This is a genomic window from Salibacterium halotolerans (assembly GCF_900115625.1).
In the GTDB taxonomy this organism is placed as follows: Bacteria; Bacillota; Bacilli; order Bacillales; family Marinococcaceae; genus Salibacterium; species Salibacterium halotolerans.
This window is the reverse complement of record NZ_FOXD01000010.1, coordinates 1-115,343: the sequence shown is the minus strand read 5'-3', so window position 1 is coordinate 115,343 and position 115,343 is coordinate 1. Positions and strand designations below refer to the sequence as shown.

118 protein-coding genes (1 of these 118 running past the window's edge) are annotated in these 115,343 nt (G+C 47.4%); 42 read left to right on the top strand and 76 right to left on the bottom strand.

The genetic code is table 11. The annotated features are described in order from the left end of the window. Together BM124_RS10155 and BM124_RS10150 are read right to left on the bottom strand one after the other, a co-directional pair. Nucleotides 1–94, bottom strand: partial view of a transcriptional regulator GutM gene (locus BM124_RS10155; protein ID WP_093337294.1) — the 5' portion only. Its footprint begins 311 nt before the window's first position; the window shows 94 of its 405 coding nt (coding positions 1–94); it begins with the start codon at nt 92–94; its stop codon lies off the left edge, out of view. 103 nt (nt 95–197) lie between these two features. After that, complete coding sequence (locus BM124_RS10150) at nt 198–1,145, bottom strand: sugar-binding transcriptional regulator (RefSeq protein ID WP_093337292.1); 948 nt, start codon at nt 1,143–1,145, stop codon at nt 198–200. 212 nt (nt 1,146–1,357) lie between these two features. Here BM124_RS10150 and BM124_RS10145 point away from each other — a divergent pair, with 212 nt between their 5' ends. After that, nucleotides 1,358–3,010: a glycerol-3-phosphate dehydrogenase/oxidase gene (locus tag BM124_RS10145; protein ID WP_170841089.1), complete on the top strand. Its 1,653-nt coding sequence runs from the start codon at nt 1,358–1,360 to the stop codon at nt 3,008–3,010. Nucleotides 3,011–3,034: 24 nt separating this feature from the next. Then, nucleotides 3,035–4,078 carry an alcohol dehydrogenase catalytic domain-containing protein gene (locus BM124_RS10140; protein WP_093337289.1) on the top strand — a complete coding sequence of 348 codons (1,044 nt, stop codon included), beginning with the start codon at nt 3,035–3,037 and terminating at the stop codon, nt 4,076–4,078. Between the two features lie 82 nt (nt 4,079–4,160). Here BM124_RS10140 and BM124_RS10135 read toward each other — a convergent pair whose 3' ends face one another. Next, entirely contained in the window at nt 4,161–4,490 is a 330-nt protein-coding gene (locus BM124_RS10135; protein ID WP_093337288.1) for a metal-sulfur cluster assembly factor, read from the bottom strand. Between the two features lie 220 nt (nt 4,491–4,710). On the opposite strand from BM124_RS10135, the gene BM124_RS10130 reads away from it, so the two are divergent. Together BM124_RS10130 and ablB are read left to right on the top strand one after the other, a co-directional pair. Next, nucleotides 4,711–5,100 carry a rhodanese-like domain-containing protein gene (locus BM124_RS10130; RefSeq protein ID WP_093337286.1) on the top strand — a complete coding sequence of 130 codons (390 nt, stop codon included), beginning with the start codon at nt 4,711–4,713 and terminating at the stop codon, nt 5,098–5,100. 169 nt (nt 5,101–5,269) lie between these two features. Further along, nucleotides 5,270–6,121 carry a putative beta-lysine N-acetyltransferase gene (ablB, locus tag BM124_RS10125; RefSeq protein ID WP_093337285.1) on the top strand — a complete coding sequence of 284 codons (852 nt, stop codon included), beginning with the start codon at nt 5,270–5,272 and terminating at the stop codon, nt 6,119–6,121. A 109-nt stretch (nt 6,122–6,230) separates the two neighbouring features. Here the strand turns inward: ablB and BM124_RS10120 are convergent, their stop codons facing one another. The 3 genes from BM124_RS10120 to BM124_RS10110 form a co-directional block, all read right to left on the bottom strand. Continuing rightward, nucleotides 6,231–8,210: a hypothetical protein gene (locus BM124_RS10120; RefSeq protein ID WP_093337283.1), complete on the bottom strand. Its 1,980-nt coding sequence runs from the start codon at nt 8,208–8,210 to the stop codon at nt 6,231–6,233. A gap of 26 nt (nt 8,211–8,236) precedes the next feature. Next, nucleotides 8,237–9,490, bottom strand: a complete 1,254-nt coding sequence (locus BM124_RS10115) for an ATP-grasp domain-containing protein (protein ID WP_093337282.1) — start codon at nt 9,488–9,490, stop codon at nt 8,237–8,239. A gap of 151 nt (nt 9,491–9,641) precedes the next feature. Beyond that, nucleotides 9,642–9,932 carry a hypothetical protein gene (locus BM124_RS10110; RefSeq protein WP_093337280.1) on the bottom strand — a complete coding sequence of 97 codons (291 nt, stop codon included), beginning with the start codon at nt 9,930–9,932 and terminating at the stop codon, nt 9,642–9,644. A 128-nt stretch (nt 9,933–10,060) separates the two neighbouring features. On the opposite strand from BM124_RS10110, the gene BM124_RS10105 reads away from it, so the two are divergent. The 5 genes from BM124_RS10105 (at nt 10,061) to BM124_RS10085 (ending at nt 14,857) form a co-directional block, all read left to right on the top strand. Beyond that, nucleotides 10,061–10,729 (top strand): haloacid dehalogenase type II, encoded by a 669-nt coding sequence (locus BM124_RS10105; RefSeq protein WP_093337279.1) that lies wholly within the window; start codon nt 10,061–10,063, stop codon nt 10,727–10,729. Nucleotides 10,730–10,787: 58 nt separating this feature from the next. Continuing rightward, complete coding sequence (locus BM124_RS10100; protein WP_093337277.1) at nt 10,788–12,017, top strand: DNA polymerase IV; 1,230 nt, start codon at nt 10,788–10,790, stop codon at nt 12,015–12,017. Nucleotides 12,018–12,146: 129 nt separating this feature from the next. Continuing rightward, nucleotides 12,147–12,512 carry a DUF2512 family protein gene (locus BM124_RS10095; RefSeq protein ID WP_093337276.1) on the top strand — a complete coding sequence of 122 codons (366 nt, stop codon included), beginning with the start codon at nt 12,147–12,149 and terminating at the stop codon, nt 12,510–12,512. A gap of 14 nt (nt 12,513–12,526) precedes the next feature. Continuing rightward, complete coding sequence (locus tag BM124_RS10090; RefSeq protein WP_093337275.1) at nt 12,527–13,357, top strand: manganese catalase; 831 nt, start codon at nt 12,527–12,529, stop codon at nt 13,355–13,357. Nucleotides 13,358–13,555: 198 nt separating this feature from the next. Further along, entirely contained in the window at nt 13,556–14,857 is a 1,302-nt protein-coding gene (locus tag BM124_RS10085; protein WP_093337273.1) for a Glu/Leu/Phe/Val family dehydrogenase, read from the top strand. 105 nt (nt 14,858–14,962) lie between these two features. Here BM124_RS10085 and BM124_RS10080 read toward each other — a convergent pair whose 3' ends face one another. Both BM124_RS10080 and BM124_RS10075 read right to left on the bottom strand, forming a co-directional pair. Further along, nucleotides 14,963–16,399: an aldehyde dehydrogenase family protein gene (locus BM124_RS10080; protein WP_093337272.1), complete on the bottom strand. Its 1,437-nt coding sequence runs from the start codon at nt 16,397–16,399 to the stop codon at nt 14,963–14,965. A 13-nt stretch (nt 16,400–16,412) separates the two neighbouring features. Then, nucleotides 16,413–18,053, bottom strand: coding sequence for an acetolactate synthase large subunit (locus BM124_RS10075; RefSeq protein WP_170841087.1), 1,641 nt, complete (start codon nt 18,051–18,053; stop codon nt 16,413–16,415). A 147-nt stretch (nt 18,054–18,200) separates the two neighbouring features. On the opposite strand from BM124_RS10075, the gene BM124_RS10070 reads away from it, so the two are divergent. Further along, nucleotides 18,201–19,790, top strand: coding sequence for an acetate--CoA ligase (locus BM124_RS10070; protein ID WP_093337268.1), 1,590 nt, complete (start codon nt 18,201–18,203; stop codon nt 19,788–19,790). A 428-nt stretch (nt 19,791–20,218) separates the two neighbouring features. Here the strand turns inward: BM124_RS10070 and BM124_RS10065 are convergent, their stop codons facing one another. Then, the gene (locus BM124_RS10065; protein WP_170841086.1) at nt 20,219–20,791 is read right to left on the bottom strand and encodes an NADPH-dependent FMN reductase; all 573 of its coding nucleotides are present in this window, start codon (nt 20,789–20,791) and stop codon (nt 20,219–20,221) included. Between the two features lie 185 nt (nt 20,792–20,976). Between BM124_RS10065 and BM124_RS10060 the strand changes: the two genes are divergently transcribed. Continuing rightward, a complete protein-coding gene (locus BM124_RS10060) occupies nt 20,977–22,329 on the top strand; it encodes an alanine/glycine:cation symporter family protein (protein ID WP_093337265.1) in 1,353 nt (450 codons plus the stop codon). 386 nt (nt 22,330–22,715) lie between these two features. Here the strand turns inward: BM124_RS10060 and BM124_RS10055 are convergent, their stop codons facing one another. Continuing rightward, complete coding sequence (locus BM124_RS10055; protein WP_093337263.1) at nt 22,716–23,681, bottom strand: 2-hydroxyacid dehydrogenase; 966 nt, start codon at nt 23,679–23,681, stop codon at nt 22,716–22,718. 86 nt (nt 23,682–23,767) lie between these two features. Next, nucleotides 23,768–25,450, bottom strand: coding sequence for a methyl-accepting chemotaxis protein (locus BM124_RS10050; RefSeq protein ID WP_170841085.1), 1,683 nt, complete (start codon nt 25,448–25,450; stop codon nt 23,768–23,770). A gap of 231 nt (nt 25,451–25,681) precedes the next feature. Here BM124_RS10050 and fumC point away from each other — a divergent pair, with 231 nt between their 5' ends. Beyond that, on the top strand, nt 25,682–27,070 hold the full coding sequence (gene fumC / locus BM124_RS10045) for a class II fumarate hydratase (RefSeq protein ID WP_093337259.1): 1,389 nt from the start codon (nt 25,682–25,684) through the stop codon (nt 27,068–27,070). A 49-nt stretch (nt 27,071–27,119) separates the two neighbouring features. Here the strand turns inward: fumC and BM124_RS10040 are convergent, their stop codons facing one another. Beyond that, nucleotides 27,120–27,305, bottom strand: a complete 186-nt coding sequence (locus BM124_RS10040; protein ID WP_244504300.1) for a hypothetical protein — start codon at nt 27,303–27,305, stop codon at nt 27,120–27,122. A 159-nt stretch (nt 27,306–27,464) separates the two neighbouring features. Beyond that, on the bottom strand, nt 27,465–28,016 hold the full coding sequence (locus tag BM124_RS10035; protein WP_093337257.1) for a phosphatidylglycerophosphatase A family protein: 552 nt from the start codon (nt 28,014–28,016) through the stop codon (nt 27,465–27,467). Nucleotides 28,017–28,158: 142 nt separating this feature from the next. Here BM124_RS10035 and BM124_RS10030 point away from each other — a divergent pair, with 142 nt between their 5' ends. Together BM124_RS10030 and BM124_RS10025 are read left to right on the top strand one after the other, a co-directional pair. After that, nucleotides 28,159–28,875, top strand: coding sequence for an alpha/beta hydrolase (locus tag BM124_RS10030; protein WP_244504299.1), 717 nt, complete (start codon nt 28,159–28,161; stop codon nt 28,873–28,875). Between the two features lie 21 nt (nt 28,876–28,896). Next, a complete protein-coding gene (locus BM124_RS10025) occupies nt 28,897–29,322 on the top strand; it encodes a GNAT family N-acetyltransferase (RefSeq protein WP_170841084.1) in 426 nt (141 codons plus the stop codon). Between the two features lie 50 nt (nt 29,323–29,372). Here BM124_RS10025 and BM124_RS10020 read toward each other — a convergent pair whose 3' ends face one another. Further along, the gene (locus BM124_RS10020; protein ID WP_093337255.1) at nt 29,373–29,612 is read right to left on the bottom strand and encodes a hypothetical protein; all 240 of its coding nucleotides are present in this window, start codon (nt 29,610–29,612) and stop codon (nt 29,373–29,375) included. 193 nt (nt 29,613–29,805) lie between these two features. Between BM124_RS10020 and BM124_RS10015 the strand changes: the two genes are divergently transcribed. Next, on the top strand, nt 29,806–30,285 hold the full coding sequence (locus tag BM124_RS10015) for a CotY/CotZ family spore coat protein (RefSeq protein WP_093337253.1): 480 nt from the start codon (nt 29,806–29,808) through the stop codon (nt 30,283–30,285). Nucleotides 30,286–30,750: 465 nt separating this feature from the next. On the opposite strand, the gene BM124_RS10010 is transcribed toward BM124_RS10015, so the two are convergent. The 5 genes from BM124_RS10010 to fabI all read right to left on the bottom strand — a co-directional run bounded on the left by BM124_RS10010 (nt 30,751) and on the right by fabI (nt 35,644). Continuing rightward, entirely contained in the window at nt 30,751–31,224 is a 474-nt protein-coding gene (locus tag BM124_RS10010) for a CotO family spore coat protein (RefSeq protein WP_093337251.1), read from the bottom strand. Between the two features lie 184 nt (nt 31,225–31,408). After that, nucleotides 31,409–31,495, bottom strand: coding sequence for a YjcZ family sporulation protein (locus tag BM124_RS10005; RefSeq protein ID WP_084413961.1), 87 nt, complete (start codon nt 31,493–31,495; stop codon nt 31,409–31,411). A gap of 117 nt (nt 31,496–31,612) precedes the next feature. Beyond that, nucleotides 31,613–33,673: a glucose-specific PTS transporter subunit IIBC gene (gene ptsG, locus BM124_RS10000; protein WP_093337250.1), complete on the bottom strand. Its 2,061-nt coding sequence runs from the start codon at nt 33,671–33,673 to the stop codon at nt 31,613–31,615. Nucleotides 33,674–33,844: 171 nt separating this feature from the next. Continuing rightward, complete coding sequence (gene glcT / locus BM124_RS09995) at nt 33,845–34,678, bottom strand: glucose PTS transporter transcription antiterminator GlcT (protein ID WP_093337248.1); 834 nt, start codon at nt 34,676–34,678, stop codon at nt 33,845–33,847. Nucleotides 34,679–34,861: 183 nt separating this feature from the next. Further along, nucleotides 34,862–35,644 carry an enoyl-ACP reductase FabI gene (fabI, locus tag BM124_RS09990; RefSeq protein WP_093337247.1) on the bottom strand — a complete coding sequence of 261 codons (783 nt, stop codon included), beginning with the start codon at nt 35,642–35,644 and terminating at the stop codon, nt 34,862–34,864. Nucleotides 35,645–35,744: 100 nt separating this feature from the next. On the opposite strand from fabI, the gene prpE reads away from it, so the two are divergent. Next, nucleotides 35,745–36,485 carry a bis(5'-nucleosyl)-tetraphosphatase PrpE gene (gene prpE, locus BM124_RS09985; protein ID WP_093337245.1) on the top strand — a complete coding sequence of 247 codons (741 nt, stop codon included), beginning with the start codon at nt 35,745–35,747 and terminating at the stop codon, nt 36,483–36,485. Between the two features lie 7 nt (nt 36,486–36,492). On the opposite strand, the gene BM124_RS09980 is transcribed toward prpE, so the two are convergent. The 4 genes from BM124_RS09980 to BM124_RS09965 are packed head-to-tail and all read right to left on the bottom strand — an operon-like array spanning nt 36,493 to nt 39,250. Further along, a complete protein-coding gene (locus tag BM124_RS09980; RefSeq protein WP_093337243.1) occupies nt 36,493–37,380 on the bottom strand; it encodes an RluA family pseudouridine synthase in 888 nt (295 codons plus the stop codon). A gap of 4 nt (nt 37,381–37,384) precedes the next feature. Then, on the bottom strand, nt 37,385–38,188 hold the full coding sequence (locus BM124_RS09975) for an NAD kinase (RefSeq protein WP_093337242.1): 804 nt from the start codon (nt 38,186–38,188) through the stop codon (nt 37,385–37,387). 21 nt (nt 38,189–38,209) lie between these two features. After that, entirely contained in the window at nt 38,210–38,839 is a 630-nt protein-coding gene (yjbM, locus tag BM124_RS09970; RefSeq protein ID WP_093337338.1) for a GTP diphosphokinase, read from the bottom strand. Between the two features lie 30 nt (nt 38,840–38,869). Beyond that, on the bottom strand, nt 38,870–39,250 hold the full coding sequence (locus tag BM124_RS09965) for a UPF0738 family protein (protein ID WP_093337240.1): 381 nt from the start codon (nt 39,248–39,250) through the stop codon (nt 38,870–38,872). A gap of 185 nt (nt 39,251–39,435) precedes the next feature. Between BM124_RS09965 and BM124_RS09960 the strand changes: the two genes are divergently transcribed. From BM124_RS09960 to BM124_RS18950, 5 genes are all read left to right on the top strand, one after another. Next, a complete protein-coding gene (locus tag BM124_RS09960) occupies nt 39,436–40,041 on the top strand; it encodes a CYTH domain-containing protein (protein WP_093337238.1) in 606 nt (201 codons plus the stop codon). Nucleotides 40,042–40,141: 100 nt separating this feature from the next. Beyond that, complete coding sequence (locus BM124_RS09955; RefSeq protein ID WP_093337337.1) at nt 40,142–40,768, top strand: lytic transglycosylase domain-containing protein; 627 nt, start codon at nt 40,142–40,144, stop codon at nt 40,766–40,768. 322 nt (nt 40,769–41,090) lie between these two features. Next, nucleotides 41,091–41,474 carry a globin domain-containing protein gene (locus BM124_RS09950; RefSeq protein WP_093337237.1) on the top strand — a complete coding sequence of 128 codons (384 nt, stop codon included), beginning with the start codon at nt 41,091–41,093 and terminating at the stop codon, nt 41,472–41,474. Between the two features lie 21 nt (nt 41,475–41,495). Beyond that, complete coding sequence (locus BM124_RS09945; protein ID WP_093337235.1) at nt 41,496–42,419, top strand: ClpXP adapter SpxH family protein; 924 nt, start codon at nt 41,496–41,498, stop codon at nt 42,417–42,419. Between the two features lie 71 nt (nt 42,420–42,490). Next, nucleotides 42,491–42,667 carry a hypothetical protein gene (locus tag BM124_RS18950; RefSeq protein WP_170841083.1) on the top strand — a complete coding sequence of 59 codons (177 nt, stop codon included), beginning with the start codon at nt 42,491–42,493 and terminating at the stop codon, nt 42,665–42,667. A gap of 68 nt (nt 42,668–42,735) precedes the next feature. Here the strand turns inward: BM124_RS18950 and pepF are convergent, their stop codons facing one another. Continuing rightward, the gene (gene pepF, locus BM124_RS09940; RefSeq protein ID WP_093337234.1) at nt 42,736–44,553 is read right to left on the bottom strand and encodes an oligoendopeptidase F; all 1,818 of its coding nucleotides are present in this window, start codon (nt 44,551–44,553) and stop codon (nt 42,736–42,738) included. 66 nt (nt 44,554–44,619) lie between these two features. Continuing rightward, nucleotides 44,620–45,801, bottom strand: coding sequence for a competence protein CoiA (locus BM124_RS09935; protein ID WP_093337232.1), 1,182 nt, complete (start codon nt 45,799–45,801; stop codon nt 44,620–44,622). Nucleotides 45,802–45,983: 182 nt separating this feature from the next. Between BM124_RS09935 and BM124_RS09930 the strand changes: the two genes are divergently transcribed. The 3 genes from BM124_RS09930 to BM124_RS09920 are packed head-to-tail and all read left to right on the top strand — an operon-like array spanning nt 45,984 to nt 47,852. Next, on the top strand, nt 45,984–46,364 hold the full coding sequence (locus BM124_RS09930) for a GntR family transcriptional regulator (RefSeq protein ID WP_093337335.1): 381 nt from the start codon (nt 45,984–45,986) through the stop codon (nt 46,362–46,364). Next, the gene (gene pmtA, locus BM124_RS09925; RefSeq protein ID WP_093337231.1) at nt 46,364–47,230 is read left to right on the top strand and encodes a phenol-soluble modulin export ABC transporter ATP-binding protein PmtA; all 867 of its coding nucleotides are present in this window, start codon (nt 46,364–46,366) and stop codon (nt 47,228–47,230) included. Before BM124_RS09930 ends, pmtA begins: the two co-directional genes overlap by 1 nt. Further along, entirely contained in the window at nt 47,223–47,852 is a 630-nt protein-coding gene (locus BM124_RS09920) for an ABC-2 transporter permease (RefSeq protein WP_093337229.1), read from the top strand. The genes pmtA and BM124_RS09920 overlap by 8 nt, the downstream gene beginning before the upstream one ends. A gap of 172 nt (nt 47,853–48,024) precedes the next feature. Here the strand turns inward: BM124_RS09920 and mecA are convergent, their stop codons facing one another. The 5 genes from mecA to BM124_RS09900 form a co-directional block, all read right to left on the bottom strand. Next, nucleotides 48,025–48,690 (bottom strand): adaptor protein MecA, encoded by a 666-nt coding sequence (gene mecA / locus BM124_RS09915; RefSeq protein WP_093337227.1) that lies wholly within the window; start codon nt 48,688–48,690, stop codon nt 48,025–48,027. A gap of 420 nt (nt 48,691–49,110) precedes the next feature. Further along, nucleotides 49,111–49,506: a transcriptional regulator SpxA gene (spxA, locus tag BM124_RS09910; protein ID WP_093337226.1), complete on the bottom strand. Its 396-nt coding sequence runs from the start codon at nt 49,504–49,506 to the stop codon at nt 49,111–49,113. A gap of 886 nt (nt 49,507–50,392) precedes the next feature. Then, nucleotides 50,393–50,533: a hypothetical protein gene (locus tag BM124_RS18945; RefSeq protein WP_170841082.1), complete on the bottom strand. Its 141-nt coding sequence runs from the start codon at nt 50,531–50,533 to the stop codon at nt 50,393–50,395. A 1-nt stretch (nt 50,534) separates the two neighbouring features. Continuing rightward, nucleotides 50,535–51,119, bottom strand: a complete 585-nt coding sequence (locus tag BM124_RS09905; RefSeq protein ID WP_093337334.1) for a GNAT family N-acetyltransferase — start codon at nt 51,117–51,119, stop codon at nt 50,535–50,537. Between the two features lie 151 nt (nt 51,120–51,270). After that, the gene (locus BM124_RS09900) at nt 51,271–52,473 is read right to left on the bottom strand and encodes a putative glycoside hydrolase (protein ID WP_093337224.1); all 1,203 of its coding nucleotides are present in this window, start codon (nt 52,471–52,473) and stop codon (nt 51,271–51,273) included. 257 nt (nt 52,474–52,730) lie between these two features. On the opposite strand from BM124_RS09900, the gene BM124_RS09895 reads away from it, so the two are divergent. Beyond that, on the top strand, nt 52,731–53,279 hold the full coding sequence (locus BM124_RS09895; RefSeq protein ID WP_093337222.1) for an HD domain-containing protein: 549 nt from the start codon (nt 52,731–52,733) through the stop codon (nt 53,277–53,279). Between the two features lie 78 nt (nt 53,280–53,357). Here the strand turns inward: BM124_RS09895 and BM124_RS09890 are convergent, their stop codons facing one another. The 3 genes from BM124_RS09890 to BM124_RS09880 all read right to left on the bottom strand — a co-directional run bounded on the left by BM124_RS09890 (nt 53,358) and on the right by BM124_RS09880 (nt 55,187). Further along, nucleotides 53,358–53,912: an NADPH-dependent FMN reductase gene (locus tag BM124_RS09890; protein WP_093337221.1), complete on the bottom strand. Its 555-nt coding sequence runs from the start codon at nt 53,910–53,912 to the stop codon at nt 53,358–53,360. Nucleotides 53,913–54,034: 122 nt separating this feature from the next. After that, nucleotides 54,035–54,901 carry an NAD(P)-dependent oxidoreductase gene (locus BM124_RS09885; RefSeq protein WP_139217112.1) on the bottom strand — a complete coding sequence of 289 codons (867 nt, stop codon included), beginning with the start codon at nt 54,899–54,901 and terminating at the stop codon, nt 54,035–54,037. A gap of 13 nt (nt 54,902–54,914) precedes the next feature. Continuing rightward, nucleotides 54,915–55,187, bottom strand: a complete 273-nt coding sequence (locus BM124_RS09880) for a YciI family protein (RefSeq protein WP_093337219.1) — start codon at nt 55,185–55,187, stop codon at nt 54,915–54,917. A 346-nt stretch (nt 55,188–55,533) separates the two neighbouring features. Between BM124_RS09880 and BM124_RS09875 the strand changes: the two genes are divergently transcribed. Beyond that, nucleotides 55,534–56,529, top strand: coding sequence for a sodium:calcium antiporter (locus BM124_RS09875; protein ID WP_093337217.1), 996 nt, complete (start codon nt 55,534–55,536; stop codon nt 56,527–56,529). On the opposite strand, the gene BM124_RS09870 is transcribed toward BM124_RS09875, so the two are convergent. Both BM124_RS09870 and BM124_RS09865 read right to left on the bottom strand, forming a co-directional pair. Beyond that, nucleotides 56,526–57,095 (bottom strand): TlpA family protein disulfide reductase, encoded by a 570-nt coding sequence (locus BM124_RS09870; RefSeq protein WP_212634958.1) that lies wholly within the window; start codon nt 57,093–57,095, stop codon nt 56,526–56,528. The genes BM124_RS09875 and BM124_RS09870 overlap by 4 nt on opposite strands. Nucleotides 57,096–57,208: 113 nt before the next feature. Continuing rightward, complete coding sequence (locus BM124_RS09865; protein ID WP_093337213.1) at nt 57,209–58,363, bottom strand: glycosyltransferase family protein; 1,155 nt, start codon at nt 58,361–58,363, stop codon at nt 57,209–57,211. A 158-nt stretch (nt 58,364–58,521) separates the two neighbouring features. Here BM124_RS09865 and trpS point away from each other — a divergent pair, with 158 nt between their 5' ends. Further along, on the top strand, nt 58,522–59,508 hold the full coding sequence (trpS, locus tag BM124_RS09860; protein ID WP_093337211.1) for a tryptophan--tRNA ligase: 987 nt from the start codon (nt 58,522–58,524) through the stop codon (nt 59,506–59,508). Nucleotides 59,509–59,835: 327 nt separating this feature from the next. Here the strand turns inward: trpS and BM124_RS09855 are convergent, their stop codons facing one another. Next, nucleotides 59,836–60,585: a DUF3603 family protein gene (locus BM124_RS09855; protein ID WP_093337209.1), complete on the bottom strand. Its 750-nt coding sequence runs from the start codon at nt 60,583–60,585 to the stop codon at nt 59,836–59,838. A gap of 84 nt (nt 60,586–60,669) precedes the next feature. Further along, a complete protein-coding gene (locus tag BM124_RS09850; RefSeq protein WP_093337208.1) occupies nt 60,670–60,876 on the bottom strand; it encodes a YuzI family membrane protein in 207 nt (68 codons plus the stop codon). A gap of 222 nt (nt 60,877–61,098) precedes the next feature. Here BM124_RS09850 and BM124_RS09845 point away from each other — a divergent pair, with 222 nt between their 5' ends. The 3 genes from BM124_RS09845 to BM124_RS09835 all read left to right on the top strand — a co-directional run bounded on the left by BM124_RS09845 (nt 61,099) and on the right by BM124_RS09835 (nt 65,126). Then, entirely contained in the window at nt 61,099–61,389 is a 291-nt protein-coding gene (locus tag BM124_RS09845; protein ID WP_093337206.1) for a hypothetical protein, read from the top strand. Nucleotides 61,390–61,391: 2 nt separating this feature from the next. Then, complete coding sequence (locus BM124_RS09840; protein ID WP_093337205.1) at nt 61,392–63,926, top strand: CBS domain-containing protein; 2,535 nt, start codon at nt 61,392–61,394, stop codon at nt 63,924–63,926. Nucleotides 63,927–64,034: 108 nt separating this feature from the next. Further along, complete coding sequence (locus BM124_RS09835; RefSeq protein ID WP_170841081.1) at nt 64,035–65,126, top strand: LCP family protein; 1,092 nt, start codon at nt 64,035–64,037, stop codon at nt 65,124–65,126. Between the two features lie 58 nt (nt 65,127–65,184). Here the strand turns inward: BM124_RS09835 and fabF are convergent, their stop codons facing one another. From fabF to ctaG, 14 genes are all read right to left on the bottom strand, one after another. After that, entirely contained in the window at nt 65,185–66,429 is a 1,245-nt protein-coding gene (gene fabF, locus BM124_RS09830) for a beta-ketoacyl-ACP synthase II (RefSeq protein WP_093337202.1), read from the bottom strand. 45 nt (nt 66,430–66,474) lie between these two features. Further along, entirely contained in the window at nt 66,475–67,410 is a 936-nt protein-coding gene (locus BM124_RS09825; protein ID WP_093337200.1) for a beta-ketoacyl-ACP synthase III, read from the bottom strand. Nucleotides 67,411–68,303: 893 nt separating this feature from the next. Further along, nucleotides 68,304–69,284, bottom strand: a complete 981-nt coding sequence (locus tag BM124_RS09820; RefSeq protein ID WP_170841080.1) for a BMP family ABC transporter substrate-binding protein — start codon at nt 69,282–69,284, stop codon at nt 68,304–68,306. Between the two features lie 331 nt (nt 69,285–69,615). Beyond that, nucleotides 69,616–70,572 (bottom strand): ornithine carbamoyltransferase, encoded by a 957-nt coding sequence (argF, locus tag BM124_RS09815; protein ID WP_093337197.1) that lies wholly within the window; start codon nt 70,570–70,572, stop codon nt 69,616–69,618. A gap of 3 nt (nt 70,573–70,575) precedes the next feature. Continuing rightward, a complete protein-coding gene (locus BM124_RS09810) occupies nt 70,576–73,743 on the bottom strand; it encodes a carbamoyl-phosphate synthase (glutamine-hydrolyzing) large subunit (RefSeq protein WP_093337196.1) in 3,168 nt (1,055 codons plus the stop codon). Further along, nucleotides 73,736–74,818: a carbamoyl phosphate synthase small subunit gene (locus BM124_RS09805; protein ID WP_093337194.1), complete on the bottom strand. Its 1,083-nt coding sequence runs from the start codon at nt 74,816–74,818 to the stop codon at nt 73,736–73,738. Before BM124_RS09805 ends, BM124_RS09810 begins: the two co-directional genes overlap by 8 nt. Before the next feature lie 33 nt (nt 74,819–74,851). Next, nucleotides 74,852–76,030, bottom strand: a complete 1,179-nt coding sequence (locus tag BM124_RS09800) for an acetylornithine transaminase (protein WP_093337193.1) — start codon at nt 76,028–76,030, stop codon at nt 74,852–74,854. A 2-nt stretch (nt 76,031–76,032) separates the two neighbouring features. Next, nucleotides 76,033–76,845, bottom strand: a complete 813-nt coding sequence (argB, locus tag BM124_RS09795; protein WP_093337191.1) for an acetylglutamate kinase — start codon at nt 76,843–76,845, stop codon at nt 76,033–76,035. A gap of 20 nt (nt 76,846–76,865) precedes the next feature. Then, on the bottom strand, nt 76,866–78,098 hold the full coding sequence (argJ, locus tag BM124_RS09790) for a bifunctional glutamate N-acetyltransferase/amino-acid acetyltransferase ArgJ (RefSeq protein WP_093337190.1): 1,233 nt from the start codon (nt 78,096–78,098) through the stop codon (nt 76,866–76,868). 39 nt (nt 78,099–78,137) lie between these two features. Next, complete coding sequence (gene argC / locus BM124_RS09785; RefSeq protein WP_093337188.1) at nt 78,138–79,169, bottom strand: N-acetyl-gamma-glutamyl-phosphate reductase; 1,032 nt, start codon at nt 79,167–79,169, stop codon at nt 78,138–78,140. 446 nt (nt 79,170–79,615) lie between these two features. Then, nucleotides 79,616–79,927 (bottom strand): redoxin domain-containing protein, encoded by a 312-nt coding sequence (locus tag BM124_RS09780; protein ID WP_093337187.1) that lies wholly within the window; start codon nt 79,925–79,927, stop codon nt 79,616–79,618. A gap of 9 nt (nt 79,928–79,936) precedes the next feature. After that, nucleotides 79,937–80,122 (bottom strand): hypothetical protein, encoded by a 186-nt coding sequence (locus BM124_RS09775; RefSeq protein ID WP_093337185.1) that lies wholly within the window; start codon nt 80,120–80,122, stop codon nt 79,937–79,939. Nucleotides 80,123–80,146: 24 nt separating this feature from the next. Beyond that, on the bottom strand, nt 80,147–80,773 hold the full coding sequence (locus BM124_RS09770) for an SCO family protein (protein WP_093337183.1): 627 nt from the start codon (nt 80,771–80,773) through the stop codon (nt 80,147–80,149). A gap of 25 nt (nt 80,774–80,798) precedes the next feature. Then, nucleotides 80,799–81,725 (bottom strand): cytochrome c oxidase assembly factor CtaG, encoded by a 927-nt coding sequence (gene ctaG, locus BM124_RS09765; RefSeq protein ID WP_093337182.1) that lies wholly within the window; start codon nt 81,723–81,725, stop codon nt 80,799–80,801. Between the two features lie 215 nt (nt 81,726–81,940). Here ctaG and BM124_RS09760 point away from each other — a divergent pair, with 215 nt between their 5' ends. Together BM124_RS09760 and BM124_RS09755 are read left to right on the top strand one after the other, a co-directional pair. Next, nucleotides 81,941–82,777, top strand: coding sequence for a Cof-type HAD-IIB family hydrolase (locus BM124_RS09760; protein ID WP_093337180.1), 837 nt, complete (start codon nt 81,941–81,943; stop codon nt 82,775–82,777). Nucleotides 82,778–82,803: 26 nt separating this feature from the next. After that, nucleotides 82,804–83,256: a GNAT family N-acetyltransferase gene (locus BM124_RS09755; RefSeq protein ID WP_093337179.1), complete on the top strand. Its 453-nt coding sequence runs from the start codon at nt 82,804–82,806 to the stop codon at nt 83,254–83,256. A gap of 12 nt (nt 83,257–83,268) precedes the next feature. On the opposite strand, the gene BM124_RS09750 is transcribed toward BM124_RS09755, so the two are convergent. Then, complete coding sequence (locus tag BM124_RS09750; RefSeq protein WP_093337177.1) at nt 83,269–83,826, bottom strand: helix-turn-helix domain-containing protein; 558 nt, start codon at nt 83,824–83,826, stop codon at nt 83,269–83,271. Nucleotides 83,827–83,950: 124 nt separating this feature from the next. Here BM124_RS09750 and BM124_RS09745 point away from each other — a divergent pair, with 124 nt between their 5' ends. Together BM124_RS09745 and BM124_RS09740 are read left to right on the top strand one after the other, a co-directional pair. Further along, nucleotides 83,951–84,679 carry an AzlC family ABC transporter permease gene (locus tag BM124_RS09745; RefSeq protein ID WP_093337176.1) on the top strand — a complete coding sequence of 243 codons (729 nt, stop codon included), beginning with the start codon at nt 83,951–83,953 and terminating at the stop codon, nt 84,677–84,679. Next, nucleotides 84,680–84,985 carry an AzlD domain-containing protein gene (locus BM124_RS09740; protein ID WP_093337175.1) on the top strand — a complete coding sequence of 102 codons (306 nt, stop codon included), beginning with the start codon at nt 84,680–84,682 and terminating at the stop codon, nt 84,983–84,985. A 10-nt stretch (nt 84,986–84,995) separates the two neighbouring features. Here the strand turns inward: BM124_RS09740 and BM124_RS09735 are convergent, their stop codons facing one another. The 5 genes from BM124_RS09735 to BM124_RS09710 all read right to left on the bottom strand — a co-directional run bounded on the left by BM124_RS09735 (nt 84,996) and on the right by BM124_RS09710 (nt 89,055). Next, nucleotides 84,996–85,844 carry a YitT family protein gene (locus tag BM124_RS09735; RefSeq protein ID WP_093337173.1) on the bottom strand — a complete coding sequence of 283 codons (849 nt, stop codon included), beginning with the start codon at nt 85,842–85,844 and terminating at the stop codon, nt 84,996–84,998. 357 nt (nt 85,845–86,201) lie between these two features. Further along, nucleotides 86,202–86,513 carry a hypothetical protein gene (locus BM124_RS09725; protein WP_093337170.1) on the bottom strand — a complete coding sequence of 104 codons (312 nt, stop codon included), beginning with the start codon at nt 86,511–86,513 and terminating at the stop codon, nt 86,202–86,204. Nucleotides 86,514–86,601: 88 nt separating this feature from the next. Then, on the bottom strand, nt 86,602–87,495 hold the full coding sequence (locus tag BM124_RS09720; RefSeq protein WP_139217111.1) for a hypothetical protein: 894 nt from the start codon (nt 87,493–87,495) through the stop codon (nt 86,602–86,604). A gap of 63 nt (nt 87,496–87,558) precedes the next feature. After that, nucleotides 87,559–87,930, bottom strand: a complete 372-nt coding sequence (locus BM124_RS09715) for a rhodanese-like domain-containing protein (RefSeq protein WP_093337167.1) — start codon at nt 87,928–87,930, stop codon at nt 87,559–87,561. A 30-nt stretch (nt 87,931–87,960) separates the two neighbouring features. Then, entirely contained in the window at nt 87,961–89,055 is a 1,095-nt protein-coding gene (locus tag BM124_RS09710) for an AI-2E family transporter (RefSeq protein WP_093337166.1), read from the bottom strand. A gap of 150 nt (nt 89,056–89,205) precedes the next feature. Between BM124_RS09710 and BM124_RS09705 the strand changes: the two genes are divergently transcribed. From BM124_RS09705 to BM124_RS09690, 4 genes are all read left to right on the top strand, one after another. Beyond that, entirely contained in the window at nt 89,206–90,102 is an 897-nt protein-coding gene (locus tag BM124_RS09705) for a PucR family transcriptional regulator (RefSeq protein ID WP_093337164.1), read from the top strand. Nucleotides 90,103–90,239: 137 nt separating this feature from the next. Further along, entirely contained in the window at nt 90,240–91,340 is a 1,101-nt protein-coding gene (locus BM124_RS09700; RefSeq protein ID WP_093337163.1) for an ABC transporter ATP-binding protein, read from the top strand. A 223-nt stretch (nt 91,341–91,563) separates the two neighbouring features. After that, complete coding sequence (locus BM124_RS09695; protein WP_093337161.1) at nt 91,564–92,751, top strand: KamA family radical SAM protein; 1,188 nt, start codon at nt 91,564–91,566, stop codon at nt 92,749–92,751. A 587-nt stretch (nt 92,752–93,338) separates the two neighbouring features. Then, nucleotides 93,339–94,079, top strand: a complete 741-nt coding sequence (locus BM124_RS09690; RefSeq protein WP_093337160.1) for a hypothetical protein — start codon at nt 93,339–93,341, stop codon at nt 94,077–94,079. Between the two features lie 3 nt (nt 94,080–94,082). On the opposite strand, the gene BM124_RS09685 is transcribed toward BM124_RS09690, so the two are convergent. The 10 genes from BM124_RS09685 to BM124_RS09640 form a co-directional block, all read right to left on the bottom strand. Beyond that, complete coding sequence (locus BM124_RS09685; protein WP_093337158.1) at nt 94,083–94,979, bottom strand: fumarylacetoacetate hydrolase family protein; 897 nt, start codon at nt 94,977–94,979, stop codon at nt 94,083–94,085. A 30-nt stretch (nt 94,980–95,009) separates the two neighbouring features. Further along, a complete protein-coding gene (locus BM124_RS09680) occupies nt 95,010–95,804 on the bottom strand; it encodes an ABC transporter ATP-binding protein (RefSeq protein WP_093337157.1) in 795 nt (264 codons plus the stop codon). Beyond that, entirely contained in the window at nt 95,791–96,792 is a 1,002-nt protein-coding gene (locus tag BM124_RS09675; RefSeq protein ID WP_093337156.1) for an ABC transporter permease, read from the bottom strand. The genes BM124_RS09680 and BM124_RS09675 overlap by 14 nt, the downstream gene beginning before the upstream one ends. Before the next feature lie 154 nt (nt 96,793–96,946). Further along, nucleotides 96,947–97,951 (bottom strand): ABC transporter substrate-binding protein, encoded by a 1,005-nt coding sequence (locus BM124_RS09670; RefSeq protein ID WP_093337154.1) that lies wholly within the window; start codon nt 97,949–97,951, stop codon nt 96,947–96,949. Between the two features lie 709 nt (nt 97,952–98,660). Next, nucleotides 98,661–99,227: a hypothetical protein gene (locus BM124_RS09665; RefSeq protein WP_093337152.1), complete on the bottom strand. Its 567-nt coding sequence runs from the start codon at nt 99,225–99,227 to the stop codon at nt 98,661–98,663. Nucleotides 99,228–99,319: 92 nt separating this feature from the next. Further along, on the bottom strand, nt 99,320–99,910 hold the full coding sequence (locus BM124_RS09660; RefSeq protein ID WP_093337151.1) for an NAD(P)H-dependent oxidoreductase: 591 nt from the start codon (nt 99,908–99,910) through the stop codon (nt 99,320–99,322). Between the two features lie 93 nt (nt 99,911–100,003). Then, nucleotides 100,004–100,477, bottom strand: coding sequence for an acetyl-CoA carboxylase biotin carboxyl carrier protein (gene accB / locus BM124_RS09655; RefSeq protein WP_093337149.1), 474 nt, complete (start codon nt 100,475–100,477; stop codon nt 100,004–100,006). 36 nt (nt 100,478–100,513) lie between these two features. Beyond that, nucleotides 100,514–101,146 carry a TetR/AcrR family transcriptional regulator gene (locus BM124_RS09650; RefSeq protein ID WP_093337148.1) on the bottom strand — a complete coding sequence of 211 codons (633 nt, stop codon included), beginning with the start codon at nt 101,144–101,146 and terminating at the stop codon, nt 100,514–100,516. 16 nt (nt 101,147–101,162) lie between these two features. Further along, nucleotides 101,163–102,524 carry an acetyl-CoA carboxylase biotin carboxylase subunit gene (gene accC, locus BM124_RS09645; RefSeq protein WP_093337146.1) on the bottom strand — a complete coding sequence of 454 codons (1,362 nt, stop codon included), beginning with the start codon at nt 102,522–102,524 and terminating at the stop codon, nt 101,163–101,165. Nucleotides 102,525–102,971: 447 nt separating this feature from the next. Beyond that, a complete protein-coding gene (locus tag BM124_RS09640) occupies nt 102,972–103,823 on the bottom strand; it encodes a dimethylarginine dimethylaminohydrolase family protein (protein ID WP_170841079.1) in 852 nt (283 codons plus the stop codon). A gap of 139 nt (nt 103,824–103,962) precedes the next feature. Between BM124_RS09640 and BM124_RS09635 the strand changes: the two genes are divergently transcribed. From BM124_RS09635 to BM124_RS09620, 4 genes are all read left to right on the top strand, one after another. Continuing rightward, nucleotides 103,963–104,259 (top strand): 4a-hydroxytetrahydrobiopterin dehydratase, encoded by a 297-nt coding sequence (locus tag BM124_RS09635; RefSeq protein ID WP_093337143.1) that lies wholly within the window; start codon nt 103,963–103,965, stop codon nt 104,257–104,259. Between the two features lie 105 nt (nt 104,260–104,364). Further along, nucleotides 104,365–104,703 (top strand): DUF5665 domain-containing protein, encoded by a 339-nt coding sequence (locus BM124_RS09630; RefSeq protein ID WP_244504298.1) that lies wholly within the window; start codon nt 104,365–104,367, stop codon nt 104,701–104,703. A gap of 54 nt (nt 104,704–104,757) precedes the next feature. Continuing rightward, on the top strand, nt 104,758–105,210 hold the full coding sequence (locus tag BM124_RS09625) for a DUF948 domain-containing protein (RefSeq protein WP_342028624.1): 453 nt from the start codon (nt 104,758–104,760) through the stop codon (nt 105,208–105,210). Then, nucleotides 105,207–105,491: a hypothetical protein gene (locus BM124_RS09620; protein ID WP_093337140.1), complete on the top strand. Its 285-nt coding sequence runs from the start codon at nt 105,207–105,209 to the stop codon at nt 105,489–105,491. The genes BM124_RS09625 and BM124_RS09620 overlap by 4 nt, the downstream gene beginning before the upstream one ends. 532 nt (nt 105,492–106,023) lie before the next feature. On the opposite strand, the gene BM124_RS09615 is transcribed toward BM124_RS09620, so the two are convergent. The 9 genes from BM124_RS09615 to BM124_RS09570 form a co-directional block, all read right to left on the bottom strand. Continuing rightward, nucleotides 106,024–106,380 carry an MmcQ/YjbR family DNA-binding protein gene (locus BM124_RS09615; protein WP_093337139.1) on the bottom strand — a complete coding sequence of 119 codons (357 nt, stop codon included), beginning with the start codon at nt 106,378–106,380 and terminating at the stop codon, nt 106,024–106,026. A 511-nt stretch (nt 106,381–106,891) separates the two neighbouring features. Then, the gene (queF, locus tag BM124_RS09605; RefSeq protein ID WP_093337136.1) at nt 106,892–107,383 is read right to left on the bottom strand and encodes a preQ(1) synthase; all 492 of its coding nucleotides are present in this window, start codon (nt 107,381–107,383) and stop codon (nt 106,892–106,894) included. A gap of 3 nt (nt 107,384–107,386) precedes the next feature. Next, nucleotides 107,387–108,106 carry a 7-carboxy-7-deazaguanine synthase QueE gene (gene queE, locus BM124_RS09600; protein WP_093337134.1) on the bottom strand — a complete coding sequence of 240 codons (720 nt, stop codon included), beginning with the start codon at nt 108,104–108,106 and terminating at the stop codon, nt 107,387–107,389. After that, nucleotides 108,103–108,552 (bottom strand): 6-carboxytetrahydropterin synthase QueD, encoded by a 450-nt coding sequence (gene queD / locus BM124_RS09595; protein WP_093337132.1) that lies wholly within the window; start codon nt 108,550–108,552, stop codon nt 108,103–108,105. The genes queE and queD overlap by 4 nt, the downstream gene beginning before the upstream one ends. Then, complete coding sequence (queC, locus tag BM124_RS09590; RefSeq protein ID WP_093337131.1) at nt 108,549–109,220, bottom strand: 7-cyano-7-deazaguanine synthase QueC; 672 nt, start codon at nt 109,218–109,220, stop codon at nt 108,549–108,551. The genes queD and queC overlap by 4 nt, the downstream gene beginning before the upstream one ends. 159 nt (nt 109,221–109,379) lie before the next feature. Then, the gene (locus BM124_RS09585) at nt 109,380–111,227 is read right to left on the bottom strand and encodes a putative bifunctional diguanylate cyclase/phosphodiesterase (RefSeq protein WP_170841078.1); all 1,848 of its coding nucleotides are present in this window, start codon (nt 111,225–111,227) and stop codon (nt 109,380–109,382) included. A gap of 108 nt (nt 111,228–111,335) precedes the next feature. Then, nucleotides 111,336–111,872: a dCTP deaminase gene (gene dcd, locus BM124_RS09580; RefSeq protein WP_093337128.1), complete on the bottom strand. Its 537-nt coding sequence runs from the start codon at nt 111,870–111,872 to the stop codon at nt 111,336–111,338. A gap of 81 nt (nt 111,873–111,953) precedes the next feature. After that, complete coding sequence (locus BM124_RS09575; protein ID WP_093337126.1) at nt 111,954–113,276, bottom strand: oligosaccharide flippase family protein; 1,323 nt, start codon at nt 113,274–113,276, stop codon at nt 111,954–111,956. A 378-nt stretch (nt 113,277–113,654) separates the two neighbouring features. Beyond that, nucleotides 113,655–114,947, bottom strand: coding sequence for an Nramp family divalent metal transporter (locus BM124_RS09570; protein WP_093337125.1), 1,293 nt, complete (start codon nt 114,945–114,947; stop codon nt 113,655–113,657). Nucleotides 114,948–115,343 lie beyond the last annotated feature (396 nt).

Genomic DNA, 115,343 nt, shown 5'->3' with positions numbered 1-115,343 from the left:
TTTTCCCCTGGTAATGTTTCACCTGCAGGTGGGTCAGTACGAATTGCAATGCCCAGATGGCAGCAAATACTACAAAAAATGTTCCCCACATCATTTCTCCCTCCTTTTTACAAATGTATACTGTATTAACTTTTGTAAAAATAATAAAACGCTTTCAAAGTTTTGTCAACCTTTCTTTTGAGTTCGTTCGTCTCTGGTCAGAATGTCTGCTCCAGCAGCCTTCCCGCCATGTCATCATCTGTTACCAGCACATCAATGCAGCCGCTTTTCAATGCTGCATGCAGGCTTTCCACTTTTTCGACACCATCTGTGACCGCCAGCACTTCCGGAATCTGCTGCAGATCATCCAATGTTAATGCAATGGTTCGATTGTTCACCGTATGCACAATTTCAGCACCATCTTTATTGTAAAACTGAGAGTTCATATCTCCGATGGCCTTGCCCGCTCTTAATGACTGAATATCCTCCGGGCTGAAGTATCCCATTTCCGCCATAGTAGCCTTTTCCGATGGGATGCCGACTCCTACTACTGCGAGATCGACTGTCCTCCCTTCTTCTATCACCTCTGAAATATCCCTGGACTGCATCAAGCTCTCTTTTAAATCCTCTGTTTCCACCATGGCAGGTGCGTGAAGGTAGGAAGACGTCGTGTTCAGCTTCTGCGCAAGATGAAACGTTAAGTGATTGGAATGAAGATAAACATCATTGCTCCCCATGCCGCCTATTAAAGGGACCAGGTGTACATGTTCTCCCGTCCGGGCCGGAAATTCATCGATGAACGCATGCATGGATTTTCCCCAGGAAATGCCTATTCTATTCAGCGAGTCTATCTTTTTGGAAACATAGGAAGCAGCAGCCTGTCCGACTCGTCGTTTGACCACTTCCGCTCCATGAGTTCCCGAAGAGGCAACGATGGCTTCTGTCAGGTTGTACTTTTTTTCTATTTCATTTTCAAGTTTGACCGTATGAAGTGTTTCATCATTAATATAAATTTCCACTATACCTATTTCTTTAGCTTTCTGCAGAATCTTGGAAATAACCGGACGGGACAGCTCTACTTTTTTGGCTATCTCTGTCTGTGTCCAGTTCTCCAGATGATACAGTTTGGCTATTCGGACCATTTGTCTTCGCTCTTTCCAGTCCATCTGCCATGCCTCCTTTTAACCATTGTCATCACAAACGATTATGTTCATGATAGCAGGAAATTTTTAAGTTATGGAACGGTTTTCATATTTTCCTAAGCGTTATATTACAAAATGTAAGCCCTTTATTGACGAATACTGTCTCTTGCGCTATGCTGATACTACCATATTTACAAATGATGTTACAAAGAACTTTTGTAAAGGAGAGAGAGCCTTTGAGTCATATTTTTTCTACTCTGCAGCGTGACAGTATGCGCCGGCTCATGTCCGAAGTGACGTTCGACATGATCGTAATCGGCGGAGGAATTACGGGAAGCGGTATTGCTTTGGATGCGGCCGCCAGGGGATTAAAGACAGCTTTGATTGAAAGAAAAGACTTTGCTTTTGGAACAAGCAGCCGTTCCGGGAAGCTGATTCACGGCGGGCTGAAGTACCTGAAAAATTACGAATTTTCCATCGTTCGTGAAGTCGGCACAGAACGTGATATTGTGTACCGGAATGCAAGGCACCTTGTTTACCCTATTCAGATGCTTTTCCCGCTTATTCAGGGGGAATCATTCAATCCATTTACCTTAAAAGTCGGCCTTACCGCCTATGACCGGCTCGCTGGAGTGAAAAAAGAAGAGCGTCACCAGCTGCATTCGAAAGAACAGACCTTTCAAAGAGAACCGTTATTCAACAAAAACACAGTCGAAGGCAGCGGAGAGTATGTTGAATACCGTACCGATGACAGCAGGTTAACGATGGAAACGGCAAAGACTGCTGCTGAGATGGATGCCGCCGTGTTGAATTATGCAGAAGTGTATGATTTTACATCCGATGATAATAATCAAATAAGCGGTGTCGCTGTAAAAGATGAGTTAACGGGAGAAACGTTTACAGTCTCCGGAACGATGGTAGTTAATGCCGCGGGACCGTGGGTGGATGAAGTGCGGAAAAAAGACGAACCTGTCTCCGGAAAGCATATGGTTCATGCCAAAGGAATTCACCTCGTCTTTTCATATGATACGCTGCCGGTAAAGTCTTCGATTTACTTTCAACATAACGGCCGGATGATTGCCGTTATTCCAAAAGGAGATACAACCTATGTCGGATCAACGGAGTCGCTTTACTACGATGATATGGACGACATTCATGTTTATCAGTCCGAGTGTGATTATTTAATCGGCTGTCTGCACGATATGTTCCCGGCTCTGACCATCACAAAGGACGACATCATTTCCAGCTGGGCTGGTGTACGGCCTCTCATCGGTTATGACGACAGTGAACCTTCGGAATTGTCACGGCACGACGAAATCTTCGAGTCGGATTCAGGCCTGATCACTATAGCCGGAGGGAAATTAACCGGCTACCGTAAAATGGCCGAGCGTGTGCTGAATTATGCCGCAAAGCGCCATTACCTTAAACTATCGCCATCCCGCACAAGCGGTATTCCATTAAGCGGCGGACATTTTGCATCGGCAGAGGATATAACAGCCTATTGCAGCAGTCTGGCCCGCACGTATGATCACCTGCAGCTGTCCATGCAGGAAATCGAAGAATTTGTCTTTCGTTACGGATCCAATGCCGGTGCACTGCTGCAGCAGATGGAGTCTGTGAACCATTTCTATGAAGACCCCGTGATACGAAACACGGTGGCAGAAGCCATGTATACCGTAAAGCAGGAAATGGCCGCTTCGCTGGAAGATTTTTATGACCGGCGCACGAGTTATCTGTTGTTTCAGCCAAAAAAGGTGACGAAAACACTGGAAGCGGTAAGCAGCGCCATGGCAAAGGAACTTGGATGGAAACCGGTACGTCTTGAAAGGGAAAAAGAAAGAATTCGTTATCTTTTACAGAAATCTGTAACATTTCTTCCTTACTCTTAACAACTTTTGAAAGGAGCGAATGGCATGTATGCAGTGGCTTTAACCGGTAAAGAGCAGCTTGAATACAGGGAGGTGACATTATCCTCCTGTGGACCTGAAGAAATAACACTTAAGGTCCACGCCGTCGGGATATGCGGTTCAGATCTCCGGATTTTCAAGCAGGGAGATTCCAGAATTGATATGCCACGGGTGACCGGTCATGAAATAGCAGGTGAAATCATCGAAACAGGCAGTATGGTTACCGGTTTGGAAAAAGGCGACCGTGTGACACTCGGTGCCCATATCCCATGCGGCTTCTGCTATTACTGCCAAAAAAACATGGGGCATCAATGTGAGAAAAAACACTCCATCGGTTACCAGGTGGATGGCGGCTTTGCTGAATACGCGGTTCTCCCGCGCGAATTTGTCCGTTTCGGATCGATTCAGAAAATTGCCGGAACAACCAGTTTCGAACAAGCCAGCCTGTCCGAACCATTTTCGTGTGTATTAAGCGGGATTCGTGAAGTGGGAGCGGGAGCCGGTGATACCATCGTGGTTTACGGCGCCGGTGCCATCGGCTGTATGTATATCGCAGCTCTGAAACGGATGGGGGCGGCACGTGTGATAGCCGTCCAGCGCTCCGCTCCGCGCAGACAAAAAGCAGCAGAGGCCGGAGCAGATCGTGTCGTCGATCCTTCGATAGAGAACATGTCTGACATTATGAACGAGGAGACAAACGGTTTGGGCGCAGACCGGGTCATTGTCACCGCTCCATCCGCCGAACTGCAGAATGAAGCATTGGATATCGTGAGAAAAACCGGGAGCATTCTTCTTTTTGCCGGAATGAAATCTGCTGAAGCCCCGCCTTTTGATACGGATAAAATTATTTACAAACAGCTCCGTGTCACCGGTACCCACGGCGCCCCGAGGGACCTCCACATGGAGGCGGTAAAATGGATTGATGAAGGTTTGATAAATTTCGACTTATTTATCACGCATACGTTTGCCCTGTATGAAACAGACCTTGCTTTTCGAACCGCTGATGGAAAAGAAGGACTGAAGTGCGTCGTACTGCCGCAGAAACCATGAAAATACTGCGCTTCACACGACAGCGTCATTTCAAAAAACAACCCCGGTTCCGCGTGGCTGCGCGGCATTCCGGGGTTGTTTATCAGTCCGGAACTCCAAGGGCAATCTTGGCGTAACGGGACATTTTATCTTTCGTCCAAGGCGGAGTCCATACAATATCTACATCAATTTCGCTGATTTCTCCGAACTCCTGCAGGTCTTTGAGGGAGTATCTGATATCACTGACGATGGTTTCAGCCAGTGGGCAGCCCATCGCTGTCAGTGTCATAGTGATTTTCACATTACTCTCTTCATCTACATCCACGCCGTAAACAAGGCCCAGATTTACAATATCAATGCCGAGTTCCGGATCTGTTACGTTTTCCAGTTCAGCCATCACTCGTTCTTCGAACTCCGTCATTTCTTCGGCCATCCAGACACCTCCTTTTTTTCCTTACCTTCACTTTAACAAACATCCACTATTAAAAAAATAAATTTGTCTTTTCCTGACGCGGGTCTATCCGTAAAGCTTGTATATATAGTATACTAATTAAGGTTTTACCACATGCATTTCATTTGATTCACGATGAAGGTGCCGATACAATTCTGTATGGTACAATCTTTTCCTAATAACCTAGTGGAGGTACTACAGAATGATGCTGCTGTGGCCAGCTTTGCTGCTTGGAATTATCAGTCTCGGTCTAATTATCTTTTTTTATCAGCGATGGATGCCGGTTTCCGGTGTGAAAAGTGCGCCGCTCCCCGAGCAGCCTCTGCCGGAGGGAACCATCATTCTGGATGTCCGTGACTACCAGGAGGCCGATCACTTTCCTGTAAAGAATGCGCATCTGCTTCCCTATCCTTATTTAAAACGTCATATTCAAACCATTGATGCGAACAAGGTGTTTGTTGTTGCCCCTGATAAGGTTTCGCGTAATTTAAGCATACGTCTCCTTCATAAACAAGGATTTTTTGTCTCAGGATTTGCAGTAGTCTGCGCCGGTCAGCCGGACTGCTCCACGGCTTCTGTCGACTGCAGTTGAATATCCGGTTTTTACACCCCGAAAGGCAGATCCCCCCTGCATTCGGGGTTTTTTTACGGCGGAAAACGCCACATTTTGAAAAATTTCATTCTAATCTCTGTTTTGCGGTCGTATCTATTGTATAGTACGCCGAAGCGACGGCGATTTTTACAAAAAACGGAGGGCCGCCATGAATATCCTCACCCAGCGCTGGTCGACTCATTTGAAAGAAGATATAGTCATTGAATCGTTCAGTCATCGGATCAAGGTGTATAAACTGCCTCCTTTTCCGCAATGGAATGCGTATCTTGCATCGCTCTATGATCTTGCGGTGGAACAAAACTGCGACAAACTGATCTTCTACGTAAAGAACAGAGAACGGCACCGATTTAAAAAGGCTCCCTTCATTCACGAAGGAGAGATAAAGGGTTTTTTCCGCGGCATAGATGCTTTTATCTATTCCTGGTTCCTTAATCCGCAGCGGGCTTATCATGTGGACCGACTGCAAGAAGATAACGTACTGAAGAATGCCTTCGACCTCCCTGCCGAAAAAAACCGCTCTTTTTTTCCAAAAGGCTATACGATGCGTCATCCGGGTGAAAACGACGCAGAGGAAATGGCACGTCTTTATCGAGCCGTCTTTCAAACCTATCCCACCCCTATGCATGATCCCGAATTTATCCGGAAGGTCATGAAAGAGGAAGTGTACTTTACCATCATGGAATATGAAGGCAGCATCGTCAGCGCATGTTCCGCCGATGTGCTTGCGCCTTTTCAGAGTGCTGAGATGAGTGACTGCGCCACACATCCGGAGCACCGGAATCAAGGACTGTTAAGTACTCAGTTTTCCTACCTGATCCAGCAGATGGAGCGCCGGGGGCTTTGGTCCCTTTTTTCCTATTCTCGCTCTCTGTCGTTTGGAATGAATCTGGTGAACGTGTATCACGGATTTGAGTACGGCGGTAAAATGGTGCGTAACAGTAACATAGCAGGCCGACTCGAATCAATGAATGTATGGTACCGTCAGCTCCGCACTGTCTGATACGCTAGGAGCTCTGCTGTTTACATGACGGCCCGCCTCAAAATGCTGATTCGTGCATCCGTTTTCCTGATAAATCAAAATCCGCGGGGAGCACACCCCGCGGACCATTTTATACCCACTGAAATTTCTGACCCCAGCTTTCCCTGGCAAGCTGTTCAATTTTTTCCACGACTTCCTTTTCAACAGCAAACGAATCTCCCTGCTCATACGGATTATAATGAAAGGCATAAAGCCGGGAAACAAATTCATGAAAAGGCAGGGACGATTCTCCCTCTTTTTCTCCATGCCCACGGACGCTTGGCTCGATGCCCTGCCCCCAGTTCTGGGAACTGTCGTTATTTGGGTTGTAGAAATAGACACGGTACGTATCATCAGGGTCATACGCAATCCGCTGAATCGTAATGGCGTGGAAACCGAGAAAGTTTCCGTACACGGTCGTTACACAGATGCCGACCGGATTGGGATAAATCATTTCGTGGCCTTCATTGTAATCCCGGTGGTGCGTTGCGTAAAACAGACGCACAAAGCCTTGATAATCGATAACATTCTGTGTGTTGTGCTGAAATACTTTGCTGAATGCTTTCGCTATCCAGTCCCCGTAAAAGGCTGGATTTACCCACTTATGCGGATCATCGCCGCGGAACTGCACGCGCCGGACCATGTCGGCGTAAATTCTGTCAAGATGCGGCACGAGAACGAGCGAAACCGGATCCAGTTCTTTATGAAGTTCCGGGGCCAGCCCGCCTGGCAGATCTTTCGAATGAATCGTCTGACCTTCAAATGTCATATCAATATCTCCATCCCTTGCCGCTCTTGGAACCAGTTCGAGGAGATATCCCGGGTCATGAATCGACCAGAGACTGAGGGCCCGCGCACTCTGACAGGTAGGATTCAGACCCTGACCGATGCCAAGCGGCTGCCCCAAAACACTGATGACGCCGGCTGTCAGTACATCGCCTGCTGTCAATCCTTCCTGTTCACTGTCTGATGCTTCCATCAATGTTTTTCTGACATCCTGTTTAATATCCAGATCAATCAGCCGGCGGAGTCCGGGAAGTACCGGAGGCTGGGACAGCACCCCCCGCTCCAGCATACGGGCCAGGCCGTACAGGGACTGACGGGTCGGCAGATGGATGGAAACCTTGATCAGCTCCTGCACCGTTTCAAAATGTTCCTTCAGGTGGGATTTTCCTTTGCTGCTTAATCCAAGCGCCTCCTGCATCGTTTTTATATCGGCATTGCGGTTGAGATACCGGACGAGCGCCACATGATACGGCGATACGAGACCCGTGTCCCTCATTGACTGCCCGAAAGCCGATGCTTCCCCGCTCAGCGCCTGTTCATCAAGATCCTGCAGACTGCTGCGGTATTCATTCACACTTTGACTTTCCTTCGCCCGCTTAGTCACGGTGGAAATCGCGTGGTGAAACGTCTCAATTGCTTTTCTGTCCTGTTCATCCACGTCTTCATGAAGCAGCTGCTCCGCTTTTCTGATCATCAACCGGACTCTGTCCGTCATAATCGGACGCTGTACCATCAACCGCTTGATTTCATCAATCAACGTGCTTGAAATGGACTGCAGCGACAATTCATCCACCATCAAGGCAAACAGATTCTGGGCCCGCTCCGTTTCTTTCCCCTGCTGCTCCTGCTTGTCTGTCTCATCTGTTTCTTCGGGAAAAATAAAGTCCAGATTGTTCGCCATCACTTCATTGAGATATTTTTTCGCGTCGGACGCACTTACTTCAGGGTGTGTATGTTTTTGCTGTGCCAGTGAAATCATTCGCAGTTCACTGAGGAGCGCGACGATGGATTCCACCCCGTCCGCTCTCAGCGAACCGTTGACAAGAGCCGGCTGCAGCTTGGACGGCTCTTCCCACGGTCCTCCCTCAAACACCCCTGCTTCTTCGAATCGCGGCGCATATTCATAAAGCTGCTGCATTCCTTTTTCTTTCTCCGCCATCTTTTTCGCTGTCTGAAAAAAGTGGGTCTGGTACATATCTTTGGCATAAGGCGCTGCCTGGTTTAATGTTTCAAATGCCTGTTTGAGCGTTTCTTCTTCCCCGCCTGTGTTCATTTGAACTGCCATGTGCAATCTCCTTTCATTTTTCAGGGTTAGATGTAAAAGTCAAAATCAACATAATCCCGCAATGGTTCTCTCACATGGTCGTGGTTGTCATGATGGAAAAACACAACACCTTGCGGGTTCCCGAATCCTTCCATTTCAGGAACTTTGCGCTGCGCAGGGGTGAACATCGTGTGACGGTCAAACCCAGGGTGTTCTTCCAGTTCCTCCGGCACATGCAGCTTCTCGATGGTCTTTACCCTGGGGTACACCATCAGGCTGCCGGCATGCCCTTTGGATTTGCGTTCTTTCGGAAAAAACGACTGCAGTTCCTCTTCACTCGTATTTGGATCGGAACAAAGGATGTGTGCCTGAAATGGATTGAAGTCGTACGTTTTCTTAATTAAATCAAAGATATTGCCGCCTGGAATGCGGGCAGCCACCTCTATGAAGCTGATTTTTCCTTCTTCATCAATGAAAAATTCAGGATGAATGAGACCGTACTGGATATCAAATGCCCGGATCAGCGCCTGAACAGCGCCTCTGATTTTTTTACGCTGCTTCTCGATTTCCGGAGACGGCGGTGCCATCATGGAATAGCCGAATACAATATATTCGGTAATGTTGAGGAACTGAATCGTACCGTTATGCACAAATACTTCGCAGGACACTTCCACCCCGTCCAGGTGGCTTTCCACAAGATTTGGAAATGCCTCATCCTCTAAAGCGTCAATATCGGCCTCGGTACGGATAATCCGGTGGCCGACATCCCCTGCTTTATCAAATGCCTTCACGTGAACGGGATCCTGTTCTTCCTCCCCGGCTTTCAACATCGCGTCATTAACCCGGCGGAAAAACTGCTTCACTTCCTCTTTATTATTGGCTTCTTCGAACACACCGACTTTCAGCCCTCCCAAAAGAGCTCTCCGTTTCATTTTTCCTTTATGACGGAAAAGAAGGGAGTGCCTGAAAACTTTTGGGTCTTCCTTAATTCTTCCATTAACAGCCGCGGCCCACTCTACGGTATCCTCAAATAACGGCACTGCAAGCCCTGTATTCTCCTCTTTCAGTAACTGATAAAGCTCTTCACTCTGCTCCCATACGTCTTCCATAGAATAATGTTTCTTATAATGATCAAAATCCCACGCAATAAAAGGAAGGTCATATTTTTCAGCATACTGCTCACAGTGCGGCGGCCCTACAATGACAAAAGGACGGCCGAGTTCGTCTGCTGCCTCAATGGATGGAAGACTCCATCCGATAAGTGCTGTTTTATACTGATTATCGTTCTGTGTGCTTGTCATATTCCCGCATCCCCTTTTCATCACTTTTAGCTGTCTGCATGATGCTATTTTTACCGGGAATGCCGAACTTTATGAGCAGGATCAAAAAGAAAAACACCGCTTTGACATAAAAAACCCCGGACTGTAAAAACAGCCCGGGACGCTTTTGCAGTTACTTTTTGTAGCCGTTCAGGGTGCCTGCGCCGGTCACGGTCACCACGTTTTCCGTAGAAGCCGGATCCAGTCCTTCTACAGCCACCATGCCGTCCATCGTGCCTTGTTCGGTTTCAAATATCAAATGTTCTTTACGGCTGTCCCGCAGTGCTTCCATGAAAAAGCGCTGGTTTTCCACGCCGTAAATAACAGCTTCCCACTGCTCGGGATCATTATTTTTAACCGTCAGTTCAGCGGTATCAAATGTTATCCGTTCGTCTTTTCCCAAAAAGATTTTATCGATTTTCATCGTGAGCCTCCTTAAAATGAATACGTACTTAATCTGCGTTCCCTGCTGTTACGATTTTAAACATGAAATCCTGGCTGCATGAATAAAGACGGTACCGGGAAAAGCATAAATAAAAGGAGGAATTTACGATGCAGAGTCATACATACGTCTTCGATGTATACGGCACTTTATTTGATGTGCATTCCATCACTGCAGCGTGCGAGCGCGCCGCAGGAGAAAAAGGAGAAGCGTTAAGCAGGATATGGAGGGAAAAACAGATACAATACACCTTTTTGCGCCAGGCGATGGGCAGATACCGCTCCTTTGAACAGGTGACACGGGATGCGCTTCGTTATGCCTCGGCATCCGTCAGTACAACCTTGTCAGAGGATACAGAAAACACTTTGATGAAGGCCTACCAGTCCCTCGACCTCTTTCCTGAAAGCAGTCGTGTGCTCCAGACACTGAAACAAAACGGCAGAAGCGTTATCGTATTCAGCAACGGGACAAGGGATATGCTGGAACCGCTGCTTCGTAACGGCGGTATCCGCTCCTTCATTGACGCTGTGATCAGTGTGGACGATATTAAGCAGTACAAACCATCTCCTGCTTCCTACCAGCTGATCCTCGATGAAGTCCATGCCCGCCGGTCCGACATTACATTTTTATCAAGCAACGGCTGGGACATCAGCGGGGCTGAAGCATTCGGCTTCACGACTGCATGGGTGAACCGCAGCGGCGCACCGGTAGAAGAGCTGCAGCTCCCCCCGGATGCCGAGTGGCACTCCTTATCCCCATTAGAAGAATCTACCTCTTGATAAAGAACATGCGTTCCCTTACACTGAAACATACAATCATCATCATGGAGCGGTGACTATGGAACGCACTATTTTTCTTGTCGATATGCAGTCTTTTTACGCCAGTCTCGAAAAAGTATTCCGGCCGGACCTCGAGGAACAGCCCGTCGTTGTCGCGGGAGATCCGGACATTCGAAGCGGTGTCATTCTGGCCGCCTGTCCGGAGGCGAAAAAATGGGGAGTGCAGACGGCCGAGGCGCTGTGGGAAGCGGAGAATAAATGCCCGCATCTTACGGTGATCAAACCACGCATGCAGCTTTATCTTGATGCATCTGTTGAAATCGCCGCCGTTTTCGAAGCGGTCAGCAATCAGGTGGAACCGTACAGTGTCGATGAAATTTTCGTGGAAATGACACACGTGCTCCGTCCGGATGAGAGCCCCGAAGAAGCCGCCCGTCTTCTGAAACGGCAGGTGAAGCGGATGCTCGGCGTGAATGCCCGGGTCGGTATCGGTCCGACAAAGGTTCTTGCCAAAATGGCGTGTGACCACTTTGCCAAAAAAACGCCCGGGGAAATGTTCACCCTTTCTGATGCCAACCTGCAGCAGCAGCTGTGGCCCAGACCTGTCGGCGATTTATTCGGCGTCGGAAGCAGAATGGAGAAACACCTGCGAAACATGGGCATCCGCACCATCGGACAGCTTGCCGCCTTTCCACTGGAACAGCTGCAGAAACGCTGGGGCATCAATGGTGAATTAATCTGGCATACCGCGTACGGGCGCGATTCCTCCCCGGTTACCACCGATACCCATGTCCACCGTAAAGGAATCGGCCACCATATGACACTGGCGCGTGATTATTACAGCTGGGAGGAAATCCGTGTCGTTCTGCGCGAACTGAGTGAAGAGGTGGCACGCCGGGTGCGCGCCGATGGATGCATGGGCTGCACCGTTTCAGCCGGCGCCGGCGGGCACGATTTTGATTATCCCGCCGGCTTTCACCGGCAGGAGAAACTGATGGATTACACCAACGATGGAACCGTCATTTATGAAACGGTGTGCCGCTTATTCCGTGAGCATTGGACGGGATTTCCCCTCCGCAGTGTCGGGATTACGCTGGACCAGCTTGTTCCCGATACGTTCCGCCAGCTTTCTTTGTTTTCCCCGCTTCAGGACAAAGAAAGCCTGAACCATACCATCGATCACTTAAAACAGCGCTTCGGCAGTGCCGCCGTCCTGCACGCTTCCTCCCTCACACAAGCCGGCCAGGCGTTACTGCGGGCACAGAAAATCGGCGGTCATTACAAATAAGGAGCGCTGCACAACATCCATCCTCCTGCACTTCCACAGATTTCAAAGATAATGCTGTCCCTCCCTCATTTCCGGCCGCATAATTCCTGTCGTTCTGTAGAACCTAAGCTGATGAAAGGAGGAAGGCACGTGAATCATGTTACAGCCCTTGGCATCAAAACCGTCCTTACACTCCTGATTCTGCTTGTTGTCCTGTTACCAGCCGGTGGATATCCGTTCTGGAATACAGCCGGGCTGGCCCTCATTGTGACAGGGACTGCTTATGTAATCGGGGATTTATTCATATTAAAAGCAACAAATAATACTGTTTCCACCTTAGCTGACATCGGATTATGCACATTGGTAATCTGGCTTGTCGGTCCGTATATTTTGAATGAGCCTGTACCCTTTATTTTAGCGTTGCTGTCCGGAATCATTATCGGGGCAGGAGAATGGTTTTTTCATAAATATGTCATCAATGCTGTTATTTCTAAAAATCCAAAAGTATATTCCTGAAAGGAGCGTTTATCATTTTTTATCACAAAAAAGAACTTCAGTATAATGCAAAACCTGATAAACCGGATCCCGTATACGCCAAAAAGCTGCAGGAAGTGTTGGGAGGGCAGTTTGGAGAAATAACCGTAGCTATGCAGTATCTTTTTCAGGGCTGGAACTGCCGCGGAAATGAAAAATACCGGGATATGCTGCTTGATATAGGAACCGAAGAAATTGCCCATGTCGAGATGCTGGCGACCATGATCGCACAGCTGCTGGATTCCGCGCCGGTGGAAACCCAGGAAAATGCAGCCGAGGATCCCGTCTTAGGGGCAGTTATGGGCGGCATGAATCCCCAGCATATCATTGTGTCAGGATTGGGAGCCCAGCCGACCGACAGCTCCGGCTATCCGTGGAATTCAAGATATACGATCGCAAGCGGGAACCTGCTGGCCGATTTCCGGGCCAATTTAAATGCCGAGTCCCAAGGCAGACTGCAGGTTGTCCGTTTGTATGAATCCACCACTGACCAAGGTGTGAGAGACATGCTGTCCTTCTTAATCGCCAGAGATACCATGCACCAAAATCAATGGATGGCTGCCATCGAAGAGTTGGAGCAGCAGCAGTCTGTTGTTGTCCCTTCCACTTTTCCAAAAGAAAAGGAAAAACAGGAAGTGGCTTATTCGTTCATGAATTTTTCAGAGGGAACCCAAAGCCAAACCGGACGATGGGCAAGTGGGACAACTATGGATAACCAAAGCACATTTGAATACGATGGAAACCCGAAGCCAATGGGACAAGTCCCCTCTTTACATCCCGCGCCTCCTTATGTTCATGACACGCCTCTGTTTCCAGACAATCTGTGAATGAAAAGAAACAGCCTGGAGAAAATAATATGGGACAGCAGAACCAAAAATAAGAATTGCTCTGAAAAGATGGGATTTTCATCTTTTCAGGCTTTTCTATTCATGATGACATATTTTTTCTACATAATGCCGGAGGGAAAATGACCCAGCATTAGTAAGAATGAACTGTATATTAGAATAAGGAGGATGGTTTTTCCATTGCAATCAAGAAAAGACAAAGCAGAAGCTGATATTACCACCCATTTGAAAAATCCATATGACATTGTCCAGGGACTGTTAAAAGATTCTACCACTGCACTGAGACTAAACGAAAATGTGTACCATTTACTGAAACAGCCGATGAGAGTTCTGGAGGTTTCCATTCCTGTTCGTATGGATGACGGACGCATCGAGAATTTCACCGGATACCGCTCTCAACACCTCGATATTCTCGGACCGACCAAGGGAGGAATTCGATTCCATCCTGATGTGAATGCGGACGAAGTCAAAGCACTGTCTATCTGGATGTCTTTAAAATCGGCGATCCTCAACCTTCCGTTCGGAGGCGGCAAAGGCGGCATCATCGTCGATCCTGATGAACTTTCCGAACGTGAACTGGAAACATTAAGCCGTACTTATATCGAAAAAATCACCCCCCTTATCGGTCCCCAAAAAGATATACCGGCACCTGATATCAATACAAGTCCGAAAGTGATGGGCTGGATGATTGATGAATATGACAAACTGCGCGGCCATAATATTCCAGGAATGCTCACAGGGAAACCCGTCATTATCGGCGGTTCGGCAGGAAGGCTGGCTGCAACAGGACGAGGGGTTTCGATTACCATTCAGGAAGCAGCCAGCGTCCTCGGTATGGAGCTGAATGGTGCCACAGCCGCCCTGCAGGGATTTGGCAATGTCGGCAGCATGACAGCTGAGTTTTTACACCATCTCGGGGTGAAAATCACCGGCATTACCAATGCCCATGGCGGTATTTATGACGAAAACGGACTTGACATTCCGGACATACAGCAATTCGTCAAAAAGGGAAATGTGGTTCATACGTATCCCGATGCCGATCCTTTAACAAACGAGGATGTATTTGGACTTCCCGTTGACATTTTTATTCCGGCAGCCGTAGAAAATCAAATCACAAAAAATACCGCACCTGCCATCCAGGCAAAAATAGTGGCAGAAGCCGCTAACGGACCAACCACCCCTGAGGGAGATAAAATAATGGAAGAAAAAGACATATTTGTTATCCCGGATATTTTGTGTAATGCCGGGGGGGTGACGGTCTCGTACTTCGAATGGGTTCAGAACGCGATGAATTATTATTGGAAAGAAGACGAAGTGAATGCGAAGCTCACCGAAAAAATGAAAGAGGGATTTCAGAAGGTCCTCGACATACGTAGAGAGAAACAAATTCGGATGCGTCAGGCCGCCTATACTGCCGGCATCCATCAAATCACAGAAGCCTTCCATGCACGCGGATGGATTGAAGAACCATATGACAAATGACGCCAAAAGACGGAGCTGGGGAGAAAGCCCCTGCTCCGTCTTTTCAAGTTGAAACGTTTTTTCAGAAGGTCGTATCCGTCATGTCATGCCTGCCTTTTTTTACGTTCACTCCTCCTGCAAACGAATACCGATAAATTTCAGCTCCGTCATGTCCTCGAGCGCATACTTCACTCCTTCTCTGCCGATCCCACTTTGTTTTACACCTCCATATGGATGGTTGTCCTGACGATAAGTTGAAATGTCATTAATCCACACACCTCCGGTTTCCAGCCGGTCCGCTGTACGGAACGCACGGTTGATATTTTTTGTGAACACACCAGCCTGCAGCCCGTAGATCGAATCGTTTGCCATCGAAACTGCTTCTTCTTCCGTTTCAAAAGGAATGATTGATACGATGGGCGCAAATACTTCTTCGGCCGTGATTTTCATGTTGGAGGTTACATTCGTCATAATCGTCGGCGTCAGCATAGTTTTGTTTCGACTTCCTCCAGTCTGAACAATCGCTCCTTTGGCTGCCGCATCTTCAATCCACTGCTGGGCCCGTTCTGCTTCGTTCTCATTAATCATCGGACCGATATCGGTCGTTTCCTCCGCTGGATCCCCGACGTTTAATGCTTCGGTCTGCTGTACATACCGGTCCAGGAATGTTTCGTATATCGTACGCTGGACATAAACACGCTGGGCGGAAATGCAGACTTGTCCGGAAAAGGCAAATGCTCCTTTAACAAGCGTTTCCACAGCATGATCTAAATCAGCATCCTCAAAAATAAGATTCGGGGAATTCGACCCCAGTTCCAATGTCACTTTCTTAAAACCCGCCTCTTTCCGGATGGAACGTCCAACCGGCAGGCTTCCGGTAAACGTGATTTTCTGCACCCGGTCATCTCTGGTAAGCGGAACACCTGTCTCTTGTCCCGTACCGATAATCAAGTTCAGCACACCCTTGGGAAGTCCCGCCTCCTGCAGCAGCTGTACAAGCCTATAGGCAGACAAAGGTGTTTTTTCTGCCGGTTTATAAACAACGGTATTTCCTGCCGCCAAAGCAGGAGCGATTTTATGAAGCGACAGGGTTAACGGGAAATTAAACGGTGTGATGGCTCCGACCACACCGAGCGGTTCCCGTTTCACAAACCCTTTCCGGCCTGCCCCGCCGACCGCTGCATCCATTGGAAGTACTTCACCGGTCATGTGTTTCGTTTGTTCTGAAGCGAAACGCAGCACCTGGACGGAGCGATCTATTTCTGCTCTGCTGTGGCGGATTGGTTTGCCGGCTTCGAGCATAATCACTTCCGCAAACGAGTCCGACCTTTCCTGCAAAAGGTCAGCTGCCCGGCGGAGAATATCAGCCCTCTTATGAGCCGGCATCTGCTTCATAACAGAGTGAAAAGTGTCTCTGCTGTTCTGCACAGCCTCTTTCACATCCTGTTCGTCTGCAGGAATTAACTCGGCCAGCTGTTCCTGGTTATATGGGTTTTTTACGTACATCGCCGGCCGGCGGGACTCCGTTCGTTCTATACCGTCAATGATTGATCCAATCCTCATTCAGCATGTCCCCCTAACAAAGGATGTTTCCAAGTTTTTCAGTTAGTTTCATGTTCTCGCTGTAATCGACCGGGCAGTCAATCAGTACCGGCTTCTGCAGGGAAACAGCCTCCTCCATAACAGGCTTCAGTTCTTTTGCATGACTGATTCCGTAAGCTTTCAGTCCATAAGCACGGGCGAGTTCCGTAAAATCCGGATTACCAAAGGAGATATGGGATGTACGCTCGAAATAACGTTTCTGATGCCACTCAATTAAGCCGTAGCCGTTGTCTCTCCACAATAAAATAATGACCGGCAGATTCATACGTACGGCTGTTTCGAGTTCTGCTCCCGTCATCTGAAAGCCGCCGTCTCCGCAGACTGCAACAACCGTCCGTTCCGGGTGAACCATTTTAGCTGCTGCCGCTCCCGGCACAGCAATACCCATAGAAGCAAGACCATTGGAAATGAGGCAGGTGTTGGGATGGGAGGTATGATACATCCGGGCCATCCACATTTTGTGTGCTCCGACGTCGGAGATAACAATATCCTCCTCATTTAAAACATCCCGCAGATCAGCAATAATTTTCTGTGGTTTCACCGGAAAACCTTCACTCTCCTGAAACGAGGACAGCTCCTGAAGGGCCTGGGTGCGGACGTTTTTCACCCACTCTATATCTCTTGTTTGAGAGGGCAGAGACTGAGTAAGAGCTGTCAGATTCGTCCGGATACAGCCGGTAATCTGAACGGCTGGCGGATAGTACGCATCGACTTCCGCTTCCTTACTGTCCACATGAAGAATCGGCGTCCGTCCGTCCGGATTCCAATTTTGGGGCGGGTATTCCGCCATATCAAAGCCGGCGGTGATAATCAGGTCCGCTTCCCTGAAACCGCAAGTGATGTAATCATTTCCGCTCAAACCGGCTGTAAGCAGATTTCTTTCGTGATCGCGCGGCAGAGCTCCTTTTCCCATGAATGTTTGCACGACAGGGATATGCTGCTTTTCAACGAGTTCAAGCAGTTCCTTTGCAGCACCGGCTCTGGCAATACCGTTGCCGGCAAGAATTAAGGGATGATCCGCACGGTTGATTATCTCGAGTGCTTTATTCATATTTTGTTCTGATGCTTTCACCTTTGCAGTCGATCGAACGGGCAGCGGCGAACCGGCGGCTTCCATTCCGGCTACATCTTCAGGAAGGTCAATATGAACCGCTCCCGGCTTTTCCCTTGTGCTCTGCTCCACCGCTTTTTGAACGATTTCCGGAACGGTATCCGCTGATTTTATCTGGGTATTCCATTTCGTTACAGGCTTGTACATCGAAACCAGATCATAATGCTGGTGCGATATTTTGTGGTGACGATTCAATCCGGCCTGCCCTGTAATCGCAATCAGCGGACTGTTATCCATATTGGCATTGGCAACACCGGTCATTAAATTGGTAGCGCCTGGGCCGAGAGTCGCCAGACACGCAGCCGGTTTACCGGTCAGACGCCCGTAGGTCCCCGCCATAAACGCAGCCCCGGTTTCATGCCTGGTGACGATGAATTCAATCCTGGAATCAATCAAAGCATCCATCAAATCAATATTTTCTTCCCCCGGCACTCCAAACATATATTCAATTCCTTCGTTTTCAAGACATGTTATAAGCAGTTCCGCCGTATTCAAAACACCCATCCTTTCCTGTACGCATTATTGTTTTAGCTTTTGCAGGAAACAAAAATTTAAACATAGGTGTCACAGCTCCACAAAACCATTTTCATGTTTCTTCCGCTGTATTTTCTAGTATAATAGAAGGGATTCCATATGAACGGAGGGGAATAATTGAAAGGACGAAACTTAATTGCACCCGACACATATAACATCACCGACGATCTGGAACGATTCGCTGGAGATGAGACACGGACAGCGGTGCGCTGGCTGGATGAAAACCAAAATAGAATAAATATTTCCTACGCTGAACTGGTACGAAAGACCAATCAATATGCAAACACCCTTATCGGACAGGGCTTTCAAAAAGGGGACCGTCTGTTGTTGATGTTTCCGAGACTGCCGGAAGCATATATGATTCATCTTGCCTGCCTGAAAGCGGGAATAACGGCCGTTCCGTGTTCGGCGATGCTGCGTGCCAAGGACCTTGTCTACCGCATTCATCATGCAAAAGCAAAAGGTATAGCCGCCTTCCACAACGTGACTGAGGAAATGGACAGCATCACAGAACCACTCCCGTCTCTGAAGCACAAGTTCGTACTCGGCGGGGAAAAAGAAGGCTGGACGACGTTTGAACCGCTGACAAAGGAGCACCCGGAAACGTACCAAGGTGAAAAAACAAAACGGGAGGATATGGCCTTTCTCTCCTATACATCCGGAACCACCGGGCATCCTAAAGCGGTAGTGCATACCCACGGATGGGCTTATGCACACGTCCGCACCGCAGCCAGGGAATGGCTTGATGTCCGGGAGGGGGATATCGTCTGGGCCACTGCTGCACCCGGATGGCAGAAATGGATCTGGAGCCCGCTTTTATCCACCATTACACTCGGAGCCACTGCCTTTGTCTATCACGGCCGGTTTGACCCGGAAACATACCTTGAACTGCTTCAGAATGAAGGTGTCCATGCTCTTTGCTGCACTCCGACAGAATACAGACTGATGGCAAAAGTCGAGCAGCTCGAACGTTATGATCTGGGGAAACTCCGCAGTACCGTTTCCGCCGGGGAACCGCTGAACCGGCAGGTCATTGAAACATTCAAACAGGCTTTTGATGCCGATGTCCGGGACGGATACGGGCAGACGGAAAACACCCTTCTCGTCGGTACGCTGACCGGTATGGAGATTAAACCGGGATCCATGGGGAAACCGACACCGGGGAATCCGGTCGATATCATTGACGAAAACGGTACCTCGGTTCCGGCGGGAGAAGCCGGTGACATAGCTGTGCATAAAGACTGCCCCGCTCTATTCAAAGAATATTTTAAAGAACCGGAGCGTACGCAGGACACTTTCCGGGGAGATTGGTACCTCACCGGAGACCAGGCGTTCAGAGATGAGGACGGTTATTTTTGGTTCGAAGGACGCAGTGATGACATCATCATCAGTTCCGGCTATACGATCGGACCATTCGAAGTGGAAGATGCACTGAACTCACATGAAGCCGTCAAAGAGTGTGCTGTTACTGCCAGTCCGGATGAGATCCGCGGGAATGTCGTCAAAGCTTTTGTCGTGCTGAAAGAGCAGCCTTCTCCAGGGACAGAGGACAATTTGAAAAAAGAACTGCAGGATCACACGAAAGAATTAACTGCGCCATACAAATATCCTCGCAGGATCCAATTTGTCGAGGATCTGCCAAAGACAAATACCGGTAAAATCCGGCGTATCGATCTGCGCCGGCAGGACCCGGACCGGAAACAATAAAAAAAGAAGGAGCTGTATCAAAAGGTACAGCTCCTTTTCTATGCTAAAAAATATGTAACCGGGGACAGGAGCAGAAGCTGGCGGCTTTTGATGCCGTTCTTGTGCTCTGGAGGAGCAACGTCCGCCTGCAGCGCATACCGAGTATTTTAGCGGGGCCTTTTTGCTGTCGTTCATCCGCCCGTGGACACTACCACCGAAAAACAAGCACGTAGTGTCCACGGGGTACCGTTTGGTGGACACTACACCGTTGAATGGATGAATTAGCGGGCCCCGGGAAAAATCATTGGACATTAACTGCAGGGGATGGAGTCATAGTGTCCCCCGCCCCCACTTCCGTAAACACTATGTATGCTGACCGGCGGTTTAGTATCCACAGAGCCGTTTACTCCCGGAACAACCGCAGCCCGGCTCCAGATACCTGACCTTTGTTACTGTTTACCTCGGTTCATCGTGTCAATCCAGTTGTCAAAAGCTTCGAGTGCTTCATGCAGTTTGGTCTGTGTTCTTTCATCCTGAAGATTGCCGGCGTCATCCAGTTTATTTGGAACTTTGCCGATATAAAGTTCCGGCTGCTGAAGGACAAAAGATCCGGCTGCGGCCAGTGTCTGTTTCACCTGTGCCTGGGAAAACGCCGTCCCAAGCGGGGCAGGAGAAGCACCGAGCACATACACCGGTTTCTGGTCCAACACATTTATATTGGTCACACTGGCAGCCCAGTCCAGTGCATTTTTGAGTACACCCGGCATCCCGTGGCTGTATTCCGGCGTCACAATAAGAAAGCCATCCGCTTCCTTGACGGCATCCTTAAAATCCTCCACCGCTTCAGGGTCACCGTTTTCTTCCAGATCTGCGTTAAAAAGAGGAATATGCTTCAGGTTGAAAATCGAAATGTCCATCCCATCGGGCGTATGTTGAGCCATTTCCCTAAGGATATTACGATTGAATGAATCCTGCCGGAGACTTCCTGCAATCCCCAATATGTTCTTTTTGTCTGTTGTCATGATCTGCCTCCTCTTTTCCTTTAGTATTAAGCGTACCATATCTACAAAAAAGGGCAAAAGGCACGGACCGGGCATTTTTGTATGTTACATCTGTTTCCAATCTGGTATATTAGCTGTATCCTTCATGTTTAAAATGAAAAATAGAATATTTTCAGTGATGGGTTCATCACACGGCAAAGGGGAGAATGTTGTTGAATGTACAAGAGATACTCGGAACAATCAGTGATTTTGTCTGGGGGCCGCCGTTTTTAATTCTGCTCGTCGGTACCGGCATTTTTCTTACAGTGAGGCTTGGATTCCTGCAGATTTCCATGCTTCCTTACGCGCTCAGACTCGTCTTCCGGAAAAAAGACCAATCCTCTGAAGGTGATATTTCCCACTTCCAGTCTCTAATGACGGCTCTTGCTGCAACCGTGGGTACCGGAAACATTGCCGGTGTGGCGACCGCCGTTGTGGTGGGTGGTCCAGGTGCGGTGCTTTGGATGTGGGTATCCGCCCTTTTCGGGATGGCAACCAAATACGCGGAAGCAATTCTTGCCGTCAAATACCGGATCAAAGACGACAAAGGGGAGATGGCGGGAGGACCGATGTACTATATTGAAAAAGGACTCGGCTGGAAATGGCTTGCGGTATTGTTTGCGGTTTTTGCCATAGGGGCATCGTTTGGGATCGGCAACACCGTTCAGGTGAACTCCGTAGCAGAGGTTCTTCAGTCCAATTGGGGATTTCCTGATTTGGCTACCGGAGTCATATTGATGGTTCTTGTAGGAATCGTTATTCTCGGAGGGATCAAGACAATTGGTAAAGTTGTCTCGGTCATCGTTCCATTCATGGCGGTGGCGTATGTAGCAGCCGGTCTTGGTATTATTTTATTCCACTTAGAGGCCGTCCCTTCAGCCGTTGGTTTGATACTATCAGACGCCTTTACCGGTCAGGCAGCAGCCGGTGGAGCAATCGGAGTTGTGATTCAGATGGGAGTTGCCCGGGGTGTGTTTTCAAACGAGGCGGGACTCGGTTCCGCACCCATCGCAGCCGCCTCCGCCAAAACAGACTACCCGGGGCGGCAGGCTCTTGTCTCCATGACCCAGGTATTTATCGATACGATTATCATCTGTTCAATAACGGGCATTGCCCTCGTCATGGGTGGACAGTACCAAGGACTGGGTTCGGATGTGGAAGGAGCCGCGCTTACGTCATCTACGTTTGAATTCTTTCTCGGACCGGCGGGCTCTCTCATTGTGTCCATCGGGCTGATTTTCTTCTGTTATTCCACAATACTCGGCTGGTCGTATTACGGGGAACGCTGTATCTACTATCTTACCAACAAGCCTGTTTCGATCCTCACGTACCGGCTCGTGTTCACGGCAGCCATTTTAGCCGGGGCCGTACTGAATCTGGAAACCGTCTGGGCTCTCGCTGATGTGATGAACGGATTGATGGCCGCTCCCAACCTGATCGGCCTGCTGGGACTCTCCGGAATTGTCGTGGCAGAAACCACCCATTTTCTGAAAGTAAAACGGCAGGAAGAGAGCGGATAACAGCATTAAACACAGCTCACAACAAGCACCCGCTTATCATGAGAGATAGGCGGGTGCTTGTTTTTGGGAATCTTTTTATATGACATGTTCCCTTCTTTACCCTACCAGCCCTGTCTGTGTCCACTATCAGCGTAAAAGGAGAAGTTCGTGTCCGCAGAATAGTGTTTCATGGCAACTACCGTACTGAAATTGACGGATAGTGGGTACGGGCAGGTATGAAGAGCCACTATCCGCCCGTCTCCGTGTCTTAGTGTCCTCCAAAACAACACCGGTGGACACTAAAGGCAGTATCCATCAACCATCAAAAAGATGCAGGCTTCACTCCCTGAGGCCTGCATCTTTTTGTTCCATCCCGGTGTTTTTTACCTGGTATCCTCTTGTCGTGATTAGACAACTTTGTTGGAAACCGTTTCCCCGCTGAGGGCTTCCAGAATATGATCCGCTGTCATTTCGGCCATCTGCTGTCTGGTGTCTTCACTGGCACTGCCGATGTGGGGGAGCGCGGTGACGTTTGGTAAAGTGAGAAGCGGATGGTCGGCGCGAATCGGCTCGTTTTCAAACACGTCAAGGCCGGCGGCACGGATGTCACCTGCTTTCAGCGCTTCATAAAGCGCCGTTTCATCCACCACCGCCCCACGCGAAGTGTTAATGAGTACCGCGTCTTTTTTCATTTTCTGCAAAGCGTTCCGACCAATCAAATGATGGGTTTCTTTTGTATACGGCGTCTGTACGCATACAAAATCGCTGGTGGCTAACAGTTCATCCATACCGGCATACGAGGCGCCGAGTGATTCCTCCTCTTCGGGTTTTGGGGAACGATTGTGATACACAATGTCCATGTTAAAGCCTGCAGCGCGTCTGGCCACAGCTTCCCCGATACGCCCCATACCGATGATTCCGATCCTTGCATGATGAATGTCCGGGCCGGTCAAAAAGAAAGGTGCCCATGCGCCCCATTCATTGTTTCTAATGATGTCTATACCTTCAGGAAGCCTTCTCGCGGACGCCATCAACAGCGCAAACGTTAAATCAGCGGTTGTTTCCGTCAAAACACCCGGCGTATGCGCCACCTGGATACCTTTATCCGCCGCGGCCTGAATGTCGATGTTATTATAACCGACAGCCATCGTCGCAATGACCTTTAAGTGTTCGGCCTTGTTCAACATGTCTGTATCGATTCGGTCAGAGACGTTGCAAAAAAGCGCGTCGGCCTGTTTTATTTCTTCTTTCAGTCTGTCCGGCGTTACAGGAATATCTTCATACTCCCACATTGAAACCCGGCACGATGCTTCCAGGCGTGCCGTAATATCTTTGGGCATGCGTCTTGTGATAAATACATAAGGCTTGTCCATGAACGTTCCCCGCTTTCTCCAAGGTTTTTAATACATTCATCATAATATAAAAGGACCGTCCCGGGAAAGGAACAGTCCAATGACTTTTATGATAATCTGAAATGGCTGACTTCTTCCTGAAGTTCCCGTGCCATGGAACTGAGGTCCTCCGACGAACTGGATATCTCCTCCATCGCCGCAAGCTGTTCCTGTGTTCCGGCTGCAACGTTCTGAACGCTTCCTGCATTGGTGGCTGCGGCATCACTCATCTCTTCCACCGCTTTGGTTACCGTCGTGGAATTGACAGACATATTGGAGGATAAATCAGAAACATACTGCAGCCGGCTTCCAACTTCCTCAATAGAGTTCTTGATCGTCTCGAAAGATTCTCCGGCTCTATTTACCAGGGCAACACCTTCCTGCGCTTCTCCCGCTCCCTGTGTCATTTTTTCTATGGCTGTTTGTGTTTCCTGCTGAATGGCTTTAATCTGCGATGTGATTTTCGCGGCTGACTGGTTCGATTCCTCAGCCAGTTTGCGCACCTCATCGGCTACAACAGCAAATCCTTTTCCGTGTTCACCGGCTCTGGCTGCCTCAATCGCTGCATTCAACGCCAAGAGATTGGTCTGTTCGGAGATATCGGTTATCGTCCCAATAATCGTACCGATTTCTTTCGAACGTTCGCCGAGTTTTTTGATCGTCTCGGTCGTTTCCTGGGCTACATTATTAATCACCGTCATTTGTTTTGATGATTGTGCAATTTCTTCTTTTCCTTTTTCCGCAGCTTCTTCTGTTTCCCTGGCTTTTTCCGAAACGTCAACAGAAGCAGAAGCCACTTTTTCAATATCCCGACGTAACTGCTCCATAACTGCTGAACTTTCGGAAGCTTTCTCTTTAGTATAATCCGTCTGCCCGGATACTTCCTGTATCGTGGACGCGATTTCATTGGTGGACGCCGACGTCTCTTCAGAACTGGCCGAAAGCTGCTCCGAGGAAGCAGCCACCCTCTCAGCAGCGGATGTCGTCTGAACGAGAAGTCCGCGGAGATTATCTGCCATATCGTTAAAATTCCGGGCCAGCTGCCCAATCTCGTCTTTGGATTTTGTTTGAATGTTTTCCACCGTAAGGTCGCCTTCCGACAAGATTTTTGCTTTAGCTGAAATCTGCCGGATCGGTTTCGATATTCTCCCCGACATGATGAGGGCAATAACAAGACCAATAATAGTGATACCGGCTCCTGTCGCGATGGTAATCCAAAGCAGCCGGTCCGTTTGACTCTCAAGCAGTGCTGCATTGATATCAACAGATGCCTGTTCCATGGAAATCATACGCTGCAGACTTTCTTTAATTTCCATCCCCTGCGGCATCAAATCATCGGTCAGGGTGGACTCCGCATACTCTTTCATCCCGCTGTCATGCCGGTCAAACACATCACTTCGCACCGACGCTTCCCAATCCTGGGAAGCCGTAATGATGGAATCAAGCCGGCGCTGCTCCACCTGCCCCTGCAGACTTTCTTCCAATTCTATTGAATTTTCGGTCAGTTCATTAAAGTTTTCTTTGTACGTATTATCATCTGTGAGAATATAAGCACTCACGGCAGACTGGCGTTCCGCAAGGTTGTAAGCCAGCCTTTCATAGGCCTTAATTTTTTTCATATCATCATTGATAACGCTGTCAATTTTATTGTTCATATCCTGGACAGACACAAACATAAACCCCGCATACGCGAGCAGCAGTACAAGAATGAATGAAAATATCCCCATTAACTTCGCCCGAATCGATTTCAAAAACATCCCCTTCTTTCCTTTGAAGTACTTCAAGCATAAGACTTTTTGCTTATATTTCTTTTTATCGGCTCATACCTGCTGTTTTTTTATGTTTTTTTCGATGTATTTTGAAAAAAATACGCGGAATGCTTTTCTTTCGACTGAATTTTTTCTATCCTGAGAATAGAAACATTCTACTTGCAGAAATTCATGCATCAAACACACACTGACCAGGAAACAGGAGGAACAAACATGGAGTACAGAATCGAAAAAGATACCCTCGGTGAAATGCAGGTGCCGGCCGATAAGTACTGGGGAGCACAGACCCAGCGCAGCCTTGAAAATTTTAAAATCGGCAGGGAGACGATGCCGATTGAAGTGGTTCACGCGTTTGCTGTTTTGAAAAAATCGGCAGCTCTTGCCAATAAACGTCTTCAAGTCATCGAACCGGATAAAGCCGATGCGATCTCTAAAGCGGCAGATGAGGTGATCAGCGGGGAGCTGGATGAGCATTTTCCGCTCGTCGTCTGGCAGACCGGCAGCGGCACCCAGTCAAATATGAACATGAACGAAGTACTGGCGCGGCGGGGAACGGAAATCCTGAAAGAAAAAGGAAGCAGTGACACCATCCATCCCAACGATGATGTAAACCGTTCGCAAAGCTCCAACGATACATTCCCGACCGCTATGCATATTGCCGCGGCGCAAAAGGTTGAACATGAAGTGCTGCCTGCGCTCTATACATTACAAACCACCTTTGATGAAAAAATGCATACCTTCGACAGCGTCATCAAAATCGGACGCACCCATCTTCAGGATGCCACGCCGCTTACGCTTGGACAGGAAATCAGCGGCTGGCACCGTATGCTTGAAAAGAGCGGGCAGATGATTCAGGAAAGTGCGGCCCACGTCAAAGATCTGGCTATCGGTGGTACGGCGGTCGGCACCGGCATTAATGCGCATCCTTCTTTCGGGGACTATACCGCGGAAGAAATCACGAAAGTAACCGGCATTACGTTCCGCTCCGCCCCTAATAAATTCCACTCTTTAACGAGTCATGATGAGATCAGCTATGCACACGGAGCGCTGAGGGGGCTGGCAGCTGACTTGATGAAAATCGCAAACGATGTACGCTGGCTCGCAAGCGGTCCGCGCAGCGGTATCGGCGAAATCACTATTCCAGCCAATGAGCCGGGAAGTTCCATCATGCCGGGGAAAGTCAATCCAACCCAGGCGGAAGCCACAACCATGGCAGCCACCCAGGTTATGGGAAATGATGCGGCGGTCGGCTTTGCGGCAAGCCAGGGGAATTTTGAACTGAACGTATTTAAACCAGTTATTATTTACAATTTCCTGCAGTCTTCTTATCTGCTGGCGGACGCGATGACTTCCTTTAATGAGAAGTGCGCGGTCGGTATCCAACCGAATCAGGAGAAGATTGATGATCATCTTCGCAATTCCCTGATGCTTGTCACCGCCCTCAACCCGCACATTGGATATGAGAACGCGGCGAAAATCGCAAAAACTGCTCACGAAAAAGGCCAGACGCTGAAAGAAGCTGTCCTTGAGAGCGGCATGCTGTCGGAAGAACAATTTGACGACATCGTCGATCCTTCCAAAATGGTATCTCCGAAAGAATAAGCAAAAAGCGCTCAGGGAATTCCCTGAGCGCTTTTTATTTTTTCATGCTCTACGATTCATCGTACGTATAGCGGACGACGTATTTGTTTGACTTTAGTTTGCGTATTTCAACAAGCGGTCCCAGTTCATAGCCGTTGCTCCAGTTATCTTCCAGTTTGGCTTTCAGGCAGCCCGCCTGGAATTTGGAGCGGAACGTTTCTTTCCAATAAATCCAACGAGGTTGTGCTGCATTCACAAACATCCTGCTCCTTCTTTTGTTCTTCGTTTCTATTTTATCCCATTCTCCGGCAAAAATCACGTCCTGCAAAACGATTTTTTCCGGTTGATTTTTCTAACCGGAGAAACCGGCAAAAAGAAACTGTTCTCTAAAGGAACAGTTTTCCTCATATTATTTTCAACCAATCAGTTCTTCATCTTCCCGCTTTTTTATTTTATCACTGCTTTGGCTCTCATCGCGGTCCCTCATCCGGTGGGCGAGTCTTGCTGAGGCATTGGAAGCGACACTTGCTACAAGATCATCGAGAAAGGTGTGCACTTCTTTGTCTTTACCGTCCAGCTCTTTGATCACACCGGTCTTTTCTTTATCAAGATAGCCGAATGTTGTCACGGCTATGCTTCCAAAACCAAAGACAGAGCCGAGCGCAATCGTTTCATCGACACCGAACAATCCTTCATCCGTATCGACCAGTGTTTGAAGCGGCTCGGATAATTGATTCTTTTCGGCCAGTTTGTCCAGTTCGATTCCAACCAAAATGGCGTGCTGAATTTCCCGTTTGCATAAAACGGCATCCACACTTTCATAACAATCGTCCATCGACAGATTGGGAGCATATTTTGCCTGCATTTCATAAACAATGTCCGCCATGCTTTGTATCGTGACCCCTCTTTCCTGCAGGGCATCACGGGCGGCTTTTTCTACAACATCACTTGCTACGGGTTTTTTCATTATGGATTCCCCCTTATCTTTTATTTTATCATATGCACACGTCAGCCGTATGATATCTGTTTGTCAGGTTCTCTGAGTTGAACTCCACCAGGCTCCATGTTACGCTCAATATCTATAGAATGTCTTGAAAGGAAGCCCCGCCTTGAATGGAACGATGAAAGCTTTACCTTTTTACAGCAGTGTCCTTGATTACATGTTTGAACTGCCCGTTTACCTCCCGCCTTATTACAGTCCGCTGTATACATATCATCTGGCCATCACCCAGGATGGCCGGGATTATTTTCAACTTGGAAAAATCGGAAGAAAAATGGAGGCGGCCATGGAAGATGGAGCGGAAGAAACCATCGTAGTGGGAGTGCCGCATCCCGGCATTCAAATGCGCAGAGAATGGTACCACCCTGCCGGAAGCGGCAGCCGGTCCTATATGAATTTTCTCGTGTCCGAACTTCTCCCTTTTCTGGAACAGACCTATCCGACATATCAACTTCCTTACGGCCGGATGTTGATGGGGGATTCGCTCGGCGGCACCATTTCTCTGCTGACAGCACTGCATTACCCCAACACATTTGCCCGCATTATGATGCACTCCCCACTTATTAATGAAGATGTTTTACGGTTAGTTTCCGAACATAATGCCTGGAAAACGTTTGATATTTATCACTCTATAGGAAACCAGGAAACGGATGTTCACACGACAGACGGAAAGGTCGTTGATTTTCTCTCCCCGAACCGGAGGCTGTCCCGTCTTTTCCGACAGGAAAACAGACATTACCATTACGATGAACTCGATGGAGGACATAACTGGGCTGTGTGGGAAAAAGATCTGCCACGAGCATTACATTTTATGCTCCAATCATGACAATGGAAAGGAACGATCCAGATGATAAAGATCCATGAAGTACAAGACGACAGGCAGCAGGATGCCTACGATGTCCGCTTCCAGGTATTTGTGTACGAACAGAACGTGCCGGAAGAAATGGAAATGGACGAACATGACGAAACCGCTCATCACTTCACGGCATATCATGACCATGTTCCAATCGGTGCCGGACGTCTCCGCTTTGTAGACGGCGTTGGGAAAGCAGAACGTGTCTGCGTCCTCTCTTCTTACCGTTCCACCGGCACAGGCCGGGCTATTATGGAAAAGATGGAACAAACAGCAAAAGAAAACGGAGCACAGGGAATGAAATTAAATGCGCAGACCCGGGCTGTCCCTTTTTATAACAAACTTGGCTATTCCACCACTTCCGATGAATTCGACGATGCCGGTATTCCCCACGTCGAGATGAAAAAAACATGGACTTGATTACCCGTTCCGGCAAAAAAGCAGCCTCAGAAAAACTGAAGCTGCTTTTTTTATGCCTGTAAGTCCAGACGTTCCCCAAGGCCGTACAGTTCCTGTTCTATTTCTTTTCGTTTATCCATGGCAGTCGTTTCTTCATGATACCGGGTTCCATTTCTTTCGTTTCTATCATGAAATTGTGTCAACTCTGCTTTTTGTACCCGGTCCACCCGCGGTACGGCAGGTTCCTGTTCTACTCTCCGGCTTTCATAATTCACGGCGGTCTCATTATTCACAGGTGCAATATAACCCATTTTATCACCTCTCCGCTTTTACTAACCCTTTATCTTCAACTGTCTTTACATTTCATATACCCGATATTTATATTTTTAATCTTGTTTCATCATAACAAGCGCCCATTTGTTATAAATTCAGCTATTTTCATACACCATTTGCCTGCTTCAGATATATGATGATAAGGAAACGACAGCTAAAGGAGTGAATAATATGGGATGCAGAAAACACGATGAGACGGCAGGCAGCTGTGTATGTGATGCAGTTGCGGCCATTAAAAATGCTCAGGATCAGGTTGACAACAATGGTGGTAACTGCCGGAACAAATGCTTCGACAGCTTGTTAAGTCCGGCCGGCAACAACAACGGACTTGATACTGTTCCATTCCTGCTTCAAACAAAAACAGGTGAATATTTTTCCTCTGTTGGAGCGGTAGGCAGAAACGACTGCTTCCAGACCGCTTTCTTCCGTGTGGAAAAAATCGATGAAGACAACTGCTGCGCCACTCTTTCCCTGCTTCGTCCTGACAGTGAACTGGAATTCAACAAGTGCTGCGTAGATCCAACTTCGTTATGCGAAATCGAAGAACTCGAACGCACCCGCTACTGCATCGAAGTAGACCTTGACTGCTTCTGCGCGATTCAGTGCCTGGATCCAAACCTTGTTGGTGACATCGACAATCACTGCAAATAAAGAAGAAAAGGGCTGTATCAAAAGGTACAGCCCTTTTTTCATGAAAGAGAATGTAATCCCGGGCAGGCAGCTTTTCTGCCGCCCTTTTTGCTCTGGAGGACAAGCTTCCGGCTGTCGTTCATTCAGCCGTAGACACTGCCATCGAAAAATAAGCACGTAGTGTCCACGGGGCACCGTTTGGTAGACACTACGCTGCTTACATCAGGAATTAGTGGGCGCCGGCCGAAATCAATGAACACTAATCGCCGACAAAGGAGTCATAGTGTCCCCCGATTCCATTTCCGTGGACACTATGTATGGTATCTCAATGTTTAGTGTCCACGGAGCCGATCCGGCCCGGAACAACCGCAGCCCAGTTCCAGGCGCCGTCCTTGTCCCCGGAAGGAAAAGCATCTGCCTGCCGTTCATGCCCACTTTAGCGAAACACTTTTTGGCTGTTTATGGACTTAACACATTTTCCCTTTGTTATAAACTGACGATGCGCAGTTGAATAATATCTTCCACCAGTATGACTTTTTCTTCAAAATTCCGCCGGTCCCTGAATGTTATTTGATCTTCCCCTAAATCCAGTACTTCTCCGTGAAAATACTGTTCGTCCGTTTCGCAGGCCACCACCGGATGAAGAAAATGAGGAAGCGTTCCGAGATATTGCAGCAGTTCCCGGACTGTCTGACCCGATCCCGCTTTTTCGGTCTCCCCTTCATCTTCCGCTGTATTTTCCGGCATTTCCTCTTCTTCAGGGGGTTCTTCATTTTTTTCTTCTTCTACCTTTGCTGCGCGGTTGTTTTTGCGGAGACCATTTTTTCTGCGTTTTCCTTTCCCTGCATTTTTTTTCACAGAAACGGACTGACCCGGTCCGGAAGACGAGGTGAAAGCAGGTTGTTCAACATAATATAATGGCCCGGTTTCCCTTTGTTGTCCATGCTCTTCCTGTTCCATTCCAACTTCCCCCCACTTCATACAAGTCTTGTTCCTGCCTTCATTATATGCATACCCTGCTTTTTCATTCCTTCTGCTGTTACATTATTTTTCTCCTGCCCCTCGGATGGACACCGGCATTAAAAAAGAGCCCCGGCCCATTTGGAATGGAATCCGGAGCTCTTTTTTTCGAGCAGCTTCGTTTCTAGCAAACGTAAGCGGACCCGACGATCACGAGCAGGATGAACAACACAACAATAAGCGTGAAACTGTTGTTATAACCGTGGGACATCAGCTATTCCTCCCTTTCAAGGAAGATTGAGATATGCCTCTCACCATAGCTGTATGCACAAGGAGGGCTTTTGTTCAAGAATCTGCCCGAATTAAACATCCGCCCAGTATACTGCTGTTATTTCACTTGTGCGATCTGTTTCTCTCCTCTTTTCATACGGTCTTTTGTTTCCATATGAATGTTTTGACTATCGGTGAGATTGGTGAAGACGACCGGTGTAATGGTAGAGGCCGCATTTTCTTCCACCTGCTTCAGATCAGCGGTAACAAGCGGCTGCCCCTGTTTGACTTCGTCGCCTTCCTCTACGTGGACGTCAAAACCTTCCCCTTTCATATTGACGGTATCAAGTCCGATATGAACAAGGATTTCCAAGCCTTCCACCGTTTTTATACCTACCGCGTGTTTCGTTGGAAACACATTATGAATGGTTCCATCGACCGGAGAAACAAATTCGCCGTTTTCCGGTTTCACTGCGAAACCGTCCCCCATCATTTTTCCGGAGAATACATCATCCGGCACGTCTTTAATGTTCATAATTTCGCCGTCGGCTATTCCTCCGATTACAATGGAAGAGTTTTCGTCAATCTGCACGGCGGGTTCTGCTTCTTTTTGCGCATCGACCTGCGGTGCTTCATCAGATGGCGCTGCAGGTGCACGCCCATCAATAATATCCTGCATCTGTGATTTCAACGCGTCGGATTGTGTGCCGAAAATGGCCTGCACATTATTTCCAACTTCCATGACGCCGGTGGCACCAAGTTTTTTCAAACGTTTTTTGTCGACACTGCTTTTGTCATTGACAGTGATACGAAGTCGTGTAATACAGGCATCGAGATGATCCAGGTTGTCCTGCCCTCCGAAAGCTTCCAGCACATGATATGGCAGTTCACCGCCGCCTGAGGACGTGCTCTCCTGGCTGCTTTCATCATCCTCGTCTTCTTCACGCCCCGGCGTCATCAAGTTGAACTTGATGATAGCAAACCGGAAGATGACGTAGTACACGACAAACAGGATAAGGCCGACCCAGATCACATGCCACCACGGTGTTGTATTCGGTATAATACCGAACAGGAAGAAGTCGATGACACCGCCGGAGAACGTCTGCCCGATCTTGACATCAAGCAGGTGCATCGCCACGAAAGAAAATCCTGCTAAAATCGCGTGGATTCCAAAAAGAACAGGTGCCACGAACAAAAAGCTGAAGGAAAGCGGCTCTGTAATTCCTGTCAGAAAGGAAGTAAGAGCAGCTGATCCCATGATACCGGCAACGTATTTTTTCTTCGCTGCTTTGGCACAGTGATAAATCGCAAGAGCAGCACCCGGAAGGCCGAACATCATAAACGGAAAACGTCCCACCATGAACGTACCCGCTGTAAACTCTTCCACGCCGTCCTGGTACTGAGCGAAGAATATCTGCTGATCCCCGGTAATGGTTTGACCGGCTTCATTGACGTACGATCCGAATTCATACCAAAACGGGTTATAAAACACATGGTGCAGACCAAACGGAATCAACGCCCGCTCAATGACACCGAAAAAGAAAACGGAAATTGTCGTATTCGATTCAGTTACGATATACGACATACTATTCAAAAGGTTTTGTACGGGCGGCCAGACGACTGTGAGCGCAGCCCCTATAATCAATCCGCCGAAAGCAGTCGCAATCGGAACAAACCTCTTCCCTGCAAAGAATCCTAAATACTGGGGAAGCTCAATATTATAATAGCGGTTGTACATAAACGCTCCAAGTATTCCGGCAATGATACCGCCAAATACCCCCGTCTGGAGCGTTGGAACACCCAGCATTTCAGCGTATGCCGGGTTGTTGGCTGCCATGTCGGAAGTAACTCCTTCTATAACTCCCATCGTAACATTAATAATGAAATAGCCGATGAGAGCTGCCAGACCGGCCACACCGTCGCCATTGGCAAGACCTATAGCCACCCCGATGGCAAAGATAACAGCCAGGTTATCAAAAACAATACCGCCGGCCTCTTTCATCAATTCAGAAATAAACACGAAAACCTGGGAATCCAGAAACGGCAGCAGAGCTATCATGTTGTCCTCCTGAAGCGCCGTTCCGATCGCGAGCATTAAACCCGCGGCAGGCAGCAGCGCAACCGGAAGCATCAAGGACCGGCCGATGCGCTGAAGCAGGCCGAACGCCTTTTTCCACATTACAATTCCTCCTTTTTTTGTTGAAACAGCAGCATAAAAAAAGGCATGAGAGACAGGCGGTGCGTTTCACTCAGAACGGGGGACGATATACGTATCCCCGTTCTTCAAAAAACGAACCAGCCACTTCTCTCATGCCTGCTTGACCAGTCACACGGAAATGATTGGGTACATTTATTTATGTTTTCTTGAAAGCCTTTGCAAATGAAGTGTTAAATACACTACTTCACTTTCCGGTACAGGTTTTTTCAATGCCTGCTGCATCATTTTTATCAACTTCCAAGAGAGATTGTAGCATAGGGGGTATTCATATTTCAACACATTTTTTAAGGAATCGGGTTCGTCTCCGTAATCCTCCCTCTGAATACGCTCTAATGTTTGATGGAGGTGGCGCAGAAGCCGCTGGTGATCCAGATTTTTGGTATTCATGGACACTTCCAGCGTTTCTTCAATATGTTCAACAAGTCCGGAAACAAGCCGCGTATGTTCGTTCAGTTCCTGAAGCGGACGCTGCGTGAGCGCTGTATGGATATGGAGGGCGACAAAACCAATTTCGCCTTCCGGCATTGAAATACCGGTACACGTTTCAACATGGAAAAGCAGGTCTCTTGCAGCCTGATATTCCGCAGGATAGGCAAGTTCTGTCTCCTGCAGAAACGGGTTTCGTATTTCCATTCCCTGTTTTATCCGGTGCACCGCGTAATAGAGGTGGTCTGTCAACGCAACGTGAATATGTTCGTGCAGCTGGAGCTGAAAGCGATTCTCAAGTATCGTCATGCACTCGTTCATACAGCCTATAAATGATTCATCCACTTCAATTAACAGCTGTTTATATTGCTCCTGTTCCTGTTCGTTATTCAGCACAAAAAATTTTTCCGCGCCGCTTTCATCGACAGGGTCCCCTTCTTTTTTCCCGAATCCTATCCCTTTTCCGGTTAATATGACTTCATCGAGTTCGGAATGAAGGGCGATGACAACATTATTATTCAGTACTTTTTTCACTTCCATAAACCAACCCCATCTCCAATCTGACTCAGTCCATCATCTTACCTGCGTTTTTCGTTATCGTCAACATAAAAATGGCTGGACCCGCATCCAAACAAAAAGACGGAGCAGGAATCACTCCCGGGCTCCGCCTGGTTGGAAGAATCGGCTGTTTTAAGTGCCGGCCTCATGCAATCGGCTGTAACATTACAAACCTACTTTATTATACCCTGCATCCACATGGATGGTTTCCCCGGTAATGCCGCGGGCAAGATCGCTCATCAAAAAGAGAGCGGTATCCCCGACCTCTTCCTGAGTGACGAGCCGGTTCAACGGCGCTTTTTCCTCCATCTCCTGAAGAACATCGTTAAAGCCGCCGATGCCTTTAGCGGAAAGGGTGCGGATCGGACCGGCGGATATGGCATTGACACGAATACTGTCTTTGCCGAGGTCATTGGCAAGATACTGCACGCTTGCATCAAGAGAAGCTTTCGCCACTCCCATAACATTATAATTCTTGACGATCCGCTCTCCGCCGAGATAGGTCATTGTCACGATGGATCCACCTTCGTTCATCAGGTCCAGTTCCCGTATTACTTTTGCCACTGCTGTTAATGAATAGGAACTGATACTGTGAGCCAGCATAAAACCATCGCGGGTCGTATTCAGATAATCCCCGTCCAGCTCTTCCTTGTTGGCAAAGGCGATACAGTGCGCAAGGCCGTCAATGTGCCCCACCTTGTCTTTAATATCCTGAAATGTCTTTTCAATCTCAACATCATCTGTTATATCACAGGGCAGAACAATCGTTTCTTCCTGGTCGAGTGAATCAGCGAGCTGTCTCACATTTTTCTCCATTCTCTCACCGGCATATGTAAATATGAGTTTCGCGCCGGCTTTGGAGAGGCTCTGCGAAATTCCCCAGGCAATACTCCGTTTATTCGCCACCCCCATGATGACGTATGTTTTTCCTTCGAGTGAAAGATTCATTACTATTCGCTCCTTTTGGGCTGGTTAAATGGGTTCATCTTAACAACATGTTACGATATATTATAGCATTGTTCCATAAGGGAAAAAAGGAGGTCCCGCATTGGAGGCATTTGATTTCATCGGTGATGTGCACGGTTGTTATCAGGAACTGACTGCCTGGTTTCATGAAGCCGGTTATAAAAAGAACAATGGCATCTATCAACATCCGTCCGGCCGGACCCCCGTATTTATCGGAGATTTAACAGACAGGGGACCTGATTCCACGGGCGTCATTCGGCTTGCGGCTGCGATGGTAGAGCAAAACGCCGCACTGTATATTCCAGGCAACCACTGTAACAAGCTGCAGCGGTATCTGATCGGGCGTCCGGTGCAGATCACCGGAGGTCTGGACACGACCATTGAAGAGCTGCAGGCCCTTCCAACTGAACAAGCACGGAGCATTCAACGTGCATTCATAAAGCTGTACGACCAGGCGCCGCTTTATCTCCGCCTGGATGAGGACCGGGTTGCCGCCGCCCATGCCGGCATACCGGAAAAATACATCGGGCAGAACGGAAAACAAGTCAAAACGTTCGTCCTGTACGGGGATATCACCGGAGAAAAAAAGGAAGACGGCACGCCGGTCAGGCGGGACTGGGCCGCTCAGTATCAGGGAAAAAGGCTGATCGTATACGGCCATACCCCGGTTCTTCGGCCACGCATGATCCACCATACCGTCAACATAGACACCGGATGCGTATTCGGCGGTCATTTAACAGGACTTCATTATCCTGAAATGACATATACCCAGGTGCCGTCGACTATGCCCTATGTTCCGGAAAAATTCCGGACATTCCGCTGACATTCCATTACATTAACCCTTGCATATCCACCGGCATGCGGGCTTCAATGGTCTGCCATTTTTCTGTAACGGGGTGAATAAAACAAAGGCGGAAGGCGTGCAGCGCATGACGCCCGGGATAAACCCCTGCTGCTCCGTACAGGTCATCCCCAAGAATAGGATGGCCTGCGTACGCGCTGTGCACCCGGATTTGATGGGTCCGGCCGGAGTGAAGCGTGAAACGAACCAGGGACCGTTCATTGCTTCTTTTAACGACCTGAAAACCGGTTTTTGCTCGTTTTCCATGTGTTGTCACATGGTGTTTTACGATGCTTTCAGGCTTCCGTTCGATTGGTGCATGAATGATGCCCTCCGACGGATACCAGTTTCCACGTGTTATTCCGATATATTGTTTCAGTCCACTGTACGTATCAAAAAAGGACGCCAACCGCTGGTGGGCATAACGGTGTTTAGCGATAGTAACGATACCGCTTGTCTCCCGGTCCAGTCTGGAAACAGCGTGAAACGAAGCCCGGATCCCAGACTGCTCGTAATAATAACGCACCGCCCCAGCAAGCGTTTCTGTTTCCCTGCCCCTCCCCGGCAGCGTAGGCAGATGAGGAGGTTTATTTACCACCAGCAGATGGCGGTCTTCAAACAGAATATCAAGCGGCAGGCAAAAGACGGGAATCCCCTCCGGAAACGGCATCTCCGGAAGATACACACAGAGTACATCGTTGTATCTGACACCATCGTTCCCGGAAGCGGGCTTGTTGTTTACCGTAATCTCCCCGTCTTTTTTCACTACTTTCCACGTACTGCCGGACATTTTTTTGTGCTGCCTCAGATAGGTTTTCACGGATTTTCCTTCCGCTTCCCGTGGAATCACCCATTCCAGCTCATGGAAGCCGTTCATCCTCTTATTCCCCTTCTCCAATAAACGACTCCTTCACCCGCTTCCAGAACGGAAACGGCCGAAACCTTGCAAATCTCACATTTTCTTCAGCCACCCGGCATTGTATCGATTTGATGGAACGGTCGACCATCGACATATGATCCACGGTAATCTGCATCTCTACATCATTCAATGGGTTCAATAGACAGGTGTGGTGCTGCGGGAGAATCAACGGTGAACCGATGGTCCGGTATACCCGGTTGTTGATGGACGCCATTTCCGTCAGCTGCATGGAAGGCAGCGAAGGATGAAGAATGCCGCCTCCCAGTGCTTTATTGTAAGCAGTACTTCCAGACGGTGTGGAAATACAGAGGCCATCCCCCCTGAACGTTTCAAACGGTTCGCCTTTTATGTCAATATCACAGACAAGTGACCCTTCGAGTGTCTTTACGGTGCACTCATTTAACGCCAGATATCGGTCCGTATCATCGGAGTCATAATGGCGGACCACCACCTCAAGCAGTGGATACTCGACAACCTGAAACGGTGTTTTGGCAATATGGATAACCAGCTTTTCGACTTCCTCCGGCTGCCAGTCGGCGTAGAAACCGAGGTGACCAGTGTGAATACCGACAAAACAGGTATCATCCAGCCGTCCGTGGTAGCTGTGAAAAGCTTCCAGAAGCGTGCCGTCCCCACCGACACTGATTACTATATCCGGCTGATCGGCATCTTCTGTCAGTCCATGTTCCTCCAGGCTCGATGTAATGTCCTTTTTCAACGCATCCGAGACGTCATCTCCCCGGGATGTCACCGTGAAATGCATGATACTGCCTCCCTGTGTGTTTCGTTAATTCGAAGAATTTTCCCGGTTCTTTGTAATAATCTGCTGGGCTTCCCGGACTTCCCCTTTGATTTTCGACATTTCTTCATCCAGTTGAAACGCCGCTTCGGCTGCCCGCTGCAGACGCTCTTTTATTTCATCCGGTATTTCTCCGCTGTATTTATAATTCAGGGAATGTTCAATTGTCGCCCAGAAATTCATGGCCATCGTCCGTACCTGCAGTTCCACCAGTACACTTTTTTCACCGTCTATCGTGTGGACGGAGTATTCAATGACCATATGATAAGACCGGTACCCGCTCTCTTTTTTCCGCTTAATGTAATCTCTTTCTTCCACTACGTTAAAATCGGATCTGGAACGTATCAGCTCGACAATCGTATCAATATCATTCACAAACTGGCATACGAGCCGTACTCCTGCGATATCCTGCATTTCCCTGCCGATCCGGTCGAGCGGGATATTTTTGCGCTGTGCCTTTTCCAGGATACTCGTCACCGGCTTGACCCGGCCGGTAACAAATTCAATCGGGGTATGTTTGGAAGACAGCTGGTACTGCTCCCGCAGCCCTTTTAATTTCACTTTCAATTCCTCTACCGCCTGTACATAAGGCGTTAAAAACGTGTCCCAGTTACTGATAACAAGCACCACCTTGTTTTCTGCATCATTCTATTGGAGCTCGAATGCTTCCTCCACTGCCTCCACCATCGTGTTTCCGTAATTTCCGTTTCCCGGCACGTTCTCAAGAATAAACGCCAGTTCTCCCGGAAAAAGCGGCAGTTCAAGAAGTTCGGGGCCTTTCACCCAGGCTTTTACATTGTCTTCATATGCTTTTTTTAACGAAGGCCACACCTGTTTTGGCAAACGCAGCTGCACAAAAGAATCCGGCCCCTCGAGCGTATATACAAATGCAAGAGCATCCGAGTCAGCCAGCATACGCCCGCCGTCTTCCAGTTTCACCCATTCTTCATGCGGCCAGTCTTCTATTGGAATAAGATAAACAGCGTCTTCTGTGTATTCTGTTTCCGTTACGGTTAGTACATGTTCCATCCAGCATCCACCTCACTTCATCTCTCTGATCCTTATTTTATCACAACTGCTCCATATATTAGAAAAGCTCATATACCATTATGCTGTGATACCATGCGCTACAATGTCCAAACGATATGATACCATATGGAGAGTATGTACGTCTTTAACAACTACTGAAACGTAAAAGAAGGGATGGAACTCGTATGAGCCGCGAAACGGAAATTGAAAAGAAAAATCTAATAACAAAAAAAGAATTCGAGCAATTATGCCGCAGATTTGACATTCAAGAGGACCAATTCACCCGGCAGGCCAACACGTATTTTGATACAGACGACGGCGCCGTCAGAAAGGAAGGTGCCGCCCTTCGTATAAGGGAAAAGAACAACGACATGGTTCTTACCCTGAAACAGCCGGCACCAGAAGGACTGCTTGAAACTAACCAGCCTCTTTCCCCGCAGGAAGCAGAGGACGTAATAACAGGCCGTTCGTTTCCGGAGGGTGAAGTAAAAAACGCCCTGACCGAATCGCTGCACATTCATCCGGAAAACCTCGGCCGGCTTGGAACACTGGAAACCCTTCGGACACAGTTTCCTTATAAGACAGGCATTTTGTTTCTTGATCACAGTACTTATCTCGATACGGAGGATTTTGAGATCGAAATCGAAGGCTCTTCTGAAAAGGAAGTAGAAGCCTGGCTCGATGAACTGCTGCAGGAACAGAATATCCCCGCACGCAGCACCCCGAATAAAATTAAACGCTTTTTTCTACGGAAACAGGAGATAAACGCTTCTGATGAACACAGAAGCTGATTGTAATTTCAGGAACGTTCTGCTATATTTCGTGTAACACTCCCTACCAGTGAGGTGACCATGATTGAGGTTTGACATCCTTCTCCAAACACTCGGACAGATGAACACCCTTTCCAGCGGCAGAAATCAGACTTCCTCATCCGTATCTCCCATTTTCTCTGCATTCCAGTCGTATCTGGAACAGGAATTAACGCAATCCACTTCCGCTTCGCTGCGGGTACATCATTCTGCATCAAACAGCAGCAGCCTTTTTCTGAATCCACAGGCCGAAAGCAGGTATGCAGCTGCTTCCGCTGTTTCTCTGCAGCATACCGGTAACGCCGCGGATGATACAGGTTCTGTTTCAAACGACTACAGCAGTTTGATTGAGCAAAGCGCCGAAAAATATAACGTCGACCCGGATTTAATACGGGCTGTCATACATCAGGAATCCGGCTTCAATCCGGATGCACGCAGTCACGCAGGAGCCATGGGACTGATGCAGCTCATGCCGGGAACCGCCAATTATCTAAACGTAACGGATCCCTACAGCCCGGCAGATAATATTGAAGGCGGAACGAAATACCTGAAACAAATGCTGGACAAATACGACGGAAACAAGTCTCTGGCACTGGCCGCCTATAATGCAGGGCCGGGGAATGTCGATCAGTATAACGGCATACCACCGTTTTCTGAAACCCAGTCCTACGTCCCCTCTGTACTAAGTCAATACAATAATATGGCATAACAAGAAGCGGATCCGGCTGGATTCGTTTCTTTTTTTGGATGCAGGATGCAGTCATATTATTTGCTGTCATGTAACAGCATTGCTACAATGTACATTAAGAAAATGGGGGAGCAAAAACAATCTGTTTCCCGTAAAACCGGTACATTTCTATAATCAAATTTACTGACACCGGTTGGATTACAGATAAAGCGTATTCCTTGCATTTCTGCCTGACAATCGTTATCTTAAACAAAGTATTAAATGAATTCCATCTTTCGGAAGTGAATGTGTAACAGATGTCTGCATCGGAATGAAACCACCCTGATCAACCTTGAGGTGAACAATGAAACAACAGGGAAGTCTTTATGAAGCCATTGGCGGGAGATATGTTTTGGACCGTCTGGTTGATGCTTTTTACAGCAATGTTTCAAATCATCCGGACCTCATCCCGATTTTTCCGGAAGATTTAACAGAAACAGCCCGGAAACAAAAGCAGTTTCTAACCCAGTTTCTGGGAGGGCCGAAACATTACACAGAAGAGCATGGTCACCCTATGCTCCGGGCCAGACACCTCCCATTTACTATTACCAAAACAAGAGCTATGGCATGGCTGTCCTGCATGGAAGATGCCATGGATGAAATAGAACTTGAAGGGCCTGCCCGTGAAGAAATAATGCAGCGGTTAACGATGACGGCCCGTAACATGATTAATACACCAGAAGATTAACAGAGAAAGGAGTCCGGACCAGTGAAACAAAAAGATAATCAGCTTGACTGCGATGAACAGCTGGGAATCTGCGGTCTTTCTCCTGAAGAAAGCGTTGCACTCGAATCAAAAGCCTCCAAAAAGCTTGAACTTTATGTATTCGTCGATCCTCTCTGCCCCGAGTGCTGGGCGTTTGAGCCGACACTAAAAAAGCTGATACATGAATACAGCCACTATTTTTCCGTGCGCTTTTTTGTAGCTGCGCAGTTGGACAGCTGGAATGTGTCGGACAAAAAAGGTTCAGAATCCTACAAAACAATGGCGGAGCGGTATGAACAGACGGCTGCCAATACCGGCATGCCATGTGATGGTGATGTCTGGCTCGAGAATCCGGTTGATTCCCCCTACGCTCCCTCTATTGCAATCAAGGCAGCTGAAATGCAGGGACGACAGCTGGGAACGGTATTTTTCAGAAGGCTTCGTGAAATGCTGTTTCTGGAGAAAAGAAATATCGCCGATGAATCCGTATTAAGCGAGTGCGCAGATCTTGTAGGACTGGATGTGGAAGAGTTTAAAAAAGACATTCATTCCAACTGCGCGGTCAACGCTCTACAGTGTGATGTAAAGACCACAAAAGAGATGGAAGTCGACAAGACACCAACATTCCTGTTCTTTAACGACTGCGTAGAAGACGGCGGACTGAAAGTGTCCGGATTGTATTCCTTCGATGTGTATGTGGAAATTATGAAAGAAATGCTTGGTGAAGCACCGGTTCCAAAAGAAAGGATCAGTCTGGAAGCGTTTATGAACAAACATGAACTTGCTGCTACAAAAGAAGTGGCTGTTGTATACGACTGGAGTGAACGCACAGCAAAAGCGAAGCTGAATGAGCTTGCTCTCCAGCAGAAAATTGAACAGATACCGGTGAAACACGGAACATTTTGGCGTGTCGTCCGCTCTTCCTGATTCCTGATCATATTATTTTTCTCTTCCTCATACCGTAATAGTAATGAACAGGGAGAAAGGAGATTCCGGAGTTGAAAAAAGCAGTCATCGGTCTTATCAGTATTCTCACCAGCTTTTGTCTCTTTACTCTCGGCTTAATGGATTTATTTCCGCTGCTGCTTGGGATCATACTGTTATATCTTTCGATTTTTTTCTCCGTTTTCCTCTTTAATGAACGCCGCCGTTTTAAAGGTATGCGCATGAAGTGAAAGGTTCAGCGGTTTTATACAAAAAGAGGGGCTGCCCGTGATTTCGGGTCTGCCCCTCTTTTTGTATATTATACTTCTTCGAGCAGTCTCTCCATTTCCGACAAGGTATCTTCAAATAACTTCATCGCTTCTTCCACCGGAGCGGCAGATGTCATATCCACGCCTGCTTTTTTCAGGAGGTTGATGGGATAATCAGAACTTCCGGATTGGAGAAAAGCCAGATACCGGTCTACGGCAGGCTGTCCTTCTTGAAGCAGCTGTCTGGAAAGGGCTGCAGCTGCACTGTATCCTGTTGCATACTGGTACACGTAAAAGTTCATGTAAAAATGAGGGATACGTGCCCATTCCAATGCAATATCGTCATCGACGGTCATGTCCTCCCCGAAATACTTCTCATTCAGGGCGTAATATTCCTTTTCCAGAAGATCCGGTGTCAGAGGTTCACCGGCAGCAGCTTTCTCGTGAATCAGTTGTTCAAATTCCGCAAACATCGTCTGACGGAATACGGTGCCCCGGAATCCTTCCAGAAAGTGATTCAGTAAATACAACCGCTCTTTTTTATTTTCCGTGGTTTTCAGCAGATAGTCGTTTAACAGTGACTCATTCACGGTGGAAGCTACTTCTGCCACAAAAATAGTGTAATCGGCGTAGCGTACCGGTTGCTCTCTGTGACTGAAATAACTGTGCATCGAGTGACCAAGTTCATGGGCAAGCGTGAACATATTATTCACGTCATCCTGCCAGTTCATCAAAATGTAGGGTTTTGTGCCATACGCACCAGAGGAATAAGCTCCACTGCGCTTCCCTTCATTTTCATACACGTCAATCCAGCGGCTTTGAAAACCTTCCGCCACTTTGTTGACATATTCTTCACCCAGCGGCTCCACCGCTTTCAAGACCTTCTGCTGTGCGTCTTCATACGTGACGTTCATGTCCACGTCTTTGACAAGCGGTGTATACAGATCGTAATTGTGAATCTCATCGAGTTCGAGAACCCGTTTACGAAGCCGCACATAACGGTGCAGCAGGTGAAGATGGTTATTCACCGTATCCACCAGCTGGTCATACACAATTTCCGGAATATGATTGGAACTCAACGCCGCCTGCCTGGCCGAATCATAGCTGCGCACCCCGGCTGTGAACAAATGTTTTTTTACTTCACCGCTGAGCGTGCTGGCGAATGTGTTTCTGTACTTGGCATACGTATCATAAACGGCTTTAAACGCATCTCTGCGCACGCGGCGGTCGTCACTTTCCAGAAAGCGCAGAATTCGTCCATGCGTCACCTGCGCTTCTTCCCCCTGCTCATCTTTTACAGAAGGAAATGTCAGATCCGCATTATTCAGCATGCCGAACGTATTTCCAGGGGAAGCTGTGACTTCCGACACCTGAGCCATCATCGATTCCTGAGATTCATCGAGAACATGCGGTCTCTCTTCATTAATTTCTTCCAGAGCCTGTTTGTAAAAAGCGAGTCCTTCATGTTCCTGAATAAACGAGTGAAGCGTTTCTTCCGGAATGGACAGAATTTCCGGTGTGACAAAAGCAAGCGCCTGGCCGAGTTTGGCTGCAAGGCTTGAAGCTCTGTCCTCCAGCCCTTGATAATAAGAGTTTCCGGTGTCCTGGTCCGCTCTCATGTGGGCGTAGGAAAGCAGCCTGCCGAATCTGGCACCAAGTTCATCTTCTGTCTTAAGGCATTGGTACAAATTATCTGCTGATTTCCCCAGGGTTCCTTTGAACGATTCCATTGTTGGAATGTATGTTTTTACAGCCTCGAATTCCTGTTCCCACTCTTCGTCGGAAGCAAAAATATCTTCAAGGTCCCAGGTCCATTCTTTCGGTATTTCTTCTCGTTTGGGTAAAGCTTTTGTTTCCTGTGTACTCATATCAACACCTCCATCTTTCTCTTTCTATTTTACCGGACAGTTGGATAAATGACCAATGTTTACCTTTCACTTCAAAGACGTGGTAAAAAGGCGGGCAAAATAATATTGGTCCATTTTGTATCCTTCGTCAATGGAACCGGGGAGATACACGTCTCTTTCTTTTTTCCATCCATCTCCGCTCTTTTGGATTATACCTGTTTTTTCCAGAAGTACGAAATACTGTTCCAGAGCATGTTCTATCGAATTCGGCACAAGGGGAAAAGGTTTCAGCCGGAGAATATCTTCTGCCGCAGGGCGAAACGTTTCAACGGCAGTCTGCAGGGAGAAAGAGGTGTTCACGGGAAGAGGATCCAGAAAGGAGAGCAGCACCATGCTCTGCCAGTGATGAGGGAGCGTATTGAAACAGGTCATACCATCGACGGGCCAGCCTGCTTCAGATGGAAAATAAGGTATATCCGACCGCCTTTGGGCAAACAGAACACGTACGTAACGGGTGTCGGAGTGAAGCTGCCACCGGCTGCGGGAATACCTCCACTGCTTCTTGGTGCGAAGCCACATCCGCATCCATGTCTTTTCTCCAGGGATGACAGGCGGAAGATGAACCAGACCGGCTGGCGACATCTCCGAAAGTTCAACGGTATATAAATCTCCAAAAGTAACTTGGGAAGACAAGGAAGCACGGGGATAAAGAAAGTAGAACCGGTGTTTCTCCGGGGAAAAATAGGTGATGGCCGTCCCGCATCCAGAGCTGTCTGCACGGAGCCCTGTCCATTCGAAGGTATGAATGGAATATGTTTGAACAGAAGTACTGCGGAGAAGGCCGGAAGAATAAATCCAAATCGGTGTAATACCACAGGACAGATAATCATGGGTGCGCTGCAGGGCTTCTTCAGGCGTAATGGATGAACACTGGTATTCCAATGCGTAGGTTTCCCTCCGCCACGTGAACAATACATCAGCCCGGCGCCCAAGACTGGGAAGAAACACTTCAAGACGCGGCACAGCCCCAAGATTTTCGAGCCAATCGAGCAGCACCGCTTTTCCTTCAAGATGTTCCTCCGATTCCGGAGCACCCCGGCATAAAGAAGAATGACGATGAGCGAAATGCCAACGCCGTATTTTTCCTTTTTTAAGTACCACTTCTTCCCCGCAGGTGGAACAGTAATAAGGAGGCGGAGCAATAACACCTGAATCGTGAAAAGGATACAGCGTCAGGTGCGTACCATGTTTCGTTTTCGCACTAAACATAAATTTCTCCTTTCTGTGCTCATATATTTTCGACAACTGTCCTCTTTATTCCTGCTACCTGTGGATACTCTAGCTTACTGTTTTTTATGCAGCTTAAAGAGTTGACAATCTGATCACAATTGTATATATTGTATATATACAATATATTTAAAGATGATAAAGGGAAGGGTAAAGAAGTTATTGTGAATATACTCATTTCAAATTCGTCGAAAGAGCCTGTTTATGAGCAGGTGAAAAACCAGATTAAGCAGAGTATTTTGAAAGGAGAACTAAAAAAAGACGACCCCCTCCCTTCGATGAGGAGACTGGCTAAAGAATTACACATAAGTGTCATTACTACAAAACGTGCTTATGAAGAGTTGGAGAGGGAGGGATTTATCACATCCTTTGTGGGTAAAGGTTCCTTTGTTGCCGCTCAAAACATCGGCCCCATACAGGAAAAACGCAGAAGTGTGATAGAGCGCCGTCTTTCTGATATTGCAGAAGAAAGTAAAAACCTGGGGATCAGTCTCGAAGAATTGAAAAAAATGCTCGATATGCTGTACGAGGAGGATGAAAAGTAATGGAAAATGCGGTGACATTGAACAATGTAAAAAAATCATTTAAAGACTTCCAGTTGGACAATATTTCGTTTTCGGTGAAGAAAGGATTTATCACAGGTTTCATCGGCCCAAACGGTTCAGGCAAAACGACAACCATTAAGTTAATGATGAATCTCATCAGCCAGGATTCCGGATCCTTAACGATGTTCGGCCGGGACCATGCAGAACACGCGAAACACTTGAAACAGCGGATCGGATTTGTGTATGCAGAAAATCACTTTTACGAGCATTTGACTGTCCGGCAGATGAAAAGAGTTATCGCTTCCTTCTACAGGGAGTGGGATGAAGAACTATTCGTGAAGTATATGGATTATTTCGCTCTGCCGTGGAAGAAAAAAATTAAGCATTTATCTACGGGGATGAAAATGAAGTTTTCCTTAGCCTGTGCCTTATCCCATCATCCAGATTTAATTATTATGGATGAACCTACATCGGGCTTGGACCCTGTTTTCCGCAGAGAGCTTCTTACTATATTAACCGAAGTGATTCAAGACGAAAACAAGACCATCTTTTTTTCTACACATATCACCTCAGATCTGGAACAGATTGCTGATTATATTACTTTTATCCATAATGGTAAGATTATCTTAAATGACACGAAGGAAGCGCTTAATGATCAGTATCATATCGTGAGAGGAGCGAACGAACGAATGGATGAAGACGCCCGTCACATGTTTATTTATGCACGGGAAACCTCTGTAGGGTTTGAGGGTTTGACCAATCAACCGGAAAAAATACGGAGAAAAATGGGGCAGCACACTGTTTTGGAACCCGCATCACTGGAAGATATCATGGTATATACCACAAGGAGCGAGCGGTATGCTTAATTTACTTTTTAAAGAGTGGGTCATTAATAAGTCAACAGTAACAATGAGTACCGGATCGATGATTGCAGCCATAATTTTTACATCCGACGGACAGGAACAGGCTCCTATTTTTCTGGCTGTTCTATTTGGAGGTTTGTTTCCGTTCGTGACCGGAATGAACGAAAATACAAACAGAAGTGACATCTTAATCAATAGTCTGCCTGTGGGGCGGAAAGAAATTGTAGCATCAAAGTATATTTTCTCTCTGCTTTTCGGCATATTTTTAATATTCGTTCTGACTGTCATCAACATGCTGGTACCCTCTTTTGGAGAATACAGTTTAATGACGGCAATACTCAGCGTGACGATTATCGGTTTATTTTCAGGGATATACTATCCTCTTTTTTATCTGCTTGGCAAACGGTTTGTTACGTATGGCTTAACCGCTTTTTTCATCGGTATATTCGCTCTCGTGCCTATCATCATCAATGCAGGGGCCGACAGTGAGTATTGGGGACTGGAAAACATGTACCAGCAGTTTTCCTCCTCTTTATTATCGTTGATCTTCTCAGGGGCAACCATTGTTTTTCTTATACTATCATGGTTTATTTCAGGTGAAATCTATAAGAGAAAACAGCTGTAACGAAAAACGAGTACCCCGATATAAAAACATGCCGACAAAGCGGCCTGTATACAAAACAAAAGATCCGGACGATTTCCCAAGAAATCGTCCGGATCTTTTGTTTTAGGTTAAAGATATCTCTTCAGTGTTTCGTTTGGATCAATGATGATTTGCCATACATCCGTGGTGGAGATTACGAAAAAGTTTGACGCAGGGTTTCGAGACCCTGGGATGCTGCGACCGTTTTGCCGTATTCACGGATACGGAAAATGGATACATCCGATTCTTCGCCGTATTCCAGAACATGACTGACCATATCGTCCTGTTCATCTTCTGAATACTGATTATCGAACATCAGGTATAGATAATAGGTTCCTTCAAAATGATAAATTTCATTCTGTACTCCCACCGGCGCAAAGGCCTGACTCAAGGCGAGAAGGTCTTCCAGGTCATCAAAGGAGATAACAATTTCGAGGTAATCGGAATCCCCGTGAGCCTGTCTTGACTTTTGAGAAGAACGGAACTGTTCATCAAGCATATCAACAATATTATCATCAACCGGCATATCTTCCCCTTTGCTCTGGGATACCGGTATTTCCAGTTTTACGTTTCCATCGGTTATCTGACCGCGTGTAACTACAATTTCCATTCCGTTATCCAGTGCCTGCACCTGAATCCACAGAGGACCTTCAATCTCAAAATTCTCACGGTCATGCGCTTCATTAATCATTTCAAAAAATAATTCTTCCCCGCGTTCCCGGTTGTACCAGATTTCATCCCGGTCAAATCCACGATCTTCAATGTCCTTATAGGAAATGTAACATTTGACCGTAGACTCATTAATTCTTTCGATTTCCACGATTTTCTCCCTCCTTAGAAGGTAAGGTGACTTCCGCTTCCATGTTTTCTCTATATTACCATCATACCCTTTGACGGGCACCTGCAACCTTCCTCCTCAATTTTCTGTTATTTTATACGAGGAAAATGCGGTTGTTAAGGACCAATGCTCATCCCGTCGATATTTTTGAGGGAGCGGAGCGTATGAAAAGAGAAAACGCGGTCTTTCCTGCTATTAAATGTATATTGTCAAGGAAAGATTCTGCATTGTCAATAGTTAAATTTTCATTTACCCTTACCGTATTCAAAATAAATGTTCATTATCCTTCTAACACAAAAAGAAAAGATTTTGCTACCATAAGGATAACAAAGGTGCTCCCGACATGAAAACAAAAAAACTTCTACCGTATAAAAAAGTAGAAGTTTTCCTGTGCCGCTTTATTTAATTGACCATATCCCGTGCTTCCATCAAGTTGAAAGTACGGACTTTACGGGGCAGAAATCTGCGGATTTCCGCTTCATTATATCCGACCTGAAGACGTTTCTCGTCGAAAATAATAGGGCGCCGCAACAGTCCCGGATACTCGCTGATCAGTTCAAATAAACGCTGCAGAGAAAGGCTTTCCAATTCTACATTAAGTTCCTGGAACACTTTGGATCGTTTTGAAACAATTTCATCTGTTCCATCTTCTGTGAGCCGGACGATTTCTTTTACTTCATCCACAGTCAGCGGAGATGCAAAAATGTTCCGCTCTTCAAACGGGATATTATATTCTTCGAGCCAAGCTTTTGCCTTCCGGCAGGAAGTGCAGCTTGGAGATGTTAACAATGTAACCATCTGGTCATCTCTCCCTTCTTTATCCGCCAGATAAGTTCATAAAGGAGTTCTATACTTCTTCATTTACCATACTACATTCACACAATGACATTATACAATAATTATTCTAATTTGAAAAGTGTTTTCAATGAATGATGATGTATGCATTTGTACGTTACATTTGTCATTTCGGTTTCTGTAAGTATTTTGTATTTGTCATTGATTTGTTGTGATTGATAATAGTGATGGTATTAGTGGTATTCCACTTTTTATAGTGCCTCAAACAAAACGACGGGGGAAATTTGTGAAAAATATGTGACGACGTTTTCTGTTTTCATGAACCCGGCTAAAAAAGAGGTGTATCAAAAATCTGCGAGTACTTGGCCGGCATATCGGACATGCGCGGCATCTGGAACTGGACTGCGGTTGTTCCAGGCCGCGGCAGTTCCGGAGACACTAAACCCCCGGACACCATACTTAATGCACATGGAGGAAGTGTTGGTGGACACTGGCACTTCCTCTCCGGCGCATAGTGTCCATTGATTTCAGCCGGCGGACACTACTTCCTGATTTTCAGCGGCGTAGTGTCCATCAAACGATGACCAATGGACACTATGGTCTCATTTTTCAATGGTTGTGTCTACGGCTGGATGAACGACCTCTGAAAGCATCTCACTAAAAGACCCGGCATGCGCTGCAGACGGACATTCTTTTTCCAAAACAAAACGACAGTATCAAAAAACGCCGCATTCCGAACCTGCCTTGTTTTTAATGCAGAAGAAGAGGCTGGGACAATAATGAAAAACTCCCGAACATTTGGTGCAGATCGTTCGGGAGTTTTGTGTTTCACCATTAATTGCTGCGTCATTTTCTTTTGTTCCAATCCTTTTTTATTGTACGTGCACGTTCAGGCGGTGGCTTTCATGCTGCCGGGCGTGGTCGGTTTCTGACCTCCGGGTGCTTTTTTCCAGTCTTTCAGGTTACCAGGCAGAAGATCTTTTAACACCCGGCGTTTTTTCCGGCGTTTTTGTTTGTTCTTGTTTCTCATTTTATCTCCCCCCTCTTTTTTGATTATGTCCTCTCACCTCTTTTGTTTCATCATAAGTCAGTACTTTTTCCGCAGGCTCATAAGATTTTCCGTACAGTTCTTTATCCTTATACGTATGAATATTTTTATACGTTTGTTTCAACTTTTCATAAATATTTGCTTCTGATTCGTTTTCAGGGGACCAGAACATGATTTCAAGTGGGTTCACCTTATCAGTGGCAAGAGATCTTCTGTTGTAGCCGATGGACGCTGCCTGTCTAAAGCCGGCTTTTTCATAGAACCGGAATCGTTTTCTGGAATCGGAGTCTTCATAGTCAAGCGGCTCCACCTCGAGAATGACCGGTTTGTTTCTTTGTTTCAACTTCTCGATCAACTTCATTCCCAGCCCTTTTCCTCTCGCACTGCCGGCAACAAAAAGATAATCAATGAAGATGAAGCCCTCCATTTCAACATACATCATAACATGGTCCGGACCTTCTTCTTTATGATAAATGTCGCCCTGTTCCTGAAGGAGAAGTTCCATGTGCTCCTTGGATTTCATTTCTTCCACGGGAAAGTATTGATTTAATTTTTCATACCAGTTCATGGTCTCCACGAAAATCCCCTTTTCTCTCTTTACTTTATTATATACCCAAACGACTGGTTCTGCCCACCTCTTTCAGCGAGGATCTGCTTCATGAAGAATACACTATAAAAAAAGGGACAGTCCATAGCCTGGACATCCCTTATTTTATCCATTACGGCGTGTAATTTACGCCTTCCGTATAATTATTTGTGGCATTCCAAAGCAGAAATTCATGTATTCCCTGCTCATTCAACGCTCGGATCTGCGCTTGAACTTCTTCCACTCCGTATTCCTGATAATTGCCGGATCCCAGCCAGCTTGCGGTGAAATCCTGAATCCAGGGACGGGACTGCGGAGGCTGCTCCAGTTTTCCCAGTACTTCGTTTTCCACTTGTGCATACTCTTTCGTCAGTTCATAAGGATGCAGATCCGGTTTATCAATACCGAAATAGGGAGTCCAGTGGCTTGGGTATATCATAGATGAGATGACGTCCACATTCCGTGCAATTTTAGAAAAGTTCTGCCCGATGCCCGGAGCCTGCTTCAATGTAGCGGAATAACCGAAGATATCAACAGACACATCGACATCGAATGTTTTGTTCAGTTCTTCACGGGCATACTCCACGAAATCAGTAACGGCTGTTACCCGCTGTTCCACATTACTTCCTTCCTGTCCATAGTCTCCACGCGAATAGTTAAGCTCTTCATCCCGGTGTTCAAATCCTTCCGGAAACCGGACATAATCAAACTGTATTTCCTGAAAACCCATTTTGGCAGCTTTTTTGGCAATTTCAAGGTTATAGTTCCAAACCTCTTTTTCATACGGGTTCACAAATGCTTCATCGCTCCCATTTTTCCATATCTCACCGTTTTTCGTGTAAGATAGGTCCGGCCTCTTTTCTGCGAGGACCGTATCTTTGAACACAACAATCCTTGCTATAGGATAGATGTCATTCTCTTCCAGCTTTTTCATCATCTCTTTTGGATCACTGATCATATTTTTTCCGATATCAGGGAGGCTGCTGTCCTCAGCAGGCTTGAATGTCAAATTACCCCGGTCATCTTTAATATCGATAACCATGGCATTCAGACCGGTGGAATTCGTAAGTTCAAGCAGTTCATTAAATCGATCTCCTCCCGCGGAATGACCGGTCACATAGGTGCCTTTCACTCCATTTTCCGGATAGGTGAAGTCATAACCGCTGTCATAGGTGAACCGGGACATGTCCTCGTCCATTTCTCTGTTTATTTCATTCGTTTGTTTATGTGTATGATAAGCTATAGAAGAATGCTCTTCCCCGCTTGTATCGTTCGACAACCAGAATATGCCTGCCGCAATAACGGCAGCCCCTGCAGGCACCCAGATTTTTTTCATCGTTCCCCATCTCTCTTTAATCTATTATATTTTTACATCATATATCCTCTTCTCCTGAAATTATACATAGTTTTTCATCTTTCACCAATAGGTCTAAAGAAAAATGTGACAAAGTTTCTCCTCCGACTATCCTCCTTTCCAGTACGCATTTGTTACATTCTATGCTGCTTACTTTGAAATTTTTCTTGAAATGAAATAAAGAAGTCGTTATAATAGTAAAAATATCTTAAATGATGCGCTATGCAGGAGGGATGAAGATGAGAAACGTAACGCTGGAACAGATATATGAGCACCCGATAACCCAGAAGTATGTGAAAAGGGCCGGTCTTGCTCATGCCATCGCAGTGTCTTATCATGCCTTCCGCCTTGCAGTTAAAAATAAAACCAATCCTGATTCGGCTGCTAAAGCTGCATTCCTGCACGATTCCGGACACTACACCTGGTATCGTGACGGACAGTGGGATTTTGACCTTTACAAAAATAACGATATCCACGCTATTAAAGGAGCAGAACGTGCCCATAAACTGTTGATTCGGCTGGGAGAAGATCCTGTCGCTGCCAAGGAGATTTCCGTGGCAGTGCTTTTGCATACAGACTCTTTTCTCCCATGTGATCATAATCAGCTGCAGCTCAGCACCCTTCAGCAGATTGTGGCCAAGGCGGATGAGCTTGATGAAGAACCGGATGGAAAACACCACTACCGCAGTATTTCGGAAACGCGTGCCCGCCGGCAGATTGTCGAACTCGACCGACGTATCGACAAAGCCCTGGAACCTTCCGTACAAAAACAGACAAGTGATATGTAACACTTGAATAACACTTTCCCTCAAAAAAAGATCCCGATGGCGTTATCGGGATCTTTTTTATTCGTTTTATGATGCTGTTCAGCTGCGGACGGCGGCTTGTTTTTCCAGCCATGGACGCACGTTTTCCACCGTCGTGTCCAGGAAGTCGATGGTTCCTTCGTCTGTCAGGTAACCCTGCTCGTCCACTTTTTCGTGAATGGAACTGATTAATACTTCATTACCCGGCAGGATAGGGGATGACAGTCCCGGAGCAAACAGAATATCGCGGAGGTGTGACTGTGCTTTTACCGTTCCAAGCGCTCCCATTGATGCTCCCACAATCCAGGAAGGCTTTCCGATCATTACCTGATTGACACGGGAAAGCCAGTCGATGGCGTTTTTCATGGCAGACGTAATCGTACCGTTATATTCCGGTGTGACCCACAATACAGCATCGGCATCGGCAACATTCTGCTTGAATTCAACAACCTCAGCCGATGGAGTATTTTCTTCATCCTGATTGTAAAACGGCAGCTGGCCGATTTCCAGAATATCGATATCAAATTGACCCGCGTACCGGTCTTTCATAAAATGAGCCAATTTCAAATTAAACGACTCTTTTCTTGTACTTCCAACTATCGCAGCAATTTTCACTGCTATCCCTCCCAAAAGATTCATAAATTAATCTTGCACATACAAAACTTATTGTAACGAATCCTTGGGGGAATGAAAAGAAAAGTGCACGGGCTTTGCGTCACCATCGTGCCGGTGCTCTTTCAGGAATATTTTCCGGTGGTATACTGGTAGAACGCACTCATGTCTTTACCACCGTATCCCTGCTGTTTGGCATCCTCAAACATTTCTTTCACTTTCCGGCCTGCTTCAAGCGGCACTTCTCTTTCGCCCGCCATTTCGCCGGCAAGATTCAGATCTTTCAAAAGCAGCGACAACGCAAATCCCGGTTCTTCTCTATCCGCAGCGATAAAATCAGGATAATGTCTGTCAAAGATCTTGCTCTGTGCAAAGCTGTTGCTGAGAACGTCATACAGCATGTCCTTATCAATGCCGGATTCATCTGCAAGGTGGAGGGCTTCGGCGACCGCAGCGGTGTGCATGCCGACCATGTACTGGTTAATCAGTTTCACTTTCGTACCGCTTCCGGCAGGACCTGTATGTGTAATGGATGCACCGAGCACATCAAAGAGCGGGCGGGCTTTTTCGAACGCATCTTCCTCGCCGCCGCACATAATCGCCAAGGTCCCGGCTTCTGCACCGGCTGTTCCTCCACTTACAGGAGCATCGAGATATTGTACGCCTTTCCCTGCTGCTTTTTCTTTCATGTTTTCATGAAGAGCGGAGGTTACGGTACTGAAATCAATAATTAACGAATCGCTGATTTCCATTTCAAAGAGTTCAGACAATACGTCATGCACGTCCTGTGGTTCGGGCAGGCAGGTCATGATAATATCCGCTTTTTCTGCAATCAAAGACAGTGATTCCGCCCGGCGTCCTCCCAGTTCTTCAAACGTCTCTTCCTTTTCTTTTGAACGGTTGAAGCCGTAGACGAGGTATCCTGCCTGAACAAGATTCCGAGCCATCGGCATCCCCATATTTCCTAGTCCTATAAATCCTATAACAGCCATCTGCTTCCTCCTTTTACGCCCATTCTTCCGAAACCATTTCCCATTCGTGAATGTGGTATTCCCGGGCGCCCTGTTTTACAAACGGATCCTTCTTCACGAGCTCTTCCACCGAATCTTTATCCGGCATCCGGTAGATGACCAGACCGCCTGATCCATCGGTGAACTTACCGTTGGCGGCTACATTTCCTTTTTTTCTCTGTTCCTCGAGAAACTGAAGATGGTCAGGTCTGTAGGTCTGTGATAAATCTTTGTCTTTTAACGGCAGCAGTACAGCAAATAATGTCATACAATCTCTCCCTTTTGAATGTTATTTCTTCCTCCCTATGAACTTTGCTGTATTTTCCCGATTTTCCTGCCCGTTCTTCTTTTTTTATATTGACGCCACCAGGTTCCGATGGTATGTTTATTATGGAACAAAAAGGGGAGTAGCGTCCAATAGGATTAATGAATCGTCAGGACAGTACAAGTAATGTACTCGGTTCATTAAGCTTCACTGCATCTTTATCAACCGGCTGCAGTGAATGTGCGCAAGACCTTTTTATAAAAGGAGCGGAGTATATTTTTTCGTTCTTTTTATAAAGAGGTCTTTTTTATGTTTCTCTACCTTTCTTCCAGAAAAAGGAGTGGAATCTATGGTTTTTTTCTTGTTTGCCGTGGCGGCCGTGATTACGGTCATCTCTGCTGTGAAGTTATCCACCTATGCCGATGTCATCAGCATTAAATCAAAATGGGGCGGCTTGATGGTAGGTACACTGCTTCTTGCCGGAGCCACCTCCCTGCCCGAAGTAACGACCAGCTTGACTGCTGTATTCCTCGATAATCCGGATATTGCCGTTGGAAACGTCCTCGGCAGCAACATGTTCAATTTACTCATCATTGCAGCTTTCGATCTGTATTACCGTAAAGAAAAACTGTTCTCGCGCACAGATGTGTCCCATGCCTACACCGCATCGCTCGGCATTCTTCTTGCCCTGCTGGTGCTCGCTGCGATGTTTATTCAAACCGAGGCATCCATCCTCTGGGTCGGTCTTGATACCCTGGTTATATTTGGTGTCTATATCGCCGGCATAACAATTATCAATAAAAAGACCGGGAATGACAGTTCTCAAGAAGAAGCCGCTCCAACAGCAGAAGACGAGTCTTCTCCTTCCTATGCCATTTCTTTAAAACATGCCGGTATCGGCTTTGTGATTGCAGCTGTCGTTATCTTAGGGGCTGGATCGGTGTTGACCATTGCCGGGGATCAAATTGCCGTACAAACCGGTCTTGGATCGAGTTTTGTGGGAAGCTTCCTTATTGCAGCATCCACATCTCTTCCGGAGGCGGTGGCTGTTCTTGTCGCGCTGCAGCTGCAGAATCACAACCTCGCGCTTGGTTCGATTCTCGGGAGCAACCTCTTCAATGTCATTCTGTTATTTGTCAGTGATGTTGGATTTTTGAACGGACCGATTATCGCTGCTTCAAACACGGTTCATCAGATAACTGCAGGGGCGGTCAGTCTGCTGGCAGCGATCGTTCTCTTTTCGGTGCTCCGCGGAAGGAAAAAAGCCATCCATTTTTATCCATGGCCGTCAGCACTCCTCGTTGTCGTCTATTTCATCACATCGTATTTTATTTTCATTTTTTAAAACGCCGCTTCCCGGAACGAAGGAGATGGTCTCCCCTTCCTTCGTTCCCCGGTTCCGGCTCCTGCCTCCGACAACGCTTTTTCCAGTTGTTCTTTTTCAATCGGCCCATAAAATGTCTTGATGACGGTGCCTCGCTCGTTCAATAAAAAAGAAGCGGGGACGCCTTTTACTCCGAAATTTTCCATCGCCTTTCCTTCCTTGTCCAACAGAACTGGAACCGTAAGGCTGCTTGCAAAAGAACGGACATTGTTCAGATTGAACTCTTGTTCTGTGACATTTATAGCTGCCATGTTCCAGCTGTCCTTATGTTTTTCATGGTATGCCGAAAGCTGCGGCAGCTCACGGCTGCAGATACCGCACCAGCTTGCAAAAAAAGTGACAAGCAGCGGTTTATCCATAAAAGAGGACAGCTCATAGGTTTTTTCATCTATTCCCTGAAGCTTCAGGTCCGCCGGCTCTACGTTCTGTACGGTTACCGGGTAACCTGCAGCCAGCTTTGCCGGATTATAAGACGCCTGATAAAATAAACCGGTTATGCATATGAGACCGCATAAAGTCAGAAACATTAACCTTTTCTGGAAAAATCGCATGAAAGACCCTTCCTTTCATGATATGAAGGTGGTTTAAATGAACATATTACGGGTTCTACTTTACATTCTTACCGGAACGGCAGCTGCTTTTATTCTTCTTTCGAATCGCTTCCCGGCACTGGCTGGACCTCCGCTCGGCCTGATTCTGCTGGCAGCCGTTCCCGTTCTTGCGGTATATATGGGTCTGAAACATCGAAAAAAGTGACGGCGCGCTGCACTGTCTCTGTTATTTGTTTCACACTGCCGGGCTGCTGCAGCCGTTTTTGTCTTCTTTTCATGCGTTCCCGGTTGAACGGTGATTGCAGCAATGTTGATACATGCCCCCATACTGTTTCCGGACGGTCTCCCTGCAGAGCCGCCTGGCAGCGTAAGGCGTGTCGGGCGTTCCTTTCTTCCTGACCTGGAAGGGGAGCTGTTATGACGACAGGAGTTTCGGCAAGAAATGCCTCCGTCAGTGTCATGCCCCCGGCTTTTGTGACGAGAACATCACAGACTTGAAGGTAATTTTTGAATTGCGGCATCCATGGATAAACAAACACGTCATGGCCCTGAACCATTAGCCGGCGCGCCTTTTTCCACTTTCGGCTGCATATCACGATCGTACACAAAGGATGAAGGTACCGGAGGGTACGAAGCATTTTATGATAAGGAAAAGGTCCTTCCCCTCCCCCGCTCAATAAAATAAGCGGCTTTTTAGGGTTCCATCCGTTGGCCAGACAATATTCTTTTTTCGTAAAAGAAGACCGTCTGACATGTGCTGGTATGCCGAAAGGAAAAACCGGCGTTCCCGCCTGCTCTGTTGTCACCTGCGCCGGCAGAAACGTCCCATTCACTTCCGGAAGATCGGCTGCCGGTGCATGCCAGTAATCCGTTGCTGCATGAAACAGCAGAAGATCCGGACACCGCGTTTTCGCGGCAGCGGCCAGCGCCGTCAGAAAAGGGTGGACAGATATGACAGCGTCTGCATCGATTGCCTCCTGTATCATTTCCGGATACCATGCCGCCGGCAGCTTTGCGGTTTGATACGGTACCTTTTGTTCTGAGAGAGATCTCCAGAGAGGAGGACATCCCGTCACGAGCAGCTTGTACACTTTTTTGCTGAGCTGAAAAGTTACACGCGGCCCGGTTTCAAGCGGATGAAATATCTCCGCTGTATGTCCCTGCTTTCTCCACTCTTCCTGCAGCACCCGCGCCGCTTCATTGTGGCCGGATCCGGTGGAGGCTGTCCAAATATGAATGCGCATCAAACCACCCTTTATGGATACTCTTTCATAAGTGTATGCCTGAACGCAGGAAGACATGCACCGCCGCTCTGTCATTGTGGTTTACGGAGGGAACGACTTTCGATATGATAAAGAAGAGATAATGGTGAAAGGCACAGGAAAGGAAGGATTCGATATATATGAGTACAGTGTTTTCCGGTATTCAACCGAGCGGCACATTAACACTCGGCAACTACCTTGGGGCATTGCAGCATTTTGTCGGCATGCAGGAAGAACATGACAGCTTTTTCTGCATTGTGGACCAGCATGCCGTCACCGTCCCGCAGAATAAAACCGAGCTCCGGAAAAATATACGCAGCCTGGCTGCTCTCTATCTGGCATCGGGGATAGATCCTGAAAAATCCACATTATTTATTCAATCGGAAGTGCCGGCTCATGCCCAGCTCGCATGGATCATGCAGTGTACAGCCTACATAGGAGAACTGGAACGCATGACACAATTCAAGGATAAGTCCGCCGGAAAAAGCGGAGTATCCGCTGCCCTTCTTACGTACCCGCCGTTAATGGCCGCTGATATCCTGCTGTATCAGACAGATATTGTACCGGTCGGCGAAGACCAGAAACAGCACCTGGAACTGACGAGAAACCTGGCTGAACGCTTCAATCAGCAATACAACGATATTTTCACCATTCCAGAAGTACAGATTCCAAAAGTGGGAGCAAGAATCATGTCCCTTCAGGACCCGGAGAAAAAAATGAGTAAATCCGATGAGAACCAAAAAGCCTATATTTCCATGCTTGACGATGACAAGACGATCACGAAAAAAATCAAGAGCGCGGTCACGGATTCCGATCAGACGATTCGGTTCGACCGGGAGAATAAACCGGGTGTGGCCAACTTGATGAGTATCATGTCGCTTGCTTCGGGGAAAAACCTCGACACCATTGAAAAAGACTACAGCGGTTCGGGGTACGGGGCTTTTAAAGAAGACACCGCCGAGGCGGTCGTACAGCTGCTCCGCCCGATAAGGGAGCGTCATCATGAATTGATGGAGTCCGACGAACTGGACCGGATTCTGGATGAAGGCGCAGACCGTGCGCAGCGCGCATCTTTCAAAACGCTGAAAAAAGCAGAACGAGCACTCGGCCTCGGCCGGAAACGTTAACAGCAGCGAGAGGATGTGAGAAAAAGCATACTAAAAACGCTTCCGACTATCACCAATGATAGTCGGAAGCGTTTTTCTTGTTCACAAATCCAGCGGCCGCAGGCGAAGGTGGGCGCGGTTTTGACAGAAAAGACACGCCTTTTTTAATACCCTTTCTGTTTTCTCCAAATCTTTCCTATCAGCACACTGAATCCGATTGTTCCAACGGCGAAAAGAATCGTAAATCCCTGCATGACTGCGTATGCCAGTCCATCCATATCATCACCTGCTTTACAAACTTGTTCTGTGTCTTATTATATGGAACAACGGAATAAGTGTAAAGCCTTTTCATTTCACCTCTTCTTCGTGCTGCATGTTCCACAGCTTTTCGAAAAACGGCTGCCCTTTAATCATTTTCCGGCATAACTCATAGTGACCGGGAGACCATCCATCTTTCACCTGATCAAAAAACTGCTGCCACATCGTTTCTTTGTCCATATTCCACTGAATGTCCCCGTAGACGGACGGGTCCCATTCTGTAAACCAATACCGCACTTCTGCGGATTCACCGGATGTATACAATTGGTCCATCGCCATGAAAAGAAGCTGTTTCAGCTGCCGTTCTTTTCTCGTTAAACCGGTCATATAATCCGGGTGCGGCGAAAGGATATGATACTCTTTAGCAGCCAAGGTGTCCTTCATATCAAATGCATCGGATGCGTCATGTTCCATGATTTCTTTGACGGTTCTTTCATGCTTCGGCGCAAGACGGCTTTTTCGAATGGGAGTTTTATACCCCAGCGTATCGACAGCCAGCACCCGCGACCCATCAAACATGACAAAACAGTAATCCAACGTCACCCTTGTCATCTTTTTGCGGAGCGTACTTTTTTGAAAAACGTCATGAAGCAGCCTTTCCGGCAAATCTTCCAGCCGGTTCTCTACATAATCGTACAATCGTTCTGATACCTTTACAATCTCTGCCTGATCAAGCACTTCAATCCGGTCTTCGGCATTCCATTCATGAAAAGGACAGACGTTGTAGCCATTTTCTTCCCCTTCAAACCAGTTAATCCACACATCACGGATTCGGGGCATTCTTACACCCTCCTTGCTATCCATTTGTATCAACAGTATAGTCAGACAAAAATTGTTTTATTCCCGCGGGCAGGTGGAATGTTCTCATGAATTTTCAGGCCAGTATATACTTCCTGTAATCAGGATACACCCTAAAATAAACAAAGCGGATTCCGACCGCTGCAGCAGAAATATCAAAAACTCAACAATCGATAAACCTGCCGGAATATAGTTCAGGAACGCTATGATACTGATTCCCCCTGCTGATGCCAGGCCAAACCCTGCGGCGAGGACGAGCAGTCTGACAACCATGAGCATTCTCTCCTTTTTCGTTCACCTTGCAGGACATACCGGGGATTTATGTTTTATACTGTTATATAAACCGTGCATGGAGTACCATGAGTATTTTATCGCACTGGCATAAATAAGAGAACTTTCGTCAGAACGTAACCTAAATCCTTTTTTCAACGAAAATTTGTATAAAACAATGCTCCATCCCTTACGTAATATCAGTCTATGCAGGAGGATGAAATAGTGGTAACCCACCGGGAAAAACAACAGCAGGAACTGTACAGAAAATTAGAGCAGCTTGATAAACTGGCCGCAGACATCAATGAAACGGCCGCTCACATCGGAAATGAAACATATATCCCTTCTTTAAGACTTTACCGGGAACAACAGGAACAGATTCAGGATATACAGGCCTATTTCGAACAGGTTGGTATGCCGCCGTCCAATCAAAACGCGGAATATATACTTCCGCTTGCCCTGAAAGAATTTCACCGGCAGCTGATGCATATTAAAAACGACAATCCGGAGGAATAATAATGGAAGTGATTCTTTCCCACGAACACATGGATTTTGATGCTCTGGCTTCCATGACAGCAGCGTCCGCTCTCTATCCGGATGCTGTCATGGTCCTTTCCGGCACACAGTCCGAACAGGTAAAACAATACCTGGCCATATACCGTGATCATTTTCCCTTCATTCCGGAAGAAGACGCCCCCTGGGAACATATTGATCATATTATTTTGACCGACACGCCATCCCTTGCGCGCACCCCTGCCGCTTTTCTGGAAGATGGTGATACACCGGTCACTGTTTTCGACCATCACCCTCTCCCGGAAGAAAACAAACGTAAAGGTACCACGTATTATCTCGATGAGACGGGGGCCTGCATTACGATACTGCTGGAAGAATGGATGAAACGCGGGTGGGTTCCGTCCGAGTCCGAGACCACGCTGTTTGCGCTTGGATTGTATACCGATACAGGTTCTTTTTCCTATCCCGGGACAACACTTCGTGATATGAAAGCAGTTGCGTTCTTGATGGAACACGGATTAAACCTCGAGCTCGTGCAGCAGTTTTCGGAAGACACCCTTTCGTCCCGGCAGCAGCAGGTTTTCCAGGAATACCTTGCTTCCAGTGAACATATCGGGGATAAAGGACTCGATGTCATAACATCGATGGTGGAAACAGAACATTACGCAGGAAGTCTGAATGTTATAACATCCCGGCTTATGGAAACAACAGGAGCAGATGCTGTCCTCACGGTGACAGCAATGAAAAATAAAGTTTTCATCATCGGACGTTCAGCCTCTGCCAGACTCAGCCTGCTTCCAGTGATGCAGTATTTCGGTGGAGGCGGTCACGATCGTGCTGCATCGGCCTCTGTAAAAAACGAAGAGGCGGATGCTGTCCACGAAAAGGTGAAAAAACTCCTTTTGCAGTCCATCGCGGATCCGATTACCTCTGCAACCATTATGTCTGCTCCTGTGAAAACCATTACAGAAGATGTCCGGGTCGATGAAGCCAAAAAACGTCTCATTTACCATGGACATAACGGATTTCCCGTCGTCGATAATAAAAATGCGCTGATCGGCATTATCTCCCGCCGTGACATCGATAAAGCTGTTCAGCATCACCTTGGACATGCACCGGTAAAAGGATATATGAGCACCGACTGTATCACCGTATCCAAAACCACATCGTTTGAAGAAATACAAAACATGTTTATCCGGTATAATATCGGACGTGTCCCTGTGATGGACAATGGTACCATCATCGGCATCGTGTCCCGGACCGATGTGATTGAGCAGCTGCAGCAGTCTTTTGGTGCAGGGAAGGAAAAGGGCAATGTAAAACCACAGCTCGTGGCCCTGCTTTCACCGGACGTACTACAGCTGTTGACAGTCATCGGGGAAACAGCAGCGTCAGAAAATCAGAACGCGTTTATCATCGGGGGGATGGTAAGGGACATACTGCTGGAACAAAAAGGGGAAGATATTGATATCGTTGTGGAAGGCGATGGAATGGCGCTCGCTGAAAAGACAGCTGCCCGGTATGATGGAACGGTTTCGGTTCATGAAACGTTCGGCACGGCGACTGTCACCTTTCCATCCGGACGGCGTGTGGATTTCACGACGTCGCGCACCGAATACTACGAAACACCTGCGGCTCTTCCGACTGTTTCCCGCTCGAATATTAAAGAAGATCTATACCGCCGGGATTTTACGATGAATGCCATGGCTGCCTCCCTCCATCCTTCCGATTTCGGTGATCTGATTGACTATTTTCACGGCAGAGATGATATTAACAAGAAAACACTGCGTGTGCTGCATAATCTGAGTTTTGTGGAGGATCCCACCAGAATACTGCGGGGTATCCGCTTTGAACAGCGTTTTCAATTCCGTATGAGCAAGGAGACAACGGCATTTATACATTATTCCGTATCCGCTGTTTCGTCCTTATCCCGCAGTAGAATCACCTCTGAGTTCCAGACGTTATTTAAGGAAGCAGACCCTGTTCGGAGCCTGGAGCGTCTTGATGAGCTGGGGATTCTCCCTATCTTTTTCCCTGGTGCTGTCTGGACCAGTCAAACAAAGAAAGTGGTAGAGACGTATCTAGATTCCCCGGAAAAGCCTGAGGATCTGCCGGAATGGTTCTGTATTCTGTTCTGCCTTTATCTTGGACAGGCGGGGTCCATTCCATCAGCCGAAACGGCAGCTGTAACAAAAAAACAGAAAAGCATCGTTCAGAATACGTCTCTTCTGCTTTCGCTTCTGAACGAAAAAGAATGGAACAGTCCGGGCCGCTTTCATTCCCATGCCTATCACATTCCGGAGGAGGCACTGTTTTTTGCTGCGATAGCTGCAGACCATGATCAGGCCGGGTTTCTCAGGCAGTACCAAAAGAAGCGTAGAGAACTGCGGCCCCTTCTCGACGGCCATGATTTAAAAGCTGCAGGTCTCAAACCGGGACCGGATTTCCGTGATTATTTATTCTCGATCGAACAGAAAATGCTTGATGGTGAAATAACAACGAGAAAAGAAGCACTGCAGTTTATTCGACAACATAAATAATTTTTTTGCACTTTTCTTCCTGTTACGATTTATTTTTTTAATTTTTCATTCAAAAAGTCCCTCTTTTTCTGTTATAATCATGGTTGAATGTCTGAGGGGGTTACTAAAGTGGCAAGAGAGAAAAGACGATACCGCAGATCTTCATCATCAAAAAAGAAGTTTTATTTCTTAACATTTCTTATTGCGGTGCTGGCTGTCACTGCCACGTTCACCACACTTTCAAAAGACGGCCGGCCTTTCGGAACAGAAGAGCAGAATAACAATGATTCGACAGATCCAATGGACAACAATTCCAACGACAACAGTGGAGAATCACCGCCGGAATCTTCAGAAGAGAACAACACAGGCGGTTCTAATGATAATGCAGACAACGACCCCGATGAAAACCTTACGTTTCTTCTGGTCGGCGTAGATAATGAAGAGGAATCGGGAGCCCAGCGCACCGATACGATTATGCTTGCGAACTACAATCCGGAAAATAACAATGTCCAGCTTGCTTCTATTCTACGGGATTCTTATGTAGATATTCCAGGTCATGAGAACAATAAAATTAATGCCTCTTTTGCCTACGGGGGTGTTGAGCTCCTGCGTGACACGATAGAAAAAAATTTCGATATTGCGATCGATCATTATGCCACGGTTAATTTTGATGGTTTCGTGGAAGTCGTGGACGCAGTGGCTCCTGATGGAATAGAAGTGGACATACAGGAACGGATGTATTATAACGACCACTCCGGTAATGTCAATATCGATTTCCAGCCGGGGACGCAGAAACTGGACGGGGAAGAAGCACTGGAATACGTGCGTTACCGCGGGGGAGAGAACAATGATTTCGGAAGAGTGGAGCGCCAGCAGAAGATGCTGAATCTGCTCAAAGATGAAGTACTTTCCTTCAGCAGCGTTACAAAAATTCCCCAATTAATAAGCGCAGTCCGCCCGAACATCGATACCGATGTCTCTACAAGCAGAATGTTCAGCCTTGGAAAAGACGTTCTGCTCAGTGAGATTAACGATATTAACACGATGCGGATTCCTCTTGAGGACACGTATCAAAATGAACGATACACGCATGCGGGGCTTGTGCTTGAAATGGACAAACAGACCAACAAAGAAAAACTGCAGCAATTTTTAAACCAGTCTTCAACAGACGACATACAGACTGCCTCCGATGAAAGCAAGGAAGACGACAGCAGCTATTAAAAAAACAGAGAGTAAAGAAGCCCTGCCGGATTTAACGAACCGGCAGGGCTTCTTATTTTTATTCTTCATACTTCTGAAAGATGAGGGTGGCGTTGTGGCCGCCGAATCCGAGTGAGTTGCTGAGTGCTGCTTTCACTTCTTTTTCTTTCTTCTCATTCGGAACATAGTTCAGGTCGCAGGCTTCATCTTCTTCTTTATAATTGATGGTAGGAGGAAGAATGCCGTCTTCTATCGCTTTCAACGTGAAGATGGCTTCAATCGCTCCAGCTGCTCCAAGGAGATGGCCTGTCATGGATTTGGTGGAACTGATGTCCATCTCATACGCATGGTTACCAAACACCGTTTTGAGAGCCGTGGTTTCATATTCATCGTTGTAAGCGGTACTGGTTCCGTGTGCATTCACATACCCGATTTCTTCAGGCTTCAGGTCTGCGTCATCCAACGCTTTCTGCATCGATCGTACAGCCCCTTCTCCTTCCGGTGCCGGAGCTGTCAGATGATACGCATCCCCGGTGGCACCGTAACCTTTAATTTCGGCGTAGATATGAGCACCACGGTTTTTGGCGGACTCCAGGGATTCCAGAATCAGCACCCCGGCTCCTTCTCCCATGACAAAGCCGTCCCTGTTTTTATCAAACGGGCGGGATGCCGTATCCGGGTCATCATTGGTTGTCACCGCCTTGGCCGTACTGAAACCGGCGACAGCCATATTCGTAATCGGGGCTTCTGCACCGCCGGTAATCATCACTTCAGCATCTCCCCGCTGAATCACTTTAAATGCATCACCGATGGAGTTTGTGCCGGAAGCGCAGGCCGTCACGGTGCAGGAGTTAATTCCTTTTGCTCCTGTCATGATGGATACCTGACCGGAAGCCATATCTGGAATCATCATTGGCACGAAAAAGGGACTGACCCGCTTATATCCCTTTTCATTGAATTTATTAAACTGCTGCTCATACGTTTCCATACCACCGATTCCGGATCCGATCCACACGCCGACATTCTCGGCATTATCTTCGGTTATCGTGTAATCCGCATCCTTCAGCGCCATTTTTGCAGAAGCCACCGCAAACTGGGTGAAACGGTCCATCTTTCTGGCATCTTTTCCATCAAAGTAATCAGAAGCGTTAAAGTCCCGGACTTCCGCTGCAACTTTCATTGGAAACTCTTCTTTATTAACCCGCGTAAGTTCCCCGATGCCGTTCATGCCATTCGTTATATTCACCCAGGATGACGCGGCATCAAGACCGACTGGATTTACAGTCCCCATTCCGGTAATCACTACACGGTTATTTTCACTCATGTCTTTCCTCTCCTTTGTCTGCGTTGTTTGCTCTGATTTGGTGGATCAGCGGCCCCAGCGCATCGCTGTGGCTCCCCAGACAAGTCCTGATCCGAAACCTACCATGACAACAAGATCTCCGTCATTTATTTTACCATTTTTTAATTCCTCAACGAGAGCAATTGGTATCGAAGAAGACGAAGTATTTCCGTAGTACTGAACAGTGGCTGCCATTTTTTCCTTTGGAAGTTCAAGTCTTTCCCTGGCTGCTTCCATTATACGGATATTAGCCTGGTGAGGCACGAGAAAATCTACATCATCTTTAGTCAATCCGGCTTTTTCCAGCACATTTATAGAAGATTCACCCATCTGACGGACAGCGAATTTAAACACTTCGCGGCCATTCATGATAATCTGCGGGTCCTGACGGATATGCATGGCCCCGCTGCCGTCAGACCCTAATTCAAACGAGAAAAAGCCTCTATTCTCCGAAGTCGGCCCCACTACAGCAGCACCGGCGCCGTCACCGAATAGTACAGCTGTATTACGGTCACTCATATCGGTCGCTTTCGATAATTTTTCCGCGCCGACAATGAGAACATGTTCATACATGCCGGTTTTGATGAATTGATCCGCTGTCGAGAGACCATAGATGAATCCGGCGCAGGCCGCTCCGATATCCATCGCTGCCGCTTTGTTGGCTCCGAGCCGCTCCTGCAGCAAGGAAGAAACGGATGGAAAAGGATAGTCGGGCGTAACCGTAGCGACCAGAATCAGATCAAGATCGGACGCGTCCAACCCTGCCTCTTCTAATGCCTCTATTGATGAATAGTATGCCATATCCGAAGTGTTAACGTCATCCTCGGCGAACACTCTTCTTTCAATACCCGTCCTTGTACGAATCCATTCATCACTCGTATCCAGTGTTTTTTCCAGCTCTGTGTTTGTCACCACCCGTCCCTCGGTGTACGATCCCATACCCCAGATACCTGACTGTTTCATTTATCGTTCCTCCTCTTAGTTCCAAGACTGCAGGTTATTCTATACCTATAAAGTTAATACTTCATCTTATGACCTGGTTTTAATTCTATATCATGCAATGTGGAATGTCCACTACAGCACTTCAGAAATAAATGCCTGCTCCTGGAGAAAAGTGTATCAAAATCGTACCGTTTCACACTATAAAAAGAGTCCGGGACAAAAGCAAAAGAGGCGGAGAAAAATACGAATGTCCGGCGGCGTTGTTCAACCGTCGTACAGCAGCGCAGCCAACATGCTCCGGCTCCTGCATAGAACAGCACGAGTCGCGGGTACCCCGCAGGATGTGCGGTCAGAGTCGGCGCCCGCACGTGACGTACTTCCACAGGATAATGACGTTTAAGGGTGCACCGAGCATTCTGAAGTCCCTCAGGCGTCAGGCCCAACGACGTTTACGGTGGTACGGAACCCCCTAAAGTGCTTTCGGAACCATTCCTAGTGACGTTTAAGGGTGCACCGGACACTCTAAAGTGCCTCGGGCGTCAGGCCCAACGACGTTTGAGAGGCTGCGTGATACCCTAAAGTGCCTTGGGACCATTCCCAACGAACGTCCGTCCACCCAACCTGAACGCAACAAACAAACACCTGCATCTTCTGCATCCGTATGGCCGGAGCAGCTCAGGTGCGGTTTCGATTCCGGCAAACGGGTCCTGGAACGGCCGGGGGCAAAGAAGACACGGTGAGCCCCAGCGAACCGATGTCGCCCTTGTGCTCTGGAGTAAAAGCAAAGTATGTTGGCGCAGCGGTTGATCTCAGAAAAGAAAAATGCCGAACGGTTTCAGGAAACCGTTCGGCATTTTCTTTTCTTATAAAGGTTTTGTCCCAGGCTCCGGATAGATAATATATTATTTCTTGTTTCACTGGCTGCCCGGGAGTTCTCCCGTTTCCTTGTAATAATCAATGTCTGCTTTTATGCGTTGACGGACGTTTTCGGGAACTTTCGGGCTGAAAGGTCCGAGTGATACCGCACCTTCTTCAAAACCATAAGCTTCCACCCCGCTTTTAAGTTCTCCCTTTTGATACTTCTCTGCGATCTTCTGATAAACACGTTCCACGTGTTGAATCGTACTTGTCAGTACGGCCGCTTCTCCCAGATCCGATTGATCTCCGAGATAACCAATGGCCTGCAGACCTTGTTCTTTCGCCTGGTTGATAACATCAACATGAAATCCATTTCCTGCGGGATATACAATGTCGGCATCTTCACTCGTCGCGGCCTGCAGTTTCTGCAGCGCTTTTTCTTTATTATTCCAGCTTCCTGTTGTCTTTGATATCACTTCTACCGGGGTATCACCGCTTTTGGCTCCATCAGCAAATCCATTTACCTCCGGCTGCCATGACCGGGCTGCAATGACGGCAATAGCACCGGTATTGGTCATGTTTCCCGCAAGCCTGCCGGCAAAATACCCCATAGCATACCCTTTAAGCTGAACCGATGTCATGTTTTCAGCGCCGGTTTCCCCATTGATACTGACAAAATGAATGTCAGGATAGGATTTTCGGATGTTCATAAACCTCTCTCCGAATACTTTTCCGTGACCGAAAACAAGATCCACACCTTTTTCTTCAAGATGGTTCACTTGTTCTTTCAGCTTCGGCAGGGTGGAAATGTTTTCATGATAGCTCACTTCCATTCCAAGCTCCGATTGTATCTGCAGCAGCCCCTGGTACCCTTTGCGGTTCCAGCTTTGCTCATTTATGGTGTGTTCAAGCAGAAGTGCTGCTTTGTCTTCTTCGGACTCGCTCGATACAGGATTTTCACATCCAATAAGCAGAGCAGACCCTATCAGCACACTGCACAACACCCAAATTTTCCACGCGGTTCCTGCGCCGGGCATACACCGCCACTCCCTTTCCTGCTTCATACAGAAGTCTCTGCTTCAACATTTATGCCTGTCTTACCATGTCTATGCACGCCTTTTCCGGTACCACCATTCGGAAAAGACAGCTATGACCAAGGCTCCGATAACAGCTGTTCCTTCTCCCGTATTTACTGCATAGCGGAGAATACAAAACGCGAGCAAAAGAACCACACAAAATATAAAGGCCCCTGTATACAATGATTTCATGTTTCCACCAACTTTCACCGCAGCAGTACCCGTGCCTTCGCATTTCAAAAAGCTGCTTTGACAGCAGCATTTGCTGTCAAAGCAGCTTTCATGTTTCCTATTACATAATGGAAGCCAGAAGCGCCTTCTGTGCATGAAGACGATTTTCTGCTTCATCATACACAACCGAGTGGACGCCGTCAATGATATCGGATGATACTTCCTCTCCGCGGTGTGCCGGCAGGCAGTGCATGAAAATAAAAGATGGGTCTGCGTGTGCACACAGCGTTTCGTTGATCTGAAAACCGGAAAAATCCTGTTCTCTTGTTCCCTGTTCCTCTTCAAATCCCATACTTGCCCACACATCCGTATAAATCACATCGGCGTCTTTTACCGCTTCCTGCGGAGTGTGGGTGAGAGTCAGCGTTCCCTCGTGATGCCGAGCTGTCTGCTCGATTTCTTTCCATATCTCTTCATCTGGTTCATACCCTTTCGGCACAGCAAGAGAGGCTTTTATCCCTGCTTTCAGACAGGCGATCAAAAAGGAATGAGCTACATTATTGCCATCCCCGACAAAGGCGGCTTTCAGTCCTTTGAGCTTTCCTTTATGCTCTTTGATCGTCAGTAAATCAGCCAGCGCCTGACACGGATGATACGAATCCGTCAGTGCGTTAATTACCGGAACATCGGCGTTTGCAGCCAGTTCTTCCACTGTTTCATGCGAGTTTGTCCGGATCATTATTCCGTCCACGTAACGTGAAAGGACTTTAGCAGTATCCTTCACCGGCTCGCCGCGGCCGATCTGCATGTCCCGCGGACTCAAAAACAGAGCATGTCCGCCGAGCTGGGTCATTCCTGTTTCAAAGGAGACTCTCGTCCGCGTCGACGCATTTTCAAAAATCATACCGAGCGATTTTCCCTCAAGAAGGGGATGAACCGGTCTCTTTTTTTTGTCTTCTTTTAAGGATTGTGCCAGATGAAGCAGATCGTGCATTTCATCCGCTGTAAAATCGAGCAGCGTCAGTACATCTCTGTTTTTCAGGTTATTTAATGGTTGTACCTGTTGTTCGTTGGTCATCTCTTAAACTCCTTCATCGGCCGTACTGTTTGTCTCCAGCCATTCTTCTATTGCTCTGGGTTCTTCCGTTGTGCCGATCAATGCCTGCACCATGACCGCAAGTGTATCGGAATTCGACACAATCGTCTTGCGCTGTTTGAGTGCTTCCTGACGCATCACTTTTCCTGTGGAATATCCGGTCTTTGGGATACTGAATAGAGCGAGGGCATCGGAATGATGCAGCCATTCGCTAAATGCCATTTGCTGCCCGGTCACGATTGTATATCCTTTGTCTTCCAGTTTTTTTAGGGACGGTGCTGCTGCTTCGCTCACCGTATCATCTATATCGCAGAAAATCAGGCCTTTCTTTTTAAAGAGAAGCGGCACCTGCGCTTCCGACCACGCAAACGCCTTATTAAACGCTTCGTCCTTATCCCGCGCAATACTGATCAGTTCCCCGGTGGATTTCATTTCCGCCTCCAGCAGCGGATCAATTCCCGGAAGTCTGTCGTTGGAGAACACCGGTGCTTTTACCGTGTAATAAGGCGTTTCTGTATCAAGACCGGTATGTCCGCCGCTCCATTCTTTCAGCGGGGTGCCAAGAAGCATCTGCACAGCACCTTCCACCATGTGTACTCCCGTTACTTTTGAAAAGATAGGCACAGTCCGGGAGGCACGCGGATTAATCTCAATCACATGCAGCGTATTTCCGTCATAGACAAATTGAATATTGAATATCCCTTTAAAATCCATGCCTGCGGCAATACTTTCGGTATAGGATACGAGCATCTGTTTCACTTCCGGTGATATGGAAAACGGCGGCGTAACAGCCATTGAATCACCGGAATGAACACCCGCCCGCTCGACATGTTCAAAAATTCCGGGAATAAATATATCAGTTCCATCTGTCAGCACATCAACTTCAAGCTCTGTGCCGGGGAGATAAGCATCAATCAGCACAGGGTACTCCACTTCTTTCCCGCTGTCATCAAGGTATTCGAGCAGTTCTGCTTCGGTTGTGCGTACAGCCATGCCCTGTCCTCCAATGACATACGATGGACGGACGAGAACGGGATAACCGATATCTGCCGCTTTATTTATGACATCATCACGGTCATAGGCGGTTTTTCCCGGAATATGCGGAACCTCCACCTCATTCATGAACTCGTAAAAACGCCCGCGGTCTTCGAGCTGATCAATCGTTTCCGATGAGGTGCCGAGCACATTCCATCCTGCCTTTTCCAGTTCATCGGTGAGAGAGATGCCTGTCTGGCCGCCAAGCTGCACAATAATTCCTTCCACCTGCTCGGTCTCAGCAACATGTATCACATCTTCTGCCGTGAGCGGTTCAAAATACAGGTGATCGGCCATTTCAAAATCGGTGCTGACGGTTTCGGGGTTGTTGTTGACGATTACCGCTTCATAGCCGGCCTTCTGTACTTCCATCGCACCGTGCACCGAACAGTAGTCAAATTCTATTCCCTGCCCGATCCGGATCGGGCCGGATCCTGCTATGAGCAGTTTCGGTTTGTCGGTTTCCTCTTTTCCATCTCCTTCTGTATACCAGCTGGAATAATAGTAAGGCGTTTCCGCGGTGAATTCAGCTGCGCACGTATCCACCATGTGATAGGACGGCAGAATATTCCATTCTTTGCGTCTGCTGTACACTTCACGGGGTTCTACGTTCCATTGAAGCGCCATCCACCCATCGGTGAAACCTGCTTTTTTCCATGTATACAACTGCTCTTTCGTTACATTCTCCCAGTCCGTGCCGAGGATTTCTTTTTCCAACGCAGCCAGCTTCTCAAACGAGCGCAGGAAGAACAAATCGATACCTGTCAGATGGTGAAGTTCAAGCGCTGCTTTCCCTCTGCGGAGAAGCTCCATCAGAATGAAAAAGCGTTGATCATCCTGACGCTTAAGCTCCGCAAACAGGGTTTCTTCATCTTTTTTGTCCATACCCGGAACTTCAAGTCCTGTCGTTTTAATTTCCAGCGAACGAACCGCTTTCTGCACAGCAGCTTCAAGGTTCCGCTCGATCGCCATTACTTCTCCGGTGGCTTTCATCTGCGTACCGAGCTCTTTATCGGCATGAACGAATTTATCAAACGGCCACCTTGGAAATTTAACGACCACATAGTCCAGAGCCGGTTCAAAGCTTGCATACGTATGGCCGGTTACAGGATTGAGCAGTTCATGCAGGTGGTAGCCGATGCTGATTTTCGCCGCCATCCGTGCTATCGGATAACCGGTGGCTTTTGACGCTAGAGCCGAGGAACGGCTGACCCGTGGATTGACTTCGATTAAGTAATAGGACTTGCTTTCTGGATCCAGAGCGAACTGGATATTACAGCCGCCGACGATACCAAGAGCCCGGATGACTTTCAGCGAAGAAGCCCGAAGCATTTGATACTCTACATCCGTCAACGTCTGGGACGGAGCCGTTACAATGGAATCGCCTGTATGAACACCAACCGGATCAATATTTTCCATGTTACATACCGTAATACACGTGTCATTGGCATCGCGCATGACCTCATACTCCACTTCCTTAAATCCAGCGATGCTTTTTTCGACGAGGCACTGGTGTATGGGACTTGCTTCCAGACCGCCTGCAATAATGTAGCGGAGTTCTTCTTCATCATGGGCGATCCCTCCGCCTCCTCCTCCGAGTGTATAGGCGGGACGTACAATGATCGGATAACCTGCCGTTTCGGCAAACTTAAGCGCTTCTTCCTCTTTTTCCACGATATCGCTCTCCGGAACAGGCTCACCCAGTTCATGCATAAGCGCGCGGAATGCCTCCCGGTCTTCGCCCTGCTTGATGGAACTCACCGGTGTCCCCAGCAGTTTCAGGCTGTATTTCTCGAAAATCCCTTCATCTTCGAGAGAGAAGGCAAGGTTCAGCCCGGTCTGTCCACCGAGTGTGGCAAGCAGTCCGTCGGGCTTTTCTTTTTGAATGATTTTTTCCACGGATTCGACCGTCAACGGTTCAAAGTAGACTTTATCGGCGCATGCTTCATCGGTCATGACCGTTGCCGGATTGTTATTGACCAAAATGACCTCGATTCCTTCTTCACGCAGTGCCAGGCAGGCCTGGGTTCCGGAATAATCAAACTCCGCCGCCTGACCGATGACAATGGGTCCGGAACCGATGACAAGCACTTTTTCTATTGTTGTATCTTTAGGCATAGGTTTTTTCTCTCCCTTTGTTCTTCAGATGTTCAAGGAACTGATCCAGCAGTTCTTCGCTGTCCGCCGGTCCCGGATGGGCTTCAGGATGGAACTGAACCGTCGTAATGTCGTGTGTGGCGTGGGACAGTCCTTCAATGGACTGATCATTAATGTTTTTGAAACGGACGGTGAACTCACCGGCAGGAAGAGAGTTTTCCTTTACGACATAACTGTGGTTCTGTGACGTCATGAACACTCTTCCCGTCGAGGTGTCCTGCACCGGCTGGTTCGCCCCGCGGTGGCCGAAACGGAGCTTTTCGGTATCGGCGCCGTAGGCAAGAGCAAGCAGCTGATGTCCCATGCATATACCAAGGCTCGGATACTGCCGGGAAAGATCCCGGTAATGCTCCAGAAGATGATCGAGCTGTTTTGGATTCCCCGGTCCGTTGGAAAACAGCAGACCGTCCGGGTGAAGAGCCTCTATCTCTGCGCGGCTGGTATCATAAGGTACAACCGTCACTTTGCACCCTTTTTCCTTCAAACGGTGAGCCATGGAATGTTTATAGCCGAAATCCAGCAGGACAATGTGTTCATCTCCGGACCCGGTGGTTTCAGGAGCCTGAACCGTGACGTCATCAATCAGCATTCTATTTCCGATCGGTTCGTAACTGCCGGGATCCGCTTCAGCGGGGGATGTCGTAATAAGGGCTCCCATATCCCCTTTATCCCGTATATTTTTCACAAGAGCTCTCGTGTCAACCCCTGTGACAAGAGGGATACCTGCATGTTCGGCAGCTTCTTTTATCGTCTGCTCTGCTTCGTAATGAAAAGCATCCGGGGACGCTTCGCTGATGACCAGTCCCGCCGGCTGTGGGTGATTGCTTTCATAGTCCGAAGGATTCCAGCCGTAATTTCCGATGAGGGGATAAGTAAAAACGACAATCTGACCGTAAAAGGACGGGTCTGTCATCACTTCCTGATATCCGGTCATTCCGGTAAAAAAGACAATTTCCCCGTAAATGTCCTGCTGTTCTCCCGTTTCAATCGTTCCTTCAAATAGTTCTTCATTTTCAAGCTTTATATATCCCTTCATTGGTATAAATCCTCCTCGAATCCTGCTTATAATCTAAGACTGTATGGATTGAAGGGTTTCTTTTATATCATGGACACCCTTCACCAGCGTTTCTTCTTTCATTGTAAAGGGGGGCAGCATGCGGATAACATTCGGCCCCGCTCCGATTACCAGCATCCCTTTCTCCCGGAGCGCTTTAATAGCGGGGGCGGATGCTTCTGTCAATTCCACTCCGGCCATCATCCCCACTCCTCTGACGTCTTCCACCACCGGAAGAGGACGGAGCACCCGATTCAGTTCATTCAGGAACCGTTCCCCTTTTTCGGCCGCGGCTTCGATCCACTTCTCTTCCGTAAGTGTCTGCAGTGTCGCCCGTACTGCTGCCATCGCCAGTGGATTGCCACCGAATGTCGTGCCGTGGCTTCCGGGTCCGAATGATTCTTTCAAAAACTGCTTTCCGATCATGGCGCCTACCGGAAATCCGTTACCCAGTCCTTTGGCACTTGTTATAATGTCCGGCTCGATTCCTCTTTGTTCGTGAGCAAAAAAAGTGCCGGTCCGGCCGATACCGGTCTGAATTTCGTCGCAGATAAGCAGTGCTCCGTTTTTTTCCACCTGTTCCTGCACCGCTTTGACGAACTTCTCGTCGGCAGGACGGACACCGCCTTCTCCCTGCACGATTTCCATGATGACCGCGGCGGTGTCTTCATCAATGGCTTTCTCCAGTTCATTCACGTCATTGAAAGGAAGTCGGACAAACCCCTCAGGCATCGGTCCGAATCCTTCCTGCACCGCTGTCTGTCCGGTAGCAGCCATGCTCCCGAACGTCCGGCCGTGAAAAGACTGGACAAAACTGATGATTTTTTTGCGGCTTGTATGTTTTCTTGCCAGCTTGATGGCAGCCTCATTGGCTTCCGCGCCGCTGTTTGCAAAAAAGACCAGATCACCACATGAGTGCGATGTTAAAAGATGAGCCGCTTCTTCCTGCTGACTGTAATGAAAAAAGTTCGAGGCGTGCCAGCCTTCATGCAGCTGCTTTTCCACCGCCTGCACCACCGCAGGATGACCGTGTCCAAGATTGACAACTCCGATACCGGCCATAAAATCCTGGTATCTGTTTCCGTTTGTATCTGTAATGGTTGTATCTTCCGCCTTTTGGAATGTCAGCTCCCACCGTTTGTAAGTGGGAAACAGCTCTTCGTTTTCCTGAGCGGTTTCTTCCTGTTTTTCCATTGCTAAACCTCCTGGTTATTCATCATCTCTATCGTGTGAGCCGTTGAAGCATGCTCTTTTACGACAGTCGTTCCTTTCAGGGTGCCGTCTTCGTTTTTGTTTTTTCCATTTCCATTAGCGATGGTTACCTTTTGTATAGAACCTTCGAGACAGGCGGCTGCAGCTTTCACTTTTGGAATCATGCCGCCGTATATAATACCCTCTTCCATGTAGGTTTTGACAGATGATTCCGTAAGCGTTTCTTCGAGTTTGCCACCGCGCAGCACGCCGTCCACATCTGTGACAAAAATTAATTCCACAGCTCCAAGCGCTGTCGCTGCCGCAGCGGCCGCGGCATCCGCATTGACATTCAGTCTGCCGTAGTTTTTTGAAGAGGCAATCGGGGCGATGACGGGAATGCATCCGCGATGCATGAGTTCTTCCAGCTGTTCTGTATGAACCGTATCAACATCTCCTACAAGGCCGAGTTTTTCTATATCCACCGGAGATGCCTGAAGCAGTCCATTCTCACTTCCTGTGACGCCCTTTGCGCACGCCCCGCTGTTTTCAAGTGCTCTTACCAGTTCACGTTGGACATCGCCGGTCAGCGCTTTTTCCACTGCTTCAAGTACCTGCGGGGTTGTGCGGCGGAGTCCATCCACAAATTCAGTGGGGACCCGGTCTTTTTCCAGCCTTCGGTTGATGGCGGGACCACCGCCGTGAACGATGACGGGGTTCATTCCCTGTCTCTGCATGGCAGCGATGCTTTCAAAAAAATCCGCCTCCAGGTTCTCCAACGTGGAGCCCCCGCACTTAAGAACGATAACATCATCCATCCCGATTCCTCCTTTTTGCTTTACGTCCGGTAACCGGCATTTATTCTGACATACTCATAGCTTAGGTCGCATCCCCACGCTTTGCCTGATCCATGTCCTGTATGCAGATCCACCTGAATGGTTATTTCTTCATTTTCAAGATACGCTTTGGCTTCTTCTTCCGAAAAAGAGACTGGACGGCTGTTCTTTAACGTGGTGACAGGGCCGAGAGAAATGTCAATGGCTTCCGGGTCGAGTTCCACGCCGCTGTATCCAAGCGCCACGATAATTCTTCCCCAGTTTGCGTCAGTACCGTATATCGCTGTCTTCACCAGATCACTTCCGACAATCTGTTTGGCGGCCTTTGCCGCTTCATGATCATTCAACGCACCGTCCACTTTTACCTCGACCAGTTTCGTAGCCCCTTCTCCGTCCCGGGCTATTTTTCTGGCAAGTTCCTCACAGGTCGTCTGCAGGCTGTGAATGAACGTGTCCCATTCCGGGTGTGACGGCGTCAGCGGTTCATTTCCCGCGTGCCCGCTCGCCATAACGACAACATTGTCATTGGTCGACGTATCGCCGTCCACTGTAATACAGTTGAATGTTTTATTGGTGACTTCCGACAGAGCCCGCTGGAGGTGCTCCGGTTCAATCACCGCATCGGTTGTAACAAAACCGAGCATCGTAGCCATGTTCGGATGAATCATTCCGGAACCTTTTGCTGCGCCGCCGAACGTGACCTGCTTATCATCCACCGTCGTCTGAAAGCAGGCATGCTTTTTCACGGTATCGGTCGTCATAATGGCTTCATTGAACTGATCGGCATCTTTAAAAGCCGGCATCGGATCCAGTTCCTGAATGCCCGGGACAATTTTGTCCATCGCAAGCCGTTCCCCGATAACGCCGGTGGAGTTTACGGCCACCTGATGCAGCGGTATCTGAAATGTTTCTGCCGCAGTCCTGCGCATCGTATAGGCATCCTGCAGTCCTTCTTCTCCTGTACAGGCATTGGCATTCCCGCTGTTAATCACTACAGCGCGAAGTTTTCCTTCTTCAGCTATGCTTTCTTTCGTTACCTGCAGGGGAGCGGCCTGTATTTTGTTCAACGTGTAGACTGCGGCGCTCGAAGCCGGCACATCACATAAAATGGCCCCGAGATCATTTCGTTTCCGCTTTACCTGCGTATGAATGCCTGCAGCTTTAAAACCTTTCGGGGTAATGATGCTGCCTCCACTTACTTCTGTAATGTTTTCGGTTTTGTATACCGTACCCATGCTTCTCTCTCCCCTGTTCTACTTTTAGTCACATCCCGTCTATGGATACATTGGAATGTAGTCGAGTCCGCTCGTTTCCGGAAGACCGAACATAAGATTCATATTCTGGACAGCCTGGCCGGAAGCTCCTTTCATTAAATTATCAGTAACCGAGACAATTGTGGCGCGCCCGGTTCGTTCGTCCACCGTGAACCCGATATCGCAGTAATTGGTTCCGTACACTTCTTTTGTGAATGGCAGCGCTCCGTCTTTTCGGATTCTGATGAAGGGGCTGTCTCTGTAGCACTGTTCAAACAACTCCTCCAGATCTTCTCTGTTCCATCCCCGGGCAAGGGGAACATACATCGTCGCCATAATACCTCGTGTCATCGGCACAAGGTGCGGACTGAACGTAACCGGCTCTTCTTTTTTGCTGAAACGCGCGAGCTCCTGTTCGATCTCAGGTGTATGTTTATGTTCATTCACTTTGTAAATTTTGAGGTTGTCATTCATTTCACTGAAATGTGTCATCGCCGACGGGGAGCGCCCTGCTCCTGTCGTGCCTGATTTTGCATCTATAATCAAACTGCCTGCATCCGCAGCTTCTTCCTTTATGAGCGGCAGAATACCAGAGAGCACCGTCGTTGCGTAGCACCCCGGATTGGAAAGGAGCACGGCTGCTGTGACTTCCTCTCTATGCCACTCGGTCAATCCATATACTGCTTCCTGAAGAAGAGTGTCAGGCGCGCTTTCCCTTTTGTACCAGGAGCGGTAGGTGTCCGCATGTTTCAACCGGAGATCTCCGGAAAGATCAATGATTCTCGTCTGCCCGTTCAGTTTTGTGCTCAGTTCAGCGGAGACTCCCGGAGGTGTAGATAGAAATACGACATCATGCTGCTTTAGCTTTTTTGCATCAATATCTTCCAGAGTGAGTTCCACTATACCGGTGACATGAGGGAAACTTTCCGCCATCTGCTTTCCTTCCTGCGACGAAGAAAATACGGTCATGCTCTCTATTTCAGGGTGATTATGAAGGAGACGTATGAGTTCTATTCCTCCGTATCCGGTTGCTCCTACGATCGCTGCTCTCATAAACTTGCACCTCGTTTTATCTTTATACATCATCTTGTATTTTCATTATAAGTGTGAATATATATTAATGCAACTGTATTTTTATATTTTTCTGTACTTATTTTTCATTGTTCCAACCATTCGATATGTGCCTTTCCAATGTTGTTCACGCTTGTTTTATCCGGGTGCTTTTTTCCAACGTCATTGTATGTATATACATCATTTGTTATAAAATGCACGACGCCGGAAAAGTCATACTTCCGAAAGTGCAGATGTCCTGTTATACATCGATTGCCGGGATTTCTGCATCGATGCTGTTGTTTGTGCATTGATTCCACGTCTTTTCCTGCTTTTCTCTATCAATGATTCCGATTTATCTATTGATTCTCTTTCAAACTGCATCAATGCTAGGAAAAGGAGTTCATGCAAATAAAAAAGCCGGCCCCGTGTTCCGGGACCAGCTTCGTTTAATTTAGGGCACTCTTTATTTTTTCAGCTGTGCTTTCGATATTCGTTCCCCATAAGTCATCTTCTTCGGATGTAATAAGCTCCCCGTCTTCATTAAAGACCGAGTATCCCCTGACCGACATGCCCTCACCGGCCATTTCAGCCTTTTCTATAACGTGAAGAGAAGGATCCGACAACATCGTAAAGGTGAATCCCATCTGTTCTTTTAATTCTTTGTGGGCTTCTGGGGAATCATTGCTGATGGAATAAATATCAGCTTCCATTTCTTCAAATAATCCCATATTCTCCTGCAGCTGCACGAGCTGCGACACACAGTGGCTTCAATTGACACCGGTGAAATGAAAAAGGACAGATGGCTGATCTTTATCCGCCAGATTAACAGATTCCCAGTTTTCGTTATCGAGCACCATGTCCCCTGCGCTTTCTTCCTGTCCGCATGCCGAAGCGGTGAAAACAGCCGCTGCCGCCAGAATAAGAAGGCCTAAATATTTCATCATTGACTGCATGAGGTCCGCACCTCCTCTCATTACTTATGAATCCTGTCCTGCAGTCAGGCGCTGCAGGTCATTTAGAATAGGTTCTGTGTCATTTTCCAGACCATCGTATTTTCTTATGACATTGCCTTCGGGGTCAATGAGGAAAAAGGCGGTGGCGTGTATAATGTTTTGATCCCCTGTATCCTGATTCAGTGCACTTTTGAATGTTGTCGTGGACAATTGTTTAATCTCCTGTAGAGAATACCCGGTGAGAAAATCCCAGCTGCTGAAATCCGCTCCGTAATTTTGCCCGTATTCTTTCAATGTCCCGGGATCATCACGATCCGGGTCGACGGTGAACGAAACCAGTCTCACATTATCAAGACCGGCCTTTTCTATCTGCCCCTGCAGATTCAGCATATTCGGAGTCATGATAGTACAGACGGTCGGGCAGTTTGTGAAAATCATGTCCGCAATAACATACTCCCCCTCGAGGTCCTGGCGGCTCACTGTTTCCCCGTTTTGGTTTGTATACTCAAATGACGGGAGAGAAAGATCCGCGTTCGTAAGGTCCGTCCCATTCTGCGGGCTCTGGGACTGACCGATCTGATACAGCCAGCCGCAGCCGCCGAGAACCGCGAACAGCAAACCCGCACCTGCCAAAAGCATGATCCGCTTCATTGCTTCACCCTTCTTTCACATCCTGTTATTTTAAACGATCAGCATCGGTGGGAATATCACTGATGGTCCATTCCCCTTCTTTCGGCTGTTCTTTGGCGAGCCACTGTTTAAACACGTATCCGATGGTGGTGACATATACTAATTCCTGCGATATTTTCATTACCACTCCGGCCAGCTGCTGGTCGGAATGGGCATCCAGAAACGACATTGTGCCTGTCCCATCATTCATCATCGACGTCGGCGGAGAAGTGCCCGGCGGCAGACAATAAGCCATCACTTCCGACCATACGGCAGGATTGGTGTACGTCTCATAAAGCGGGCTGCCTGCAAATATAATCATGGCGCAGGCCGGGGTGATGAGGATACCGTTTGCAAAAATATAGACAATACGGCGCAGGTCCGGAAGCTTATATCCGGATGGAAGCGGCGAAAGCATATGCCACCACATCAGCCATGCGGACGCGAACAACGCTCCCTGATAAAGGCTGTGAAGCACCGGTGCCTGCATCACTTCATCAAAAACGACCGGAATGTGATAAAAAGAAAATAACGCATTAAATGTAATTAATCCGATAATCGGATTCATAATAATACGGTAGGTCCATTCCGCTTTCCTCTGCCACGTATCCATGACTGACTGCACGAGTGGTTTTGGCAGCGCCAGAATAAACAGCGGTACCGCGGCAAAATAAGCGAACACCATCTGCGTCATGTGGAGTGTAATAATGGAATGACCCGCCACATACAATGGACTGCCCCAGCCGAAATACAAAGCAGCCAAACCGAGCACAAAATATATATTCCGGCGGACCGGAACCTTGTCCGCTTCTTCAAGGGTACTCCTTTTTTTAAAGGTTATGCCGTAATAAATGAGGGCTGTAAAAAGAAGAACAACAATCAGTTCCGGTGTCCATAACGCACGAAAAGAGTAGGTCGAAAAAAAATCCGCGATGACCGTCCACCTCCTTCATTTTCATTTCAAGCAGAAACTTTCATTTCAACGCCAGCTGAAGTAAAATAGGATACGCACACTCTTTTCATCATATTAGCATATTTGAACCGGATTATACTCATTATCCATTGTAAAGTTTTGCGTCATTTCTTACAATCTAATGAACAAACTTGAAGCAGCACTGACTTCCTGACAGAAAGGCGAGGTTCAACGCCATGGACAAACACTTAATTGTACTGGACTTAGACGGAACTCTGTTGAAAGAGGACAAAACCATCTCGACGAGAACGTACAAAACGCTCCAGGAAGCAAAGAAAATGGGGCATGCTGTTGCGATTGCGACAGGAAGGCCTTACCGGGCCAGTAAGATGTATTACCAGCAGCTCGGCCTGGACACTCCTATCGTTAATTTCAACGGGGCGTATGTCCATCATCCGGGAGATTCTTCCTTCCACACCTATCATTCTCCGCTCGATCTGGAAACAGCAAAAACCATTATTGATACGTGTAAAGCTTTCCAGGTGAATAATATGATGGCGGAAGTGGTGGATGATGTGTTTCTTCATGATTACGATGAGACCTTTCTGGATATGTTCGCTCTCCATAAAGACCCTTCAGCGTGCGGTGACCTGAAGACCCTGCTTAGAAGCGGGCCCACCTCCCTGCTTGTCTATCCTAAGCTGGAGCATGCCGAAGAACTGCGGAATCTCATATCCGGAGAACATGCACAGGGGATTGAACAACGATCCTGGGGAGCGCCGCATCACATGATAGAGATTATAAGCACCGGTAACAATAAAGCGGCCGGCCTGGAAAAAGTGGCGGACTACTGCGGATTGACGCTGAATCATGTGATTGCTTTCGGTGACGAAGATAACGACATTGAAATGCTCCTTGAAGCAGGCAGCGGCGTTGCGATGGGAAATGCTTCCCCTGAAGCGAAACAGGCAGCGTCGGAAGTGACATGGAGCAATGAAGAAGAAGGCATCGCTGTTTATCTGGAAGAACGACTTCAATTAAAAAGCATGAAAAAATATGAAAAACAGAAATAACAAAGGCAGGGGAGGAAACCAGACCTATGAACATTTACGAAATTCCTAAAAACGCACCGGAAAGTCTCCGCGAAAAAGTGGCGGACCTGTTAATGGAGCAGATGGCTTCCATCGGACGGGATAACGCCTATGAATTGTTGAAAAAATCCATCCATCTTACCCTGGAGGAACACTCCGGGGCCCATATTTTTGTCGCTGAATTGGACGGGGATGTCGTTGGCGCTGCTTTTTTCAACCTCGGCATATCTCTTGAGAAAGGCGGCTGGTATATATGGTTGAATGATTTGTTTGTACATAAGGAACACCGCAATCAGGGCATTGCCAAAAATCTTCTTCTCAAAATCATATACTGGGCCGAAAATCAGGGCATTAAAGGCATTGAACTGGAAACAGGCGTCAGCAATGCAGCAACCAAAGCGCTGTACAATTCGCTCGGATTTTATGATGTCGTGTCCAAGCGGTACGGGTTTCGTTTCTAGCAGGAATAAGTATCACGAATAGTAGATAATCATCATAAAACGCGCCGTTTCTTTCGTTTCGTTAATATAACCGTGGTCCCGGTCCGCTTCAAAACGAAGAGCATCCCCTTCTTTGAGCAGGAATGTTTCGCTGCCGGCAGCAACCTGAATCTCTCCATGATACATGAAAATGTACTCCTCCACTCCTTCCTGGTGGGCATTGGAGTCGTATCGACATTCCGGCCCCAAATCGACGTAGAACGCTTCAAACGGGGTGTGGCTGCCTTTGGAAAACACAGGTTTCACCTGGAAGCCTCCCTGTTCCCCTTTCAGCGTTTTCAATTCATCAAAACTGACTTTTGCAGCGGACGGGCGTTCCACTTCCACGAAGGTTGTAAAAGGAACCTGCAGACCGTCCGCTATTTTCCACAGCGTTCCTACAGTTGGATTGGAAACCCCACGTTCCATCTGACCGAGCATGGGTTTACTGACCCCCGTCCTCTCTGCTGTTTCATCAAGACTGAATCCTTTGCTGTTCCGGATCTCCCGGAGTTTATTGCCGATATGAGCATTAAGCTGATTCTTTTCCATCTGCACCACCTTGACGTTTTGTATGTTATAACATACAATAATTATACTATAATAAAACAATGGACGCTACACAGCTTTTTAACTGTAGAACAGAAGTTTTCATGTTACAGAAAGGGTGCCTTTGTTGAAAGAATTGTCCCTGTCCGGCTCCTCCCATCCCTTTGTATTCGGCTTGAAAGATGGATCATCCATTGCGCTTGGGTATATTCCCGCTGCCATAACGTTTGGTTTTATCGCACAAACTGTGCATTTGACGAGCGTCGAAACGCTTCTGATGAGTCTTTTTGTATTTGCCGGCGCCGCCCAGTACATGGCACTCAGTCTTCTTGCCGCAGGTACCGGAGCGTTTGAAATCATTTTTACCACCTTTATCGTCAACATCCGGCATTTTCTTATGAGTGCCTCTTTAAACGAAAAGACGCTTCCCGGCCGTCCTTTACAAAAAGCCGGTTACGCTTTCGGTATTACGGATGAAGTCTTTGCTGTTACGTCCATGAAAGAAGGAACCATCAGCTCCGCTTATATTTACGGAGTTTTTTTGATTTCCTACGTGAGCTGGGCGTCTTTTTCGGTAGCTGGACACAGCATCGGTGATCTGCTTCCTTCTATTCTGCAGCAAAGCTTAACCTTCGCTCTGTATGCGCTGTTCATCGCCCTATTGACCCCTTCACTGAAAAAACACCGCAAAGTTATTTATCTCGCCTGCTCGGCAGCGGTCATGAACAGTCTCTTTTCGTTATGGCTGGCTGAAGGCTGGTCTCTTATCCTGTCGGTCATTCTGTCCGCAGGATTTATAGAGTGGGCTGCACCGCACTCACTCGAAAAAACGCAGAATGAAAAGGAGGGCGCGTAAATGTCTCAGCAGATGATAATCATTATAATTGGGATGGCACTCGTTACCTACATTCCACGAATGCTTCCGTTTCTATTTTTCCGAACGGAAAAAATCCCTCCTAAGATAGAAGGGATTCTGAAAAATGTGCCTTATGCTGCGCTCGGAGCCCTTATTTTTCCGGGTGCCGTTTTCATCCATGATAATCCACTCTTCGGCATTACCGGTATTGCTGCGGCGTTTTTGTTCTCTCTTTTAGGAGGCGGGTTGATTGTCGTCGTACTCGGCTCCATCGCGGTGCTGACATTGATCACTCCGCTGTTTTGAATGAAGCGCGTTAATCATTCTTGCGGAACATGCCAAAGATGCCGGCTGTCGTTACAATGTTGGTGAAGGCATCCGGATCCACTTCTTCAATGACTTCCCGGAGCGCATAAAGCTCATATCTCGTAATAACAATCATTAATACTTCTTTTTCACTGTAGTCATATCCACCTTTAGCCGGAATTCTTGTAATACCGCGGGTAATATGCTGATGAATGGCTTCACGGAGAATATCCGGCTGTTTTGTCACGATCATGGCTGTCACTTTAACGTGACGCGTGTGGATCGTATCAATCACCCTGGAACTCACATACACCGCCAGCAGCGTGTAAAGCGCGCTTTCCCAGTTAAATACCAGACCGGCTGTCAGAACAATAATTCCATTCAACAGGAAAAAGTACGTGCCGACCGGCCGGTCACTAAACCGCGCAAGCACAAGCGCTATAATATCAAGACCACCCGCCGAAGCGCCCCATTTCAACGGAAGTGCCGCTCCCATGGCTGTAATAACTCCTCCGAATACCGCATTGAGTAGAATGTCTTCCGATAATCCAGTCACCGGTACGATTTCAAGAAAAAACGTCGTCAGAGCAACATGGAGAAAGCTGTAAAAAGTAAACAGTTTTCCTACCTTGAACCATCCCAAAAGAGCGATGGGAATATTGACGAGCAGCAGGTAGGCACCTGTGGAAAGCGGAGGCAGAAGCGCTGCCAGCAGCTGTGCAACACCTGTCGCACCGTTTGAAAAGACATCCGCCGGTATCAAAAACATGTTCAAACCAACGGCCATGACCAAGGTGGAAATAACGATGATTACAACTTTCTGTAATTCTTTCAGTAATGTTGAATTTCTTGTAATCATGGAAGATCCACCACCTTATTGCTTTCTGAGTATGCCGTCCTGCCGTCTGTCAAAGCCTTTTTCAATTGCAGAATGAAAATGCTGTTGTTGTTATCTAATGGATGACTCCTGCTTTGTTTCATGCAGATTATGTATACGTACTTTCTTATTTCCTGCATAGGCAGGAAGAACTATGTTCATTTCTTATGTTAAAACCATTGACCCTTCTTCATTGTACTTCAAACATTCCGGGGTTCAAAGGAAAAACTAGTTTTCCCCATCTTCCGGAACCTTTTAAAGCAGGACAGCTCCGCCTGTTTTCCCATTTAAAAACTGCTGTACCGTTTTTGACTCCGGCACAGCAGTAACGACTTCTTTCTATTCGTTATCCTTTATAGTTGTTCGAACCGGTTCTTCCCCTTTTTCTTCCGCTTTGTCAAAATGATGCACAGAATGCATGGCACCCTCTGCCACCATTTCATTGTCTTCAAAGTCATAAGGTTCGGAGTGACCTACTTTTTCGTTAAGTTCCCAATCTTCATCTTCTTTTGTCTTTCCAGTCCATTTGGCTACAGTATGTTTCGAAACGTCCTTTACTTTTTCTCTCTTTTTCTCATCAGTCAAAAAATAAGTGGCGGTTCCGACAGCGCCTGCGACTACTGAGGGTATAAGCAGACTGCGTTTTTTCATATTCCACACCTCCGGTTTATGCTTTGATTAAATTTGTAAGCATTCTCTTTTATTCTTTTTCCCGGATTGCTTCACAATAAACCTCTGTTTATCTCTCATACCCGTCGATTTGAAAATCCCAGATGCCGATGCGCTCCACTTCCTCTTCCTGATTCGCAATAAACCATAAACTTCCGTCATTCACATGATAAATACGGACCATCTTGCCATCAATCGTTTGTTCAACATACTCGGAACCATGAAGCCGGCGGACGTCAAACAACGTATCGCCGACCGCCGCCCCTCTTGCTGTTTCAAAATCGGATGAAGAAAAAATCATATAGGTTACGTTGTCATTTATTATTTCGATCTGCATATCTGGTACTTCTCCCGACCGTTCTTCGCCGAAACGGTTCGTGTAGGTGAATTCATGCATGTCCCCGTGGAAACCGATATAATCCGCGGTTTTTCCGAATCCGGTCTTCCATTCAACATCGAGTTGATCATTCACTTCCTCCATCGAGTCGCCGATACGCATGTTTCCAACCGTCAAAAGATCAGCGGTTTCAAGATGCAGGCGTCCGGGGTTATCGAGCCATTCCGCCCGGATGCCGAGTTCCTGCAGCTGGGAAACTCTCACCACTTCCTGACCATCCACTTCTTCGATATAATCATGTTCTTCGAGGAAATCAAACGACGATTCTCCTTCATATGGAACATCGCTGTCTATGTCTTCTTTATCGTTCATCACCTGTACGGCCGCCTGTATGGATACATACAAAATACCGTTTTCAAATACCGGATAGCCCCCATAGGTCTGGAGCTGTCCGTCTATGTACAAATCATGGTGCAGTCTGTTCTCCTCTGCATCACTATCTTCCTGCTGCTTGGCATCCTCTATATCCGTCTGAAACAAAGCGCGGGCATCCGCCTCTCCTGCCGGCCATAATAGGAAACAAACCACCATCAACCATCCGGACAATCTTCCTCTATTTCTTTTCATTTCTCCCCCGCACCCTTTACTTATAGGTCTTTTTATAAAAAAGGCTCTGTTCGAGCCTTTTTTCTACTTGTATAACTTTTCTATATCATCCTGTACCGGGTTTTCCATTCCGGTGTTCATGTCTTCATCCCATGCGAGCATGCCGCCGGCGAAGTTTTTTACATTGTCTATGCCGTTGTCTTTAAAATACAGAGCTGTATGCTGACTCCGGTTACCACTTCTGCAGACGAGCAGATACTCCTGGTCTTTGTCCAGCTGATCAATAACTTCCGGGACTTGGTTCATCGGCAGAAGCGGTACTCCCGGTATATGACCTTCAACGTATTCCGAGGGTTCCCGTACATCAATCACAATCGGATTCTTTTCATTTTTTTGGCTGATGTCTTTTACTTCTTCTTTTTCCAGCTGTTCGATGCCGTCCAATTCGTATGCCATGTTTATCTCCTTTCTATTAAAACCTTTCCGTTACGTTGTATCTTCCGGTGGTTTGTTTCTTAACTTTAACAATCTGTACGTATGACTGACAACTACTTTGCCGACCGCATAGGCCGGAACTGCCAGCAGCAGACCGACAATACCGGCGAAATTGGAAGCTACAAGCAGCAGCAGGATAATGGTCAGAGGATGAATGTCAAGCTTGCGCCCCATAACCTGCGGTGAAATAAAATTGCTTTCGATCTGCTGCACAATAACCACAACAATAATGACAAGCAGTGCCTGAAACGGTGAATCCAGCAGACCAACTACAACACCAGGCAGCGTGCCGATCCACGGACCAAGAAACGGAATAACATTGAAAAACATTGCCGCTGCAGCCAGGACAAGCGGATAGTCAAGACCGATAATGACATAGCCGATAAATACACAAATTCCGACGAAAAAACTGACAATAATCTGTCCTTGAATGTAGGAACTGAGTGCTTCGTCCATGTCGCCGAGAACACGGCGTCCTTCTTTTTCCTGTTTGGCCGGCAGCAGCCGGAGAATGAAATCGGGCGCTTTCTTTCCTTCTTTGAGCATGTAGTAAAGGATAAACGGCAGAATGAGAATGATGATCACGACATTTGTAATCATACCCACTACATTTCCGATATTGCTTGCAATGTCGGAAAACAGCTGGTTCGCATATTCTGCAGCGCGCGCGCTCACTTCCCTCCAGGAGAAATTCATCTCAGCAATAAAGTTGTTGAACCACTCCTGATTCTGCAGATTGATAATCATCCGCTGCGCTTCATTAACAAGCGCGGGCGTATTCTGTACGAGATTGTTGAACTGATTCTGAAGCGAAGGCCCAACTGCAATAACAAGCAGTACAAGAAGGCCGACGATAAGGACGTATAACAGAAGAATAGCCAGGCTTTTCGGCAGTTTCCAGGAAAGGATGTTTACTACCGGGCGGAACAGATAAAACAGAACCCCTGCTACTACAATAGGAGCAAACAGGGTGGAAAACAGAACAACCACGGGCTGGAAGATAAAATCCACCAGCGTTCCCAGATATATAACCAATAAAAGAATAAGGATTCCGTAACCAAGTCGAAAGTATTTTCCGTCGGGCATGCCATCACCACGTTACTTCTTAATTTTTGTGTTTCCATTGTACCATATATTTACTTGCACACACGGATATGTTTTACGCTTTTCTATAGATAAATTCTGCGATAATTAGTAGCATGAACATAACAATGATGAAGAAAGGGTCGTACTGTCATGCTGAATACATTGAAATATCTCTTTCCCTCCGCCGTATATGAAAACGAGCTTACCGCCGCTGAGCGTGAATTTTTCACTATTTTCCACTCCCATCGTTTTCCCGGAGGCTTTGCGGTTAAAACCAAAGAATTGAGCGAAAGAGACCGGCAGCTTCTTTCCCTTTCGTTTGATCTTCAACATAAAGAAACTCATTTTCAAAGCGGAAATCCTGAATGGTTCGCATACTTTGCAGAGGACAGCGGCCGCCCGGACTCTTTGTCGCAATATCCTTCGTTCCGGCTTTATTATCTTGAAGGGCGGAAGCTGTATGACAATCAGTCCGACCTCGGGGAAACGGTTCAGCTTTATTTTAATGAACCTATCCGTTCTGTTTTTATCACGAGAGAACTTCTTCTCGTTCTCGTGCCAGAGCAGTCATCCGACGACAGCTCCCTGTTTGACGCAGGTGAGCTCGCCGGTATTCTCGCTGCCGATTTACTGCTGGACGTCTTCATTTACTCAGGCAGACGGGTGCACGCAGAAGAAAATGTAAAAGAAATTTTTAAGCAGGAAAAACGGCTTTTTGAGCTTTCCCGCTCCCTCTTTCCCAAAGAACGGACGTTTCAGGGATATGAAATGCTTCCCTTTGTCCTTCCGCTGTTGGAAGAAAAGCAGCAGCAGGCCCTCTATCATTATGCGCTTGCCGGACTGGGAAAGGAGTCGGAACTGGTGGAAACGTTGTATCATTTTTTCCTCTGCAACTTAAATCGGAGCCTTACCGCAAAAGTACTTCACATGCACCGTAACACACTGCAGTACAGGCTGGACAAAGTGTTTGAGAGAACCGGCATCGACATGAAGCAATTTCCAAACGCCTCGGCGTTATATGTGCTGATCAGAAAGCTTAAAAGATAATGCACCACGCGGTGGTTATACATCATGCACAAAAGATATCGCTTCCATTTTGTTCAACTATTCTATATGAAAACGCTTCCTGTTTCGCTATACTACACATTAATCGATGAAATAAAAACAAAAAGGAGCGGGGAAAAATGGCGGAAATTTCAATGAATCAAATCAAGAAGGTGTATGATGGCGGGGAAGCAGCGGTTGATGATTTCAACCTTAAAGTGCAGGACAAAGAATTTATCGTATTTGTCGGACCTTCCGGGTGCGGAAAATCAACCACGCTGCGGATGATCGCGGGACTCGAAGATATTACGGAAGGAGACCTGCTGATTGACGATAAGCGGATGAATGAAGTCCCTCCGAAAGACAGGGACATTGCGATGGTATTCCAGAACTATGCCCTGTACCCCCACATGAATGTGTACGACAATATGGCTTTCGGACTGAAACTCCGTAAATTCAAAAAAGAAGATATAAAAGAGCGTGTCGATAATGCCGCGTCAATTCTCGGTCTTGAAGAATACCTCGACCGGAAGCCAAAAGCGCTTTCCGGCGGACAGCGCCAACGTGTGGCACTCGGCCGTGCGATTGTCCGTGATCCGAAGGTGTTCCTCATGGATGAGCCGCTTTCCAACCTGGATGCCAAGCTTCGTGTTCAAATGCGCGCAGAAATTATCAAGCTGCATAAACGCTTGGATTCCACTACAATTTACGTCACCCACGACCAGACCGAAGCGATGACGATGGCGACACGCATCGTGATTTTGAAAGATGGTATTATCCAGCAGGTCGGCAGTCCCAAGGAAGTGTACGAAAGTCCGGAAAACCTTTTTGTCGGCGGTTTTATCGGATCGCCGGCGATGAACTTTCTTGAAGGGACCCTCGAAGGAAATTACTTTAACATTGGAAATAATGTTTCCATCGGCGTTCCGGAAGGCAAAATGAAAATACTGCGCGAGCAGGGTTTTGAAAACAAATCACTTCTTATGGGAATCCGCCCGGAAGATATTCACGACGAACCATTGTTTCTTGAATCGTCACCGGAATCTAAAGTAACGCTGCCGATTGAAGTCGCGGAAATGAACGGCGCTGAGATTATTCTTTACAGTACGATCGGAGGACAGCAGCTGATAGCAAGAGTCGATTCCCGTTCGGAAATTGAAGCGGACACAACCGTCGAAATGGCCTTCGACATGAATAAAGTACATTTCTTCGATCCTGAATCAGAAGCCCGCATCCGCTGATATGTCCCGGCTCCGCTAAGATCATTCAAAAGCCTTCCGATAACAAATTGGAAGGCTTTTTCACTATTCGAAGCATTTTATTGCACTGCTGTTTAATGCAAAAAGTACCTACATGTTTTTCGGTATTTTTTTGACTATTGCGAACAAAAATTGTTATACTCTTACTGTTTATTCCAGTATTTTTGTCTGTAGAATTTTTTTAAGAAAGGTGATGATACGGCACATGGCACAACCCAGGTACTTGACGAAGATCGATCAGATTGAGCAGATTCCGGAAGAAGAGCGGGAACGATTAAAAAAAATAACAGAAAAGTTTGTATTCCGTGTCAACGAATACTATCTTAACCTGATTAACTGGGAAGATCCGAATGATCCCATTAAAAATCTCGTGATACCCAATGAAGGGGAGCTTGAAGAATACGGACGCTGGGACGCATCAGATGAAGATACGAACTACGTCGTTCCGGGCTGTCAGCATAAATACGAGACTACAGCCCTTCTTATCTGTTCTGAAGTCTGCGGCGCTTACTGCCGATATTGTTTCCGCAAACGACTGTTCCGTAATGATGTGAAAGAGGCAATGATTGATGTCAATCCGGGACTGGAATACATCAGGCAGCACCCTGAAATCAATAACGTGCTCCTTACCGGCGGAGATCCTCTTATTCTGGCAACCAAAAAACTACGTTATATCATTGAAGAACTCCGAAGCATACCGCACGTGAAAATTATCCGGATCGGATCTAAACTTCCTGTTTTCAACCCGATGCGTTTCTACGAAGATGAAGAGCTGTTGAACCTGATCCGGGAATATTCCACCCCGAATCACCGCATTTACATTATGGCCCACGTGAACCATCCGCGTGAAATCACCGAAGAAGCAAAAAAAGGGTTTCAGGCCCTTCATGACGCAGGCGCTGTGATTGTGAATCAAACTCCGGTGCTGAAAGGCATCAATGATCATCCCGATGACCTGACCGACCTGCTTGATAAATTGTCCTGGGCCGGTGTCACTCCGTACTATTTCTTTATCAACCGCCCCGTCGCAGGAAACAACGATTTTGTTCTTACCCTCAAAGAGGCATATGACGCCGTGGAAGAAGCTAAAGCAAGAACGAGCGGCCTCGGGAAACGAATCCGCTTATCCATGAGTCATACTTCGGGGAAAATTGAGATACTGGCTGTGGAAGATGGAAAAGCATACTTGAAATACCACCAATCAAGAGACGGACAGTACGGAAAGTTCATGGTGCTGGATTGTCCGGATGATGCTGCGTGGTTTGATGACCTTCCCGGCAACGAACAGTACTGGCAGCAGCCGGAGAAAAAAGTGGATGACGTTGTATCCGTAAATGACATGCCGGATATTCCACAGAAACAAACAAGGAAGTCCCGGGCTGTTTCCAGATAGGGCGCTGTTACATCCGCTCCATCAGAGAAAATAGAATCGCGTTTTTCACTGAAACGCATACGTAAGAAACGAGAGGCTGGGCCAAAACTCTAAAGCGATTGAAAAATTCCGAACGATTCTTCAAGGAATCGTTCGGAATTTTTGTTTTGCATTAAACACCGCTTCGTCAAAACACTTCGCTTTCACTCCGGAGTACAAAGGCGACATCGATTCGCTGGGCTCATCGTGTCTTCTTTGCCGTGGGCACGGCTCGAAAGGAGGAAAATCGGCTAAGACCGGCACGTCCTGGCGGGCGCCGACCTGACCCGCATCCTGCGGGCCCTCGAAAGAAAATCGCTTCCTGCGGGGTCCCCGTGACTCGTGCTGTTCTGAGCAGGAGTCGAAGCATTTTGGCTCCACTGCCATGCGGGTTCTAAACAGAAACAAAAGACGTTCGTGTTTTGTTTTATACATTTTTCTTTTGTCCCAAACTCTTCTTGTCTCGTTATAGATGTTATGTACAGGTACTCTTTGCCCGCTGCGCGCCGGAAGCTGTATGAGTATGTTACACTGGGTCTGTAATGTTATAGACTGAAAGGTGTTGTGTTATGAAACGGTTTCTGGCCGTTTTTCTTCTCCCTGTCGTCCTTTTTCTTGAAGCCTGCAGCAGCACTGATACATCTTCCATGGAAGAAAAAACATCGTTTTCCAACGAATTGTATACCGTAACATTCGAACATACAGACCGTGCAGAAAAATCCGGTTCCAACGCTTCTATCTCTTTCTCGATTGCTGCCAAAGACGAAACGAGACACATCGATGCTTCCGATATAACGCTGCGTTTTCCTGAACGGCTGTCGGACACCCATGGGAACAGCTATCAGACGTCAGGAAAACCGGAATACAGCCAAAAACAGGAGCAGAACCACATAGTGACGGTAAAACAGTCACTCTCCTCTCCTCTCCATGAAGTAACGAGCCATCTTACAGTGCCGCTGCTCCTGATCGTTGATAACAGCACAAAGAATGTAAACTTTCCAAAGGTGAATGCCGATTCTTTTCCTCTTACAAGAGAAGAACTGACAATCATAAAGATGGAAAGGGATGGAAAAACGTTTCACATCCAGGCCGAAGATCATGCATCCGAAGGAAAGCTTGATTGGTCCATGAACGTGCAGGGAGAAAAGATTTACCCTGCCTTCACCAACACTGAGATAAACGATAATGGAACGTATGAAGGGTCTCTGGAATTCGCCTACCAGCCTGGGGAACAATTTTCGCTCACAGTGGAGCGGACAAATACCAAAACGCTGGAATGGGAAATGCCTTTCGTTATCCCGGCATCCTGATTATTATTTGACCAGGTTTGTAAGCCTGCCAATTCCATCAGCGGTAACCACCACTTCATCTCCAGGCTGCAGAAGACGAGGCGGATCGAATGCTTTGCCTACTCCGGCAGGCGTGCCTGTGGCAATAATATCACCCGGCTGGAGCGTTATTGCCCGGGAAATAATTTCAATGAGGTCGTAAACCGAAAAAATCATTTGGGACATCGCTGCCTGCTGCCGGCGTTCTCCGTTCACGTACGTTTCCAGTTTCACGTCTTTTCCTTCTATGTCTTCCTGGTTCACTATCCAGGGTCCCATGGGACAAAAGGTATCCATACTTTTTCCGAGAAAAAATTGGTTGTGTCTTTTCTGCAGATCTCTTGCGGTAACATCATTGGCGAGTGTATACCCGAAAACATGGTCAGCAGCCTGTTCTTTGGGAATGCCGGTCCCGCCCTTACCAATGATGACTGCTATTTCTCCTTCATAATCCACTTCATTCGTGACATCAGGATGAGGATTTATTTCCTCTCCAGGTCCGATTACAGTGGTGGGTGCTTTGGTGAATATAATCGGATCATCTGGAATATCCGTTTCACTCCCCATTTCTACAGCATGATCTTTATAATTCTTTCCGGCACACATGATGTTTTTGTGAGGAACTGGGACCGGCGCGCACAGGGTGACTTCCTCGAGCGGGTAAAGGCAGTCACTGTGGTTGTTATCCAGCACCCATTCTGTCAGCCTGCCCGCTTCCTCCCAGAACCTTTCTCCGTCTGCTGCCGCCTGAATCATGGAATCCGGAACCTGATAAGCGGATGCGCTTTTCAAGGCGGCAGCGGTTATATCCACGACTTGTTCATCGTCTGTTATGACAGCCACGGTCTCTTTTTCATGTATTTTAACAGTTGCCGTTTTCATGTATTCTCCTCCTGTTTCGAATGTGTCCTGTCAGCCAAGCACTGCTTTATCATTCGCCATTTTTTCACCACGGAGCCGTTGAAATTCTTCGAGCAGTTTTTCGATGGTCAAATTCTGTTTCTCTTCACCCGCTGCATCCAGAATAATCCGCCCCTGATCCATCATAATCAGACGTGTGCCAAGATCCAGAGCCTGCTGCATGTTATGCGTCACCATAAGTGTCGTAAGCTGGAACTTCTCCACTACATCTGCGGTAATGCCGGTAATCAGCTCTGCTCTGGACGGATCGAGTGCCGCGGTATGTTCATCCAGCATTAAAATATCCGGCTCTGTAAATGTTGCCATTAACAGGGACAGCGCCTGCCGTTCTCCGCCGGAGAGGAGACCGACCTTGGCCGTCATGCGGTCTTCGAGTCCGAGATTCAATGTTTGCAGATGGTCCCGGAATAATTCTTTTTTCTTTTTATTTACACCGGGTTTCAGCGTACGTTTTTTATTGCGGGACCACGCCATGGACAAGTTTTCTTCAATGGTCATCGAAGGTGCGGTGCCGGCCGACGGATTTTGAAACACCCGGCCGATCATCTGTGACCGTTTATACTCCTGCATCGGGGTGACAGCCTGTTCGTTAATGAAAATGTTTCCTGTATCTGGAATGATTGACCCGGAAATCACATTCATCAGTGTTGATTTCCCTGCCCCATTACTGCCGATAACCGTTAGGAATTCACCACTTTTCAGTTCGATATCCGCGTTCTGAAGGGCCTGTTTTTCATCCATTGTTCCTTCGTTAAATGTCAGGGAAACCTGTTCAAGTCGAAGCATTATGCTCTCCCCTTTCGTCAGCCGGTGATGCTTTGGAAAGTTCCGCTTTCTTGCGGAGCCGCCGTTTCTTTTCCCGGCGCGTTTCAATAAGTTTCGGTGTAATCAGCGCGCCGATAACAATGACAGCGGTGATCAGTTTCATGTCGCCTGTTTCAAGAAAGTCAGCCAACAGCGCGAGCGTTACAACAATACGGTAGATCACAGCCCCTATGATGACAGCAAATGTGGTGCGTGCAATAGATTTCGTTCCAAACAATGCTTCCCCAATAATCACGGATGCCAGCCCGATGATAATCATACCGACTCCCATCCCGGCATCGGCAAAACCGCCCTGTTGAGCGACAAGGGCGCCTGATAAAGCGACCAGAGCATTGGAAAGACCAATACCTAAAATGATTAAGCCGTCCGTATTCGCAGAAAAGCTGCGGATCATCGATTTGTTATCACCGGTGGCACGAAGAGCCATGCCGACTTCTGTTTTGAGAAAGTAGTCGGTGAGAAATTTAACGATAAGGGTTAACAGTAAAGCAGTGAAAATAATGGAGGGATCGTTGATGCCGATTCCCACCAGAAACTGATTCACCGGCTGGCTGATCCCAAGCCCCGTCCAGAAATCGGTTATCATCGTAAATATTGTTTGTTCATTTAACAGCGGAACATTGGACTGCCCCCCCATGATACGTAAATTGATGGAATACAATGCAATCATCATCAGGATCCCCGATAGCAGGGGGTTGATTTTCCCTTTCGTATGCAGTATGCCGGTAATACATCCAGCGAGAAATCCTCCTGCCGCGCCGGCTGCCGTTGCAATAATCGGGGACTGCCCGTTTGTCATCAGCACGGCCGCGATAGCAGATCCCGTCACAAAGCTCCCATCCACTGTTAGATCAGGAAAATCCAACACCCGAAATGATATGTAGACGCCAAGCGCCATTAAAGCGTATATAATTCCTGTTTCGACTGATCCAAATATGGCAGATAACATTTCTGTACGCGTCCTCCCTTCCTATGTTCATTTGAACATCCGGTTCTGCCGGAAAACAGCGGAACCCGGAACATTCTGATGCGTTGTCTGATGCCATGCATGAAAGAAGTCCGGCCCGTTACCTTGAGAAAACAGACCGGACCGGGCTTATTTATCATTCATTGATAAATTCTGCTTCTTCTTCCCACGCTTCCTTGATCTCTACTCCCTGTTCCGATGCGGCTTTTTTGTTGATCATCAGCTGCATTTCCTGTGGATACTCAGCAGGAATGTCGGAAGGAGATGCTTCCCCGTCCAGAATACGGGCGGCCATTTCTCCCGCGCGGTGACCAATCTGCTCGTAATTAATACCGTACGTGACAAAGCCGCCCCGCTCCAGCGAATCCGGTTCGCTTACCACCATCGGGATATCCTGCTCGTTAGCAACTCCCACCACAGATTCCAGTGCCGATACCACTGTATTATCCGTTACAATGTACATCACATCCGCTTCCCCTGCGAGAGATTCCGCCGCCTGCTTCACTTCGGCAGACGAGGAAACACTGCGCGTAACAGATGTGAGATCCGTTCCTTCCATCGCAGCTTTTACTTCTTCCACCTGCGTCACCGAATTCTGTTCACCTGAGTTATAAACCATACCGACACTGGCTCCCGGGAAATTTTCAGATATGAAATCCACGGTCATGCTAATCGCTTCAGGATGAAGATCCATCACCCCTGTAATCAATTCGCCCGGAGATTCCGGACTTTCTATCAGACCGGCATCCATCGCGTCCGTGACCGATGTGAAAACGATGGGAGTCTCGGAACTGGCCTTCAGAGCGGCCTGCGCACTCGGTGTAGAATTGGCGAAAATAAGATCCTTCCCAGTCGAAATAAAATTATTGGCAATAGTCTGAGCATTACTGATATCATCCTGTGCGTTCTGCATATCGTATTCGATATTTTCCCCTTCGGTATAACCGTTGTCTGCGAGCCCCTGTTTAAATCCTTCATAGGCTGCATCCAGTGAAGGATGTTCCACGATCTGGGTTGCCCCCACCTGTACCACTTCTTCCTGCGGCGATCCTGAACCCCCTTCACTCTGCCCGCAGGCACTCAATACAGACACCGACAGTACACCTGTCAAAAGAAATTTTCCCCAATGCCGTATCACCATATGCTCTTGTCCCCCTATTCTATATGTATACCTTTTGTATAGTTATACTTATCTTATAAGATGGAGCATTTCTTGTAAATATATAATTTTTCTACAGTAAAGTATTAATGCAGTCATGTTATCAGGAGGACGGAGAGAACCCTTCATAAAAAATGAGACTGTATCAAACCGTTCACGAACAGCCAAAAAATACTTCGCGGACATACTGGCCACACGCTGCAGGCGGACGTTTTTTCTTCGGTGCAAAACGGCGGCACCAGCCCGCCGGGATCCGCCATCTGGTGCTGTGCCGCTGCGGTTCAGGGTCGGAGTGATTCCCTGGACACTATAACAACTATTGCTGCCTTTAGTATCCAAGGAAGTGGAATCGGTGGACACTGGAACTCTTTCGCCAGCAGCTAGTATCCATGGATTTCCACCAACACCCACTACCTTCTGATTTCAGCGGCGTAATGTCCCCAAAACAGTGTTCCGCGGACACTATGTCATTATGTTTGGGTAGTAGTGTCCACGGCCCGATGACCGACATCCAGCAAGTGCCTCGCTGACATACTCGGCACACCCTGCAGGAGGACTCTTTCCCTCCAGAGCACAAAAGCGGCATCAAAAGTCACCGCTTTGCGCACCTGCGCCTGGTTACATGCCCTGTATCACAGAAAAAGGACTGTACCTTTTGATACAGCCCCATAGGCAGAGAGAAGAGGACGTATTACGGAGAAATGGTACGCTGTTCTACTTTTACGCCCGGGAATCCGGTGCTGCTCTCTGACGCGGAAGGAAGTTTTGGCTGCCATTCTTCCTCATAAAGCTGCTCAAAAGCAATCCGCCCGCGGTTCACAAAAACACCGTTTCCTTCTATATAATTCTCATACTCATTTAGAAATGCTTCTGCATCGTTTATGGTAAACGTATAACGAATCGTTTCTCCGTTCTGCTCGACATCGCGTGTGTAGCCGAAATCGTAAAGACGCTCCACGACCGCATACGTTCCAAAGGGGATGACCACACTTTGTGCGCTTTGTGTTTCCTGTATACCACTTGATGTTACGACGCGTTCTCCGGCGGCCGCCCGGTCTGTGAACCATTCAGCGGCATATAAATACAGAACTGCCATCACCGCCGCAAGAATCAGCGCGGCTGCCCGTTCTTTTCCCTTCGTCTTTTTCTCGTTTTTCTGAATCAGCCGGTGCAGCAAGATTCCTGCTGAAAAAGTAATGCAAAGAAGCAGCACCGACAACAGCAGATAAAAGAGCCAGGGATCCAACATCCAAATCATCTGTATCTCATCCTTTTTCGATCAATAAAAGCGTGTCATGTATTCAGATATTCATCATATCACTTTCCTCCCCCAGCCTCAAAATGAACGGTTTACGGGGAAGCGGCAATGATCTCTTCTGCATACTTCTCCACGTTTTTAAGGTGGGTTGCGCGTCCGACCGCATTGGTCTGGACAACGTTGCCAAGCTGCAGGAAAGGAAGGGTTTCAAAGCCGCAGAATGAAAAAATCTGTTCCTCCCACATTGCTTCCAGACGCTCTCGTGAACAGCGGAAGTCTTCCTCCGGCGTCCCGGTCGTATACACAGCTCCCAGTTTTTTCCCTCCCATTTTCGGCACCGGGGTTTCCTCCTGCATCGTGTAGGCGAACCCGTAAGAAAGCACACGGTCTAAAAATCCTTTGCCTGCTGCGGGGAAACCGCCCCACCAGAGGGGAAATACCAAAAGGACAGCGTCCGCCCACTGAATCCAGGAATGTTCATACCGAATCTCTTCGGGGTACTTTCCGTGAAGAGACTCGTGATACTCGTTTTTTGTCAACTGAAAGGATATATCCATCTCCGGAATCCAGCGTACATGAACACGGGCATCCCATTGTTCCAGTTTCTCCTGCAGGGTATTCAGCACTGCTCCGTTAAAACTGTTTTTATCCGGATGCATGAACCAGATCAATACTCGTTTCATTCTGCTCTTTCTGCCCCCTTTCTGATAAAGAAAAGAGACGGGGTAAGAACACCGTCTCTTGTTTGCTGTCAAGCAGAATGTCTATGCAGCGGTTTACCTGGGATCCACAAGGAACAACGGCTGGCCGTATTCCACCAGTTCCCCGTCATCAACCAGAATGTCAACAATTTCTCCGGATGTTTCCGCTTCAAGTTCGTTCATCAGCTTCATAGCTTCAACGATACAGACGACACTGTCTTCCTTGACACGGTCTCCTTCTTTGACGTACATGCTTGCTTCAGGGGAAGGAGCACGGTAAAATGTGCCGACCATCGGAGATACAATCTCTTTCAGGTTTTCATTTTTATGCGGCGCTTCGTTCTCTTTACTTCCAGACTCTACAGCAGGAGCCGGAGCAGGCTGCTGTCCGGACTGTACCGCAGGAGCAGGCTGAACCGCCGGTGCGGCGGCTGTTCCTTCTTTTTTAATCGTGATTTTTTCCTCTGTTTCTCCCTGAATTTTCAATTCACCGACGGAGGATTCATCCACCGCCCGGATTAATTCCTTAATTTCGTCCATCGTAAACATATGTTACACTCCTTGTCCTCTGTTTCATTAATATTTTCAACCTACTTTGTGCCCGAGAAAAAAGCGCTGGTATTCCGGTTTGTTTCTGGCCTTTTCTGTCAGTACCGCCTGCATAATCAAGTCAGCATAAATATCAGCTATTTCCCGTACCGAATACGCTCCGTCGGATTTATACCATTTATATGTCCAGTTTATCATACCAAATATCGCCATAGAGGTAATAGGCACGGGAAGTTCCTGGCGGAAATCTCCCTGGCTTTTTCCATCTTCCACGACAGAAAACATCATGTCTTTGTAACGATCCCGTTTCTTTTTTATACTCTCAAAATATACGGGAGACAAATAGAGGCTTTCCTGATAAAAGACCGTTACATGGGCCTGGTATACTTCAAACATACGCACAAACGAATGCACCGTCTCATATAACTTTTCTGCCGGTGTATTCCAGCTGGTATGAGCCTGATAGGCTTTTTCGATGATATAGGTGATAAAAGATTCATGGATAGTATAGAGCAGCTCATCTTTTGATTTAAAGTTATGATAAAAGCCGCCTTTGGATGTCCCGCTTTTCTGTACTATCTTATCGACGGTCACCGCATGAAATCCGGACTCTTCAAACAACTGAAGAGCCGCATCCGTTATCCGCTGTTTTGTGGTTGTTACCGGCACCAGTATCACCTGCTTTCTATTCGTCCGAGGATGAGTCCATCACTTGGTGCTCTTCCAGGAAAGCTGTTGTGAAGTCCCCTGAACGGAACACGTCATGATCCATTAACGCCGCATGGAAAGGAATCGTCGTAAAAACGCCTTCGACTACAAATTCCGACAACGCTCTTTTCATTCGGTTCACTGCTTCATCCCTGGTGGCACCTTTTACAATCAGCTTGGCTACCATGGAATCGTAATGGGGGGTGATGGTGTATCCTGTGTACACCGCGCTGTCTATTCTCACACCAAATCCGCCCGGCGGCAGATACGTATCGATTCTTCCCGGGGACGGCATGAACTGACGCGCCGGGTTCTCCGCATTTATCCGGCATTCAAGAGCCCATCCCTCTATTTTAATATCTTCCTGCTTATAGCTGAGAGGGCTTCCTGAGGCCGCCAGAATCTGCTCTTTCACAAGATCCACACCGGTCACCTCTTCTGTCACCGGATGTTCCACCTGAATCCGTGTATTCATTTCCATAAAATAAAATTGATTATGTTTGTCCAGCAGAAACTCAACCGTGCCTGCTCCGCAGTAATCCACCGCTTTGGCTGCATTTACCGCGGCACGCCCCATCTCCTGCCGGGTCTCTTCGTCCAGCGCCGGAGACGGTGCTTCTTCGACAAGCTTTTGGTGCCTTCGCTGGATGGTACAGTCTCTTTCTCCCAGGTGAATAACATTGCCGTACCTGTCCGCCATCACTTGAATTTCAACGTGCCGTGGTTCTTCTACAAATTTCTCCATATACACGGACGGATCACCAAAGGATGTCGCCGCTTCCTGCTGGGCCATCTGCACAGCCTGCTGCAGTCCTTCTGCGTCGTTTGCAACACGCATTCCTTTTCCACCGCCGCCGGCTGTCGCTTTCACGATAACAGGAAATCCAATGTTTTCTGCAGTATTTAGAGCTTCCTGTTCATCTTCAATAATTCCTTCTGTTCCTGGAACAACCGGAACACCTGCCTGTTTCATCGTTTCACGGGCAACCGCTTTTGCCCCCATTCTACTGATGGCCTCTGCCGATGGCCCGATAAACGTGAGATTGTGGTCGGCACAGATCTCCGCGAATTCCGCATTCTCGGACAAAAAGCCGTATCCCGGATGTACCGCATCCGCTCCTGTTTTCAGCGCTGTCGCTATCAAGTTCGTTTTGTTCAGATAGCTTTCCGCCGAAGACTTTGGTCCGATACAGTAGGACTCATCAGCCATCAGAACATGCAGAGCTTCGCGGTCCGCGTCCGAATGAACGGCTACGGTTTCAATGTCGAGCTCCCTGCACGCCCGTATAATTCGTACTGCTATTTCTCCACGGTTTGCAATCAATACTCTTTTGAACATGTGAGCACCTTCTCTCCATTGCTTCCAAATCTAAAAAAGACCGACTGGTCAGTCTGTCCAGGACAGTTTTAAAATCCATCCAGGATGTAAACATAAGTATTCCACTCATATTTTACGTACCATGCTGCTTTATTACAAGTGTTTTTTTAGAATCCCGGGCATTTTCAAGTAAAACGTTGCCAGTAACGCAGCATCACCGCCAAAAAAGCGCTGGTTTTGGTTCTACGGTGCACATTGGAGCAATCACCCGGGAATTTTGGTGCTCGGGCAGATTCTAAGAATCACCTTTCTGCCGGGAAGGCCGCATTGTGAAGGTTAGCAGAGGGTAAGGTGCATATTTTACCGGCATACGTTCCATTGTGAAACTTAAAGCCGCCTTATACTATATTTTTCCATATACCGGACCATGATCTGGCTTCCTGGATAACAGCCATATAGAAACCATCTTTATACCTCCGTCATCCTCTTGAGTGGGAATGTTACGCAGCGAAACGCACCACCGGACTTTATAATTTCTGAAAACTCGACTTCGATGACGTTGAATCCCCATTCTTTCAATTGGTGGTTGACCCGTTTATTTTCGGGCAGGGCCATGACAGTGTGATTCCCGATTCCAAGTACATTTGCAGCCAGGCGGAACTGTTCTTTTCCGCCGATGGATATCGTGCGGTAATGCATTTTGATCCTGCCGAGCGCTTCTTTCGTCAAAGCCTGTTCATAAATGATGGCTGTGGCCGGCGAGAGGATGTTAAACACACAGTCCAGATGCAGATACTGCTTTTTCAGCGGAATGCGGACCAGTTTTTTCTCCGGAAACCAGTTTTTTAGTTCATCCAGCGCATCCGGGGTCGTCCGGCTGCTCTCTGCTGCAAAGAGAAGGGAACCATCAATAATGATATCTCCGCCCTCCAGAGCCCCTGTTTCCATTTCTTCGTACTTCCATCCATTCGCACCCATCCATTGTTTCACTTGTTCGGTTTCCGGTTCTCTCAATTCTTCCTGCATCTTCCCGATTAGAATTCCTCTCGTTGAGGTAAATCCAAGATCTCTTGTAAATACCTGTTCCGGCATCTTTTCTTCCGGAGGGAGCAGATGCACACGTACTCCATGATTTTCAAGAACAGCTCTCATCTGATGATGCTGCTCCACCGCCTTTTTCTGATCAATATTACTCTTTTTGTACCGCTTCTGGGTGTCATTGATGGGTTCTACAATCTGCATCTGCTCCGGGCTGCACATCAATACTTCCAATAAACGTCCGTATTCATTTTCTGCAAAACCATCACGTGTTTCCACCATTCTAGTCCCCCTTCGTTCTATAGGTGAACGTTCCCTGTTCTTTTCGTTTCTACGCATCGTTCTGTTGTATCTTTTGAGGTTTATGATTGTTTCATTCAGGGTATAGTTATGCTGTGACTATAAATACTGGAGGTGTTGCATGAGTACACTGGAGAATGAAACCATCGAACGCAGACTCAATGAACTGGACGGCTGGAAGCGTTCCGATGCTAAAACGATTGAACGTACCTTTTCTTTTGATGAATTTCTGACGGGTATTTCGTTTGTGGACAAGGTGGCGGAATATGCCGAAGAAGTACAGCACCATCCCCATGTTACGATTGATCACACAACCATTACGATCCGTTATTCCACGCACGATCAGGGCGGAATCACGGAAAAAGACATGAGCTCCGCTGCTGCCTGCAACCGGATTTTTGATGAAACAACATCCTGATTTGTTTTTGCTCCGGATTTGTTCCGGAGTTTTTTTGCGTTTACATGAAACAGTTTAAGGGTAAGCGTAAGTAGGAATTTGTCGAAAAGTTGAAGGGGGATGAGTATGCCTGCAGAACAGGATACCAAAAACAGACGTCTGGAAAAACGCAGAGAGCCGCCCGAACGGGATGAAATGAAGAAAATGGAGATGCTCGTCAACAAACTGGAAGAAATAACGACAAATTCACGAATGAAAGATTTAGCCTATCATTATACGAAAACGTCGGAAGTCATTAAGACGAACTTGATTGCCGGTGTATCACGCGGCGTGGGATTAACGCTCGGTACCGCCCTTTTTCTTGCTTTATTGTTTTTCATTCTTACACAGCTTGCAGGTATTCCGGTTGTCGGCGAATACATCAGAAATATGCTGGATATTGTTGCAAATCAAAGGGAATCGTAAACATAAACCATCCGATTCGTGATAGAATAGGTCAAGGATAAATGAGGAGGGATCATGTTGGATTTAGTAGGAATCAGTATACTTATTATTGCAATCGCGTTTGCCGTACTCGTCATTTTCCTGGCGCGGACGTTGAACAATCTTACCAATGTGCTTGGAAGTGTAAACAAAACGGTGGAAAAGCTGCCGGACCAGCTTGATGACGTAATGAAAGAAACTGGAGTGGTGATTCATAACAGCAACGAAACACTCCTTGATCTGAATGAAAAAATGCGCACGCTGAATCCTTTGTTTTATATTCTGGGGGATGCCGGCGAAGCGTCGAGAAAGCTGTCTTCTTCTCTTGTGGATATGACAGCTTCCATGAAGAAAAACACGGACGAAGCCAAAGAAAAAGCGGACAACCGTGATCTGGGCGGGCTCTATGGCGGTGCGGCTCTTGTTTATTATCTGTTTCAAAAGCGTAAGGCTCTAAAAGGATTTAAGGACGGCAGTGAAACATCATGATTAAAAAGGCAGGGTGGATCAGTGCTGCTGCCGGCTTCCTTTCCGCTTTTACCGCCATGCTTTTGACAGCTCCGCAGAACGGGAAAAAAACACGCGGACAGATTGCCGGGGCGTGGGGGCGAATCGTCAACGCCCCTTCCAAACTAAATGCTGCCTGCCGCGGCCGCAGACAGAAGGCATATGAATTCGGCAGAGGCCACTGCGAGCAGCTAAACGAAGAACGGCTCGCCCTGAAAAACGAAGCACACCAGGAAGCTGTCAAATCCGAAAAAGAATTATAATAATGTAAAATAAAAATGAGAGTAGCACGAAAGAAAAATATGCAGTAGACAACACGAATGTCTGATGGAGCTGTTTAGTAACAGCATATTAGCGGAGCCAAAACACTTCGTCTCCTGCTCAGAACAGCACGTGTCTCGAAGACCCCTGCAGGTTTTCCTCTTTTTCGAGGCTGCCACACGATGAGCACCAGCGAATCAATGCCGCCCTTGTATTCCGGAGTGCAAAGAAGACACGGTGAGCCCCGCGAACCGATGTCGTCCTTGTGCTCTGGAGTAAAAGCGAAGTGCTTTCACGCAGCGGTTTATCTTAGGAACGAAAAATGCCGAACGAATTTTTTAAAATCGTTCGGCATTTTTCTATCTTATAAAGGTTTTGTCCCAGCCTCGTAAAAATAAAGTTGTTTAATTTTTTGGTGCAATGGCTGAATAACATTTCATGGATGTAACAGTAAGTCGTTTAAATTTATAGTCTTTCCACAATCGCATCTGTTTGCGGAACAGGTTGCGCAATCGTTATCGGAACAACTCTTTTTCACTTGGTTAGATTAAAGCTTTGCTCAATTAAATTGCAAATTTCTTCTTCTGGCTCGATGCGATCTAAAACAAGTGAAATCCAGTGTTCCTTGTCCATATGATATCCAGGTAAAATATTTCGTCCATTTCTTAGGCCCCCGATGAATTCAGGAGGACATTTTAAATTCAGAATCTCTAGTTCTTCTTTTCCATCTAATCCTAATTTTTCTGGATGTACATTCATCACAAGGCCATACCATCTTCGGTTGGATGTATGTCTCAAGGCAGCATAGTTTGGAAATTGCTTAAACGGATAATCTGGTAATGTACCGTAAGTTTCTTTGACGTGCTTGAAGATATCTTCTCTCGTTAACATACTGAATAATTCCTCCACCCGCTTAAGTAGGCTTTATTCCATTTGATTGATACACGACTTTTTTTATTTCTTCTCTCATTTTATCCAACATTTTTTGTTCACAACACATATTGTTTATTCAAGGTGATGGCCCGATTATTGAATAAAGCGGAAGTTTTTAAACTACTATTTTACCTTTTAAATGACTTTATTATTTTTTAAACAACTTTATTATTCGTGTTCAAAATGGAGCTGTATCAAAAGCCATTAAGCGTTAAGGCATCCACTGCAGGCGGACGCTTGCCGCGGGCAGCGCCTCAGCTACATCAAACGGTAAAACCGCCGTTTGATGGGATCTTCGGCCGCTGCTCTTCCCGCTGGCGTCGCCGCCTTCCGTTTCTGCCTGAGGTGAATTTTCTATATTATTGAAAAGGAGCTGTACCTTTTGATACAGCCCCTTTTTCAATATTATAAAGGTTTTGTCCCAACCTCATTTTTATCTTATCTTTGTATTGTCCACGGTTTTATTTATTCAGCGGTTATTGATGTTTTCCGGGTACATATCGTGGTACAGCAGTCTCGTTTCGGCCATTTGTTCATATTTTGTCCCGGGACGGCCGTAATTGGCGTACGGATCAATGGATATTCCTCCACGCGGCGTGAATCTACCGAGCACTTCGAGATAGCGCGGGTTCATCAGCTCAACCAGATCATTAACGATGGTATTGATCGCATCTTCGTGAAACCCGCCGTGGTTGCGGAAACTGAACAGATACAGCTTCAGCGATTTACTCTCCACCATGTGCACTTCTGGAATATAACTGATATACAGCGCAGCAAAATCAGGCTGTCCCGTTTTAGGACAGAGTGTGGTAAATTCCGGGCAGTTGAATTTAACGAAGTAATCCCGGTTTGGATGACCGTTTTCAAATGTTTCAAGGAGCGAAGAATCGTAGTGAAACGTGTAGGACGTCTCTTCCTGCCCCAGATGGGAAAGGTTCTCGATATCATTTCGTTCCGGCATTAATTATACCCCCTGTTTATTTCCCCACAGCAGCGTGTGCAGCTGCGGCAGTACTTTCACATCATTCAGCCGGTTGGAATGCAGGACCTGCTCCACCAGCCACTCATATCGGTTCAGAAGATGAGAGAGCAGCCACTGATCATCAGCTGTACTTATTTCGTCATTTCCCGTCTGTAGAAACATCTCCACTTCCGGATACCTCTCATGAACATCAGCTGCGTAAGAAAGATCGGTATCATCAAAAATAACAACCTTCAGGCTCACCTTTTTTGTCTCCCGGTCTTTCAGACGACTGATATACATATCCAGATGCTCCCAGTTCGTCTTCATGCCGGAGCTGGGCGGTTTGGGAGAAATCGTCACATCATCAATCTCTGTCATCCATTCCTGCCAGAAACTGCCCTGGGTTTCCACCGCTGTCTGAATGCCTTTCTCCTGAAGAAGGCGGTTCACTTCGCCAAGCCCTTCATGCAGAGCCGGATTGCCGCCGGAAATGGTGACGTGATTGAAAAAGGATCCTCCCTCCATTTCCAACCATTCCACAATATCAGAAGCATCCAGAATATCCGGTTTTTGCGAGCCATCCCATGTGAACGCTGAATCACACCAGGAGCAGCGGTAATCACAGCCGCCGGTGCGCAGAAACATCGTTTTCCGGCCGATGACCATTCCTTCCCCCTGAATAGTCGGACCGAATATTTCAAGTACAGGAACCTTCTTCATGACGTGAAGTCTCCTTCCTTGGCCCGGTATACAACATAGCTTGTCGGCGTTTCCCGGACAATAACCTGGAGACAGCGGGGCTGGTTGAAGCGTGTATCCAGCTCCTTCTGGATGCTCTGCCAGATCGTGCGCGCGACGACCTCCGTCGTTGGAAACGTTTCGGAATCACTGTCCGGCGTATCGGCAAACGCCTCGTCGTCATTGAGAAGGGAATGATCAAAGCGGTCATGAACAAGTTCTTTTATCATTTTAAAATCAACGAGAAAGCCGGTATCATCCAGCTCGTCCCCCGCTATCGTCACGTTGATGACATACGTATGCCCGTGCACATTGGCGCACTTTCCGGCAGCTGCTGCCGGAATAAAATGCGCAGCGGCAAGCTGCATATCCTTATTCAGTTCATAGCGGTAGGTGTGCGGCACCTGTGGATAAAATTGATGAATCATCCGAGCTCCCGTTCCTTTTCCTGTATATACTGCTCATAGCCGGCCCGGCGCAGCTTACAGGCCGGACATTCCCCGCAGCCGCTGCCGCGGATGCCATGATAGCATGTCAGTGTATTCTCTTTCACATACGTCAACCTGCCAAGTTTATCGGCAAGTTCCCATGTTTCTTTCTTGTCCAGCCACATGAGTGGCGTATGAAGAACAAACTCTTTTCCCACCGCCAGGTTCAGCGTCACGTTCAATGATTTCACAAATACGTCGCGACAGTCCGGATAACCGCTGTAGTCTGTTTCACATACGCCGGTTACGACATGTTTTGCGCCTTTCTGCGAAGCAAGAATGGAAGCAAAGGAAAAGAACAACAGGTTCCGTCCTTCCACAAACGTCGATGGAAGCTCTCCATCTTCCCCTTCTTTCACTTCCATATCATCCCGCGTCAGTGCATTCGGCGCGAGCTGATTCAACAGGCTCATGTCGAGCACGTGATGTTCCACACCAAGATCAGCCGCAATATCCCGAGCTGTTTCTATTTCGTTGTCATGCCGCTGACCGTAATCGAATGTGACAGCTGTTACTTCCTGAAACCTCTCATGTGCCCAGAACAGACAGGTTGTGCTGTCCTGGCCGCCGCTGAATACAACCACCGCCTTTTCCTGTGCAAAACTCAATCTCCATCCCTCTTTCTATCTATCCAGGTACCGAGTACCATGTTTTCTTTATTGTAACGTTCCTATTATAACATCTTCACGCAACCCCGGCTTTTCGTATGCCTGCGCCCACACAAAAACTGCGGTCCGGCATTTTAGAAGAACCGGACCGCTCGAAGTTTACGCTTCCCTGCTCCATGGAAACTCCTGTATCGTCTTCGGCACGGAAAAATAGTAACCCTGGAAGTAAAAACAAGCCATCTCCAACAGTTCCTGCGCCTGCTCTGCTTCTTCGATTCCCTCGGCTACTACTTTCATGTTCAGATTTCGGGCCGCATGAATAATCGTTTGGACAATCGCGGCATTCTTCTGTGTTTCATTCATATCTTCAATGAACGACCGGTCGATTTTCAGCGTATCCACCGGAAGTTCTTTCAGCTGGCTCAATGAACTGTATCCTGTTCCAAAATCATCAAGACTGAGGCGGAATCCGTATGCTTTCAAACGGTTTAGTACAGGCAGCATCCGCTCCGGCTGCATCATCGTACGTTCGGTGATTTCAAGTTCCAGCTGATCCGGTTCCACACCATAGGCATGAACAATGCCGGGCAGCTCTTCGATAAAGCCGGAATGCTCCAACTGCCGGCTCGAAAGATTAACAGCCGCTGTCCAGCTGCGGTTACGTTTCAGTACAGGGCCCGCTTCCCGGCATACTTCCTCCAGCACCCAGCGTCCCAGTTGATGAATCAATCCGTTCTCTTCAGCCATTGGAATAAAGGTCGACGGAGGAATCATTCCGTGAACCGGATGCTTCCATCTAAGCAGTGCCTCCATCCCTTTGGTTGCTCCTTCACTGCCGTACACAAACGGCTGATACATGACGAATAGTTCCCCGCGTTCGATCGAAAAATGTAAATCATTTTCCAGTTCATATTGTATCCGTGCCTCCTGTTCAATGCCCGGACGGTAAAACCCATACCGCTGATTACTGCGCTCCGCATGGGAAAAAGCGATATCGGCCTGTTGAAGCAGAAATTCCGGCTGCTTTCTTCCATCTGTATCCAGTGCAATGCCGGCTGTAAAGGACACAAAAATCTCACGACCGCTTACTTCAATCGGCTGCTCAAATGCCCGCAGCAGAGCATTCACAGCCTGCTCTGCATCGTTTTCCCTCCGGAAAAACAACAGTAAAAATTCATGATTGCTTTTGCGCGCAAGCGCTTCCCCGGGACCTATGACAGACTGAAGCTTGGCGGCGGCTAATGCAGCTGCCGTGTTCTCCGTATCCATTCCCATTGTTTCACTGATACGGCGGAAATGGTGAAAAGACAGGGCCATGACCATCCGGTTTTGTTTTGAATCCATTTCCTGCAGATGTTTGATAAAGAAGTTTTCATTTGGCAACTGTGTTATTTTATCATAATAAGACAGCTCATAGATATTATGTACCGCTTCCCTGTAAGCACTCACATCTTTGAATGCAGCAATAATGGTACGGTTGTCCCCAAATCCTGTCATCGTAGTCTGTACTTTCACAGGAAGCACCCGGCCTGAATAATCAGCGATTTCCCAATCAAAAGTCAGCTGTTTATGCTCCAGTATACGGTGCTGCTGCCGCAGAGCTTCTTCCTGCCATTCTTCACTGGACAGCTCCTGGAATGTGAGATCGGACTTTATCCCTTTTTCACCAAGCCATTCCAAAGCTTTCTTGTTCCACTCAAAAAAGCGGAGCTGGTCATCTTTTTCCGGAATACGTGCAATAAATACAAAATCCGTCACATTGTCGAAAACCGTTTCATATAAAAGATCTGCTTTTTCTTTATTTCTACGCTGCATCTGACTGGTTCCCAAACCTTGCTGCAAAGCGAAATAAAGCAGTACAGCCGTCCCTCCGACAAAGAGGCACCCTTTTAATGTCTGCAGCACAGGCTCCTGCCTTCCTTCCGGAATCAGCCGGTCAGTGAGTATAACCCAAAGCAGGCCCACAGCAAAATAACAACCCGTTACGACCAAAACCTTCTCTTTCATCATCTGCTCCTCTCTGCTGTTTCAGCAGGTTCGTTTTACTTTTTATTTCGGATACATCATGAAGATTTTGAAGGAATTGTCTGTTTCATACGTAACTTGACCTCTCCATCAGCGTGAGTCTTTATCGAGATAGACCTGGCTTCCGACCGCTTTTTTCTGTCCCTGATATTTTCCGTCATAGGGGGATGAGGCTTCCTGGTCCATGAAGGCGAAGACGAGCTGGGCAATCCGGCGCTCTGCTTTCAGTCGTATCGGAAGCCGGTTGGCATTGTACAATTCGAGTGTAATCTCTCCTTCAAAGCCCGGGTCCACCCAGCCGGCATTCTGTATAAAAAGACCCATCCGCCCGATGGAACTCCGTCCTTCCACAAACGCTGTTACGTGATGCGGCAGACGGATATATTCTTTTGTCGTTGCGAGCAGAAACGAATGAGGCGGAATAATTACTTCCTCGCTTTCAAACTCTACATAACGTGCGGGTTCGTCGAGAGCGATCGCTTCAATCGCATTTTCGTCTATTTTAAGAAAGTGGGTTCCTAAACGGATATCCACCGAAGCGGGCTGAATCTGATGATTGTCCACTGGATCAATCTGCAACGTGTCTTCTTTCATCATCTGCTTTATCGTCTGATCGGATAAAATCACCGGTATGCTCCCCCTGTCCACATGTCGTTTTTCTATTCACCAGTATAACGATTTGTCCCTTGAAACGCCATCAACGATTGTTCAGATTTCGCGAAGCTTCCAGCCGACGGGCTGCTGCAGCCGGTGCCGGATGGTTGCTGCGTGAAGGCCCGCAAGCAGAACAACCCCCGTGTTCATACCGAGAATAATACCGTCCATGCGCAGATCCGGCATCGACCCGAGCAGATACATGAGAAGAAAAGAGACGGAGGTCGACCAGACCGAATGAACAAACGCATCCGTTACCAGGCCAAGTCCGATGAGAAATGCTTGCATCGGAATAACAAAAAAATGAAAGAAAAAATATGGAGTTAGGAGCTGCAGATAGACCGATGCCGGAGATTCTTCAAAAAAAAGCCCCGTTAATTCATCCGCAAAGAAAAAAAACACACAGACCGCCGGTACTGCATAAACAAGCGTGAAGCCGGCCATCCGGCGGAGCATGTTTTCCAAATGATGGATCTCTTTTTTGGCATATGCCTCAGATACAGCAGGAATCAGAACAAGAAGCAGCGAATGAGCAATAAACGCGGGGAAAAAGCCGATCGTAAATGCCACTCCTGCCAGCTTCCCGTATTGAGCGACAGCCACATCCCCACCTAAACCAGCCTGCATCAGGGCTGTCTTTATCAAAAAAGGTTTTACCGCAAAGGAAGCGGCGTGAAAGATGCGAAGCCCGGTAGCCGGCAGTGACACCGACAGTAAAAGATGCAGCACAGACTTTTTCTCCAGCGGCTTGCGCGGCTTTTGTTTCATCTGTTTGATACTGCGGAGGCAGGACGGCACTAAGTACATACATACCGCAAATTCCGATGCAATCAGCGTGATGAGACTGAGCAGGATCGCGGCTTCTGTTTCCACATGAAAAAAACGGAACACGACGACGAGCAGGACGAGCTGCATGACACGCTGCAGCACATTTGCTGCTGCAATCTTCCCCATGTATTTCGCGCCCATAAAGTACCCTCTGGCCACAGAGGAAAACGAAGTAATGGGAACAAGCAGCAAAAGGAGATACGAAAGCAGCGGATGATACTCATTGAAAACCGGAAGCAGCGGAAAAATGAGAGTGCCTGCTGCCAGACAGACGATGGTGAATCCTGATGTAAAGTAAAACGTGTGCTGCAGTATACTTCGGTGATAAATGGGGTTTTTTTCCGCTGTCGCCTTAGAAAGGGAAGCAGGAAGCTCCAGTCCGGCAATCACCGCCAGAAACATAATCACCGGAAGGATGGACATATAAAGCCCCAGTCCCGTCTCTCCCAGCTCACGCGCCAGTACCATGTTAATCGTAAATTCCAGACATTCTCCAAGCAGGGCCGCCCCTAACAGCAGCCATATATTTTTCCATAATACGGACGACATGACAGACTCCCCTTTTTTCCAGCCTCCGTTATTTTATGAGACAAGCCGGAAAAAGAGAACATTTGTACACGGGGTCTTTTTTCATAATTCAATTTTTGCAACTCAAAAAATCACTATCCTTATCCAGCTAACGAATCCTGTAAAAAGTGTAACTATACAAAGTCTATTGTCAAACAGCTTATAACACGTATAGTTCTTGAGGTGCGCTATTTGCAAAAGGTCTACGCTGCAGATGGACGCCTTCCACTGGTAGCGCCTCAGCTTTATCATACAGGGAAAATAACTCTTGATATGGAATTTCGAATGCGTGAATACAGTTAATTAAAAACTGCTCCCATTATGATAAATCGAAGTCTTTTTGAATTATTTCTATTTCCCTTAGAACCAACCGACTATCACTTGAATCGTAACCCATATTGTCATAATTGTTGTAAGTACCAAGACGATATTTTCCACAACGTTGGCTTTGTATTTTCCTAAATGGCTTGATTTATTTGCCAAAATTAAAAGTCCGATGGCTACTAGTGGGACAATAATCGCTTGTAACCCAGTGACAAAAACAGCCATAGAAACAAAACCCGGCATGCCAGGCACAGACCAAATAATCGGGGATATTAGAATAAATAGACTTACCCACTTAAACCACGGATCATCTTCGAACTTATCCCCATATTTTTCTCTTCGTTCTGTTTTGACAATATGCAAACAATCAATAATCACTTTAGGAAAACCGTTTGCAAATCCAATCACACTGCTATAAAGTATTCCGAAAGCACCCAAATAAAAAATAATTCCTCCGAAATAGCCCAGTTGATCGGAAAGAGCTTTGGATATATCCGACAGACTGTTTACTTCGACCCCATTTGGTCTAAGAATTTCTGCACCAACAATCCAGACTGCCAAGTTTAATACAATAGCAGCACCAATGCCAAATATTAGATCATTGCGCTGAAGTTTCTGATGGAGTGGCCCGCTCCATCCTTTTTCTCTTACATAATAAGGATATAGAAAATTGGCCATCGATCCGGCTACTGCTCCTATTAACGAAAGGGCAACTGCAAAAACTCCAAAGGCGCCAGTATTATCCGGAATGCTGAAACCAATAGTTCCTTTTATAATTCCGCCAACGTCAGGAAGCGCATAGACCGCCAGCCCAAACAAAGTGATCGTCATCAAACCAAGGAAAAGTTTCATAATTTTTTCAATAGTGTTATATACATTACGTCCAATTACAAACAGACTAACCAAAACCACGACACATGACCACAAAAACGGTGAACCAAAATTAAAAATCCAAGCTAGTGCCTCCCCTGCCCCGGTTAACATATATGCGTTGAGCAAATGTCCGCTAATTAAAATAGCAATTCCCAAAAACCAAGGAAAATACTTGGATACGTCATTATATCCCTCTAGTATTGATTGACCTTTCAAATTACAAACCTGGTATCTACCCATAATATTTACAACAACAAATCGAACAATTAATGAAATGGCAAGAAGCCACATTAAATTGTACCCGTAATTTGACCCAGAGACGGAAGAAGTAACAAGGTCTCCAGCCCCCATCATGCTTAATACTGCTATAATTCCAGGTCCAAATTCGCGAATGGTGCTCAAAAATCCTTTCTTTTGAGTTCCCAAAGGAACTTCATGCTCAGTTTGTTGTTCCATAAATTATTCTCCTCCCTCTTTGTAATTAATTATTCTCCCACATGCTCTTGTTTTCTCCGTATTTCTATCCTATCAATGATCACCAGATAGGTGCGTTCCCACCTCACGGAAACATAAATTGTTATCTATAACAATTTGATCCAGTACAGAATCCTTCCATCTGTCCATACAGGAATTTGTTGGTAAATTAGTGTATGACCGTGCTCTTGGAAATCACCCACATCGCACATGGTCGCTAACCCTCCCATATATCACTGGCTGAAGGTCCATACATTCCTTCGTCCGGCGTATCCATGTGGTGGGGGGGCGGCTAAGCTCCCTAGCTGGGTCTGGGCCCGAATGGAAAAAATGAACGCCGCCTCGGCACTATTGGTGTTTGTTCTATAGGCACAGAAG

Bases quoted from the DNA above. Each gene is read 5' to 3' on its own strand.
- BM124_RS10150 (WP_093337292.1), bottom strand. From the start codon at position 1,145: ATGGACTGGAAAGAGCGAAGACAAATGGTCCGAATAGCCAAACTGTAT.
- BM124_RS10140 (WP_093337289.1), top strand. From the start codon at position 3,035: ATGTATGCAGTGGCTTTAACCGGTAAAGAGCAGCTTGAATACAGGGAG.
- BM124_RS10135 (WP_093337288.1), bottom strand. From the start codon at position 4,490: ATGGCCGAAGAAATGACGGAGTTCGAAGAACGAGTGATGGCTGAACTG.
- BM124_RS10130 (WP_093337286.1), top strand. From the start codon at position 4,711: ATGATGCTGCTGTGGCCAGCTTTGCTGCTTGGAATTATCAGTCTCGGT.
- ablB (WP_093337285.1), top strand. From the start codon at position 5,270: ATGAATATCCTCACCCAGCGCTGGTCGACTCATTTGAAAGAAGATATA.
- BM124_RS10120 (WP_093337283.1), bottom strand. From the start codon at position 8,210: ATGGCAGTTCAAATGAACACAGGCGGGGAAGAAGAAACGCTCAAACAG.
- BM124_RS10115 (WP_093337282.1), bottom strand. From the start codon at position 9,490: ATGACAAGCACACAGAACGATAATCAGTATAAAACAGCACTTATCGGA.
- BM124_RS10110 (WP_093337280.1), bottom strand. From the start codon at position 9,932: ATGAAAATCGATAAAATCTTTTTGGGAAAAGACGAACGGATAACATTT.
- BM124_RS10105 (WP_093337279.1), top strand. From the start codon at position 10,061: ATGCAGAGTCATACATACGTCTTCGATGTATACGGCACTTTATTTGAT.
- BM124_RS10100 (WP_093337277.1), top strand. From the start codon at position 10,788: ATGGAACGCACTATTTTTCTTGTCGATATGCAGTCTTTTTACGCCAGT.
- BM124_RS10080 (WP_093337272.1), bottom strand. From the start codon at position 16,399: ATGAGGATTGGATCAATCATTGACGGTATAGAACGAACGGAGTCCCGC.
- BM124_RS10075 (WP_170841087.1), bottom strand. From the start codon at position 18,053: ATGGGTGTTTTGAATACGGCGGAACTGCTTATAACATGTCTTGAAAAC.
- BM124_RS10065 (WP_170841086.1), bottom strand. From the start codon at position 20,791: ATGACAACAGACAAAAAGAACATATTGGGGATTGCAGGAAGTCTCCGG.
- BM124_RS10060 (WP_093337265.1), top strand. From the start codon at position 20,977: ATGTTGTTGAATGTACAAGAGATACTCGGAACAATCAGTGATTTTGTC.
- BM124_RS10055 (WP_093337263.1), bottom strand. From the start codon at position 23,681: ATGGACAAGCCTTATGTATTTATCACAAGACGCATGCCCAAAGATATT.
- fumC (WP_093337259.1), top strand. From the start codon at position 25,682: ATGGAGTACAGAATCGAAAAAGATACCCTCGGTGAAATGCAGGTGCCG.
- BM124_RS10035 (WP_093337257.1), bottom strand. From the start codon at position 28,016: ATGAAAAAACCCGTAGCAAGTGATGTTGTAGAAAAAGCCGCCCGTGAT.
- BM124_RS10025 (WP_170841084.1), top strand. From the start codon at position 28,897: ATGATAAAGATCCATGAAGTACAAGACGACAGGCAGCAGGATGCCTAC.
- BM124_RS10020 (WP_093337255.1), bottom strand. From the start codon at position 29,612: ATGGGTTATATTGCACCTGTGAATAATGAGACCGCCGTGAATTATGAA.
- BM124_RS10015 (WP_093337253.1), top strand. From the start codon at position 29,806: ATGGGATGCAGAAAACACGATGAGACGGCAGGCAGCTGTGTATGTGAT.
- BM124_RS10010 (WP_093337251.1), bottom strand. From the start codon at position 31,224: ATGGAACAGGAAGAGCATGGACAACAAAGGGAAACCGGGCCATTATAT.
- BM124_RS10005 (WP_084413961.1), bottom strand. From the start codon at position 31,495: ATGTCCCACGGTTATAACAACAGTTTCACGCTTATTGTTGTGTTGTTC.
- ptsG (WP_093337250.1), bottom strand. From the start codon at position 33,673: ATGTGGAAAAAGGCGTTCGGCCTGCTTCAGCGCATCGGCCGGTCCTTG.
- glcT (WP_093337248.1), bottom strand. From the start codon at position 34,678: ATGGAAGTGAAAAAAGTACTGAATAATAATGTTGTCATCGCCCTTCAT.
- fabI (WP_093337247.1), bottom strand. From the start codon at position 35,644: ATGAATCTTTCACTCGAAGGAAAAACATACGTCATCATGGGGGTGGCG.
- BM124_RS09980 (WP_093337243.1), bottom strand. From the start codon at position 37,380: ATGAACGGCTTCCATGAGCTGGAATGGGTGATTCCACGGGAAGCGGAA.
- BM124_RS09965 (WP_093337240.1), bottom strand. From the start codon at position 39,250: ATGGAACATGTACTAACCGTAACGGAAACAGAATACACAGAAGACGCT.
- BM124_RS09960 (WP_093337238.1), top strand. From the start codon at position 39,436: ATGAGCCGCGAAACGGAAATTGAAAAGAAAAATCTAATAACAAAAAAA.
- BM124_RS09955 (WP_093337337.1), top strand. From the start codon at position 40,142: ATGAACACCCTTTCCAGCGGCAGAAATCAGACTTCCTCATCCGTATCT.
- BM124_RS09950 (WP_093337237.1), top strand. From the start codon at position 41,091: ATGAAACAACAGGGAAGTCTTTATGAAGCCATTGGCGGGAGATATGTT.
- pepF (WP_093337234.1), bottom strand. From the start codon at position 44,553: ATGAGTACACAGGAAACAAAAGCTTTACCCAAACGAGAAGAAATACCG.
- BM124_RS09935 (WP_093337232.1), bottom strand. From the start codon at position 45,801: ATGTTTAGTGCGAAAACGAAACATGGTACGCACCTGACGCTGTATCCT.
- pmtA (WP_093337231.1), top strand. From the start codon at position 46,364: ATGGAAAATGCGGTGACATTGAACAATGTAAAAAAATCATTTAAAGAC.
- BM124_RS09920 (WP_093337229.1), top strand. From the start codon at position 47,223: ATGCTTAATTTACTTTTTAAAGAGTGGGTCATTAATAAGTCAACAGTA.
- spxA (WP_093337226.1), bottom strand. From the start codon at position 49,506: ATGGTTACATTGTTAACATCTCCAAGCTGCACTTCCTGCCGGAAGGCA.
- BM124_RS18945 (WP_170841082.1), bottom strand. From the start codon at position 50,533: ATGAGAAACAAGAACAAACAAAAACGCCGGAAAAAACGCCGGGTGTTA.
- BM124_RS09905 (WP_093337334.1), bottom strand. From the start codon at position 51,119: ATGAACTGGTATGAAAAATTAAATCAATACTTTCCCGTGGAAGAAATG.
- BM124_RS09900 (WP_093337224.1), bottom strand. From the start codon at position 52,473: ATGAAAAAAATCTGGGTGCCTGCAGGGGCTGCCGTTATTGCGGCAGGC.
- BM124_RS09895 (WP_093337222.1), top strand. From the start codon at position 52,731: ATGAGAAACGTAACGCTGGAACAGATATATGAGCACCCGATAACCCAG.
- BM124_RS09885 (WP_139217112.1), bottom strand. From the start codon at position 54,901: ATGGCTGTTATAGGATTTATAGGACTAGGAAATATGGGGATGCCGATG.
- BM124_RS09880 (WP_093337219.1), bottom strand. From the start codon at position 55,187: ATGACATTATTTGCTGTACTGCTGCCGTTAAAAGACAAAGATTTATCA.
- BM124_RS09875 (WP_093337217.1), top strand. From the start codon at position 55,534: ATGGTTTTTTTCTTGTTTGCCGTGGCGGCCGTGATTACGGTCATCTCT.
- BM124_RS09870 (WP_212634958.1), bottom strand. From the start codon at position 57,095: ATGTTTCTGACTTTATGCGGTCTCATATGCATAACCGGTTTATTTTAT.
- BM124_RS09865 (WP_093337213.1), bottom strand. From the start codon at position 58,363: ATGCGCATTCATATTTGGACAGCCTCCACCGGATCCGGCCACAATGAA.
- trpS (WP_093337211.1), top strand. From the start codon at position 58,522: ATGAGTACAGTGTTTTCCGGTATTCAACCGAGCGGCACATTAACACTC.
- BM124_RS09855 (WP_093337209.1), bottom strand. From the start codon at position 60,585: ATGCCCCGAATCCGTGATGTGTGGATTAACTGGTTTGAAGGGGAAGAA.
- BM124_RS09850 (WP_093337208.1), bottom strand. From the start codon at position 60,876: ATGGTTGTCAGACTGCTCGTCCTCGCCGCAGGGTTTGGCCTGGCATCA.
- BM124_RS09840 (WP_093337205.1), top strand. From the start codon at position 61,392: ATGGAAGTGATTCTTTCCCACGAACACATGGATTTTGATGCTCTGGCT.
- fabF (WP_093337202.1), bottom strand. From the start codon at position 66,429: ATGAGTGAAAATAACCGTGTAGTGATTACCGGAATGGGGACTGTAAAT.
- BM124_RS09825 (WP_093337200.1), bottom strand. From the start codon at position 67,410: ATGAAACAGTCAGGTATCTGGGGTATGGGATCGTACACCGAGGGACGG.
- BM124_RS09820 (WP_170841080.1), bottom strand. From the start codon at position 69,284: ATGCCCGGCGCAGGAACCGCGTGGAAAATTTGGGTGTTGTGCAGTGTG.
- argF (WP_093337197.1), bottom strand. From the start codon at position 70,572: ATGACCAACGAACAACAGGTACAACCATTAAATAACCTGAAAAACAGA.
- BM124_RS09810 (WP_093337196.1), bottom strand. From the start codon at position 73,743: ATGCCTAAAGATACAACAATAGAAAAAGTGCTTGTCATCGGTTCCGGA.
- BM124_RS09805 (WP_093337194.1), bottom strand. From the start codon at position 74,818: ATGAAGGGATATATAAAGCTTGAAAATGAAGAACTATTTGAAGGAACG.
- BM124_RS09800 (WP_093337193.1), bottom strand. From the start codon at position 76,030: ATGGAAAAACAGGAAGAAACCGCTCAGGAAAACGAAGAGCTGTTTCCC.
- argB (WP_093337191.1), bottom strand. From the start codon at position 76,845: ATGGATGATGTTATCGTTCTTAAGTGCGGGGGCTCCACGTTGGAGAAC.
- argJ (WP_093337190.1), bottom strand. From the start codon at position 78,098: ATGGGTACGGTATACAAAACCGAAAACATTACAGAAGTAAGTGGAGGC.
- argC (WP_093337188.1), bottom strand. From the start codon at position 79,169: ATGAGAGCAGCGATCGTAGGAGCAACCGGATACGGAGGAATAGAACTC.
- BM124_RS09775 (WP_093337185.1), bottom strand. From the start codon at position 80,122: ATGCAGTCAATGATGAAATATTTAGGCCTTCTTATTCTGGCGGCAGCG.
- BM124_RS09770 (WP_093337183.1), bottom strand. From the start codon at position 80,773: ATGAAGCGGATCATGCTTTTGGCAGGTGCGGGTTTGCTGTTCGCGGTT.
- BM124_RS09760 (WP_093337180.1), top strand. From the start codon at position 81,941: ATGGACAAACACTTAATTGTACTGGACTTAGACGGAACTCTGTTGAAA.
- BM124_RS09755 (WP_093337179.1), top strand. From the start codon at position 82,804: ATGAACATTTACGAAATTCCTAAAAACGCACCGGAAAGTCTCCGCGAA.
- BM124_RS09750 (WP_093337177.1), bottom strand. From the start codon at position 83,826: ATGGAAAAGAATCAGCTTAATGCTCATATCGGCAATAAACTCCGGGAG.
- BM124_RS09740 (WP_093337175.1), top strand. From the start codon at position 84,680: ATGTCTCAGCAGATGATAATCATTATAATTGGGATGGCACTCGTTACC.
- BM124_RS09735 (WP_093337173.1), bottom strand. From the start codon at position 85,844: ATGATTACAAGAAATTCAACATTACTGAAAGAATTACAGAAAGTTGTA.
- BM124_RS09725 (WP_093337170.1), bottom strand. From the start codon at position 86,513: ATGAAAAAACGCAGTCTGCTTATACCCTCAGTAGTCGCAGGCGCTGTC.
- BM124_RS09720 (WP_139217111.1), bottom strand. From the start codon at position 87,495: ATGAAAAGAAATAGAGGAAGATTGTCCGGATGGTTGATGGTGGTTTGT.
- BM124_RS09715 (WP_093337167.1), bottom strand. From the start codon at position 87,930: ATGGCATACGAATTGGACGGCATCGAACAGCTGGAAAAAGAAGAAGTA.
- BM124_RS09710 (WP_093337166.1), bottom strand. From the start codon at position 89,055: ATGCCCGACGGAAAATACTTTCGACTTGGTTACGGAATCCTTATTCTT.
- BM124_RS09705 (WP_093337164.1), top strand. From the start codon at position 89,206: ATGCTGAATACATTGAAATATCTCTTTCCCTCCGCCGTATATGAAAAC.
- BM124_RS09700 (WP_093337163.1), top strand. From the start codon at position 90,240: ATGGCGGAAATTTCAATGAATCAAATCAAGAAGGTGTATGATGGCGGG.
- BM124_RS09695 (WP_093337161.1), top strand. From the start codon at position 91,564: ATGGCACAACCCAGGTACTTGACGAAGATCGATCAGATTGAGCAGATT.
- BM124_RS09690 (WP_093337160.1), top strand. From the start codon at position 93,339: ATGAAACGGTTTCTGGCCGTTTTTCTTCTCCCTGTCGTCCTTTTTCTT.
- BM124_RS09685 (WP_093337158.1), bottom strand. From the start codon at position 94,979: ATGAAAACGGCAACTGTTAAAATACATGAAAAAGAGACCGTGGCTGTC.
- BM124_RS09680 (WP_093337157.1), bottom strand. From the start codon at position 95,804: ATGCTTCGACTTGAACAGGTTTCCCTGACATTTAACGAAGGAACAATG.
- BM124_RS09675 (WP_093337156.1), bottom strand. From the start codon at position 96,792: ATGTTATCTGCCATATTTGGATCAGTCGAAACAGGAATTATATACGCT.
- BM124_RS09670 (WP_093337154.1), bottom strand. From the start codon at position 97,951: ATGGTGATACGGCATTGGGGAAAATTTCTTTTGACAGGTGTACTGTCG.
- BM124_RS09665 (WP_093337152.1), bottom strand. From the start codon at position 99,227: ATGATTTGGATGTTGGATCCCTGGCTCTTTTATCTGCTGTTGTCGGTG.
- BM124_RS09660 (WP_093337151.1), bottom strand. From the start codon at position 99,910: ATGAAACGAGTATTGATCTGGTTCATGCATCCGGATAAAAACAGTTTT.
- accB (WP_093337149.1), bottom strand. From the start codon at position 100,477: ATGTTTACGATGGACGAAATTAAGGAATTAATCCGGGCGGTGGATGAA.
- accC (WP_093337146.1), bottom strand. From the start codon at position 102,524: ATGTTCAAAAGAGTATTGATTGCAAACCGTGGAGAAATAGCAGTACGA.
- BM124_RS09640 (WP_170841079.1), bottom strand. From the start codon at position 103,823: ATGGTGGAAACACGTGATGGTTTTGCAGAAAATGAATACGGACGTTTA.
- BM124_RS09635 (WP_093337143.1), top strand. From the start codon at position 103,963: ATGAGTACACTGGAGAATGAAACCATCGAACGCAGACTCAATGAACTG.
- BM124_RS09630 (WP_244504298.1), top strand. From the start codon at position 104,365: ATGCCTGCAGAACAGGATACCAAAAACAGACGTCTGGAAAAACGCAGA.
- BM124_RS09625 (WP_342028624.1), top strand. From the start codon at position 104,758: ATGTTGGATTTAGTAGGAATCAGTATACTTATTATTGCAATCGCGTTT.
- BM124_RS09620 (WP_093337140.1), top strand. From the start codon at position 105,207: ATGATTAAAAAGGCAGGGTGGATCAGTGCTGCTGCCGGCTTCCTTTCC.
- BM124_RS09615 (WP_093337139.1), bottom strand. From the start codon at position 106,380: ATGTTAACGAGAGAAGATATCTTCAAGCACGTCAAAGAAACTTACGGT.
- queF (WP_093337136.1), bottom strand. From the start codon at position 107,383: ATGCCGGAACGAAATGATATCGAGAACCTTTCCCATCTGGGGCAGGAA.
- queE (WP_093337134.1), bottom strand. From the start codon at position 108,106: ATGAAGAAGGTTCCTGTACTTGAAATATTCGGTCCGACTATTCAGGGG.
- queD (WP_093337132.1), bottom strand. From the start codon at position 108,552: ATGATTCATCAATTTTATCCACAGGTGCCGCACACCTACCGCTATGAA.
- BM124_RS09585 (WP_170841078.1), bottom strand. From the start codon at position 111,227: ATGAAAGAGAAGGTTTTGGTCGTAACGGGTTGTTATTTTGCTGTGGGC.
- BM124_RS09575 (WP_093337126.1), bottom strand. From the start codon at position 113,276: ATGTCGTCCGTATTATGGAAAAATATATGGCTGCTGTTAGGGGCGGCC.
- BM124_RS09570 (WP_093337125.1), bottom strand. From the start codon at position 114,947: ATGGAACAACAAACTGAGCATGAAGTTCCTTTGGGAACTCAAAAGAAA.